At 44.8% G+C, this 115,343-nt stretch carries 90 protein-coding genes (2 of these 90 running past the window's edge); 71 read left to right on the top strand and 19 right to left on the bottom strand.

Annotated features, from left to right (window positions below):
* The 6 genes from MKX68_RS26675 to glyA all read left to right on the top strand — a co-directional run.
* On the top strand, positions 1–197 hold the 3' portion of the coding sequence (locus MKX68_RS26675) for a sugar ABC transporter ATP-binding protein (RefSeq protein ID WP_340914727.1). It extends 1,285 nt beyond the left edge of the window; the window shows 197 of its 1,482 coding nt (coding positions 1,286–1,482); its start codon lies off the left edge, out of view; it ends in the stop codon at positions 195–197.
* A 10-nt stretch (positions 198–207) separates the two neighbouring features.
* The gene (locus tag MKX68_RS26670; protein ID WP_371129067.1) at positions 208–1,170 is read left to right on the top strand and encodes an ABC transporter permease subunit; all 963 of its coding nucleotides are present in this window, start codon (positions 208–210) and stop codon (positions 1,168–1,170) included.
* Between the two features lie 13 nt (positions 1,171–1,183).
* On the top strand, positions 1,184–2,116 hold the full coding sequence (gene rbsB, locus MKX68_RS26665; protein ID WP_340914726.1) for a ribose ABC transporter substrate-binding protein RbsB: 933 nt from the start codon (positions 1,184–1,186) through the stop codon (positions 2,114–2,116).
* A gap of 326 nt (positions 2,117–2,442) precedes the next feature.
* Positions 2,443–3,186: a YggS family pyridoxal phosphate-dependent enzyme gene (locus MKX68_RS26660; protein ID WP_340914725.1), complete on the top strand. Its 744-nt coding sequence runs from the start codon at positions 2,443–2,445 to the stop codon at positions 3,184–3,186.
* 19 nt (positions 3,187–3,205) lie between these two features.
* Entirely contained in the window at positions 3,206–4,411 is a 1,206-nt protein-coding gene (locus tag MKX68_RS26655) for a benzoate/H(+) symporter BenE family transporter (RefSeq protein WP_340914724.1), read from the top strand.
* Between the two features lie 25 nt (positions 4,412–4,436).
* Positions 4,437–5,681, top strand: a complete 1,245-nt coding sequence (gene glyA, locus MKX68_RS26650; protein WP_340914723.1) for a serine hydroxymethyltransferase — start codon at positions 4,437–4,439, stop codon at positions 5,679–5,681.
* Positions 5,682–5,818: 137 nt separating this feature from the next.
* Here glyA and MKX68_RS26645 read toward each other — a convergent pair whose 3' ends face one another.
* Both MKX68_RS26645 and pdxR read right to left on the bottom strand, forming a co-directional pair.
* Complete coding sequence (locus tag MKX68_RS26645) at positions 5,819–6,439, bottom strand: NAD(P)-dependent oxidoreductase (RefSeq protein ID WP_340914721.1); 621 nt, start codon at positions 6,437–6,439, stop codon at positions 5,819–5,821.
* Positions 6,440–6,484: 45 nt separating this feature from the next.
* Positions 6,485–7,915, bottom strand: a complete 1,431-nt coding sequence (gene pdxR / locus MKX68_RS26640; protein WP_340914720.1) for a MocR-like pyridoxine biosynthesis transcription factor PdxR — start codon at positions 7,913–7,915, stop codon at positions 6,485–6,487.
* Positions 7,916–8,200: 285 nt separating this feature from the next.
* Between pdxR and MKX68_RS26635 the strand changes: the two genes are divergently transcribed.
* The 4 genes from MKX68_RS26635 (at position 8,201) to MKX68_RS26620 (ending at position 13,317) form a co-directional block, all read left to right on the top strand.
* A complete protein-coding gene (locus MKX68_RS26635) occupies positions 8,201–10,306 on the top strand; it encodes a serine hydrolase domain-containing protein (RefSeq protein ID WP_340914719.1) in 2,106 nt (701 codons plus the stop codon).
* Between the two features lie 346 nt (positions 10,307–10,652).
* Positions 10,653–12,101, top strand: a complete 1,449-nt coding sequence (locus tag MKX68_RS26630; protein WP_340914718.1) for an amino acid ABC transporter substrate-binding protein/permease — start codon at positions 10,653–10,655, stop codon at positions 12,099–12,101.
* Positions 12,094–12,822 (top strand): amino acid ABC transporter ATP-binding protein, encoded by a 729-nt coding sequence (locus tag MKX68_RS26625; RefSeq protein ID WP_307536600.1) that lies wholly within the window; start codon positions 12,094–12,096, stop codon positions 12,820–12,822. The genes MKX68_RS26630 and MKX68_RS26625 overlap by 8 nt, the downstream gene beginning before the upstream one ends.
* A gap of 138 nt (positions 12,823–12,960) precedes the next feature.
* Positions 12,961–13,317 carry a hypothetical protein gene (locus MKX68_RS26620; protein ID WP_340914717.1) on the top strand — a complete coding sequence of 119 codons (357 nt, stop codon included), beginning with the start codon at positions 12,961–12,963 and terminating at the stop codon, positions 13,315–13,317.
* Positions 13,318–13,375: 58 nt separating this feature from the next.
* Here MKX68_RS26620 and MKX68_RS26615 read toward each other — a convergent pair whose 3' ends face one another.
* From MKX68_RS26615 to MKX68_RS26605, 3 genes are all read right to left on the bottom strand, one after another.
* On the bottom strand, positions 13,376–14,656 hold the full coding sequence (locus MKX68_RS26615; protein WP_340914716.1) for a glycoside hydrolase family 27 protein: 1,281 nt from the start codon (positions 14,654–14,656) through the stop codon (positions 13,376–13,378).
* A gap of 108 nt (positions 14,657–14,764) precedes the next feature.
* Positions 14,765–15,646, bottom strand: coding sequence for an AraC family transcriptional regulator (locus MKX68_RS26610; RefSeq protein ID WP_340914715.1), 882 nt, complete (start codon positions 15,644–15,646; stop codon positions 14,765–14,767).
* Between the two features lie 27 nt (positions 15,647–15,673).
* The gene (locus tag MKX68_RS26605) at positions 15,674–16,285 is read right to left on the bottom strand and encodes a TetR/AcrR family transcriptional regulator (RefSeq protein ID WP_340914714.1); all 612 of its coding nucleotides are present in this window, start codon (positions 16,283–16,285) and stop codon (positions 15,674–15,676) included.
* A gap of 139 nt (positions 16,286–16,424) precedes the next feature.
* Here MKX68_RS26605 and MKX68_RS26600 point away from each other — a divergent pair, with 139 nt between their 5' ends.
* The 4 genes from MKX68_RS26600 to MKX68_RS26585 all read left to right on the top strand — a co-directional run bounded on the left by MKX68_RS26600 (position 16,425) and on the right by MKX68_RS26585 (position 20,139).
* Positions 16,425–17,186 (top strand): alpha/beta hydrolase, encoded by a 762-nt coding sequence (locus tag MKX68_RS26600; protein WP_340914713.1) that lies wholly within the window; start codon positions 16,425–16,427, stop codon positions 17,184–17,186.
* A 258-nt stretch (positions 17,187–17,444) separates the two neighbouring features.
* Positions 17,445–17,879, top strand: a complete 435-nt coding sequence (locus tag MKX68_RS26595) for a ribonuclease domain-containing protein (protein WP_338594711.1) — start codon at positions 17,445–17,447, stop codon at positions 17,877–17,879.
* A gap of 14 nt (positions 17,880–17,893) precedes the next feature.
* Positions 17,894–18,169: a barstar family protein gene (locus tag MKX68_RS26590; protein ID WP_076212098.1), complete on the top strand. Its 276-nt coding sequence runs from the start codon at positions 17,894–17,896 to the stop codon at positions 18,167–18,169.
* Positions 18,170–18,444: 275 nt separating this feature from the next.
* Positions 18,445–20,139 carry an ABC transporter substrate-binding protein gene (locus MKX68_RS26585; RefSeq protein ID WP_340914712.1) on the top strand — a complete coding sequence of 565 codons (1,695 nt, stop codon included), beginning with the start codon at positions 18,445–18,447 and terminating at the stop codon, positions 20,137–20,139.
* Between the two features lie 122 nt (positions 20,140–20,261).
* Here the strand turns inward: MKX68_RS26585 and MKX68_RS26580 are convergent, their stop codons facing one another.
* Positions 20,262–21,131, bottom strand: a complete 870-nt coding sequence (locus MKX68_RS26580; RefSeq protein ID WP_340914711.1) for an AraC family transcriptional regulator — start codon at positions 21,129–21,131, stop codon at positions 20,262–20,264.
* Positions 21,132–21,294: 163 nt separating this feature from the next.
* On the opposite strand from MKX68_RS26580, the gene MKX68_RS26575 reads away from it, so the two are divergent.
* The 5 genes from MKX68_RS26575 (at position 21,295) to MKX68_RS26555 (ending at position 29,600) form a co-directional block, all read left to right on the top strand.
* Positions 21,295–22,812 (top strand): glycoside hydrolase family 43 protein, encoded by a 1,518-nt coding sequence (locus tag MKX68_RS26575; RefSeq protein WP_340914710.1) that lies wholly within the window; start codon positions 21,295–21,297, stop codon positions 22,810–22,812.
* 7 nt (positions 22,813–22,819) lie between these two features.
* Positions 22,820–24,370, top strand: a complete 1,551-nt coding sequence (locus MKX68_RS26570) for a glycoside hydrolase family 43 protein (RefSeq protein ID WP_340914709.1) — start codon at positions 22,820–22,822, stop codon at positions 24,368–24,370.
* Between the two features lie 125 nt (positions 24,371–24,495).
* Entirely contained in the window at positions 24,496–26,175 is a 1,680-nt protein-coding gene (locus MKX68_RS26565; protein WP_340914708.1) for an extracellular solute-binding protein, read from the top strand.
* Between the two features lie 57 nt (positions 26,176–26,232).
* The gene (locus MKX68_RS26560) at positions 26,233–27,990 is read left to right on the top strand and encodes a sensor histidine kinase (RefSeq protein WP_340914707.1); all 1,758 of its coding nucleotides are present in this window, start codon (positions 26,233–26,235) and stop codon (positions 27,988–27,990) included.
* Positions 27,975–29,600, top strand: a complete 1,626-nt coding sequence (locus tag MKX68_RS26555; protein WP_340914706.1) for a response regulator — start codon at positions 27,975–27,977, stop codon at positions 29,598–29,600. The genes MKX68_RS26560 and MKX68_RS26555 overlap by 16 nt, the downstream gene beginning before the upstream one ends.
* A 121-nt stretch (positions 29,601–29,721) precedes the next feature.
* Here the strand turns inward: MKX68_RS26555 and MKX68_RS26550 are convergent, their stop codons facing one another.
* On the bottom strand, positions 29,722–30,489 hold the full coding sequence (locus tag MKX68_RS26550; RefSeq protein WP_340914705.1) for a helix-turn-helix domain-containing protein: 768 nt from the start codon (positions 30,487–30,489) through the stop codon (positions 29,722–29,724).
* A gap of 274 nt (positions 30,490–30,763) precedes the next feature.
* Between MKX68_RS26550 and MKX68_RS26545 the strand changes: the two genes are divergently transcribed.
* The 14 genes from MKX68_RS26545 to MKX68_RS26480 all read left to right on the top strand — a co-directional run bounded on the left by MKX68_RS26545 (position 30,764) and on the right by MKX68_RS26480 (position 51,922).
* Complete coding sequence (locus tag MKX68_RS26545) at positions 30,764–32,119, top strand: extracellular solute-binding protein (RefSeq protein ID WP_036670945.1); 1,356 nt, start codon at positions 30,764–30,766, stop codon at positions 32,117–32,119.
* Positions 32,120–32,224: 105 nt separating this feature from the next.
* A complete protein-coding gene (locus MKX68_RS26540; RefSeq protein WP_340914704.1) occupies positions 32,225–35,122 on the top strand; it encodes an extracellular solute-binding protein in 2,898 nt (965 codons plus the stop codon).
* A 19-nt stretch (positions 35,123–35,141) separates the two neighbouring features.
* Positions 35,142–36,098 carry a carbohydrate ABC transporter permease gene (locus MKX68_RS26535; protein ID WP_339309423.1) on the top strand — a complete coding sequence of 319 codons (957 nt, stop codon included), beginning with the start codon at positions 35,142–35,144 and terminating at the stop codon, positions 36,096–36,098.
* Between the two features lie 2 nt (positions 36,099–36,100).
* Positions 36,101–36,976, top strand: a complete 876-nt coding sequence (locus MKX68_RS26530) for a carbohydrate ABC transporter permease (protein WP_026081082.1) — start codon at positions 36,101–36,103, stop codon at positions 36,974–36,976.
* Positions 36,977–36,991: 15 nt separating this feature from the next.
* Complete coding sequence (locus MKX68_RS26525; protein ID WP_340914703.1) at positions 36,992–38,455, top strand: NHL repeat-containing protein; 1,464 nt, start codon at positions 36,992–36,994, stop codon at positions 38,453–38,455.
* On the top strand, positions 38,439–39,074 hold the full coding sequence (locus MKX68_RS26520) for a YIP1 family protein (protein WP_076331158.1): 636 nt from the start codon (positions 38,439–38,441) through the stop codon (positions 39,072–39,074). The genes MKX68_RS26525 and MKX68_RS26520 overlap by 17 nt, the downstream gene beginning before the upstream one ends.
* Positions 39,075–39,091: 17 nt before the next feature.
* On the top strand, positions 39,092–41,668 hold the full coding sequence (locus MKX68_RS26515; protein ID WP_340914702.1) for a DUF5696 domain-containing protein: 2,577 nt from the start codon (positions 39,092–39,094) through the stop codon (positions 41,666–41,668).
* 53 nt (positions 41,669–41,721) lie between these two features.
* The gene (locus tag MKX68_RS26510) at positions 41,722–42,567 is read left to right on the top strand and encodes a carbohydrate ABC transporter permease (protein ID WP_082219083.1); all 846 of its coding nucleotides are present in this window, start codon (positions 41,722–41,724) and stop codon (positions 42,565–42,567) included.
* 17 nt (positions 42,568–42,584) lie between these two features.
* Complete coding sequence (locus tag MKX68_RS26505; protein WP_105598719.1) at positions 42,585–43,532, top strand: carbohydrate ABC transporter permease; 948 nt, start codon at positions 42,585–42,587, stop codon at positions 43,530–43,532.
* A 275-nt stretch (positions 43,533–43,807) separates the two neighbouring features.
* Complete coding sequence (locus MKX68_RS26500; protein WP_133384773.1) at positions 43,808–45,511, top strand: RICIN domain-containing protein; 1,704 nt, start codon at positions 43,808–43,810, stop codon at positions 45,509–45,511.
* 292 nt (positions 45,512–45,803) lie between these two features.
* Positions 45,804–48,155, top strand: coding sequence for a helix-turn-helix domain-containing protein (locus tag MKX68_RS26495; protein WP_340914701.1), 2,352 nt, complete (start codon positions 45,804–45,806; stop codon positions 48,153–48,155).
* A gap of 275 nt (positions 48,156–48,430) precedes the next feature.
* Positions 48,431–49,285 (top strand): ABC transporter permease, encoded by an 855-nt coding sequence (locus MKX68_RS26490; RefSeq protein ID WP_036671100.1) that lies wholly within the window; start codon positions 48,431–48,433, stop codon positions 49,283–49,285.
* A gap of 27 nt (positions 49,286–49,312) precedes the next feature.
* Positions 49,313–50,242, top strand: coding sequence for a carbohydrate ABC transporter permease (locus MKX68_RS26485; protein ID WP_338594730.1), 930 nt, complete (start codon positions 49,313–49,315; stop codon positions 50,240–50,242).
* Between the two features lie 21 nt (positions 50,243–50,263).
* On the top strand, positions 50,264–51,922 hold the full coding sequence (locus MKX68_RS26480) for an ABC transporter substrate-binding protein (RefSeq protein ID WP_445671093.1): 1,659 nt from the start codon (positions 50,264–50,266) through the stop codon (positions 51,920–51,922).
* Positions 51,923–52,140: 218 nt separating this feature from the next.
* On the opposite strand, the gene MKX68_RS26475 is transcribed toward MKX68_RS26480, so the two are convergent.
* On the bottom strand, positions 52,141–53,283 hold the full coding sequence (locus MKX68_RS26475) for a glycosyl hydrolase family 8 (RefSeq protein ID WP_340914699.1): 1,143 nt from the start codon (positions 53,281–53,283) through the stop codon (positions 52,141–52,143).
* Positions 53,284–53,737: 454 nt separating this feature from the next.
* On the opposite strand from MKX68_RS26475, the gene MKX68_RS26470 reads away from it, so the two are divergent.
* The 13 genes from MKX68_RS26470 (at position 53,738) to MKX68_RS26410 (ending at position 68,183) form a co-directional block, all read left to right on the top strand.
* Positions 53,738–54,856, top strand: coding sequence for an SGNH/GDSL hydrolase family protein (locus MKX68_RS26470; RefSeq protein ID WP_340915517.1), 1,119 nt, complete (start codon positions 53,738–53,740; stop codon positions 54,854–54,856).
* Positions 54,857–54,897: 41 nt separating this feature from the next.
* On the top strand, positions 54,898–55,671 hold the full coding sequence (locus tag MKX68_RS26465) for an alpha/beta hydrolase (protein ID WP_339783912.1): 774 nt from the start codon (positions 54,898–54,900) through the stop codon (positions 55,669–55,671).
* A gap of 71 nt (positions 55,672–55,742) precedes the next feature.
* Positions 55,743–56,378 carry a glycoside hydrolase family 11 protein gene (locus tag MKX68_RS26460; RefSeq protein ID WP_338594745.1) on the top strand — a complete coding sequence of 212 codons (636 nt, stop codon included), beginning with the start codon at positions 55,743–55,745 and terminating at the stop codon, positions 56,376–56,378.
* A gap of 134 nt (positions 56,379–56,512) precedes the next feature.
* A complete protein-coding gene (locus MKX68_RS26455; RefSeq protein ID WP_339783910.1) occupies positions 56,513–57,352 on the top strand; it encodes a formylglycine-generating enzyme family protein in 840 nt (279 codons plus the stop codon).
* Between the two features lie 348 nt (positions 57,353–57,700).
* Complete coding sequence (locus MKX68_RS26450; RefSeq protein WP_340914698.1) at positions 57,701–58,816, top strand: response regulator transcription factor; 1,116 nt, start codon at positions 57,701–57,703, stop codon at positions 58,814–58,816.
* Between the two features lie 4 nt (positions 58,817–58,820).
* Positions 58,821–60,602 (top strand): sensor histidine kinase, encoded by a 1,782-nt coding sequence (locus MKX68_RS26445; RefSeq protein ID WP_340914697.1) that lies wholly within the window; start codon positions 58,821–58,823, stop codon positions 60,600–60,602.
* 13 nt (positions 60,603–60,615) lie between these two features.
* The gene (locus MKX68_RS26440) at positions 60,616–62,157 is read left to right on the top strand and encodes a response regulator transcription factor (protein ID WP_340914696.1); all 1,542 of its coding nucleotides are present in this window, start codon (positions 60,616–60,618) and stop codon (positions 62,155–62,157) included.
* 139 nt (positions 62,158–62,296) lie between these two features.
* Entirely contained in the window at positions 62,297–63,952 is a 1,656-nt protein-coding gene (locus MKX68_RS26435) for an extracellular solute-binding protein (protein ID WP_074095082.1), read from the top strand.
* A 112-nt stretch (positions 63,953–64,064) separates the two neighbouring features.
* Positions 64,065–65,030: an ABC transporter permease gene (locus MKX68_RS26430; RefSeq protein ID WP_084174602.1), complete on the top strand. Its 966-nt coding sequence runs from the start codon at positions 64,065–64,067 to the stop codon at positions 65,028–65,030.
* 12 nt (positions 65,031–65,042) lie between these two features.
* Complete coding sequence (locus MKX68_RS26425; protein ID WP_017688457.1) at positions 65,043–65,945, top strand: carbohydrate ABC transporter permease; 903 nt, start codon at positions 65,043–65,045, stop codon at positions 65,943–65,945.
* 283 nt (positions 65,946–66,228) lie between these two features.
* A complete protein-coding gene (locus MKX68_RS26420) occupies positions 66,229–66,603 on the top strand; it encodes a response regulator transcription factor (protein ID WP_338594755.1) in 375 nt (124 codons plus the stop codon).
* Complete coding sequence (locus MKX68_RS26415; RefSeq protein ID WP_074095083.1) at positions 66,593–67,228, top strand: chemotaxis protein CheC; 636 nt, start codon at positions 66,593–66,595, stop codon at positions 67,226–67,228. The genes MKX68_RS26420 and MKX68_RS26415 overlap by 11 nt, the downstream gene beginning before the upstream one ends.
* Positions 67,221–68,183 carry a sensor domain-containing diguanylate cyclase gene (locus tag MKX68_RS26410; protein WP_340914695.1) on the top strand — a complete coding sequence of 321 codons (963 nt, stop codon included), beginning with the start codon at positions 67,221–67,223 and terminating at the stop codon, positions 68,181–68,183. Before MKX68_RS26415 ends, MKX68_RS26410 begins: the two co-directional genes overlap by 8 nt.
* 723 nt (positions 68,184–68,906) lie before the next feature.
* Here the strand turns inward: MKX68_RS26410 and MKX68_RS26405 are convergent.
* Positions 68,907–69,251 carry a winged helix-turn-helix transcriptional regulator gene (locus MKX68_RS26405; RefSeq protein WP_074095086.1) on the bottom strand — a complete coding sequence of 115 codons (345 nt, stop codon included), beginning with the start codon at positions 69,249–69,251 and terminating at the stop codon, positions 68,907–68,909.
* 265 nt (positions 69,252–69,516) lie between these two features.
* Here MKX68_RS26405 and MKX68_RS26400 point away from each other — a divergent pair, with 265 nt between their 5' ends.
* From MKX68_RS26400 to MKX68_RS26380, 5 genes are all read left to right on the top strand, one after another.
* The gene (locus MKX68_RS26400; RefSeq protein ID WP_340914694.1) at positions 69,517–70,620 is read left to right on the top strand and encodes a Gfo/Idh/MocA family protein; all 1,104 of its coding nucleotides are present in this window, start codon (positions 69,517–69,519) and stop codon (positions 70,618–70,620) included.
* Positions 70,621–70,736: 116 nt separating this feature from the next.
* Entirely contained in the window at positions 70,737–72,083 is a 1,347-nt protein-coding gene (locus MKX68_RS26395) for an NtaA/DmoA family FMN-dependent monooxygenase (RefSeq protein ID WP_340914693.1), read from the top strand.
* A 14-nt stretch (positions 72,084–72,097) separates the two neighbouring features.
* Positions 72,098–72,838 carry an oxygen-insensitive NADPH nitroreductase gene (gene nfsA, locus MKX68_RS26390; protein ID WP_310335363.1) on the top strand — a complete coding sequence of 247 codons (741 nt, stop codon included), beginning with the start codon at positions 72,098–72,100 and terminating at the stop codon, positions 72,836–72,838.
* Positions 72,839–72,980: 142 nt separating this feature from the next.
* Positions 72,981–73,406 carry a MarR family winged helix-turn-helix transcriptional regulator gene (locus MKX68_RS26385; protein ID WP_340914692.1) on the top strand — a complete coding sequence of 142 codons (426 nt, stop codon included), beginning with the start codon at positions 72,981–72,983 and terminating at the stop codon, positions 73,404–73,406.
* Positions 73,407–73,693: 287 nt separating this feature from the next.
* Positions 73,694–76,009: a glycoside hydrolase family 95 protein gene (locus MKX68_RS26380; RefSeq protein ID WP_340914691.1), complete on the top strand. Its 2,316-nt coding sequence runs from the start codon at positions 73,694–73,696 to the stop codon at positions 76,007–76,009.
* Between the two features lie 84 nt (positions 76,010–76,093).
* Here MKX68_RS26380 and MKX68_RS26375 read toward each other — a convergent pair whose 3' ends face one another.
* Complete coding sequence (locus MKX68_RS26375; protein WP_338594767.1) at positions 76,094–76,945, bottom strand: AraC family transcriptional regulator; 852 nt, start codon at positions 76,943–76,945, stop codon at positions 76,094–76,096.
* A gap of 159 nt (positions 76,946–77,104) precedes the next feature.
* On the opposite strand from MKX68_RS26375, the gene MKX68_RS26370 reads away from it, so the two are divergent.
* From MKX68_RS26370 to MKX68_RS26335, 8 genes are all read left to right on the top strand, one after another.
* Entirely contained in the window at positions 77,105–79,087 is a 1,983-nt protein-coding gene (locus MKX68_RS26370; RefSeq protein WP_340914690.1) for a hypothetical protein, read from the top strand.
* Positions 79,088–79,189: 102 nt separating this feature from the next.
* Complete coding sequence (locus MKX68_RS26365; RefSeq protein ID WP_340914689.1) at positions 79,190–80,776, top strand: response regulator transcription factor; 1,587 nt, start codon at positions 79,190–79,192, stop codon at positions 80,774–80,776.
* A gap of 5 nt (positions 80,777–80,781) precedes the next feature.
* Positions 80,782–82,497 carry a sensor histidine kinase gene (locus MKX68_RS26360; RefSeq protein WP_340914688.1) on the top strand — a complete coding sequence of 572 codons (1,716 nt, stop codon included), beginning with the start codon at positions 80,782–80,784 and terminating at the stop codon, positions 82,495–82,497.
* A 121-nt stretch (positions 82,498–82,618) separates the two neighbouring features.
* Complete coding sequence (locus MKX68_RS26355; RefSeq protein WP_340914687.1) at positions 82,619–84,280, top strand: ABC transporter substrate-binding protein; 1,662 nt, start codon at positions 82,619–82,621, stop codon at positions 84,278–84,280.
* A 42-nt stretch (positions 84,281–84,322) separates the two neighbouring features.
* Positions 84,323–85,999, top strand: coding sequence for an ABC transporter substrate-binding protein (locus tag MKX68_RS26350; RefSeq protein ID WP_340914686.1), 1,677 nt, complete (start codon positions 84,323–84,325; stop codon positions 85,997–85,999).
* Positions 86,000–86,136: 137 nt separating this feature from the next.
* Positions 86,137–87,078 carry an ABC transporter permease gene (locus MKX68_RS26345; protein ID WP_047844314.1) on the top strand — a complete coding sequence of 314 codons (942 nt, stop codon included), beginning with the start codon at positions 86,137–86,139 and terminating at the stop codon, positions 87,076–87,078.
* A 15-nt stretch (positions 87,079–87,093) separates the two neighbouring features.
* A complete protein-coding gene (locus tag MKX68_RS26340) occupies positions 87,094–88,014 on the top strand; it encodes a carbohydrate ABC transporter permease (protein ID WP_338594773.1) in 921 nt (306 codons plus the stop codon).
* Positions 88,015–88,112: 98 nt separating this feature from the next.
* Entirely contained in the window at positions 88,113–90,374 is a 2,262-nt protein-coding gene (locus MKX68_RS26335) for a glycoside hydrolase family 3 N-terminal domain-containing protein (protein ID WP_340914685.1), read from the top strand.
* A gap of 92 nt (positions 90,375–90,466) precedes the next feature.
* On the opposite strand, the gene MKX68_RS26330 is transcribed toward MKX68_RS26335, so the two are convergent.
* Both MKX68_RS26330 and MKX68_RS26325 read right to left on the bottom strand, forming a co-directional pair.
* The gene (locus tag MKX68_RS26330; RefSeq protein WP_340914684.1) at positions 90,467–91,087 is read right to left on the bottom strand and encodes a TetR/AcrR family transcriptional regulator; all 621 of its coding nucleotides are present in this window, start codon (positions 91,085–91,087) and stop codon (positions 90,467–90,469) included.
* A 16-nt stretch (positions 91,088–91,103) separates the two neighbouring features.
* A complete protein-coding gene (locus tag MKX68_RS26325) occupies positions 91,104–92,306 on the bottom strand; it encodes an MFS transporter (RefSeq protein WP_340914683.1) in 1,203 nt (400 codons plus the stop codon).
* A 138-nt stretch (positions 92,307–92,444) separates the two neighbouring features.
* Between MKX68_RS26325 and MKX68_RS26320 the strand changes: the two genes are divergently transcribed.
* The 4 genes from MKX68_RS26320 to MKX68_RS26305 all read left to right on the top strand — a co-directional run bounded on the left by MKX68_RS26320 (position 92,445) and on the right by MKX68_RS26305 (position 96,335).
* The gene (locus MKX68_RS26320; protein ID WP_340914682.1) at positions 92,445–92,864 is read left to right on the top strand and encodes a DUF3237 domain-containing protein; all 420 of its coding nucleotides are present in this window, start codon (positions 92,445–92,447) and stop codon (positions 92,862–92,864) included.
* Positions 92,865–93,106: 242 nt separating this feature from the next.
* The gene (locus MKX68_RS26315) at positions 93,107–94,687 is read left to right on the top strand and encodes a histidine-type phosphatase (RefSeq protein ID WP_340914681.1); all 1,581 of its coding nucleotides are present in this window, start codon (positions 93,107–93,109) and stop codon (positions 94,685–94,687) included.
* Between the two features lie 185 nt (positions 94,688–94,872).
* On the top strand, positions 94,873–95,364 hold the full coding sequence (locus MKX68_RS26310) for an RNA polymerase sigma factor (RefSeq protein WP_036615805.1): 492 nt from the start codon (positions 94,873–94,875) through the stop codon (positions 95,362–95,364).
* The gene (locus tag MKX68_RS26305) at positions 95,364–96,335 is read left to right on the top strand and encodes a hypothetical protein (RefSeq protein WP_340914680.1); all 972 of its coding nucleotides are present in this window, start codon (positions 95,364–95,366) and stop codon (positions 96,333–96,335) included. The genes MKX68_RS26310 and MKX68_RS26305 overlap by 1 nt, the downstream gene beginning before the upstream one ends.
* 86 nt (positions 96,336–96,421) lie before the next feature.
* On the opposite strand, the gene MKX68_RS26300 is transcribed toward MKX68_RS26305, so the two are convergent.
* Positions 96,422–96,988 (bottom strand): GNAT family N-acetyltransferase, encoded by a 567-nt coding sequence (locus MKX68_RS26300; protein WP_340914679.1) that lies wholly within the window; start codon positions 96,986–96,988, stop codon positions 96,422–96,424.
* Positions 96,989–97,018: 30 nt separating this feature from the next.
* On the bottom strand, positions 97,019–97,894 hold the full coding sequence (locus MKX68_RS26295; RefSeq protein WP_340915515.1) for a LysR family transcriptional regulator: 876 nt from the start codon (positions 97,892–97,894) through the stop codon (positions 97,019–97,021).
* 110 nt (positions 97,895–98,004) lie between these two features.
* On the opposite strand from MKX68_RS26295, the gene MKX68_RS26290 reads away from it, so the two are divergent.
* The 5 genes from MKX68_RS26290 to cydC all read left to right on the top strand — a co-directional run bounded on the left by MKX68_RS26290 (position 98,005) and on the right by cydC (position 105,738).
* On the top strand, positions 98,005–99,399 hold the full coding sequence (locus MKX68_RS26290) for an MFS transporter (RefSeq protein ID WP_338594785.1): 1,395 nt from the start codon (positions 98,005–98,007) through the stop codon (positions 99,397–99,399).
* A 399-nt stretch (positions 99,400–99,798) separates the two neighbouring features.
* Entirely contained in the window at positions 99,799–101,163 is a 1,365-nt protein-coding gene (locus MKX68_RS26285) for a cytochrome ubiquinol oxidase subunit I (protein WP_340914678.1), read from the top strand.
* Positions 101,163–102,176 carry a cytochrome d ubiquinol oxidase subunit II gene (locus tag MKX68_RS26280; RefSeq protein ID WP_338594788.1) on the top strand — a complete coding sequence of 338 codons (1,014 nt, stop codon included), beginning with the start codon at positions 101,163–101,165 and terminating at the stop codon, positions 102,174–102,176. The genes MKX68_RS26285 and MKX68_RS26280 overlap by 1 nt, the downstream gene beginning before the upstream one ends.
* 14 nt (positions 102,177–102,190) lie before the next feature.
* Positions 102,191–104,014, top strand: coding sequence for a thiol reductant ABC exporter subunit CydD (gene cydD, locus MKX68_RS26275; protein ID WP_340914677.1), 1,824 nt, complete (start codon positions 102,191–102,193; stop codon positions 104,012–104,014).
* Complete coding sequence (gene cydC, locus MKX68_RS26270; protein ID WP_340914676.1) at positions 104,011–105,738, top strand: thiol reductant ABC exporter subunit CydC; 1,728 nt, start codon at positions 104,011–104,013, stop codon at positions 105,736–105,738. Before cydD ends, cydC begins: the two co-directional genes overlap by 4 nt.
* A 155-nt stretch (positions 105,739–105,893) precedes the next feature.
* Here the strand turns inward: cydC and MKX68_RS26265 are convergent, their stop codons facing one another.
* On the bottom strand, positions 105,894–106,169 hold the full coding sequence (locus tag MKX68_RS26265) for a hypothetical protein (RefSeq protein ID WP_340914675.1): 276 nt from the start codon (positions 106,167–106,169) through the stop codon (positions 105,894–105,896).
* A 186-nt stretch (positions 106,170–106,355) separates the two neighbouring features.
* Here MKX68_RS26265 and MKX68_RS26260 point away from each other — a divergent pair, with 186 nt between their 5' ends.
* Both MKX68_RS26260 and MKX68_RS26255 read left to right on the top strand, forming a co-directional pair.
* Entirely contained in the window at positions 106,356–107,972 is a 1,617-nt protein-coding gene (locus tag MKX68_RS26260; protein ID WP_340914674.1) for a helix-turn-helix domain-containing protein, read from the top strand.
* A gap of 28 nt (positions 107,973–108,000) precedes the next feature.
* A complete protein-coding gene (locus MKX68_RS26255) occupies positions 108,001–109,746 on the top strand; it encodes a cache domain-containing sensor histidine kinase (protein WP_340914673.1) in 1,746 nt (581 codons plus the stop codon).
* Positions 109,747–109,851: 105 nt separating this feature from the next.
* On the opposite strand, the gene MKX68_RS26250 is transcribed toward MKX68_RS26255, so the two are convergent.
* The 4 genes from MKX68_RS26250 to MKX68_RS26235 all read right to left on the bottom strand — a co-directional run bounded on the left by MKX68_RS26250 (position 109,852) and on the right by MKX68_RS26235 (position 114,541).
* Positions 109,852–110,742 carry a carbohydrate ABC transporter permease gene (locus MKX68_RS26250; RefSeq protein WP_124114740.1) on the bottom strand — a complete coding sequence of 297 codons (891 nt, stop codon included), beginning with the start codon at positions 110,740–110,742 and terminating at the stop codon, positions 109,852–109,854.
* An 18-nt stretch (positions 110,743–110,760) separates the two neighbouring features.
* Positions 110,761–111,651 (bottom strand): ABC transporter permease, encoded by an 891-nt coding sequence (locus MKX68_RS26245; protein ID WP_036615758.1) that lies wholly within the window; start codon positions 111,649–111,651, stop codon positions 110,761–110,763.
* Positions 111,652–111,739: 88 nt separating this feature from the next.
* Positions 111,740–113,344 (bottom strand): hypothetical protein, encoded by a 1,605-nt coding sequence (locus tag MKX68_RS26240; RefSeq protein ID WP_340914672.1) that lies wholly within the window; start codon positions 113,342–113,344, stop codon positions 111,740–111,742.
* 186 nt (positions 113,345–113,530) lie between these two features.
* Complete coding sequence (locus tag MKX68_RS26235; RefSeq protein ID WP_340914671.1) at positions 113,531–114,541, bottom strand: alpha/beta fold hydrolase; 1,011 nt, start codon at positions 114,539–114,541, stop codon at positions 113,531–113,533.
* Positions 114,542–114,665: 124 nt separating this feature from the next.
* Between MKX68_RS26235 and MKX68_RS26230 the strand changes: the two genes are divergently transcribed.
* A protein-coding gene (locus tag MKX68_RS26230; protein ID WP_340914670.1) for a LysR family transcriptional regulator crosses the window boundary here: on the top strand, positions 114,666–115,343 show its 5' portion. Its footprint extends 207 nt past the window's final position; the window shows 678 of its 885 coding nt (coding positions 1–678); it begins with the start codon at positions 114,666–114,668; its stop codon lies beyond the right edge, outside the window.

Here is a 115,343-nt window from a genome sequence, read left to right as displayed (position 1 = left end):
AGCGCGAAATCTATGAATTGATGAATGAACTGACAGACCGCGGTGTTGCAATCATCATGGTATCGTCGGAGCTACCTGAAGTGCTTGGCATGAGCGACCGAATCGCGGTTGTGCATGAAGGACACATCAGTGGCGAGGTTGCAAAGGAAGTAGCCACACAAGAACACATTATGACATTGGCCACAGGGGGACAGTGATATGACAACAATGCAGGAAAACAAAACGGCTAAAAGCGGCTTCCGTTTCTCAAGTGTGATACAAAAATTAGGACCGCTGCTCGGCTTAATCATTCTTATTCTCATCGTATCGGTGTTGAATCCAAGTTTCTTGGAACCGCTTAATATCTTGAATTTATTGCGTCAAGTCTCGATTAATGCGCTGATTGCTTTCGGTATGACATTTGTTATCCTGACGGGTGGAATTGATCTGTCGGTCGGCTCAATCTTGGCTTTATCCAGTGCTTTTGTAGCAAACATGATGTTGTCCGGCCTGGACCCGATCTTGTCCATCATTATCGGTGTAGCACTCGGTGGTGTCATGGGTATGGTGAACGGACTGATGATTACCAAAGGCAGAATGGCTCCGTTTATCGCTACATTGGCAACGATGACGATATTTAGAGGACTGACGTTGGTGTACACGAATGGTAATCCAATTACAGGACTCGGGGATAATCTGTTGTTCCAACTGTTCGGCCGTGGTTACCTGCTGGGCATTCCGGTGCCAGCAATCACGATGCTGATTACCTTCATGATTCTATGGATTGTTTTGCATAAAACAGCTTTTGGCCGCAAAACGTACGCCATCGGCGGTAATGAGAAAGCTTCTATTATCTCAGGTATCAAAGTTAATCGCGTGAAGATTATGATCTACTCCCTGACAGGTATGCTCGCTGCTTTGGCAGGTGCAATTTTGACATCACGCTTGAATTCAGCGCAACCAACAGCAGGTACATCCTATGAGCTGGATGCAATCGCAGCGGTTGTACTGGGTGGTACAAGTCTTGCTGGAGGACGTGGACGCATCGTCGGTACACTGATCGGTGTTTTGATTATCGGCGTGTTGAATAATGGATTGAACTTGCTTGAAGTAAACTCATTTTACCAAATGGTTGTGAAAGGTATCGTCATTGCCATTGCCGTCCTGCTGGACCGCAAGAAAACAGCATAAGGAGAGAATATATATGAAAAAGTGGACTTTAACACTCGTAAGTATGCTGATGATCATCGTTCTGGCCGGGTGCTCTCTGGAGCCACCGGAATGGGCCAAACCTGACCCTAACAAAAGTAACGGACAAAAGAAAATAGGTTTGTCGATATCTACACTGAACAATCCATTCTTTGTATCACTGAAGGATGGAGTCATGGCTGAAGCCAAAAAACAGGGAGTACAGGTCATCGTGGTTGATGCACAGAACGATTCGGCCAAACAAACCAATGATGTGGATGATCTCATTCAGCAAGGCGTTAGTGCACTTCTGATTAACCCTGCGGACTCTGCAGCGATCTCCACAGCAGTTCAATCCGCTAATAGTGTGGGCATTCCTGTAATCACGCTGGATCGCTCCGCAGATAAAGGCGAAGTGGCGGCACTAGTGGCATCTGATAACGTTAAAGGCGGACGCATGGCAGCTGAATATTTTGTGGAACAACTGGGTGAGGGCGCAAAAGTCATTGAACTTGAGGGTGTACCTGGCGCTTCCGCAACAAGAGAACGGGGTAAAGGTTTCCATGAAGTGGCTGACAAGCAACTTGATGTGGTTTCCAAACAATCTGCTGATTTCGATCGGTCCAAAGGATTAAATGTCATGGAGAATCTGCTTCAGGGTAATCCTGACGTGCAGGCGGTATTTGCCCATAATGATGAGATGGCACTTGGTGCGATTGAAGCGATTCAAAGCTCAGGTAAAGACATTCCGGTCATCGGATTCGATGGTAATGATGATGCAATCAAATCCATTAAGGATGGGAAATTGACGGCAACAGTCGCTCAGCAGCCTGTGCTGATTGGCCAACTGGCGCTGCAAGCAGCTCTGGATGTGCTCAGTGGCAAGCAGGTGGAGTCATCCATTCCCGCTGAATTGAAGCTGGTAACCAAGGAAAATGTGAACGAGTAAATCATCATAAAACATGTATCTTCGTTTTGAACATGAACATAGGACTAAACCAAGCCGCTAAATTAGCGGCTTTTTTCATTTCAGAAGAAGCGTGCGGGCATCACATCAATCAGATCATTGACTTTTAAAAGCATATTAAAGGAACCCCAATTGAATTAATGTCCACTTTGTCGTTTTGGACTGCTCAAAAGGAGCGTTTTTGGATATGTATAACCAATCCATGCGTTGCTATACTAGCATGAGTTTCCACACAGTCTTCACAATACATAAGGAGGAGCTAATCTCATTGATTCATTCCTGTTTGGAATAGAAAGAAGGTGGCTGACATGAAACATCTAGTAGAAGAAAATCTTCAAGCTGTAAGACAGCAAATGGCATTGGCCTGCCAGGCTTCAGGTCGCAACATAGAGGACATCCAGTTGTTGCTCGCGACCAAAACGGTACCGCTAGAGAAATTACAAATAGCTATCCAAGCAGGTGAGCTCCTGTTTGGAGAAAACAAAGCTCAGGAACTCCGAGACAAATTCCCACTCATGGAACAAAGCAAGCAGGTGGAATGGCATTTTATCGGGCATCTGCAAACAAATAAAGTAAAGGACGTTGTTAAATATGTTACGCTCATCCATTCCGTAGATCGTTTGAAGCTGGGTCAAGCGTTACATAACCAGCTTCTCAAAGAGAATAAGACCTTAGACATTCTTGTGCAAATTAATACGTCCTACGAAGAAAGTAAATTTGGTGCGTCTCCAGAAACAGCCGTCGAGCTTGTAGAACAGTTAACTCAGTTCGAAACGTTGAATGTGAAAGGCTTAATGACCATTGGAAAACTGAATGCAACGAACGAAGAAACAAGGCATTGTTTTCGTTTGTTAAACCGTATTCGCACTCAAATTAAAGAGAAAAACATCCCGCGTGTAGCAATGGATATTCTATCGATGGGTATGTCTGGTGACTTCCAAGTCGCCATTGAAGAAGGAGCTACAATGATACGCGTAGGGACAAGTGTATTTGGACCACGGTATTTACCAGACGAAAATTACTGGAATGAAAACACACGCATCGATGATTAAGTGAGAGGTAGTGTTAAATATGAAGACAGCATCCCCTTCGTTACGTGGCCGTGATTTGATATCGCCGGTAATCGCCGCTTTGATATCCGTAATTGTTAATTACGGGGGTACGTTTATCCTTGTTTTTCAAGCTGCAAAAGTGGCTGGTTTAAGCCCGGAAATGACCGCTTCCTGGATATGGTCCATCTCGATTGGGGTAGGAGTAACGGGGATTTGGCTCAGTTATCGATATAAGGAGCCGATTATTACAGCCTGGTCTACACCGGGTGTGGCGTTTCTCGTTTCAGCATTAGCGGTAACCCCTTATCCAGAAGCAATTGGCGCTTACATGATTTCAGCAGTTGGATTTATTATTTTAGGTTGGTCAGGCATGTTTGAACGTTTCGTTCGACTTATTCCCCCAGGCATCGCTTCCGGATTGTTAGCTGGTATTTTACTACAGTTTGGAATATCGGCCTTTGGAGGGGCGAAGGTAGATCCTTTGCTTGTGATTGTACTGTTTACAGGCTATATCGTGCTAAGAAGGTTTACTTCCCGTTACGCCATTGTTGGCATATTGGCGATCGGTTCGATTTATTTGATATGCATGGGAAAAACAGACTTCAGTACGATCCAATTGGCTGTAGCATCGCCTGTATTTGTTGTTCCAGCATTTTCGTTAAATGCTTTACTTGGCGTTGCGCTACCGCTGTTCATTATTACCTTGACAGGGCAGTATATGCCCGGAATGCTTGTTCTGCGTAATGATGGATTCAAGACAAGTGCCAATCCTATTCTGGCCGTAACAGGTTTGGGTTCGCTTCTTGCAGCCCCATTCGGATCACATGCTTTTAATGTGGCAGCTATTACAGCAGCGATTTGTACAGGAAAGGATGCACATGAGGATTCAACCAAACGTTATATTGCAGGTATTGCTTGTGGTGTTTTTTATATTTTTGTCGGCATTTTTGGCGTAACATTGGCTGCTCTATTTTTGATTCTTCCTGCTACCTTTATTGCAACATTAGCGGGATTGGCCTTACTAGGAACGATCGGTGGCAGTCTTGCCAATGCATTAACGGACCCTAAGGGACGTGAAACTGCATTGATTACGTTTTTGGCGACAGCAGCGAATGTGACTTTGCTTGGTGTGGGTGGTGCATTTTGGGGACTGTTTGCAGGAATGATGGCACATCTACTGATGAATAGTAAATTTCCCAAAAAACAGTTTGGAACGAATAAATAACCGTAATATTGAGAGGAAGATGTTCATGAAACATTTGGAGAAGCAAGATAAAGTAATAGGAATGGCTGTCCAGCAAGAGCTTGGAAGGCAGCGGGATACGATAGAACTGATTGCATCAGAGAATTTTGTAAGTCAAGCTGTGATGGAAGCAACAGGTTCGGTATTGACCAATAAATATGCGGAAGGGTATCCAGGCAGAAGATATTATGGCGGGTGTGAGCATGTCGATACAGTCGAAGAGATAGCGAACCGCCGCCTTAAAGAACTTTTTGGAGCTGAACATGCAAATGTGCAACCTCACTCCGGTTCTCAGGCCAACATGGCTGTCTATTTTGCCTCGCTTGAGATTGGTGACACGATCCTTGGCATGAATTTATCCCAGGGTGGCCATCTAACACACGGGAGTCCTGTTAATTTTTCTGGGAGATTTTATAATTTCGTTCCATATGGTGTCGATGCACAAACAGGCCGCATCGACTTTGACGAAGTACGTAAACTGGCTTATAAGTATCGTCCACGCATGATTGTTGCAGGTGGAAGTGCATACCCGCGGACCATTGAGTTTGAATTATTTGCCCAGATTGCCGCCGAAGTGGGAGCTCTTTTCTTTGTAGATATGGCGCATATAGCAGGAATTGTTGCGGCAGGTTTGCATCCTAACCCGGTACCACATGCCCATTTTGTTTCAACCACCACACACAAGACCTTACGAGGACCACGAGGGGGAGCCATTTTGTGCCGGGAGTCGTGGGCAAAGGTGATCGACAAAGCTGTATTCCCGGGGACTCAGGGCGGGCCATTCATGCATGTCATTGCAGGAAAAGCGGTGGCATTAGGTGAGGCATTGCAATCCGATTTCACAACATATATTGAAGGTGTTCTGAGTAACGCCAACGTATTGGCAGAAACTTTAATGAATGAAGGACTCACCCTTGTGTCGGGAGGAACAGATAATCATATCGTGTTGGTTGACTTACGAACTATGGGCCTCACAGGCAAAGAAGCCGAAGCTTTACTGGATGAAGTAGGGATTACGGCGAATAAAAATGCAATCCCTCACGATACGGCAAGTCCTTTAGTTACGAGCGGTATTCGTTTTGGAACTCCGGCTATGACGTCCAGAGGACTTGGAGCCAGGGAAATGAAAGAAATTGCTCAGCTGATAGGGCTTGCTTTTAAAAATCCAAAGAACTCGGATGTAAAAAATCAAATATTAGGTAGTGTGCGTGAAATTACTTCGCAATTTCCTCTATATAAAGACCTAAAATAGAGTTTAACAACAGACACAGATAGAGCCTGCAATTGTTACCACTGGATAACAATTGCAGGCTCTTATTTTGCTTGCTTATATTGAAACTTACTTTTTTGAACAGAAGAATATACCGTAAATGAGATTTAAGACACGCCCTAGTAGGCTATACCTACACGAGACTGTACATACTCATCAGACATTAATTGCTGATAAGCAAACTCCGCAGTATCGATTACAGATATAGAAGTTCCGCCGTCAGGCAAATAGTCCCGCTCAACACGGTACTTACCAAGAGATTCTCCATCATATAAGTAGGTAGGGCACACAATGGTCCATTCTAACTTAGAAGCTTTGAGAATGTTGTACATCTCCAGATGTTCTTCAGCTGCCCGCGTGGACTTGCGTCTGGACTCGGGCGATTGAAAACGAAGCAAGCCAGGATCCGTTCGACTTTGCAATATTCCTGCTGTACCAATGGTAATGATTCTTTTGATACGCTCCTGAGCCATAGACTTAACAATATGTCCCATGGATTGTGATAATGTAGTCGTTCCGTCGGTACTTAAGGAACTAACAACGAGATCCACACCCTGTATGGCTTGATAAATATCTTCTTCGACTAAAGCATTCCCTTGATGCAGAACGAGATTGTCATCGCTGATTTGTACCTTTTCCGGGCGTCTAACCAGTGCAGTTACATGATGATTGGAACGTAGGGCATTAGAGACGAAATGACTCCCAACCCGTCCGGTGGCTCCTAATACTAAAATTTTCATCACAAAAAACATCCTTTCGAATCCGATTGGAGAGCATGTTCTCCATCATAGTACAATCTTTGCAAGTCGATGTATGCCTTCCTCAATCTGATCCTCATCCACTTTCGCAAAACCTAATATCCATCCCTTTCGATGACTCTCCAAGCAATATCTACTAAGCGGATACACGCGCACACCTTGATCAAGGGCAGTATTCGTCAGCGCTTCTTCGTCAAATGACGTTTCAGATTCTAGAAGCATATGTAATCCTGTTTCCACACCACTTAATGTAAATCGTGAGCCTAGCCCAGAAGCAACAATGGCTTTGGTCATGACTTCGTGTCTGCGTCGATATATGTTCCGAACTCTTCTCATATGGCGCATGAAATGACCACGTTCAATAAAATGAGTTAGCGTTAATTGTTCCATAATCGGCAGATGACGATAGGTTAATTCATGAACTTGAGTAAGGCGATCGATAGCTATTTTGGGGCCAATGATAGCGGATAGTCGAATGCCTGGTGCAACCATTTTGGAAAAACTCATCATATAAAGCGTATTCTGAGGCTGCTGACTAAATATAGTTGGAAGCGGATCTCCACGGTACCTAAATTCGCTATCGTAGTCATCCTCAACAATCCAATATCGATGATGAGCTGCCAAGTGCATCAATTGTTGCCTGCGTGGCTCCGACATAATAACACCAACGGCGCATTGATGAGAAGGTGTGACAAATACGAGTTTTGTCTGTGGGTGAATATGATCTACACATAATCCATACTCATCAACTGGAACGGGATCGACTTGCATCCGGCGGTATTTCATCGCCATCCAAGCGGCTGGGAAGCCGGGATCTTCTACCGAAACTCTGTCTCCCTCACTTAAGAGTGCCTGGGCAATTAAATCAATACTATGTTGTGCACCTGAGGTTAACAAGATTTGATCAACATCGATATGAATGCCTCGTTCAAGTGACAAATAACGCTGAATCTGTTCTCTTAACGCCAGTAACCCTCTGGCATCACCATAAGCCCAAAGATCCAGATTAGGTTCAGTGGAAGCTTGTAAAAAGGATTGCCTCCAGGCTTTTGTGAAACTTTCATCCAGATAAGGCTCGTGGGGATTAAAATCAATTTCTATTTTGCGATTGTCTCTATTGCCGAACCAACTATGCAGATGACCAATCGATTCGTTTAGTGTAGGCAGTTCGGGAGGAATAGGCCCTTGCATCGTGATGCCTTCTGTTGACCGAGGTGCATATGTCCAATCACTAACCCTTGTCCCAGCCCGACGGGAAGTTACCGTATACCCTCGGCTGAATAATTCTTCGTACACAATCTGTATGGTTGACCGTGAAACACCAATTAATTGAGCAAGTTCACGTGATGGAAGCAGCAATTCGCCTGGTTGCCATTTCCCGGTTGTGATATTATGAATCGCTTGATCCAGAAGTTGCTGCCAGATCGGGCGATGGTCATTCCGATTAACTTTTAGCATTGCTTCAACTCCATTACTCATACTGCATTATGGATTGCATTTATTTATGTACTTAGCCATGTTATTGGCACTCCATTGATTGATATACCATTATAGCAAAAGTTTAATTTGCAAACAAAACAAAGCTGGACTAAAGCGATTTTTACCGTGTGTCCAACCTATTTGGGTTGGTCCTGCTTGGTTCATACTCGATTCATATTCAAGCCACAGACAGTTCATCTTCTTCGGTTACACTACTGGAGTACTAACACAGAGATTCCTAATCCATAGACTAGACAGGAGAAGATGAGATTGACACGAAAGAAACGAACGTCTATCGCCGCCATAACTTTGGTGTTTGCAATGATGTCCCCAATGTCGGCCATGGCCACACCCGCTACCAGTAACGATAGTAACCCTACGTATGATCTAACTAAAAAGGCAGTAAGCGCGAAGGCAAAGGTACTCACTGAATCATACGCTACGACAAGTGTGCAGTACGCACTGATGGATGAGGGCGAGATTGTGATCTCCGGTCAGGCAGGCAAAAATGATCTGAAAAACAACATCCCGCTTTCTTCAAATACCATGTATGGCATTGGTTCAACCAGCAAAATGATGCTCACAACCGCCGTAATGAAGCTTGTTGACGAGGACAAGATCGATCTTGATGAGCCTGTCGTGAAGTATATTCCAGACTTTAAAATGAAAGACAAGCGTTACCAACAGATTACACCACGCATGTTACTGAATCATTCATCCGGACTTCTCGGAACGTCAAGTAACAGTTCAATACTGTTTGGAGATAATGATACCTATGCACATGATACGTTACTGGAACAATTGGCGACGCAACATTTGAAGGCCGATCCTGGCGCATACTCGGTGTATAGTAATGACGGTTTTACATTAGCTGAAATTCTGGTTGAGCGGGTTAGCGGCATGAGCTTCACAACTTTCATGCACCGGTACATAACCGAACCTCTTGGTATGGAGAATACCAAAACACCACAGGATATTGTGGACTTTAGCCAGATGGCAGCAACATATTCCCCTTCGCATGAGGAGCAACTCCCATTAGAGACTACAAATATGATTGCCTCGGGAGGCATCTATTCCACCGCTGAAGATCTGGTTCAGTTCTCGAAAATCTTTACAAGTGAGGTTGAAGGTGTTCTTTCGGAGGAATCCGTAGAGGCCATGGAGCAAGAAGAATACAAGAGAGGCATGTGGCCAGAAGAAGGCGATTCTTCTATTGGTTACGGCCTGGGCTGGGACAGCGTGAACCTGTTTCCTTTTAATGATTACGGCATCCAGGCAGTAAGCAAAGGCGGCAATACAATAACCTATCATTCCTCATTGATTGTACTTCCGGAGTATAATATGGCTGCTGCGGTAACCTCTTCGGGTGGTCATAGCTCAACGGATCAATTGCTGGCAACTGAGCTGTTGCTTGGCGCGCTTGAGGAGAAGAATATCATTCCAGAGCGTAAGCCGGAGAAGTCTTATGATGCACCAGTGAAAACAACCATGCCGAAGGAACTTACACAGCACACTGGCATATACGCGGGTGGGGCAAACATGTTAATGAAGATGGACGTAAAAGATGATGGGCAATTAACGCTATCTAATCTGTCCTCTCCTAACAGTCCTGATCAGACCTATACGTACACCAATGATGGCTCATTTGTTAATGATGCGGCTACGGAAAAGCTGAAGTTCGTTCAGGAAGTCAATGGGAACACATACTTGTGGTCTCGCTCGTATCAGTCCGTTCCTGGGCTTGGGCAAGTTGCTTCCTCGGAATATAAAGCAGAAAAGCTTGAAACCAATGAATTGTCTGCAGAAGTAAAGGCCGCATGGCAGAAACGTGAAGGCAAAGCCTACGTGTTGGTCAATGAAAAATATACATCAACACTGTACAACGCAGCGATGCCGATGATTCCCATTCATACTTTTAATGAGCTGCCTGGTTATATCTACACCAATAAAATTGTTGGAGCTAACCAAGCCGTGAACCAATTGCAAATTCCTGGATTAGCGGGCCGTGACACGATGGAGTTTAATTTCTATGAGGAAAATGGCGTGGAATATGTTACAGCTGGAGGCAACGTTTATGCTGCTCAAGACATCATCAAACCGATCTATGCGGGAAAACAATCGAAGACTACGATTCAGGCGAATGGTCATGCCACATGGTACTCGATTCCAACATCAGCTGGAGGTAAAGAAATGACGGTCAAGATGTCTGCAAACAGCGCATTTGCTGTATACAACCAAGCGGGTGTAGGCATGAATCATACAGTGGTCAGTGGTCAAAACGAAATTGTATTGCCTGAGAACGGAACCATTGTGTTCGCGGGTGAAGCTGGTTCGAAGTTCGAGATTGTATTGACAACCAGAGCAAATTAATAGATGATAAAAAACTGTATAATAAAAAGTCGCGGAAATCGCGGCTTTTTTTTGAGTTTTAAATTTTAAATAATACGTTTTAAAGTAAATGTACCTTTTTTCAGATTCACGATGTAATATTGGGTTTCGCAAAGCTTACCTGGAGGGTAAGTATTAAAAGGGCTTTTACTGGTTGGAAAAAAAATGACGGAGGAAAATGTTGCAAGTGGAAAGGCAAAGCATTGATTGTTAATATACAGTAAATAATAACAATCAAATGGGCAGAAGATCGACAAAAAGCATAACCGTAATACCGATTCCAAGAAAATAATGAATTATTCGGACAACACCGAGACGGGGAGGACACATGAAAACAACGAAGATCTCATTTTTTATACTTTCACTGATGCTGCTCCTGGTGAGCGGTCTAACAGGGTGGGTAGGGAACGCTGCTGCAGCGTCCGATTCCGGTAAAACCTATGTTATCGGAACTGATGTCACATTTGCTCCATTCGAATATGAAGATGAGAATGGTGATTTTGTTGGTATCGATATGGATTTGCTGGATGCCATCGCCAAAGATCAAAATTTCAAGTATCAAATCAAATCCCTGGGATTTAATGCAGCTGTACAGGCACTTGAGGCGAATCAAGTCGATGGTGTGATTGCAGGGATGAGTATTACGGATGAGCGAAAAGCAAAATTTGATTTTTCTGATACTTATTTTGAATCAGGTGTCGTTATGGGTGTTAGTGCCAACAATGACACAATTAAGAGTTATGAAGACCTTCGTGGACAGAAGGTAGCCGTGAAAACCGGAACAGAAGGGTTTAGTTTTGCAGAGTCCATCGCTTCAGAGTATGGATTTACGATTGTTCCGTTTGATGAGTCATACCAAATGTATGAAGATGTAAAAACCGGTAATTCCGTAGCATGTTTTGAAGATTATCCTGTACTGGCCTATGGGGTTAATCAGAACAACGGTTTGAAAATTGTTACCAAAAAAGAAGATGGCGCTCCTTACGGTTTTGCAGTAAGCAAGGGAAAAAACCAGGAGCTTCTGGAGATGTTTAATACAGGTCTCGCCAATATCAAAGCTAACGGGGAGTATAAACGCATTACCGAGACTTATCTGGGTGAGAACGCTCCGACTGTTGCTAATCAAGGTCGCTGGGAGCTAATCCAGAAATCTCTTCCTGCACTTTTTAAAGGTCTGGGAAACACACTTTTATACACGATTGTGTCCCTGTTCTTTGCGTTTATCATCGGTCTGATTTTCGGATTTATGAAGGTGGGACAGAACAAATTCCTTCGTGGTGTTGCCACTGTATTTGTAGATATCTTCCGCGGCATTCCGCTGATTGTCCTGGCATTCTTTATTTATTTCGGGATTCCACAGGCGATGGGCTTCACGATGCCATTGTTCTTGGCAGCGATTCTGACACTTAGTCTGAATGCAGGAGCGTACGTAACCGAGATTATCCGAGGCGGGATTCAATCGATTGATCGTGGTCAGATGGAAGCTGCCCGTTCATTGGGTCTTCCTTATCGCAAAGCGATGATAAAGATTGTCATTCCGCAGGCAGTGCGGGTTATGATTCCGTCCTTCATTAACCAGATGGTTATCACGTTGAAGGATACGTCAATCTTGTCCGTTATTGGTCTCGTAGAGTTGACACAATCGGGTAAAATTGTTATTGCAAGAACGTTCTCCTCTTTTGACATTTGGTTAACGGTTGCGGTTATGTATCTGATTGTCATCATCACATTGACCAAAGTTGCTGATTATCTGGAGGTGAAGGTTCGTCGTGGCTAAAATAAAAGTTGAAGGTTTGAAGAAAAGTTTCGGCACGAATCAGGTTCTCAAGGGAATTGATGTGGCGGTCAACGAAGGAGAAGTCGTCTGTGTCATCGGGCCTTCCGGTTCGGGAAAAAGTACCTTCTTGCGCTGCATCAACCAATTAGATGCCATTACGGCAGGCCGGGTTATCGTGGATGATCAGGATCTGAATGACCCTAAAACCAACCTGAACAAAGCTCGTGAAAATATTGGCATGGTATTTCAACATTTTAACTTGTTCCCTCATTTTAGTGTACTTAAAAACATCATGTTTGCGCCCAGAGAACTCGGGATATTAAATGCACAGCAGGCGCGTGATACAGCACTCAAATTACTTGAACGTGTGGGTCTGTCTGATAAAGCAGATAGCTTCCCAACACAACTGTCAGGTGGACAAAAACAACGTGTAGCGATCGCTCGTGCGCTTGCCATGAATCCGGACGTTATGTTATTTGATGAACCAACTTCGGCGCTCGACCCTGAGATGGTAGGAGAAGTGCTTGGTGTTATGAAAGACCTCGCGAGCGAAGGCATGACGATGATGATCGTTACCCATGAGATGGGTTTTGCCCGTGAAGTAGCCGATCGTGTGATCTTCATGGACGGTGGTTATATCGTCGAGCAGGGCACTCCGGAAGAGATATTTGGAAATCCGAAGAATGAACGGACGATCAGCTTTTTGGAGAAGGTACTCTAGAACTGAATCAAGCATTAACACATTAAAAGTCGCTATTTTAAGCGGCTTTTTTTGTTATATTTATGAGGTGATTTAATAGGTATCGCTCCTTTCTTGAAAGACCAACCAAATAAGCGAAGAAAGCGAGGTCTGTACTCCATGGAAAATGTGTCACAAGAAGATCAACTGGAATCTATCAAAGCCTTTCAATCAACCATCCGCAAATCGGAAAATGCTCTAGAAAACATGATTCAGAAAAGTTCAAATACTACCTTATTACAAAAACGCCTCAAAGCTCTGCATATCGGCGCAGCTTTATTGGAAAATGTCTGGAATCAAAAAGCTCATTCATACACCAAGGAAGATATAGCACAAGCCCGTCTTGTCTTGATTGGATTGTTTCCATCCCTTGAAAGCATGTATGCCAAGTCCAAGGAAGGTAGCCCGCAAAAGACTCTTCTGGAAAGAAGGATTAAAGCATTTCATCTGGCCGTTCAAGTCATGGATATATACTGATGAAATGAGAGAGAGGTCTGTCTAATGAACGACAGACCTCTCTTTTTCTTTTGCAAACTTAGGAAAACCGATAGAGACGCACGCCGTGCGCAGGTACAGTAGTAACTAAGGAGTTCTCTGTAAATTCAGCTGCTTCTCGGCTCCACAATTCAGTACCTTTGGTAATGCCGGACAGTCCGACCTCATCAATGGACAGATTCACATGAAGAGCATTCTCACCGATGTTAAACACAGCGACGTAAGAGGAACCATCCGCATGCTGGGCAGTCCACACAATAAGATCTTCTTTACGTAAGGCTTCTTTGGCTCCATAACTCTCGCGATGCATTCGCAGAACCTCACGATTGGTCAACAGAGATAGTGTCCAGTCGTCGTTATCTCGCAGTTCACCACCAAAAATGAGTGGGGAACGGAAGATACTCCACAGCGACATCATCGTCAACTGCTCATCAGGCGTGAACCGAGTCCAACGATCTGCTCCACCACCGTCAACAGAACGGATACCGATATGACCCAAAGGCAACATATCACAGTCTGGCCAGCAGCCTGCTTGGGGAACGCCCTGCCACGTCCGGCAGCGGTCGAACATATCCAATAACAGTGGCCAGAGGTCCCAGAAATCGTCCGTGACACGCCACATGTTCGCATGATCAGCCAAGAATTCTGAGTATTCCACCGGGGCAGGGCCAGGAGAGAGGCTTAGTACCATGGGCCGACCGGAGCGCTCAATCGCTTTGGCTATCATTTCGATCTCAGGCTGATGGGTGTCATAGAGCCTGGAAGCAGCAATATCGTCCACCTTCACCAAGTCAACGCCCCATTGTGCATACAGTTCAAAAAGCGAATCGTAGTAGGCTTGTGCGCCTTCTTTTGAGCTATCAACACCATACATATCCGTATTCCACGGACAGATGGAGTTCGGATGAGCAATATCGCGCGCAGTGGCGGTTGTACCCAGAATCGGAGTAGCCGCATGTGCAGCTTGACGTGGAATACCGCGCATGATGTGAATGCCAAATTGTAGCCCAAGACTATGGACGTAGTCTGCTAATGGCTTGAATCCCTGTCCACCTGCAGCGGAGGGAAACCGATTCTCGGCAGGCATAAGCCGCGAATATTCGTCCATGATGAGTGGGACGAACGGACGATATTGCGAAGAATTGGCCAAAGGCTCGTACCATTGAATATCGACCGTAATATAGCTCCAGCCGAAGTCTTTAAGATGTTCTGCCATGTACTCGGCGTTGCCACGAATTTCGTCTTCCGTAACGGCCGCGCCGTAACAATCCCAGCTGTTCCAGCCAAGCGGTGGAGTTGATGCTGCAAGCGTATGATTCATGGGAATGCTCCTTTATGGATTAATTATTGCTCTCGCTCAATTCATCATAATAAAGGATTTTATTAATATCTACAGTAATGTTGAGTGTGGAATAGCAAAATATTGCGCTTAGTCGAAGAACAATTTACGGTACACAAGGCTTTCTCCGCCACTACGAAATTCACCTGGCGTAACGCCGGTTATGCTGCGAAAGGCTTTGATAAAATAACTTCCGCTGGAATACCCGACTTGCTTGGCGATGACTTCAATGCTAAGCGTAGTTCCGCGCAGCAGTTCCATTGCTTTCTCGGTACGTACACGGGTCAGATAAGTACCTGGCGTCAAGCCAGTACTTGCGGAAAAGCGACGTATAAAGTGATATTTGGAAAGGGAAACATGCTCCGCAAGGTGATCGATACTGATCATCTTGGAGTAATTGTTTTCTATGTATTCAACGGCTATTTGAATGTTCTCAGACCAATTCTCCCTGTTGCGCAATGTTGTTTTCTGTAATCGAGTCAATTCTGTCATGAACTGATATACGCTGGATGATGCGATCAGAGGATCAGTGATTCTGCCTGCCGCCGCATCAGTCACGATCATCCGCAACAGTCGGATCGGTGTACAATCAGCGGGAAGGTAGGGAACTTCTCCAGCTTCACGAAGAAATTTTCGCCAGTGGGGCAGAATAAGAGTGGGCCTGAACAACAGGAACAGAAACTCCCAAGGTTCTTTTGATGCTGAATGGTAGTAATAGCGATGTGGTCCTGGAATTTCGGCCAAAAAAGCTTGTCCTGCGGTAACATGATGAATGCGATTATTCGACTCAAATACACCTTCACCCGAGAGTGTATATTGGAATAACAGGAGAGGCCCGTCCGAACGTTCGAGTCCATCCCAATGATAAGAAGGATCAGTTATTGAATCACTTCCAGCCGCATAGAGTACACACAGTTGGAGCTCCTTGTCTTCGGCGAATCGAAACCCATAGGTTCCTCTAGGGATATTCATGTCAGCTCTCCTTGTTGCCCTGAATTTTTACTGCGCTCCGCGAATGAAAATATCTACTAGCTTCTTGCCAAGCGAAAAGTTGGAACCATATTTATGCAGGTTATCTTCCCGATTCCCCATTAACATCAATGTCGAGAAGGTCTCTGCCAGGAAAAACGGATCATCCGTCCGCAGTCTGTTTTCATCCATTGCCCGTTGGAAATGGGAGGCTAACACTTCGTGAATCTGATGCTCCGCGTTGCGTATATCCTGAATTTGAGCTGGTTCAAGAAAAGGCTCAGCTTCTCTGAGCATGGTTTCAATCTCCGCATGTGGATTGCCCAGTCTGGCCTCTGCCAATCGCACAAGTCCCGACTCCAAATTTTCGGCTTGATCAAGCATATGCGAGGTTAACCGGCTCACATTCTGAAGCATCGTTGTAAAGGCAACCTTAAACAGCTCTGGTTTGCTGTTGAAATGATAATAAATGGTTGGTTTTGACACGCTACATGCTTTGCCAATTTGCTGAAGTGTTACTGTTTCGTAGCCATACTCCATGAATAGCTTTGAAGCTGTATGAATAATCGTTTGTTGAATTGAGATATCGTCGTCGCCGTGTTTGGGTCTTCCAGGCAAACGTTTGTGTGTTTTTTCTGTCATTGAACTTCCCTCCATGAATATTTTATGACAAATAACGATAGTAAGCAAAACTAGCTTGTAATTATACTTACCGGTAAGTATAATTAATGGAGAGTTAAAAAAGAAAACACATTATCCTCATAACAAGGTGGTTTTTAGGTTGAAAACAGCACAACGTACAAACAAATGGAAAAAGATAATCATGTGTACGATCCTGTCCATCGTTATCATCGTGGCCGGCGTTTTCGTATATCTCAATTCGGTTACGTATAGTCCTTCTGAACGAGCGGAAACGGCGATGACAAGTGATGCTCAGGTTAATGTCACCAAGATTAAGGACGGTTACCGATTTGAACCCGTGGGTATAGAGATAACCAAACCGAATATTATTTTTTATCCAGGCGGTCTGGTTGAACCTGAAAGTTATTCTCCACTTGCCAGAGAAATCGCAGAACAGGGTCACCGCGTATATATCGCAAACATGCCAATAAACTTGGCGATTTTCGGTCAAAACAAGGCTGATTCCTTTATCGAGGAACATCCTAACGAAGCGTTTGTTATTGGCGGACATTCATTGGGAGGGTCATTCGCATCACGGTATGCTGCGGAGCACAATGAGAAATTGGAAGGCGTCTTTTTCTTGGCTTCCTATGCAGATAAAGGGGGGAGCTTGAAGAATACGGACTTGTCTATCTTACAGATTACAGGCTCGGATGACGGAGTGCTTAACAGGGAAGATTGGGAGAACTCCAAAGCAAATCTTCCGGAAGACACGACATATGTGAGTATCGAGGGTGGAAATCACGGTCAATTTGGCTCATATGGCATGCAAAAAGGAGATAATCAGCCTGCTATTACGGAAGAAGAGCAGTTGGAAGAGGTTGTAGCAGCATTAGGGAACTGGATAGATAATTTAAAATAATGTATTAAATTTATGTGTTGAATGGTAATGATCCGTGGTACGATTAAAGTCGCTTTTTTAGCGGCTTTTTTTGTTGAAGGATACGAGTATGCCTCAATGGAGCAGGGTTAACTGCTTTTATTGATTGAATTTCAACTCCATAATAGGGTTACAGAATTGCTTTAATTACCACAAATCGTTAACATTAAAGGCATTGTCATCGAAGTAGCAGTAAAATGGAAGACAACAAGAGCAAGAACACCAAAAGGAGAAAAGAATATGTTTTTCAGAAAATTTGCTTACACGTTAGTGATCATCCTCGCTGCATTATTGTTCTCGGGTTGTACATCAGAGTCTGTACTTGATATTGGATCGCCTCAAGTTTCGGAGGATATGGGATTTGATGAGGTTGCCAATTATATCTCGGAGCATAATGAACTCCCACCAAATTACATTACCAAGAAAGAGGCCAGGGAATTGGGCTGGGAACCAAGTGAAGGGAATTTACATGAAGTCGCTCCAGGCAAAAGCATTGGCGGCGACGTGTTCGGAAACCGGGAAGGACTACTTCCCAAGAAAAAAGGCCGCATATGGTATGAAGCCGATATAAATTACTCAGGAGGACGGCGCGGAAGCGACCGAATTCTATACTCAAATGACGGTCTAATCTACCAGACGACAGATCATTACAAGTCATTTGAACAGTTAAAATAAACGGAGGAAATGATATGAGCATCATTCAGATTAACGGAAACGACTTTCACAGTAAGGAAGAGCTTCATCAAATTTTGCAGAACCAGCTTGAGTTAGACGAGAGCTATGGAGGCAATTTGGACGCACTATGGGATGTCTTGACTGGGGCTGTAAGCATGCCGCTTACTGTTCAATGGATTGGTTTTGAGAAAAGCAAAGAGATTCTTGGAGATTACGCTGACCAGGTCATGGAATTGTTGCGTGATGTGGAAGGGGAGATCCTAGGATTTACGTTGGAATTATATTATTGAAAAGCAGGTTTGATTTTATGAGGCGATGGGCAACCATCGCTTTTTTGGTCTTCACATTTTTACTGAGACACATGTCTAGATCATGCTATTTTCATGGCTTAATAATCAAGGTTGGGGTGATTAGACTTCCTTATACTTTAAACATGGAATAGGGTAGGCAGGATTGTAATCGTTTACTAACGGTTGAATATGTAAGCGTATACTATTTCAAAGCGAACCATCGTAAGGTCTAGATTGGTTATTACGACTAACACCATTTAGGGGGCAGAAAAATAATGAGAGCCATTTCAAAAATGCTAGGAGCATGTCTCGTAACAAGTGTTGTGCTAGTTTCCGCCGGTTGCGGAAACGCTGGAGAGAATTCCGAATCAAATACGAGTGACCCCAACAGCCCGATCACATTTACATTCTTCGGGGCAGATGCAAGTCCGAACTGGAACAAAATGCAGGATGCTGTAGGGAAGAAAATTACGGAAGAAACCGGTGTAAGTATTGATGCAGAATTCGATATTTCGAGCGGAGGTGGAAACGACCGCATTTCCCTGATGGCTGCCAGCGGCGATTATCCGGATTTGATCTTCCCAAAAGGTAACTTGACTAGACTCGTTGATGCCGGGGCAATGATTGATTTGACGGATCTGATCGAAGAACACGCGCCCAATTTGAAAAAGATCTACGGTGAGCACTTCAATCGGTTGAAATACAGCAATGACGATCCTTCAATCTATTGGATTCCAACGAATGGTGCAATCGATCAGGTCAGCTTCGATGCGACGAATGGTACTGCCATTCAACATCGTGTAGTCAAGGAACTCGGGTATCCTGAGATCGAAACCTTAAACGATTTCGAAAATGTGCTACGTGAATATTACGAGAAACATCCGACCACAGATGATGGTCAACCCACAATTCCGCTGACGCTTAGTGCAGATGGATGGCGGCGAATGATCACTGTTACTGATCCCGCTGTCATGTCTACTGGAGGACCTGGAGATGGTGAGTATTTCATCAATCCTGACACCTACGAAGCCGTTCTACATTACAAACGTCCTGAGGAGAAGGAATATTTCCGGTGGTTGAACAAGATGTACAATGAAGGTTTGCTGGACAAGGACAGTTTTGTTCAGAAGGATGACCAGTATAAGTCCAAAATCGCCAGTGGTCGCGTGTTATCCTTGCTTGATCCAAGCTGGGGATTCAGTGATGCGGAAAATGCGTTGAAAAGCGCAGGGAAAGACGATATGACCTACGGATTCTATCCGGTAACGTTAGATGACAGTTTTCAACGTAAAGATTTCCAGAATATCGGCTTTGATGGTTATGGTATTGGCATAACAGTCGATTGTGAAGATCCTGTCCGTGCCATCAAATTTTTGGATTGGATGTCTTCTGAAGAAGGGCAAGTATTGAGAAACTGGGGCGTTGAAGGCGAGCAATATAACGTGGAGGAGGGTGTTCGCACCATCCCAGCCGATGTACAGGAACGTAAAAACAAAGACAATAACACATTCACCAAAGAAACCGGAGTAGGCTTGTATTACATTTTCGGTGCTCACTACGGGGATGGTGTCAAAGATTCAACGGATAACTACTATACAACGAATTATCCTGAACAGATTCAGCAAAGTTATTCTGATGAGGAAAAAGAAGCTTTGAAAGGTTATGGCATAACTACATGGAAGGACTTGTTCCCTTCTGAAAAAGAGTTTCCGGTGAAAGAGTGGGGCGCGGCTTACAATATGCCGATACCTTCGGATAGCGGGGATTATAACGTTGTGTATCAGAAAACGCAGGATATTATTCAGAAACGGATCGCCGAAGCGATTACATCCTCTCCGAGTGCCTTTGAAGGCATATATGACAATATGATTGCTGAACTTGATAATGCAGGTGCAGTAGGCATGGAACAGCAGTATACGGAGTGGATTAAAGATCGCGTTCGATTGTGGACGGGAAAAGAGATCAATTAACTTACGGATATAATTACAATAATGAATTGTTTGCAGATCCGAAGTATATCAAGAACTAAAAAAAACATCGAGCCATGCAGGATGGCTTGATGTTTTTTAGTTTACATTGAATGAGCTTGTCATTATTGTGGCAAAGCTTCCATTGCATCACGTCTTTGTTTGATATATCTACCGGGGGAGATGCCGACCATTTTGGTGAAACTGCGAATAAAATTGGCATAGTCACTAAAGCCCGATTGAAAGCATGCATCCGTAATACTCATTCCTTCTGACAGGTGGAATTTGGCCCGTTCAATACGTCGACCCAAAATGTAGGAACGGATGGTCAATCCAGTATGCTTTTTGAACTGGCGGCTGATATAAGTACTATTCATGTAGAACACTTCGGCAAGTTTGCGAAGCGTAATGTCTTGATTTAGATGTGTTTCAATATAATCCATGGTTTCACGAACCAGTTCAGGCATAATGTCATTGGGAACAAAGGAATTGTTATGGAACCAGACGTTAATCATGACCAACAATTGGGCTACGGCTGCATTTATTTTGATATCGGTGCCATAAGCATCGGAAGCAAGCAATCCTTCCAGTTCGTTTGTACATTGCAGCATCTGTTTCAAGTTATCGTCGTCTAAATGTACGATGTTGCCTGTTCCTTTGGGGCGATGATCAAAACATGACGATAGATTGGTTGATGGTGTGGAAAGTTGAAATAGATATGTTTTTTTGAGATTGATTGTAATTCGCTCATACTCAGATTCATCCAGAATAAAGGCTCGGTGCATCTCCTCGGGTGACATCACAAGCAGATCACCAGGCTGTACATGGTAACATCGATTTTCTACATAAAAGTGAACGTTGCCACGAAGAAACAGGTAGATCTCGTATGCATTATGGCGATGATAGCTCGTTTCCAGCTTATACGTCGTTACGCTGTGTAGATATAAGAACTCAGGCTGGATGGGATCATAAAAACACTCAGAGGATCCGCTCATGAAGTACCTCCCGTCATTTCACGCAATAAATAGAGCGGTTAACGCAATGAAATTGTACTCAGCTTACCTTAAAATGTAATCATCCTATCATGATACCTTTTGTATTGCAAACGCTTTCTCGTAAAAAGACACAACTAAAAACGATTATAGGGGGATTCTTTTGATGAATCATCATTCTACACCACAAGCTGGTGAGCAAAAGCAAGACCAAGCTGCCAATCTGGAGCGTATTCCAGGGGAGATTGGAAAGCTTCGTCCCAACGGTAACCCTTTGGTGGCCCACAAATTTGGAGCCGATCCCTATGCTTTAGTATTTAACAATCGAGTCTACTTATATATGACTAGTGATAAGCTGGAATATGATAAGGACGGTCTTCCTCAGAAAAACAGCTACAGTTCAATCAACCGGATTACGGTCATTTCATCGGATGACTTAATCAACTGGACCGATCATGGAGAGATCAGAGTTGCTGGTCCTCAAGGCGCAGCAACATGGGCTTCGCAATCCTGGGCCCCGGCAGCTGCTCATCGAATCTTGGATGGCAAGGACTGTTTCTTTCTTTATTTCGCCAACAATGCCAGTGGAATAGGTGTACTGTCTGCACCCACACCTGTAGGTCCGTGGATAGACCCTATAGGAAAAGCACTTATTACAAGAGAGACTCCGGGAGTGGAGGAAGTAACCTGGCTATTCGATCCGGCTGTCATTGTAGATGATGATCATCAGGCCTACATATATTTCGGTGGTGGTATTCCACAGGGGAAAGCAGAAAGACCGGATACCGCAAGAGTGATGCGATTGGGAGACGATATGATCAGCGTTGTTGGCAAAGCGAAGGTTATTCAGGCGCCTTATATGTTTGAAGATTCAGGGATACATAAATATAATAATAGTTACTACTTTACGTATTGTTCCAATTTTATTGAGGGTGATCGGCCAGATGACAGCCCACCACCTGGTGAGATTGCATATATGACCAGTGTTCAGCCAATGGGGCCATGGACATATCAGGGTACGCTACTCCAGAATCCAGGACACTTTTTTGATATTGGCGGCAACAATCACCATGCTATATTTCAACTATCGGATCAATGGTACATTGCCTATCATGCCCAGACATTATGCCAAGCCATGGATATTCCCGAAGGTTACCGTTCAACACATCTGAATCGAGTCGAACATGATGAGGCCACGGGTAAGATCAAGAAGGTACATGCCGATTATCAGGGCGTAGATCAAATCAAATGCTTCGATCCTTATGGGCGGGTAAGCGGTTCAACGATTGGATGGAGTAGCGGAGTATCAACAGAGCAATATCTTGACTCTGGTGAGATGTCTGCATCAGATTCGAATATGATTTCCGCTAAACTGCAAAATGACAGCTGGATAGCTATATCGAAGGTGGACTTTGAAAGTGAAGGACCCACAACCTTCACAGCCACGATTGCGAATCAAGGAACCGAAGGTACGTTAGAACTTCGACTTGATCGTGCAGACGGACTGTTAATTGGAGAAATCATTGTTCCGCCTGCGACCGAATCCCTTCACTGGATGGAACTAACAACTAATGTTACGGGTGCGAAAGGTGTGCAAGACTTATATATTAAGCTTAAAAGTTCAACAGACAGCTCAACCATCCTTTTAAGAGAATGGAAGTTTAACAGACAAAATGAGGTGTAATTAAAGTATGTATCCGAATCCGATTATTTGGGCCGATTACCCGGATCTTGACGTTATTCGTGTAGAAGACACATATTATATGGTCAGTACAACCATGCATATGATGCCGGGATGTGTCATCCTGCGTTCATATGACCTGATCCATTGGGAAGTAGCCACATATGTATACGACACATTGGACGATACACCTGCCCAACGGTTGGTGGATGGTCATCACGTTTATAGTAAAGGCATGTGGGCTGCATCACTCCGCTATCATCAAGGAATGTTCTATGTGATCTTTGTTGCGAATGAAACCCGTAAGACATACTTGTATACGTCGACCTCCATCTCGGGAGTATGGAAGAAACAGATCGTGGAAGGGTTTTACCATGATTGCTCCTTATTTTTTGACGATGATGAACGAGCATATCTCGTGTACGGTAATACCGAGATCTATCTGACCGAATTAAGCTCTGATCTGTCCGGGCCCAAACCTGGTGGAGTGCATCGCTTGATCGTAAAAGATGAGCAGCCTCATCACCTTGGTTATGAAGGGGCACATTTCTACAAGATCAACGGGAAATATATTGTATTCCTGATTCATATAACGAAAGCTTCCGGACGGAGAACACAGGCGTTTTATATGGCCGACTCTCTGGAAGATGTCTTCACTGGTGGAGAAGTATTCAATGACGATATGGATTATTTCAATTCAGGTGTTGCTCAGGGCGGTATCGTGGATACACCGGATGGAGACTGGTATGCAATGCTGTTTCAGGATCATGGGGCTGTTGGCCGGGTTCCTGTTTTGGTTCCTCTACATTTTGATCAAGGTATACCGGTTTTTGCAAGCAAAGCGCCTAAGCAGATTGAGATCCCTAGCACGAGACCAGAGCACCGTTATAACCCGTTAGTAGGTAGCGACAGTTTCAATTATGAACCCGAAGAAGATGGAAGCGTCCGCCTCCGTGATTTTTGGCAATGGAATCATACACCTAACAATGAACTCTGGTCCGTCACAGAGAAATCGGGGGTGTATCGTGTTCGAACGGGACAGATCAGCCCAAATCTGACGTTTGCGGTAAACACACTAACCCAGCGTTCAATGGGGCCCGCTTGCGAAGCAATGGTTACGCTTGATGGCAGTTGTCTAAATGATGGGGATTATGCCGGATTGTGCTTTCTGATCGGTTCATACGGTATGATCGCTCTTACGAAGCAGGATAGCAAGTTTTACCTGGTCATGCATGCCAGAGATAGTGAGGATTCCACCATATTTGGCAATCTGATCGACCAGAAGCCAGCCACTGAACATGAACGTATCCCGGTATCAGATCCAGTAGTTAAACTAAAAGCATTCGGAAATTTTGAGAACAATCTGGATGAGTGCTCTTTTGCTTATTTCGATGGGGTTAAATGGAGAGATATAGGGATTGTCCATAAAATGATATATAAACTGGATCATTTTATGGGTTGCCGAACGGGGGTGTTTGTATATTCAACCCAGATGGTTGGAGGAACAGCTGACTTTTCGAATTTTGAATATCGTGTGATTAACCCTGATGAGAAACAATGAAATATGTAAAAGCCGCCCAACGGCGGCTTTTCGTATTCAATAATTACAAGTTGTTGTACAATGATATGGATCCAAAGTTGACAGAGAGAAGAGAGTTGTTCAAACCGAACTGGGGGCATGTCGTCATGTATAAGAGATGTCTGGACATAACAAGATGGACCTTCATTCTGTTCCTTGCTGTGTCCATACCAGCAGGTCATACCGAAGGTAATACCAAACAACATCATCCGCAGCAAGATGGGCAACAGATTCAACTTCCCGCTACGTTTGAGAGGTATTCTCCTCCCATAGCAGTCTCTTTTGTCAGGGAAACCGGAGATGACCTTGAGCGCATGATTAGTCAGTTACCTGGTGAGACGATGCTGGATAATCGCTGGACTCGTTTGTACGAGAAAGAGCTAGGTATTCAAATTCACTATGACTGGATTGCTAATGGAGATGTATACAATCAGAAGCTTGGTGTATCCCTTGCCGCAGGACGTTTCCCAGATGTGGTAAAAGTAAACCCATATCAACTTAGACAACTGAGCAACGCTGGAATGATCGAAGATTTAACCCATGTGTACCAAGAGTATGCTTCCCCACTTACAAAGAGTATATTGGAGGCGGAGGGAAGAGGAGCATTTGATGCGGCAACCATTGATGGTAAACTCATGGCTATTCCCGAATCATCTTCCTCGATTGAGACTGCGCAGTACCTGTGGATTAGAACCGATTGGTTGGAGCATTTGGGGCTACGGCCGCCTGAAACGATGGAAGAACTCCTCGAAGTTTCGAAAGCGTTTACAGAAGGAGATCCTGACGGGAACGGAGAGCAGGATACGTACGGACTTGCGCTAACAAACCATCTATGGGATCCAGTTATGGGAGCTGCAGGCTTGATGTCAGGCTACGGTGCCTACCCTAATATATGGGTTAAAGATGCAGAAGGAAACCTCACTTATGGAGGTATACAGCCTGAAGTTCGAGAGGCTCTGAAAGCACTGCAAACGTTGTATCGTGAAGGCCAACTTGATCCGGATTTTGGCTATAAAAGTGGAAGCAAGGCGTTTCGTTTAGTTCAGGATGGAAAAATAGGGATGCTCTACGGCGAACAGTGGACATCCTTTATGCTTCAGAGCACCCGTGATACAGATATAGATGTAGAATGGCAGGCATATCCCATTGTTGCCAAGTCGGACCGGAGTCTGTTCGTACCGCTACGTTCCAACACGGGGCAATATTTTGCTGTAAAAAAGGGCTTCTCTAATCCGGAGGTTGTTGTAAAGCTCATGAATCTGCATCTCGACATCAACTGGGGAGATCAGGCACAGTATGAAACATACTACAACGACGACTCCCGAGCTGTGTGGATGCTATCACCGGTGACTCCTTTTCCCGGTAATAAAAATATAGATGCATACAAACAAATTCGTGATGCCAGAAGTACAGGAGCCTTCTCCGCTCTTCAGAATGAAGCTCTCGCCATTCACAAACGCATTGTGGCCTATGAAACGGAAGATGTAGAGAGCGGCTGGGGCTGGAAACAAACCTATGGGCCATCGGGTGCTTTTAGCATTGCAGATTCTTACGAGAAGAACGGCCAACTTCTCTATGATCAGTTCACTGGCGGCATTACGGACACGATGGTTGATCGACAAATTATTCTTCGAGACCTTCAGCTTGAAGCCTATATGAACATTATTCTAGGCAGGTCGATAGATGAGTTTGATCAATTCGTTGAGAACTGGCGCAAGCTGGGGGGAGATCAGATCACATCAGAGGTTAACGCGTGGTTTCGCACCAGCAAGCCAAAGGAGCGCTAATGTTCACTTTATTCTTACAAGGAACCCAATCAGCCCTTGGCATTGGAGGTGAATGCATTGATCAAGATCCCTGCTAAATCATGGTTTAACAGTATATTTGCGCGATTAATAATCACCTATCTGGTATTTGTGCTCCCTCTTATTCTTCTTGGCGTGTATCTGTATCATTGGAGTTATGACAATGCAAGCCAGGAAATATCGTTGTCAACGGAAAGACGGTTGAACCAATATGTGGTGGAATTGAACAGAGAGATAGAATGGATGGAATTACAGCAGTTTGATATCGTTGAGGATCGAAAACTCAATCGTCTGGCCATTCTCTGGGACATGATGGATCAGGTTGAGCGGCGTGATACATTAAATTACCTGACTGAACGACTCGCTTCATTCAAGAATAGCACTGCTTATATCAAAAACGTTCATGTTCATATCCCTTCTGTTGGCAAGAGTATATCCGCGATCCAAGGCATCGATGATTTCGATAAAAGTTCATATCTATATTTCAGTTCGGGCATGCAAGGAAAAGGTACACGTTTCACTGTGAAAGAGGATGCTTTGAACTTAAGTGCCGTTAGGCTGACAGGCACGAGAGGAGAACCTCCGCTTTTTGTCATTCAGGTGGAGTTGGATACATACCATTTTCAGAATGAACTCACACGGCTTAATTTGTACCCGGAGAGTTCAACCTTTCTGATTGAGGACAAAACGGGGCATGCCATCACAGATAAACATCAAGCTAGTGTTATTCTCGCGAATTTCCGTGAGCACAGTGTAGAGGGTACACTTGATGGCTTTCGGATGAAGGTGGGGGACACCATGTACCATGTTAGTCAGTTACATATGGACTCCCTGGGCTTATCCGTAGCTACATATCTACCCGAGGCAATTGTTACCAAGCCACTTAGCAAGTTCTATCATTGGGCTTGGCTGTTTGCAATTACATCATTTGTTGCCATCACGGCGTATCTCTATTCAAGTTACAAGTTGATTCATATCCCGTTACTGTTGTTGGTGAAAAGATTCAAAAAAATGGAGGGAGGCATGCTTGATGTCCCCATTGCGCACAACCGAAAGGATGAATTCGGCTTCCTCTACACCCGTTTCAATTTAATGATTGAAAATCTTCAATCCCTGATCGATCGAGATTTCAAGAAAACACTGATGATGCAGCGGGCCGAGTTGAAACAGCTTCAATCGCAGATTAATCCTCATTTTCTGTACAATAGTTTCTTTATTCTGAATTCACTGGCAAGGACAGGAGAAACCGAACGTATTGAGCAATTCACGAACATGCTTGGAGAGTATTTCAGGTTCATTACCCGGAATGAAACCGATCATGTGAAGTTGAAAGTGGAAGTTGAGCATTCACGAATCTATACAGAGATTCAACAATTACGATTCTCCAGACGAATCAAAGTTGATTTTGGTTCACTACCTGTTGAGATGGAACATATTAAAGTTCCCAGACTCATTATTCAACCCATTATTGAGAATGCCTACGAACACAGCCTTGAAAAGAATACGGACTCCGGTCTTCTCATTATTGGGTTTAATATGGAAGGTTCATATGCCGAGATCACCGTAGAGGATAATGGAAATGAGTTGGAAGAGCAACACATTCAAACTCTTCAACAACGCTTGCATAAGGACGGAGGTACAGACGAAATGACCGCGTTAATAAATATTCATCGACGTCTGATCCTGACGTATGGAGAAGGAAGTGGCCTTTTCCTATCCAGAAGTGAACTGCAAGGGTTAAAAGTCACAATTCGAATCCAGTGGAAAGAGGGAGAAAACGAATGTATCGACTTTTGATTGTAGATGACGAGGAGATTATTACGGATAGTCTCTATGAAACGTTCGCCAGACATATACCCGACCAGCTTGATGTATGTAAGGCCTACTCTGCAACAGAAGCATTGTCCTGGATGCAACGTTCGAGAATTGACATTGTTCTAACGGACATCCGCATGCCGGGCATGAGTGGCTTGGAACTGACAGAGCGGATTCAAGCCAGTTGGCCGAATTGTCGCGTCATTTTTCTGACAGGACATAGCGATTTTGATTATGCCTATCAAGCTTTTCAGATGTCTAATGTGCGTTACTTGCTCAAGACGGAAGGCTATGACAAGGTGATGTCGGTTGTAGAAGATGTGATGGAAGAGATCCGGCGAAGTCACAGCATGGTTGAGTTGTTGGAACACTCTCATAAAGTCAACTCGCAGCTTGCACTGATTCAGCAAAAAGAGTATTTGCGGAAACTACTTCAAGATTGTACAGCGGTTCTAGATTCTACTACGGACGTGCAGGACGAATTATCCAAACGAGATATAAGATTACAGATCAACTTGCCTGTTTATCTCATACTGGGGCGGTTCAATAATCCGCCAGAAAAGGGTTCGGACCTCACACAAGTTCAGGAATCTGTTCGCATTATCGGCTCTTCTCTGATGAATGAGCGTACAGTGTGCGCAAGTGTAACGGACCATTATGGGGATACGATCTGGCTGCTTCAGCCGAAGCAGGAGGAAGAGATGACCAATGATAAACTTGTGCGATTTCTAGAAGGTACACTAGAACTGGTACAGGAAGCGTGCATGGTATCACTCGGCGTATCCATTGCTTTTTCATTAAGTAGTCGAAGCTGCAATTGGTCCGAGTTAACCAAACAATATGAACGTCTGCGATTACTCCAGTGGATGAAAATTGGGGATGGTGTATCCATGGTACTCACGGATCATCGCAATGATCTCTCATCTGATGTACCCAAAGAATCCATGCGGATCTCAAACCGGATCGAGATTATGTCAGGATATTTGGAAACGGGACGAATTCAGCCATTTTACGATATATTTGAGGAGCTTGCAGGCGAACTGCTGCAACAGGATATTACGATGGAACGTGCCATGGAGACATACTACAATCTGGCCTTATTATTGCATTCAACGATCAATCGCTGGGGTCTTCAACAGAAGATCCCGGATCAACGAAGCTTGCTGCACTTAGGGGAATATACATGCATGAAGGATGCAGTACAATTTTTATATCTTGCTGCCGATGAATTAGTACGCTACAAAAGGTCAAATGAACAGGAACGCGCTAACGTTGTCATTCATTCCTTATGCAGTTACGTCAAGGAGAACCTGGAGAAAGATCTCTCTCTGGTGAGATTGGCAGAACTTCATCATTTTAATCCATCCTATCTGTCGCGATTCTTTAAGCAGGAAATGGGAATAAACGTGTCAGAATTCATTGACGACTGCCGAATACGGAAAGCCAAAGAATTGCTTCAGAACACAAATCTTATGGTACGTGAGGTCGCGCTTCAAGTGGGGTACGAGGCTGCACATTCGTTTACCCGACTTTTTAAGAAAATAACGGGAATGACTCCCCAAGAATACCGGGAATCCCTTTTGGTACGTTAATAGTGAATCCTTTGGAATCGACCAAACCCAAATAACCACAAAAAAAGCAGGATGTATTTTTCATCCTGCTTTTTTTGTGGTTATTATCTACTTGATAAACAAAGCGATTCGGCGTTTCACCTTAGGCCGTGTTGATTTTTTGTCTTCTATAAGCATTGGGACTCGATCCGGCATACGCTTTGAACTTTTTATAGAACCAATCAATATCCTTATAGCCTACCTCAATAGCAATCTCATATATTCGCAGATTTGTGGAAGACAACAACTGCTGGGCCTTTTCCATACGTTGCTGGAGCATATAATCATTGAAAGACATCTTCTCTTCCAGCTTGAACTTCTGTCCAAGGTACGCACAGTTAAAATGAAGCATGTCAGAGATCTTCTTCAGCGTGATTTCATCACTCAGATGATCCCGTACATAGGCCTTGACGATACGAATGACATGACTGGAGTGCATGGGTTTACCATTCATTTGAACGGGTGTTTTGAAGAACGACGACGTTTTGTGTGCCGGGTCGGTTTCAAGGTGGGATCTAAGTCCATGCAGACTGTTAAGTAAAGTAGAGGGACTAACAGGATACGGGAGATAATCATTTACCTGATACGTCAGGGCTTTGCGTACAAACCTGAAGTGATCTCTTCCACCCATCAGGAGGATGGCTATCTGACTTTTCTTTCGAATGTTGTTGCATAACCAGAGCCCCGCGGTATCAAACCTCTCTGTATGTACCATAACAAGGGAAAAGTCTCGTTCTGACAATGCGGTCAAAGCCTCGGCCGATGAGAACACACAATTTGCGATAGTATATTGAGCTTTGCTCCGTAGCAACATCTGTTGCAACTCTCCGCACAAACGACGGCTGAAATCCACAAGTAAAATATCATACATGAAGCAATACCTCACCTTCTGCTGAATTGTAATGCGCTAGATTAACTGAAATTTGACTTAATTTCATTATGGTAATAAAAGAAAGCGCATACAATGTGCATATTTTTGTAGACAGTGCATTTCTTTACCAATTAAAACCTCTAATGCACTTTGCTCGCGCAAAATTACGCAAATCTATATTCAGCCCGGGTAAACATCTGTATTCCGGCAGGTTGTTTGCGCTTTCATTGTGACGATACACTGTGATAGCAAACGACAATCAGGGGGGAAGACGATGAGAAAAAACAAGTTCATGCTACTGAGCCTGGTATTTGCGGTCTTGTTGGTGATTGCTGCATGCAGTTCTGCACCTACCGCTCAACCCGAGCCGGAAAAGACAACACCACAGGAGGAACAAAAACCAGCGGAAACCGAGCCCAAGAATGAAAACTCCACGCCAGAAATGGACTTTGACATGGGCGGCAGAACCATCAAGGTTGTTGCTTGGTGGGACATGGAAATACAGGGGAACAACCCGGACAACATTCAACGCCTTGAGAATCTCGAAGCGCTGAAGAAAAAACACAACTTTAATATTGAATACGTTTCCATCGATTTCGGTGAATATCAGGAAAAAGTAGTTGCTTCCCTGATGGCCGGTGAACCGCTTGGCGATCTGGTGAGACTGGGCAAAAACTATGCCATTCCGGCATTGACCAAACAGGATCTGTTATGGCCGGTGGATGATTATATTAAAAACGACAAGGTATTCAACCAGAAAACAACCAAGGAATACATGCAGTATGAAGGTAAAGGTTACGGCTTTACTGAGGACCAGTCCTCGTTTATCAACGGAATTTTCTATAATCGCACACTCATGCAAGAGCTCGGCTTGAAGCCACTTCAGGAGTATGTGGATGCCGATGAATGGAACTGGGATACATTCATCAGTGTTGCCAAGCAAGCGAACAAGGATCGAAACAATGATGGCAAGCTGGATACTTGGGGACTCGCTCAAACGGGCTTGCTGGAACCGATTCTGTATTCCAACGAGGCTTCTCTGACCAAAGAGGATAAGCAGAACCTGGAAGATCCAAAAACGAAAGAAGCGTTGAACTTCCTGTCCAAACTGGCTACCGAGAAGGTCGGCAGAGCTTCTGAGGGCGGCGATTGGACAGAGCCATCCACGTTCTTCCGTCAAGGCAACACCTTGATGTATTCAGGTGCCATGTACGAAGTCGAAGGTATTATGACGGATATGCAGGACTACGATATTGGTTTTGTACCGTTTCCAAAAGGTCCAAGTGCAACAGCGTATCACTCCGGTGAGTCACGTTACCAGGCTATAACGATTCCTAAAGCGGTAGAGAATCCGGAACAACTGATGTACATCTGGGAGAAAATTAACGAGATCGATTCGATCTATGAGTATCCGGGACAATCCACACTGGAGACACATCTGACCGATGAAGCAGATATCAACAACGCCAGAGAGGTCGCGGAAGGTATGTTGGTTCTCGACCATAACACATTCCCGTCCTTGCCGTTCTGGGACTTTGATGGGGAACTCAAAGAAGGGGTGTCCGTATCTACGCTGATCGAGAAATACAAGGCTCCTTTCCAGGCTGCGATTGATGAGGTTTACAAATAAGTATTACGTTACACGGGCAGAACGCACCAGTGAAGGTGCGGTCTGTCCGGGTTAGTCAATCGTTCAGTTCTCTCAACGCTTACAGGAAAGGGGATACATTCAAACATGCGGTCACGTAAGAAAAAGGGACTAATCCTGGTGCTTGTCCTGGCCTTGGTGCTCTCCATATGGACACTATATCCATCGCGGGATCGTAATCCGGGAACCGTACATGCGCTTGAGGACTTTGAGGCGGTATCGGGAACCGAGGATTCATTCAGTTATGAGCATTATCTGACTGCTCATGACAATACGGCCAAACCGGATGAAATTGTACGCATCGAAGGCGAATCTTATGTTCAGGCAGAGGATGGGGAATTTGAGGTTGTGCAAGGGTACGCCGGATTAGACGGAAGTGCCGTAATTACGCCGGAAACTGGAACCATTCGCTGGGATGTTCCCGTTCAAGTGAGCGGTTTGTACAACATTCGCATTCACTATTATCCCGTAGAAGGCAAAAGCTCCGGGATCGAACGCAGGCTTGAACTTAACGGTAAGGTCCCGTTCAGAGGGGCCGATATTCTTCTGTTTGACAGGGTATGGGGGAATCGCGAGGATAACGTCCGGCAGGACGATCGTGGTAACGAGCTTAGACCAAGACAAGTGGAACAGCCCGAATGGCAACTGACTTCCTTCAAGGACAGTGCAGGGTACTTCGAGGAACCGTTTCAGTTTTATTTTGAAAAAGGCAGTCAGCAGTTCTCGCTCACTTCATTAAGAGAAAGCATGGCGATTGATTATATCGAGCTTTACCAGGAAAATGAAGTCCCGTCCTATACAGAGCTGGAGAAGACCTATGCCTCACTTGGCTTGAAACAAGCGGCTCCTGTCATGCTGAAAGTACAGGGGGAGGAAGCTGTCAGCAAATCATCCCCTACACTGGCACCAATCTCGGACCGATCAAGTCCTTCACTGGAGCCTTATAATGTATCGAAAATTCGGATGAACGCCATCGGGGGCATTAACTGGAAACTGCCGGGCGAATGGATTGAATGGGAAATTGACGTGCCTGAAGACGGACTGTATCAACTGGCGCTTAAGGTGAAGCAGGATCAATTGCGTGGCATCTATGCCACCCGCAGTCTGACGATTAACGGCGAAGTTCCGTTTAAGGAAATGAAACGCATTCGATTTAACTACAGCCCTGCCTGGCAAACTCAGGTGTTGGGATCGGGAGAAGATCAGCCATATCAGTTTCATCTGGAAAAAGGAAAACACCGAATCCGAATGACGGTTACACTTGGCGACATCGCTCCGCTGCTGCGGACCGTGGAATCCAGCGTGCTGGAACTGAATGAGATGTATCGCAAAATATTAATGATCACCTCCAACAGTCCGGACCCACTGCGGGATTACCAGCTGGAACGGCGTATTCCGGAGATGACGGAGGTGTTTGAACGACAAGCTGACACCTTGCGCTCCGTTGCAGATTACCTGGAAAAGGCCACGGGTGAGCAAAGTGACAAAGTGGCCGTACTGCACGCCATGGTATTGCAGCTTGAAGATATGGCGGCCAGACCAGAGACGGTTCCCAAACGGCTGGATACGTTCAAAATTAACGTAGGCGGTCTCGGCACATGGATTCTATCGGTACGTGAACAGCCGATTACGTTGGATTACCTTGTCGTATCTCCGCCGGGTGAATCGCTGCCAAAAGCGGAAGCGAGCACTGTCCAGCAGGTGAAGCACGAACTGGGCGCATATGTTGCCTCGTATACCGAAGATTACGACAGCATTGGGAACGTGGAACAAAAGAAGGATGCCATCACCGTATGGATCACAACCGGACGAGATCAGGCCCAAGTACTGAAAGGTATGATCGACGATTCGTTTACCCCGGATACGGATGTGTCCGTGCAGTTACGTCTCGTTCCGCCTAATATTTTGCTGCCCGCAACACTCTCGGGGGAAGGACCGGATGTAGCCATGCAGATGGGTGAAGACATTCCGGTGAACTATGCGATGAGGAATGCAACAGCGGATCTGAGCCAGTTCCCCGATTTTGAGGAAGTTTCGGGCAGGTTCCGTGAAAGCGGATTGACGCCTTACCGGTACAACGACGGGGTATATGCCCTTCCGGAGCAGCAGCATTTTCCAATGCTCTTTTACCGCAAAGATATTCTGAATGAACTGGGCCTCGAACCGCCGAAAACGTGGCAAGACGTATATAACGCCATCGCCGTGCTGCAGAAACATAACATGGAGTTTTATCTGCCGATAGAGGATACGCTGAACAATGCCAACCTGGTTCCGAATTCAACCTTTGCGATGTTGTTATATCAGAATGACGGAACGTTCTACACCGAAGACCAGAAGAAAAGTGCACTGGATTCGGAGATTTCAATGGACGCGTTCAAACGCTGGACGCAATTTTATACCAATTACAAGTTTCCGCTCAAAGCCGATTTTCCGAACCGCTTCCGTACGGGGGAAATGCCGATCGGAATTGCTGATTACACCACGTATAACATGCTGACGGTTATGGCTCCGGAAATCCGCAATCTCTGGGACTTTACGATTGTTCCGGGTACACAGCTTCCGGATGGGTCCATACGGCATGAAGTGGCCAGCGCTACGAGTGCGGTGATGATGCTCGAAAATGCCGACAACAAGGAAGCGGCGTGGAAGTTCATGAAGTGGTGGACTGATGATCAGACCCAGATTGAATACGGGAGAGAAATGGAAGGTCTTATGGGAGCGGCTGCCCGTTACCCTACGGCCAATATCGAAGCCTTGAAGCAATTGCCTTGGCCTGTGAAGGATTATCAAAATCTCGAGAAACAATGGGAATGGGTACAGGGAATCCCGCAGCTTCCTGGAGGTTACTTCACGGGACGACATCTGGATAACGCCTTCCGCAAGGTGGTCAATGCTAATGAAAATCCACGTGAAGCCTTATCGGACTATGTGTTGTACATTGATGATGAAATTGAATTGAAACGCAAGGAATTTAATCTGAAATAGAGGAAAGGGAGGGTAACGGTTGCAAGCTAAAACTACCAAGACAGCCGCCGCTCCTGCCGTCCATACCCGCCAGGTCGGCTGGTGGTCCCTATTGAAGCGGGATCTGTATCTCAGCAGGCATTATTATGTATTGATGGCACCGTTTATGCTGATTTTTTTCATGTTTACGGTCATTCCGGTCGGCATTTCACTCGGGCTCAGCTTTTTTCACTTCAATATGCTGGAGCTGCCGCGATTTGTCGGCTGGCAGAACTATTCCCGGCTTTTTCTGAACGATGACGTATTTCTGATCGCGCTCAAAAACACGCTGCTTTTTGCCGTGATTACAGGCCCTGTCAGTTATATTGCCTGCTTTTTGTTTGCGTGGATCATTAATGAGCTGTCTCCTAAAATTCGGGCGGTCATGACGCTGGTTTTCTATGCCCCATCCATATCGGGCAACGTCTTTTTCATCTGGCTGATCATCTTCTCGGGTGACAGCTACGGTTATATGAACGGCTTCCTGATGCGCCTTGGCGTCGTACTGGAACCGATCCAATGGCTCGCAGACGAGAAATATGTACTGGCAATCGTTATTATTGTACAGCTGTGGCTGAGCCTGGGAACCAGCTTCCTGGCCTTTATTGCAGGACTGCAAACCATTGATCGTTCTCTGGTTGAAGCAGGAACCGTAGACGGGATCAAAAACCGCTGGCAGGAGCTCTGGTACATCACCTTGCCTTCGATGAGACCGCAGTTGATGTTTGGTGCGGTAATGCAGATTACCGCTTCCTTCGCCGTAGCTGAGATTTCCATCGCACTGGCAGGTTTCCCGAGCGTGAACTATGCTGCACACACAGTTGTCACGCATCTGATGGACTTCGGAACCATTCGTTTCGAGATGGGGTATGCCTCGGCCATCGCAACGGTCCTGTTTGCCCTGATGCTGGGTACAAACGTTTTCACGCAAAAAATGCTTAGAAAGATAGGTGAATGACGATGACCAGCAAAGTACGTGCCGTGTTTGGCATGCCAAAAAGGCTTAATCGGTCATTTACCGTCAGCCTGATGTTATTTGCATTGCTGGGCGTGTTCGGCTCCTTTATGGTGCTTCCGCTCATCTATGCTGTCAACAATGCATTCAAGCCGCTGGATGAGCTGTTTATTTTCCCGCCGCGCTTCTGGGTGAACAATCCGACAACGGAGAATTTTGCCGATCTGATCAACCTCATGGGCAATTCGTGGGTGCCGTTATCCCGCTATATTGCCAACACATTGCTCATTACGATACTTGGCACAGCAGGGCATATCCTTCTTGCATCTGCAGCAGCTTATCCGCTGGCGAAATATCGTTTTCCGGGTTCCAAAGTGTTGTTCACCATTGTCATTCTGTCCCTGATGTTCTCGCCGCATGTTACGGCGATTCCGAACTACATGGTCATGTCCTGGCTCGGCTGGATTAACACTCATGCGTCCATTATTGTGCCATCACTTGCGTTCTCGCTGGGACTTTTCCTGATGAAACAGTTCATGGAGCAGATTCCTGATGCTTTGCTGGAGGCAGCCAAAATCGACGGGGCCAATGAATACCGGATATTCTGGAGCATCGTGATGCCTAATGTAAAACCGGCATGGCTCACACTCATGATCCTGCAGTTTCCAGCTTTATGGGGAACGGATGGCGGGAGCTTCATTTACAGTGAAAATCTCAAAACGCTGCATTATGCGCTCAGTCAGATTGTGCAGGGAGGGATTGCAAGAGCCGGTGTAGGTGCGGCTGTTGCCTTGCTGCTGATGATTGTACCGATCACCCTGTTTATCATCTCTCAGAGCAGTGTTATGCAGACGATGGCCACTTCGGGCATGAAAGAGTAGAAAGGAGGCAGCGAGGTGCGGAGAAGCACATGGAACAAACGTAAATCGATCATCATGGGCATGATCTGCCTCCTGTTGTTCGTTCAAGAGGCGCCCTATGTGAGTGCAGACGGTAAAACGGATGCATATCATTATTCATTCTGGGGTGACGCAGTTCCGGCACCGGCGGCATATGAGGCAACAACCATTATCACCGGCAAGAAGCTGAACACAACTCCGATGAAAGAGCCAAGTGACATGCATGTTACCGCCAATCAGCACGTCTTTGTGCTCGACTCGGGCAATGGCCGCATCATTGAGATGGATCGCAACTTCAAGCTGGTACGGACGATTGATTCATTCGAGCAGGAAGGCAAGGAAGATCTTTTTAAAAATCCACAGGGATTGTACGTAACGGAAAAGGGCCATCTGCTGGTCGCTGATTCGGATAATCACCGGGTCGTGCATCTGGATGAACAGGGGAAGCTGGTCAAGATCGTGTCTGAACCAAAATCGGATCTGTTAAAAGCAGACTTCCAGTTTAAACCGATGCGGATTGTTATGGACAAAGGGGAGCGTATCTACGTCATGGCCGAAGGCGTATTTGATGGATTCATGGAGTTCAGCGCCGATGGTACGTTCTCTTCCTTCATTGGAGCGAACAGAGTTCAGGTGGACCCGGTGGAGTATCTATGGAAACGGTTTGCAACACGGGAGCAGCGCAGTCAGATGGTGATGTTCACTCCAACGGAATTTACCAATCTGGATATGGATGAAGAGGGCTTTATCTACGCCACTAGCGGGGATCGCGGCAAAGATCCGGTCAAGAAGCTGAATGCCCAGGGTACAGACATTTTGCGTAGAGAAGGCTATCAGACTCCGCAGGGTGATTTGCTGTATACCCAGGAAGCAGGGCCATCCCGTCTGATTGATGTGGATGTGGGTGACAGTGACATGTATTCCGTACTGGATTCCAGCAAGGGCCGAATCTTCACCTACAATGGAGACGGATATCTGCTCCATATATATGGCGGCATCGGGAACCGGCTGGGCCAGTTTAATACACCTGTTGCCCTGGAACGTGCAGGAGACCGAATGTTAGTTCTGGATAAAGCGCTGGGAGAAATCACCGTCTTTCAAACAACGGAATACGGACGTACACTCCACGAAGCGGTGCGCAGCTACTATAACGGTGATGAAGATCAATCTTCGGTGCTGTTTGCCCAAGCTGCTGAAATGAACGCTAACTTGGAATACGCGTATGCGGGAATTGGCAAAGCATTGCTTCGTCAGAAGGAATATGCCGAGTCTGCGAAATATTTCAAGCGCAGCATGGAGCCCAAAGGGTATTCCAAAGCTTTTCTTTTGTACCGCAAAGAGCTGATGCGTGAGCATTTTTCATGGATGATGTCCGGTATATTCCTGGCTGTCGCTGCGATTGTCACCGTCATCATCGTTCGCAGGCAGAAAAGGAGGACTACGAATGCAGGCATCAAGTAAGGAACTATACCAGTACCCGCTGCACCTGATATTTCATCCGTTTGACGGATACTGGGAATTGAAATATGAACGGAACCAAAGAAACTCACTGCTGATTGCTTTCATGATCCTGGTGCTTCTGGTCATCACCAAAATTTTGCATGCCCAGTACAGCGGTTTTCTCATTAACCTTAGTAATCCAAAGTACCTGAACAGTCTGCTCGAAATGGTATATGTCATTATACCGGTGCTGTTTTGGTGTGTGGCCAACTGGTCGTTAACCACATTGATGGACGGGGAAGGCAAGTTCTCCGAAATTTTCATGTCAACGTGTTTTGCACTGGTACCGTTGTTCCTCATTCATTTTCCATGGATCTGGCTGAGTCTTGTGATCTCTGCGCAGGAAACTGCCTTTTATTATTTCTCCAATGCACTCGCCGTTGCGTGGACGGTATATCTGTTATTTGTGGGGAATATGACGGTTCATCAGTACACTCCAGCCAAAACGGTGCTCACGATGCTGCTGACACTTGTGGCGATGGCGTTTATGGCATTTCTGTGCCTGTTATTCTTTAGTCTCGTACAGCAGATTGTATCGTTTGTCGTAACCATCTATCAGGAATTAGTGCTTCGGGGCTAAGGGAGGAGGAAATTGTTATGAATTATACCGTAGCCAAAAAAATAACAGGAATGCTGCTCGCGGGCAGTCTGCTTCTTGGCGGTTGTCAATTCTCGCCAACACCGCTTGCTCACGAGACAGTGACTGCCGCAGATTCGACAGACTTTCCCTCCCTGCCTCCCGGAGAGAAACTGAAATCATCGTTCAGCGATGTCCGCCTTCCCGGCATGGTAGGCATTGCGCAGAATGCTGCGCTGCAGTTGTTCATTAACGAAGAGACTGCCGAGATTGCAGTGATTCACACGCAGAGTGGCCAGATCTGGCGCAGCAATCCTGCAGATCGTGAGCTGGATGGGGTTGCAGCCGGGATAAACAAAGACCTTTTGTCATCACAAACAAAGCTCAGCTTCTTCAACAGCCTCGGACAGAGCAGCACCGTGAATTCCTTCACGGATAGTGTTGCACACAAGCAGATAAGCTACGAGGTGCTGCCAGGCGGCGTGCGGGTCCACTATCAGTTTGGAAGCACTGAGCGATCCATAGAAGACTTGCCGATGAAGATCAGCAAGGAGCGATTTGAACAAAAGCTGCTTGCACAGCTAGACAAGGCCGGGCAGCGGGCCTTGAAGGTCGGTTATGCGGAAGATAAGGATGAAGGCGCTTATGTTCGGATTGATAAGGCGATGCAAGGATTGCAATTGTCCCGGGCCTTGAAAGCTTTTGACACAGCCGGTTACACATCGGAGGATCTGGCTCAGGATCACGCCGAGTTCGGCATTGAAGAAGAACGGAGTGGACCACGGCTGTTTATGCTTACGATGGAATATGAGCTGGATGGAGAGGATCTGCTTGTACGTGTTCCGTCCTCAGGCATTCATTTTCCGGAGGAATATCCGATCAACAGCATATCTGTAATGGATTATTTCGGGGCCGGGGGTTCAGACGAAGAGGGCTCCATACTGGTGCCGGACGGTTCGGGAGCACTGATCCATTTTAACAATGGCAAGCTGCAGTATCCCGCCTATCAACAAGACATATACGGACCGGATATGACCATGAAACTGCGCGAAGCAAGTTCGAATGAAGCTAGAGCCAGGTTGCCGGTATTTGGACTGATTCGGAAAGAGGGGGCTTTCCTCGGCATTATTGAACAAGGAGATGCTGTTGCCGTTGTGAATGCCGATATCAGCGGCAAGCTGAACAGTTACAACAACGTATATCCAAGCTTCTATGTAGTGAACAAGAGCGATGTGACGCTTCAGGCAAGTGATATGGTTCGTACACTTCCGAAATTTCAGAAGAAACCGACTGTGTCTGACTTCGTCGTTCGATATGCTTTTGTCGGGGCGGATAAAGCCTCGTACTCAGGGCTTGCATCTCTCTATCGGGATTATCTGATGCAAAACGGCGGACTTCCCGAGTTAAACGCCAGCAAGGAGCAGAGTAACGTTCCCTTTTATCTGCAACTGTTCGGCGGCATGACAACAAGGCAGCATATGCTGGGCATACCGTATGATTCAACGGAGGCTTTGACCACATTTGATGAAGCCAAAAACATTCTCTCCGCCTTGACGGAGAAGAAGGTATCCAATATTCAGGTGCGCTATGCGGGATGGCTAAACGGCGGGCTTCATCATCGACTGCCGGATTCCATCCAGGTAGACGGCGCGGTAGGCGGGAAAAAGGGATTGCGGGATTTCAGTGCATATACACAAGAAGCGGGCATCGGTTTCTATCCCGATATCGCTCTGCTGAATGTGCAATCCAAAAAAGGGTTTAAACCGTCCAAAGAAGCTTCACGCACATTAACTCAGGAACCGGCGGTCTTGTATCCGATGAACCAGGCCATCCAGCGGCGGGACCGGGATCGTTCACCATCCTATGTGCTTTCGCCCAACATGCTGGAGGACGTGACGGCAGACATGTTAGATGAGCTCAGTTCCCTTCAAAAGGATGGACTGTCGCTGAGCCTGAATGATCTGGCAGCTCAGTTAAACAGCGATATGAATCCGAAAAAGCTGGTGGATCGAACACAAGCGCTCGGCTCCGTGAAGAAGGCACTTGAACAGATCCGGCAGCAGGCTGGCTCGCTTGTTGCTGAAGGCGGGAACGCTTATGCTCTGCCGTATGTAACTGGTCTGACAGATGCGCCGATGACCAGCAGTCGTTTCAAGCTGGAGGATGAAGAGATTCCGTTCTATCAGCTCGTTGTACACGGCAGCATCGGTTATACGGGGACGCCATACAATCTCTCCACATATATCAATGCAAGGCAATATGTGCTGAAGCTCATTGAATATGGAGCCAGTCCTTACTTTGCATGGTTCAATGCGCCAAACCATGTTGTGAAAGAAACGGATTATGATGATCTCTACGCGGCGAATTATGAACAATGGATCGATCTGGCTGCCGAGATCTACAACGAGGTGAACCAGGTGAACCAACCGTTTGCCGGACGTTCCATGATGTCCCATGAAACCCTGGAGGAGGGCGTCTTCCGGACAACATATGAAGGTGGCGGGTTCGTAATTGTCAATTATAACGACTTCCCTGTAGAAGTTGACAACGATACAGTGGAAGCCCAAAGCTATGTGACTGGTGGTGAGCAGCTCTGAAGACGCTCCTGAAATGGAAATGGGGAAGTCGTACGTATGCTCAGCAGAAAGCCATGTGGGGCGTAATCTACGTGCTTCCCTGGCTCATTGGTTTTGTGTTGTTTTTCTTCATTCCGCTGTTAGCCTCTCTGCGATACAGCATGAGTACAATTCAGGCTAACGCGGAAGGCATAGCGATTCAGTTCAACGGTGTTGCCAATTACATTCAGGCGCTGACCGTCAATACAAGCTTTAACCGTGCGTTAATTGAGGCGATCACAGACGTGCTCATCAACGTACCGCTTATCGTTATATTCAGTCTGTTCCTTGCCGTCATCCTGAATCAGAAGTTCAGGGGCCGGGCTGTAGCGCGGTCGATCTTTTTCCTGCCCGTTATTCTGGCATCGGGAGTGATTATGACACTGGAGAGCACCAGCCTGATTGAAGCGGTTAATCAGAGCAGCACAGGTGGAAGCTCACTCGGGACATTTGAACTCGAAAATCTAATGGTTAACGCCGGAGTGAGCGATTGGATCGTTACGTATCTGAGCAGCGCCGTAGATCGGATCTATCAGATCGTCAGTCAATCCGGTGTACAGATTTTGATCTTTTTGGCAGGGATCCAGACGATTTCCCCTCAACTGTATGAGGCTTCGAAGATGGAAGGGGCAACGGGTTATGAAGCCTTTTGGAAAATTACGTTCCCGATGGTCAGCCCGCTTATTTTTGTCAATGCGATCTATACAATCATTGATTCGTTTGCCAATAACGCCATGACGGAACTGATCCGGGATACCGGCTTCGTCAAATTTGACTTTGGATTAAGTTCTGCCATGGCATGGGTCTACTTTCTGGCCATTGCCATCATTCTGGTTATCGTAAACATCATTTTCTCGAAGCGAGTCTTCTATCAAGATTAGAAAGGAGGGTGTCCCACGTGACAACATCACGATTATTATCGTTGGAGCATTGGAAAGGCTGGCTGTGGGCCATGATCCGATTCGTTCTGATTACCGGGCTTTCCTTCGTGATCCTGTTTCCCATATTTCAGAAGGTTTCCACATCCATCAAAGCTAAAGGTGATCTATATTCGGCAGTGGTGGTATGGATTCCACAGAACTTCTCCATCGACAATTTCAAAGAGGCGATACGCGTCATGGATTACTGGGCAACGCTGTTTAATACGTTTGCCCTGTCTGCAACAACTACACTGCTGACTACAGCATCCTGTGCACTTGCAGGATACGGATTCGCCAGACTGAAATTCAGGGGAAGCAACTGGCTGTTTGCTGGTGTAATTCTGACGATTCTTGTACCGCCAACGACTATTCTCATTCCGGTATACCTGAATCTGAAAAGCTTTGATCTGATGGGGCTTATGACGCTTATAGCCGGCAAACCTGTTAATTTGCTTAATACCTATTGGCCGTTTATTCTGACGGCGATTACGGCCAATTCACTTAAGGCCGGTTTGTACATCTTTATCTTCCGGCAATTCTTCAGGGGTATTCCGAAGGAAGTGGAGGAGGCGGCCTATGTGGACGGCGCGGGCATCGGACGAACATTTTCAAGAATCATGCTGCCCAATGCCATTCCGTCCATGGTAACAGTCATGCTGTTTTCCTTCGTATGGCAGTGGAACGACAGCTTCTATACGACGACTTATCTGACTTCAAGTAAAGTCATGTCGACCCAGTTATCGTCCCTTCCGTATAATCTGGCCCAGCAGGTTACCGACGGTGCAGCTTCCCAGGCCGATCCATTCTATCTGAGCATGATCCAGGATACAGGAATTCTTCTTGCCATTCTGCCTTTGATCGTCATCTATTTGTTTGTGCAACGATATTTCGTAGAGAGTGTAGAGCGTACGGGAATCGTCGGTTAAGTTAAGTTCTTCTGTACGTTTGGAGTGGGATCAGACTGGGAAGAGGGAGGAGGAACTTCATGCAACATTCCATCTGTGAAAAGGGGGCATGTAACGATCTCATGAACGTCTGCTCACAGCAGAATCGCGATCCTTCCCTACGCAGGATCCCCCTGCTGGTATGGAACGGGCTGCGGGAGCGGGCGCCGACCTGAGCGATCTGTTTGATCAGAGATACTCTGACGGAGCATATTCGCATTATTGCAAGGCAATATATCAGATCAGGAGGAATTAAAGTGAAGAAGTTCATGACATCTTGTAAACTTGTACTCATTCTGGCTTTATTGATCACAATTGCTCCATGGGGAGGCAGCCGTGCCGAAGCATGGGTGGGCATGCCGATGGGCAAGCTGCACGTAAACGGCAAAAACCTGGTGAACAGCAACAACCAGCCTGTGCTACTGAACGGTTGGCATCAACCCTCAGGTGCCTACTGGACGTATCAGGACAGCAATTATTATCTCAATCTGCACGGCAATAACCGTCATGCAGCTACACTGGCTTATCTGAAAGACATTACCGATACTTTTGCGGACACCAGCGCGAAGTACGGAAGCAATCATGGCTGGAATATGAATCAGGTACGTCTGTTCATCGATCGTCAGGACATGGGAGATGTTGCTGCTGGTACATATAACTTTGCCGGTGTGCAGACCGTTACGCAAAATGTAATTATTCCGTACATTCAATATGCCAAAACAAAAGGTGTCTATGTTGTCTTGGGACTGGACTTCACATTGAAGGATGATCAGGCAACAACACCTGCCAACCTGCAAAAATTCAACGAAATCTGGGGTTATCTCGCTTCACGCCCGGAGATCAAAAGTGCAGACAACGTTCACTTCGAACTGATCAACGAACCAGTGAAATCCTATGCGAATGGACATTGGGGTGGATACAACGGGGAAAATGATTTTGTGGATCACTGGAATGACCTGCGTAATTTCCAAAATTCCATGATTTCAACAATTCGCAGCAAAGGTGCGGACAACGTTATCTGGGCGGCAGGTCTGGGATACAACCAATTTTACAGCTTGACGGCAAGCCATCCATTGACTGATCCGCTCAACAACTATGGGTATGCGGTTCACTGGTACCCTGGTTATGGCGCATATGACAACTTCTCCATCCTGCAAGACCAGTGGAATACCAACGTGAAGGCAGCCGCTGACAAATATCCGATTAACATTACCGAGGTAACCTGGTTCAAAAACAAACCTGGCGATTCGGCCTATTGGAACTTGTTTAATGGCAGCAATGAAGGTTTTGGTACCAATACCAAAACAATCTTCAACGCAGCAGGCAATGTAAGCATTGCAGCTCATATGAACGGATTCATTCTAAGTGAAGGACCACGAAGCTCCTTTGCCGACCCAACGGCTGGACTGAAATGGGATGGAGATGCTTCACGGAGTGCCATGGGACGATTCCTGTTTAACTGGTACCATGAACGTGCTCAGACTTACCCGGGCAGTGGAACAGGTGGACCAACAACAGGTCTTGTATCCGGTGCAACCTATAAAATTGTAGCCCGGCATTCCAACAAGGTTATTGATGTCCCTGGTGGTCTAAACGAAAACAATCTTCAGCTCCAGCAATGGAGTGATCTGGGCGGCAACCCTCAGAAGTGGGTTCTGACCTCGATCGGCAACGGTAACTATACACTGACAAGTGTGAACTCACCGGACAAAGTCATCGACATTCGCAACGGTACCAACACCAATGGGGAAGTGGTCCAGCTCATGAGCAATCTGAACACAACCGCTCAGCATTTTAAAGTGAATGACCTTGGAAACGGATACTGGAGTATCATCAACGTGAACAGCAATAAAGCGATTGAAGTGGCGAACGCTTCGACTTCGGATGGTGCCAAGTTGCAGCAGAACACCTACACAGGTGCAACAAACCAACAATGGAAATTTGTTGCCGTTAGCAATTAATAGCACAACGTTAAACAAAAACCTCCCCAAGTCATTCCATGTCTTGGGGAGGTTTTTTGCGTTTATTTTTGATACTTTGGGATGGAAGCCGTGCCAAGGTAAGATACAACTATTTTTATGCGCTAACCCGCAGACTGACAATTATTTTCAAGCAAGCATTGTACGCTACAGTATGTAAATGTACCATAAGGAAGAAGTTGTACCTTCACCAGGAAGAAATGCCCGGTGTATCATTGAACAGCTACCTTATCACAGAGAAATGTAAGCGCTTGATAAAAAAGGGAGGGTACATATGCAGCTCCTATGGTCCAAATTTTCACCCGTGTTCCGCCGATTCCTCATTTCGTATCTCATCATCCTGATGATTCCTCAAATTGCGGGATATGCCTCTTACCGAGCTTCCATTGAAGCAGCACGTTCCAGCTCCATCGAGAACAGTTTGAAGTCGCTGAGTCTTGGCAAGGAGATCATTGAGCGAAATCTTCTTCAAGTTGAAGCCTTTACCAGACAGCTTGCCGCCAATCCCGATTTGCAAAATTTAATTGCTGGCCCGAAGCCGCGTGATCTCTACAATGTCTACGGTATGAACCGTATGCAGCGGAGCCTCTCCATGTACAGCAGTACCAATGATTACTTGTCCCATTTCTTCATTCACATTCCCAACTACAATGCCATCATCACACCAAGAACTGTGTATTATCGTCCGGAGCATTATTATGCAGCCAATCAGCTGGATGGTATGTCGTATGAGCAATGGCATAACCAAATTCTCAAACAGCCTCACTTTAATGAAATCATACCGCTTCGAAACTATAAACGTGAAATACTCGGCACTGTGCTTGCAGACGTTCCCGCCATTACGTTTCTGCAATCTCTGCCTTTGAACAGCTTCAACAAACCGCAAGCGACGATTGGTGTCATGATTGATCAGGATCAGATGGCCAGCCTTACTCAAAATATTGTGGATCAATATGGCGGCTGGACTCTCGTCACCGATGCGGAAGGGCAGATCATTTTCTCCCTTGGTATTGAACAGGCCGAGGCCGAGCAAATGGCACAGAGTCGCCAGAGAGAAGATAACGCTGCGGAAACGGAGCTAAACGTGCAGAACGTACAGCCTGGAAGTGATGGTCGGCTGCTGATATCGATACAGTCCAGTCAAAATGGATGGAATTACATGGCAGGGATTCCAGAGAAAGCACTCATGACAAAAGCGGACCCAATCAAACAAGTCACGCTGGTCTTTACTTTGGCAACCATTGCCTTGGGACTGTTATTCGGGCTGGTTCTGGCCTATCGGAATAGTGCACCCGTATACAGATTGTTGGCCTCTTTTCGGGAACAAATCACCGATTCCTCAGGCAAACGGGGCAATGAATATGATTTTTTGGCAAGCCATATTAACAATCTCATTGCTAATAATGACTCACTTAAAAACGCCATGAATGAGCAGATTCCGTTATTGAGAGACGGTTTTATCAAACGTTTGTTAACCGGAGAAGTCTATACCTCACTTGAGTTGGAGGTTATATCATCCCAGGCGCACATTTCTCTTCATAGCAGCAAGGGCTTGGCAGGCTTAGTGAAGGTAAACGGATATGCCAATCTGGACAGTGAAGAAACTATCCATGAACTGGGTGTCGCGAGGCTGCTCATCAAACAGGTACTTACAGAGTGGAATGCGCAGCTGCTAATCACGGATTGGGGAACAGACCAGATCGCTTTTGCCTGTCCAGTGGATGTGAACCAACTGAATGAAGCTATAGGGAGATGTGAAAAAGAGCTGAACAGCTTGATGGAAGTAATCTACCGGGAGCATCGGATATCTACAACAATTGGCACAGGTGCAGCTTACGAGGTTTGGAATGATGCAGGACGTTCCTTTGACGAAGCCAAACAAGCTCTGGATTATGCCATTCATATGGGAACAGATCATCTGGTGAGATTTGAAGATACGATGAAGGAAAATGAAATGTTCTATTATCCGATTGAGTCTGAACAGCGCTTGCTGAACACGATCAAAGTCGGTGAGCCTGAAGAGGCGATACGTATTCTGGACCAATTATTTCTTCGTAATTTAGAGGAGCGGGAACTGTCCTACGAGATGACACAGCAGTTCATCATGGAGCTGAAGGGGACTTTTCTGAAGCTGGACGAACCCAAATTCAAGCTGGATGCCTCCCTGCTGGAGGATTATAAATCTCGGTTGACATCCATTCAGATGACAGAAACGATTACTTCGCTGCGGGCAAAATTCAAACGGTTAACAGAAGACATCTGCGGTGATTTCCAGAGAAGAAGAGCAGGAGCACATGCGGATACTGTAAACGAAATGATTTGTTTTATCCAACATAATTATGGGGATGCAAACTTGACGATTTACCGGATTGCCGAGCACATGAGCAAGTCCGAGAAGTTTATATCCCAACTGTTCAAAGAACACACGGGAGAGAATCTTTCCGATTATGTAGAACGGGTACGCATTGATGCTGCCTCGAACTTGTTGCACTCCACTGGTCAGACCATTGACGAGATCGCGGAGGCCACCGGGTATAACAGTGCACATTCATTCCGCCGAGCTTTCAAGCGGGTACGCGGCATTTCTCCGAGTGTATTTCGGAAAATGGACGTTCATAGCGGTTAATGTAGGCTGTTTCTTGGGAACTATATTCGCTTTTTGTACTTTCTCAGCGTAACTGTACCTTTACGCATCCCCAGCGCAATCTTATGATTACTCAAAAAGTAAGCGCTACCAAATTGAGCTGGAGTTCAGCACGATTGGGAGCCAAGAATGGGGGGATGATTCTGAGAACCACAATAACCAGTGAATCAAAGTCCGTAAAGAAACCAAGTAAAGCGTTTGCCTTGAAGCAAGCATTATCCAGAAGCTGGAGGCGACATTGGCAGCTATATCTGCTGATCCTGCCACCGATTGCTTACTTTATTATTTTCAAGTATGTACCCATGGTGAATGCGGTCCTGGCATTTAAAGATTACAACGTCATCAAGGGGATCTGGGGCAGTCCATGGGCCGGAACCAAGTATTTCGAATTGCTTTTTAAAAATCCGGCGTTTGTTATGCTGATCAAGAACACGCTCTACATTTCGTTTTACAGCCTGATCGTTGGTTTCCCGATTCCTATATTACTGGCGCTGGCGCTGAACGAAATTAAAAACATACGATTCAAAAAAACAGTACAAATGGTGACGTATGCTCCATATTTCATCTCTACCGTTGTTATGGTCTCCATCATTATGCTCTTTCTGTCTCCTAGGCTGGGTATTGTCAACACGATTGCAGGTGCCCTTGGTTTCGAAGCGGTGAATTTTCTCGGTGAGCCTGGACTGTTTCGATCCATCTACGTATTCTCCGATGTGTGGCAGGGAATGGGGTACTCCGCTGTGATATATCTAGCTGCTCTGGCAGGTGTTGATCCATCCCTGTATGAAGCCGCCAAAGTGGACGGAGCCAACCGAATACAGAAAATCATTAATGTTGATCTGCCCGGACTACTTCCGGCAGCCGTCATCATTCTGATCCTGAGTGTAGGGAATATCATGGCTGTTGGGTTCGAAAAAATATATTTGCTGCAAAATCCGCTCAACCTGTCTGCTTCGGAGATCATCTCCACGTATGTCTATAAAATAGGATTGCTGAACGCCAATTACAGCTTCGCTACTGCAGTTGGCCTGTTCAACTCGGTGATTAACCTGATTCTGCTATTAATCGTAAACGCGGTCGCCAAGCGACTGTCAAATACAAGCTTATGGTAACGGGAGCGAAAGGAGGAGAACCAACCCATGCCTAACACACAGACAAATGCAGGTCGTTCGCGGATCAAGAGCAGTAGTACGATTCGTGAATCCTGGGGAGACCGCGTATTTATAACGGTTGTTTACTTCATGCTGACTGTGGTGCTGATTGCCGTGCTGTATCCCTTGATCTATATTGTGAGTTCTTCGCTCAGTAGCCCAGCTGCCGTCTCCTCGGGAAAAGTCTGGTTGTGGCCCATTGACCTGACGTTTGACGGTTACAAGTCTGTATTGCGCAATGATCAAGTCCTTACCGGCTATGCCAATTCCCTTTTCTATACAGCCTGCGGCACCTTCATCAGCGTGGCACTGACCATTATGATTGCTTATCCATTATCCAAAAAATCGTTTGTTGGCCGCAGCTCGTTAATGATGTTTATTACCTTCACCATGTTGTTTTCAGGCGGTTTGATCCCTACTTATCTGGTGGTCAAAACCATGGGGCTGATTGATACCCGCTGGGCGTTGCTGATTCCCAATGCCGTCTGGGTATGGCAAGTCATCATTGCCCGTACCTTTTTTCAGAATTCGATACCGGAAGAGTTGTCCGAAGCAGCAGACATCGATGGCTGCAGTGACATCCGGTTTATCTTCAGTATTATCCTGCCACTCGCCAAACCGATTATCGCCGTGTTGTCACTTATGTACGCCGTCGGTCAGTGGAATGCATACTTTGACGCCCTCATCTACTTGAAATCACAGTCGCTCTATCCGCTACAGCTGATATTGCGCAGTATTCTTATTCTGAACAGCAGTACGGGGAACATGGATGCATCGGAAATGATCAAACAGCAGCAAATGGCTGAACTCATGAAGTACTCGTTAATTGTGATGGCCAGCTTACCAGTGCTAATCATTTATCCTTTTGTTCAACGGTATTTCGTGCAAGGTATGCTAATTGGCTCAGTCAAAGGATAAGTTCATTTTTTTCTACTATTCATGAGGGAGAGGATTGTATTGAGAAAAGCGGGATTCATCATTCTTGCCTGTATGCTGTTTACCTCGTTGGTACTTGCCGGATGCTCGAGTTCTAATAAAGGGAACGGGGAAGGCAGCGATCCATCAGGCAAGACGGCCATTAATGTGTTTGCCCACCAGGGTTCGGATACCAACCTGTCCACTAATAAATTCACGAAGAAAATGGAAGAAAAGTTTGATATTCAGTTCAACTGGACTACGGTTCCATTCGACGGTGCAGCGGAGAAAAGACAGATTTCACTGGCTTCCGGTGATTACCCGGACTTGTATCTGCTCATCCCTTGGGTAGATCGTTTCTCCCAGACAGACTTGTTGAAGTTTGGTCAGCAGGGGGTTATTTTGCCGCTGAATGATCTGATTGATGAGTATGCCCCCAATATTAAAAAAGTGCTTGAAAGCAATGACTATTATCGGGCCATGAACACCGCTCCAGACGGAAATATCTACGGTCTGACGGGGCTGAATGAATGTTTTCACTGTTCATACCCAAACAAGATGTGGGTCAACACCAAATGGATGGAACAACTGGGCCTGACCGAACCCACGACGACAGAAGAATTTAAGGAAATGCTTCGGGCATTTAAAACGAAAGACCCGAACGGGAACGGTAAAGCCGACGAAGTACCGCTAAGCGGTTCGACTGAAAATTTCGGTGTGCACATTATTCCGTACTTGATGAACGGTTTTATCTATGACGACGATCGGAATTATCTCATTGTCAATCAGGGGAAAGTGGAGACCGTAGTGAACAAACCGGAGTGGAAAGAAGGGCTTGCCTATATTAAATCCCTGTACGATGAAGGGTTAATTGATCCGGGAGCCTTTACTCAAAACGTGGGTGCTTTCAAAAAAATCGGTGATAACGCCGATGCACAGCTACTTGGTGCAGGAGCAGCGATGCATCCATCGTTATTTGTCACGACTGCCGAAGGTTCACCTTACGGGAATGATTACAATCCCATCCCTCCATTGAAGGGACCCTATGCTGCTTATGCTACGTACAACTATCCGATTGATCCCGGAGCGTCCTTTGTACTGACAAACAAAGCCAGTGAGGAAACGCAGATCGCCGCCATAAAGCTGCTGGATTATATCTATACCCAGGAAGGAACCATGGCGTCATATCTGGGAGAAGAGGGCGTAAGCTGGCGCAAACCACAAGAAGGAGAAGTGGCGCTCAATGATCAGATAGAGCCGTTATATAAAGCCATTCCGCTTCCTTCTGGAGAAGAACCTCGTAATGACAGTTGGGCTGCATTGAGTCAGTACAATCATTATCAGGCATATCGGGACTCCGAAGTACAGGGGACAGACATCTATGCCAATGATGGTGGTGAGCGACGTCTCTATGAGGCGACATTGTTAATGGAGGGCAAGGAACCGAAAGAGATTTTCCCTCATTGGGCATTGTGGGTAGATCCGTCCCAAGCTGATGAAGCCAGCATGATGCAGACCAATCTCAAGGATTACATCGATCAGAACGCCCTGCAATTTATTACAGGCGCCAAAAGTCTGGATAAGGATTGGGATGAATATGTGAAAGGCCTGGAGGGACTGAACATTAATCGATATCTGGAGATTATGCAGTCTTCCTATGATACTTCTTCTGTTTCCAAATAATTAAAGTATCTGAATTATACAGAGCGGGAAAAGTTAATGTCTGTATTTGCACACCCAAACGTTCCCGGTTCGCAATCAACATATGCGAGCCGGGAACGTTTTTTATTGATATAGATTAAATCGTAAATTTCAATGCATCCTTCTTAAAATTCTATGATTGAACCTGTCCTGCAGGCCAAACGTTCGCAGGACAGATACAACGGCTCGTGCATATCTGTTTAGTACATGCGATATCTTCCGCTTAGAGCCAGCATACTGAAAAAATACAGACAATTGTCGTAATAACGTCGTTCTCCCTGACGCAGAGGTGTGTTCCAGAACTTGCGAACGAACGAGTCAGCATGTGGACCGTCCGCAGCCAGTGAAGCCATGGCATTGGTAGCCAGTAAACCTACAGGATGCAGTGAAGGTTCGTCAAAAGGTTCACCCTCAATGGTATAACGACGATAATCGGACATTTCAATATCACTGAAGAAGGACTGAATCCGATTGGATTGATCGATTTGCCATTGATCCTTGCGGAACCATTCCCAGTCCAGCGCTATATTCGCAGCAACACGGTAGGCATCACTGTAAAAATGTCTGAAATCACCATGCGGCTGTATTGGAGCCGGAGAGCCGTCATAGTTCGCATATTCAGGTGAAAGTCCGGTTACGGGATGGCAGGCTGTATACAGATAAGCCCGACTAGCAGACGCCGCTTCTTTCCAAAAAGACTGATCTTCTTCATCCGCATATTTCGCGAATAGTTCATAAAAATGAGGCAGATGGTAGGAGGGGTCGCTAAACGGTGTTTCTGGTATGAATTTGATCAGTTTCGTTTCCGGGTCCCACATCGGGTCACCTTCGCCGTTCTTGCCCTGATGTATACATGCACGAAGGATCTTGCGGGCTTGTGCCTTGTAATCATAAGGTTCAGCGCCATCGCCCCAGCGGTTGGAAGCAAAAAAAAGCGCCATGGCAAAAAACTCCTCACCATCAGGTGCAGGACCTTGCGAGAGTCGGGTACCGTCAGGTTTGCAATGCCAAGCGAAGTAATCTTTGTATCGACCCTCGGTATGTTGCATAAACGTGTGGGAGAAATTCCAGATTCGATCGAATTCTTCCTTTTTGTCCATCTGAACAGCCATCATCATGCCATAGGACATGCCCTCGGATCGAACATCGAGATTACCGGTGTCCAGCAAATATCCCTTGTCCTCACCCATAGGGTAATATATTCGAGTATTTTCATCGCCATAAAATAGCTCGTTCCATGTTTCTTCCAATCTATTCGTGATCTCATGCTCATCGTAGCCTAGCTTCAAAAACAGATTTGTATATGTACCCGTATCCCACGCGCCTTGACCCGTGATATTCATGAGTATCCTCCTTCATTAATGCGGTTTTTCAAAATTATAACATGGAAATATTATACAAATTAAAGCGTTTACATGAAAAATTATAGGTGTTCTGATCTGCATGTGATTGTACTCAACTTAAAATGATATATTAATTAAAATCCTATACTTTGTCAGGTTGTTGTAAAATTATGTAAGGGATACACTTTGGGAGAAGGATCACATCTGATCTAATAATAATACAAGCTGTGATCCTTTAAATGTTGTTTGAGGATGGTCAGAATCTAACCGGAAGGATGTGATGATGATTTATGCTCCAGGATTCAGGAGATGCAGGTGAAAACACGGAATTCACTGCACCGCGCGATCCAGTTGGAGTGACAGCGTCGGCAGTCAAGCCCGCAATTGATTTTGAATCACATGGATATCGCGACATGATTGGCCGATCTCTTCTGAACAAAGGAAATAATGTCAGATTAAACGAGCCATTGAGAAGGCAAAAAACGGCGAACCTGTCGTTATCGCTTATATTGGAGGCTCCATTACCCATGGTGCTGGTGCAGTACCTATTCATCTCCAAAGTTACGCTTATCGGTCGTATGAGTCGTTCAAGTTTATGTTTGCGCTTTCAAAAGATAGTCCGATTCATCTGATTAAAGCAGGTGTGGGTGGAACTCCTTCAGAACTGGGGATTGTACGTTATGATCGGGATGTGCTGAGGGGAGGTGCCGTTCAGCCGGATATTGTCATAATCGAATTCGCGGTCAATGACGCAGATGATGAAACCCAAGGTAAATGTTATGAGAGTCTGGTACTCAAAGCACTTACTGCCGATAACAAGCCAGCGGTCATCTTGTTATTCAGTGTATTCGAAAATGACTGGAATCTACAGGATCGTCTCGCTCCGGTAGGCTGGCATTATGATCTGCCAATGGTAAGTGTGAAAGATGCTGTCGTAGATCAGTTCAACAAGACAAAAGGTGAAGGCAACGTTATTTCCAAAAAGCAATTTTTCCATGATATATATCATCCAACTAACATAGGGCATCGAATTATGGCCGATTGTTTGGAATATTTGTTCGACGTGACGAATCGTTCTGAGTGGGATGAGAAAGATCATGATATTGAAAAAGCTCCGCTAATTGGAAATGAATTTGTTAATGTGAAGCTGTTGGATCGGAAAAACGGCAATAATATTGCCCGAATCGATGTAGGCTCTTTTTGTAAAACAGACACGGATCTGCAGATGGCTGAGATGGATGCTCATGACTATGGTACACCTCAGTTCCCCAACAACTGGATGCGTACAGGAGAGGGAGAAGAGGATCAGAGCAGCTTTCGGATAAGTTTGCAGTGCAAACGCCTCATTCTGATCTTCAAGGATTCTGGTAACGACGAATTCGGAACCGCACATATCAAGGTAGATGGGGTATTCGTCCAAAAGGTCGATCCGCGTCAAGTGAACTGGACCCATTGCCATACCACACTTCTGGTTAACGAAGAGCATGTGGGGGAGCACTCCATCGAGATCGAAATGGCGGAAAGTCACGAACATAAATGCTTCACCATTCTGGGTTTTGGCTATGTGGATTAACTGAAGACTGATAGTCACTCATATGTTCGGAGGAAAAGAGAATGGAATTGATCTCACCAGCAGTAACGGGATATGACCAGTATCGGGAGAATATACCACGTGGAGTCATGGAGACGGTAGAGTATCCTTCCACCACGGTTGGCAATTCCCGTAAAGCGATGGTGTACACCCCACCAGAATTTTCTTCGACAACGATGTATCCTGTACTTTTTCTTTTACATGGTATTGGTGGAGACGAAACCGAATGGCATACTCACGGTTCTCCGCAAATTATTCTCGATAATCTGTACAACGATAACTTGCTTGAGCCGATGGTTATTGTTTTCCCCAACGGTCGCGCAATGTCGAATGACCGAGCCGAAGGAGACCTGTTTGAACCTGAGAAAATCAAAGCATTTAAACGGTTTGAATCCGATCTGCTCAACGATTTGATACCATACATGGAGTCGAACTACCCTTTGCATAAAAGCCGGGATAAAAGGGCGATCGCTGGTTTATCCATGGGCGGAGGTCAATCCTTAAATATCGGATTAAGTAATCTAGACCATTTTGCATGGATCGGTGCTTTCTCCGCAGCTCCAAACACCAGAAGTCCGGAGTTACTTGTGCCCGATCTTTCGAAAGCGCCTTCATTACTCTCGCTGTTATGGATCTCTTGCGGTGTACAGGACAATCTTATTGAGATTAGTCTTGGGGTTCACCGATATTTGGCTCAACACGGAGTACCCCACATTTGGCATGAGGAAAGTGGAGGACATGATTGGCCCGTGTGGAAGAACGATCTGTATCTGTTTTCGCAACGTCTTTTCAAGTGAATTTGCTGAAAAACATTCATATCGGATTGTAGCATCAACCAAATCTATTAAAATATCAGGAGGTATCATCCATGTTCAAATTTGGCAAAAAATTAATGACCGTTGTTCTCGCAGCTTCCATGAGTTTTGGTGTCTTTGCAGCAACATCCAGCGCTGCAACAGATTATTGGCAAAATTGGACAGATGGTGGAGGAACGGTCAACGCTGTTAACGGATCAGGAGGGAACTATAGTGTAAACTGGCAGAATGTAGGTAACTTCGTTGTCGGTAAAGGGTGGACATATGGCACGCCTAATCGAGTGGTCAATTACAATGCCGGCGTATTCTCTCCTTCAGGTAACGGCTATCTCACTTTCTATGGTTGGACCAGAAACGCTCTAATTGAATATTACGTGGTGGATAGCTGGGGAACGTATCGTCCGACTGGAACGTATAAGGGCTCGATGACTAGTGATGGCGGCACATATGACATCTATACAACGATGAGATACAATGCACCTTCCATTGATGGTACTCAGACTTTCCCTCAGTATTGGAGTGTTAGACAGTCCAAGAAACCAATCGGAGTCAATTCTACCATCACGTTCAGTAATCATGTGAATGCATGGGCGAGCAAAGGGATGTACTTAGGCAACAGCTGGTCTTACCAGGTGATGGCAACAGAAGGTTATCAAAGCAGCGGAAGCGCAAACGTGACAGTTTGGTAAAAATGATGTAATGCAGTTCAACGTCTGCACCTGCATTTGAATTCAATTTTCCGGAAGCGTTGAGGAACGTTATTCACCAGATCTAACGGACCTCGACGTTGCCGGATTTAAGCTTAGCAAAGGAGAATAATTGAATGAGGAAGCTGGTATGGTTAACTTTAATCGCTATAGTTGTTAGTCTAAGTGCTTGTTCAGCAAGTAATACCAAATTAAACGATGACCTGGTATTTGTCGAAGGGGGAGCCTTCAAGAGCAGTAAGCCGAGTCAGATTGATAGGAATGAAACGCTGGATTCCTTCTATATTGGTAAATACGAAGTAACTCAAAAAGAATGGATGGAGGTTATGGGGGAAAACCCTTCTGGCTTCAAGGGAGATGACCTGCCTGTTGAAATGGTCAGCTGGTATGACGCAGTGGAATACTGTAATCAAAAAAGTATAAAAGAAAACCTGAAACCTTATTACAATATAGACAAGGACAACCAGGACACGAATAATCAGAATGAAAACGACAATATAAAATGGAATGTAACGATCAACGAGGATGCCAACGGTTACCGTTTACCCACAGAGGCAGAATGGGAATACGCTGCAAGCGGAGGGCAAAAGAGCTTAAATTACACATACAGTGGAAGTAATAATCCTGATGAAGTTGCTTGGTACTGGATAAATGCCGGCGACAACATTCTGACGGGTGACTGGAGCTGGCCCGCTATTGAGAGCAACCGTAATCAAACCAAAAAAGTCGGAACTCAGAAGGCGAATGAGTTAGGAATCTATGATATGTCTGGGAATGTGAGAGAATGGTGCTGGGACTGGTACAGTGATTCGGAGAGTCCAAATCAAACTTGGCGAGTTGTGAAAGGCGGAGGCTGGATCGGCGGTGTTAATAACAATGAAATATCATTTCGAGGCAAATTTGATGCGAATGGTTTTGGTCCCGATCAAGGATTCCGTATTGTACGTGGAGAATGAAAAATCTTTTTCCTGACAGTAGATTACTTCTGAGCTAAACCTATACTTTGTCGGGTGAAAACCTATAGTTTATCAGGTTGTTGTACAAAAATGTAAGCGTTACACTTGAATTGTTATCCGGCGCTTCGCTACAATCGGAGCGTTCTAATCGTACGGTCTGATGAAACCATTTCCTATGTTATTGATTATTGACGATGAGACTGGTGGAAAATTTGTTCTCCAAGTTGTGCGAGCAGACAACAATCCTGCTGTTGTTCTGCTGTTTAGCGTTTTCACAGCAACTGGAATCTACCCATAGATATAGATAAAATACATGCAGCTGATCAAGGATAAAAGAGAGGTGAGCTAATGTACAAGGTCATTGTCGCGGATGATGAGCCATTTATGCTAGAAGGATGGAGAACGATGATTGACTGGCGAGCTTGTGGATATGAACTCTGCGGAACTGCAACGGATGGGGAGGAAGCACTTGCTTTATTCAACTCGGTTGAACCGGATCTTGTCGTCACGGATATTCAAATGCCTGTTATGGATGGTCTTGGTTTGATTCACACCTTGCGAGAAGATCTCGCCTACACCTCTAAAATTGTTATCGTTACAGGATACTCGGATTTTAATTATGCAAAGCAAGCCATACGGTATCAGGTCGATCAGTATGTGCTTAAACCTCTTGTTCCCGAGGAGATTCATCAAATCCTTATGGAAATGATTGAACCTCTGGACAAACGCAGAAATGAGCAAAAACAGAAAAATGGAGTCATGGTTACAGATGAAGCCTATGAAAATCATCTTCATGAATATCGAATAAGCGAAGAATATGATTTAGAGCAAATGATGAACATCTCCAAAGAGATCTTGGCGTTTATTGAGGCAGAAAATACGTATTCTATCGATATTGCAGTGAGTGCACTGCTAGAGAAAAGTGAAAAAGCAGAGGTTTCGTTGGAATGGATACATCATGTCATTCGATATATCCATGGGGAGTTGCTACGAAAATATGGAAAAAGAGAGGATTGCAGAGAAATACTATGTGCAAAAGAATGGCATGAGGCTGTGAGTTGGTCTTCCGGCACATTGCAAGATCTGTGTGTTCGACTGTCCGAGCAACTTTCCCAGTCTGAATTGAAGCAAAAGACGGGTACAGGAGGGCTTGTTGCAGAAGCAGTGAATGAATTGAAGCAACACTATCGAAGTAAAATTAAATTACAAGATGTGGCTAATCGTATTCACGTTAATTCTGCCTACCTGGGTCAACAGTTCAAGCGGGAGATGGGGGTCAGTTTCAGTGACTATGTGCACCAGCTTCGTGTTGAGGAGGCCCGTAAACTCCTGCGACGTACCAATATGAAGATCACTGACATTGCATTCAGGCTAGGATATCATGATGCTGAATATTTCACCCAAAAGTTCAGAGCGCATACAGGAGAGCTTCCGTCAGTCTATAAAAACAAAAACCAAGGGTGATTATATGCGTCATAAATTCTGGATGTTCAGTAAGGTTAATGATATTCCTCTCCGATCCAAATTTCTGCTTATTTATGTACTTAGTATTCTCCTTCCTGTAATAACGATTAATATCTTCTTTTATGAACGAACCTCTGCGGATATCAAGATTAGAGAACAGGAAAATCTGCGTAAATCCATCGACAGGGCTGCGGGGGAACTGCTAGGCATGATTGATGAGAGCGTTGCCCTGAGCCGAATTATTGCAGCAGACGATTCGCTCTATGAGGCACTGGATCGGACCTATCACTCCCCCGTGGATTATTACAACGTCTACCATGCATTCCTGCGAGATAAATTAACACGGTACATGTCAGCGAATATTCTGGAGGTGCGTATCTATACGGACAACGATACCATTCAGACGGGCAGTCATTATATCGTGATGAAAGACAAGAATGTACTCCCTGGATTGAAACAGCTGAAATCCACCAGTGGAGGCATTCTTGTCGTTGATTATATTGAGCCATCCGGATTTAACGCGGGAAGAAGAATCAGTGTGATTGGCAAAATGGATACCTATACTTCCTATGCCAATTACAACAAGTATTCCAAGATTGATCTGGAACTTAGCCGGGTGTACAGCATTTTAAATCGTGAATCAGACAGTCTTCAGCTGCGTCTGGTGGACAGCAACAATCGAACTGTCGTTTCAAGTGGGGAGTTCAGCGAAACCGACTTATCCCCCCTTGATAATGAATCAATGCTTAAGGAATCTGGAGATTCTGCTTACACGCTCGAAAAATCGTTGGGGAATCTAGCCTACCTAAAGGGTTGGAAATTGATTGGAGTTGCCGATACGCGTCACCTTGACCACCTTTTGCAAGAAGCCTTTAAATCAATTCTGGGGTTGCTCGCATTAAGTATCGTGGTCCCCTCTGTATTGATCTACATTATTTTGCGTTCCTACCACTATCGGATTCGCAAGTTATCCAGACATATGGAGAAGGTTCGCAATGAACGATTCGATCTGATTGAAATTCACGAAGGCCGCGACGAAATTGGCGGGCTTATTCGTACATTTAACATCATGATTGGCAAAATTCATACGCTGATTAATGACGTATATAAACTGGAAATCCGTCAAAAAGATTTGGAGCTGGATCAAGTAAGGACTGAATTGTCCATGCTTCAGAGTCAGATGAATCCCCATTTTTTATTTAACACATTAAATGCCTTGCTGGTCGTTAGTACGAAGAATGGATATACGGAAGTAATTGAGATTATTAAAAGTCTGTCCAAGCTGATGAGACAGTTGCTCAGTCATTCTGACAATCTGATTCCTTTGCAAGAAGAGCTGGAATTTACGAATCTTTATCTCCAGATTGAGAAGTTTCGCTTTGGAGAGCTGTTTGATTACACCTTTCAGGTTGATCCTGATGCAGTTTCGTTGCTCATTCCCCGCATGAGTATTCAACCGCTCGTTGAAAATGCATGCAAACACGGCTTGCAGGCGCGAAAAAATGGAAGAGAGATCAAGATAACGGCGAGACGAAATGCTTCTGAACTGGTGATTCAGGTGATCGATAATGGAATCGGTATGGATGCAGGGAGACTAACCGAACTCCTGCGAGATATTCGTTCTGAAAGACCCAGGAACGGCGAGCACGTAGGACTCCGTAATGTCTACCGCAGGTTGGAACTCTTTTATGAAGGAAATGCGATATTTGATCTAAGCAGTGTACCCGGAAAGGAAACCATTGCAGGGTACCGTATACCGATCTCCAAGCTGGAACAGAGGAAATAGGAGGTAAACTCTCATGTATAAAGTACTGTTAGTCGATGATGAACCGTATGCCATTGAAGGGTTACAGCTTCTGATCAATTGGGAAAAGTATGGTTTCGAAATCAGAGGTGTGTGCGCCAACGGTGAGGAAGCCATTCGGATGATGGAACAAGATCGACCTGATCTCGTGGTGACAGACATTCGTATGCCTGTCATGAATGGGCTGGAACTCGTAGAAGAAGCACGACGATTGGATCATGAATCTGTGCTGTTTGTCATCACGAGTGGATACAGTGACTTTAATTATGCCAGACAAGCTATTCGATTAGGTGTCTCCAACTATCTAACCAAACCCGTTGACAGTACAGAAGCAGAGGATATGTTGGTCCGTCTCCGTGTGCAATTGCAGGAGCGTGAGAACCAGGAGCGCATTCGGGAACAGGCAAACGAGCAAAGGATCAAAGCATTTTTGTCCGTACTGATTAAGGATAAGCAGAATATATCGGAGCAGGAGATGTCAGAAATCCTTCCTCATTTAAACAAGTCCCATTGGGCATACCTGCGGATAGCTTTTCAGGGAGATATTCAGGAAGCCTGTTCAGTAGCCGAGCAAACGGGTGATGTAACAACTTGTTGTTATGTGATAGACAAAACAAGAGACTCATTGGGGCTTATATGGGGGGAGCATTTGAATGATAGAAATGAGAAGTCTGAAGCAATTAAAGGCTTTGCCCAACGTTTGATGAGCAACATGCAAAATAACGGCTGCGAAGATATTCATATCGCGGTTGGTTTAACGGTCAACAAACTGGAGCATTTATCTGAATCTTTCCGCTCCGCTCAGGAAGTTGGGCGTTATTTGTTTTTTAATCAAGAGCGTCTTTTGATTGCCGAAGAAATTCAGCTGGAGAATTGGCAGTTTGATCCGGAAACACTGTCAGAGGTGGACCATATTAGCGAATTGCTTGAAAACGGTTCTGTAGAGGAACTCTCGAGTTCCATTCGTGGTGCCTTTGAAATGTTTATACAGATGAAGGCTGCCCCAGAGATTGTACATATTTTCTCTACTCACATTATATTCCGCGGACTGTCCCTGTGTAGAGAATTAGGAGGAGAACCTAATGCTCTAATGAACGAATTGGCAAGCGGAATTCTGGAGAAGGGCCATCGAAATATAGAAAAGGTTGCTAACAATCTGGAACATTTCTGTTTGCAATGCAAGGCAGAACTGGCTATTTTCCGGGAGAGGCAACTTGGAGGCATTCAGGCGACGGTTGCTGAATATGTGCAGATGCATTACAGAGAGACATTTACGATTCAGGAGCTTGCAGAACGATTCTACGTAAATCCAGTCCATTTAGGACAGTCCTTTTTACGAAAGTACGGCAAGGGTGTCATCGAGGTAGTACATGATCTGCGAATGGAAGAAGCGAAGCGTCTCCTCCAGCAGACGAATCAAACATCAAGTGCGATTGCAGAGCAGGTAGGGTACCGCAGTTACCAGCATTTTCTCAGACACTTTGAAAAACGAACAGCCATGAAACCTTTAGAATACAGGCAAAAGTATGCGAATTGATCCATGAAAAAGAAGACCCCCTCCTGAATAAGACCTACAATTACAGGGGGGTAGACCTTAAATGTATATATTTTGTAACCGCATACATTTCTTCATACTAAAAACAGTAAGACATACCACTTCCAAGGAGGGCAAGTACATGGGGGGACTTAAGAAAAAGAAGCTTTGGGGTTCCGTATCACTCGTTCTGGCTTTGAGTTTGGCACTTGCAGGATGCAGCGGTGACAATGAGAAAACGACTACAAAGGATGGGAAAGAGGTACTGAATATCACGGCCTTTATCGGAACGCCAAATCAGGCGCCAGCTAAAGATAACCGAATCTACAAGAAGATCCAGGATGAACTCGGCGTTAATCTTGAGATGGAGTTTCTTGTGGGTGATCTTCAACAGAAGCTCGGCGTTATGATTGCCGGTGGCGATTTCCCTGACTTGATCACAGCAGATACCAAATTGGTATCAGCCGGTGCGGTTATACCGCTCGAAGATCTCATTGAAGAGCATGCGCCTAATCTGAAGAAACATTTCGGTAAAGACTGGAACCGGATGAAAGACTCCAGTGATGGACATATTTACTGGTTGCCTAACTATGGTGTGTATACAGGGGAGTTCATTAGTAACTATTATTCTGGTCCTGCATTCTGGATTCAAAAGTCCATACTGAAGGATGCCGGGTACCCGACTCCTAAAACGTTGGATGATTTCACAAAGTTGATCCGTGATTATGCAGCCAAGAATCCAACGATTGATGGTCAACCGACGATTGGTTTCACTACATTGGCTTCAGACTGGCGGACGTTCCCTTTGCTTAACCCACCTGAACATCTTACGGGTCACCCCAATGACGGGGGCGTAGTCGTAGATGATAGTGGAGTCGCAACCGTTTTTGCCGACAAAGATATCTCCAAACGGTATTATAAAGAACTAAACAATCTGTATAATGAGGGATTGCTGGATAAAGAAGCCTTTGTTCAGAACTATGATCAATATTTGGCCAAAATTTCTTCGGGACGTGTGCTTAGTATGTTCGACCAGCACTGGAATTTCCAAGCCGGCGAAGACCCACTCGTAGCACAGGGGAAAATTGGCCAGACATACGTAGGCTTCCCGCTTGTCTATGATACAAGTATCACAGATCATTATCTGGATCGTCCGGTCATTAACTTAAACAATGGTTTTGGTATCAGTAAAGATGCCGAAGACCCTGTCGCACTCATCAAATTCCTCGATAAGCTTATGGACGAGAAGTACCAGAAGCTCTTGTCATGGGGTGAAGAGGGTGTAGACTATCAAGTGAATGAAGAGGGAAGATTCTATCGTACACCAGAGCAACGGACAGAGCAGGATGACCCGGCATGGAGGTTGGTTAACAAAGCTGAAGGTTTCTACGCTGCTGCACCAAAGCTCGAAGGAACATTTGAAGATGGCAATGCAATTGGAGCGATCAACCAACCTGAGGAATTCTATGACAACCTCAAACCGGAAGATAAAGAACTCTTGGATGCATATGGCTTCAAAACGTGGAGTGATTTCTTCTCTCCTGCACCAGAGAATCCAGTGTACTATCCAGCTTGGCAGGTCGATCTGAAAGAAGGCTCTGATGCTGCGGTAGCGAACAAACAAATGACAGACACTTCATTGAAATTCTTGCCTAAAGCAATCATGTCCAAACCGGATGAGTTCGATAACATTTGGACTGAATATGTAGACGCTTACAAGAAAATCGATGTCAAATCCTATGAAGATCGAATTAATGACCAACTGAAATGGAGAATCGAGAACTGGTCTGTTAAATAAAAAAATGCGGCAATGATTCTCTCGGAAGGTACCAACCAAAGGATTACTCAGGCGAGTGCCTTCCGAGGACATCATGCTTAAAGTCGCTGCAAGCCAATAGGAGGAGTGAAAGATGGCGAACACGCCTGGAGCCATACCAGAGCAAACTACCCGTACAGTCGTTACCAAAGCACCACTGTTAAAACGATTGCGCGGACAAAGACAACTCATGTTCATGTCATTGCCCATCGTTGCGTACATTCTCGTATTCTCGTATTATCCCATTTGGGGCTGGGTTATGGCTTTTCAGAATTACAGTCCTGCGAAGAGTTTCACCCAGCAGGAATGGGTCGGGCTCAAACACTTTAAGTTTTTGCTAACAGACGATGCATTTCTTAACGTGCTTCGTAATACCATTGCGATGAGCGTCATCAATATGGTACTCGGATTTGCGACAGCCATTATATTTGCCATTTTACTTAATGAGATCAAACATAAGTTATATAAACGAACCATTCAAACAATATCGTATTTACCTCACTTTCTCTCATGGATTATTGTGACAGGTATCGTAGCAAGTTCACTATCTGTAGATGGTGGGATTGTGAATGTGGTACTCATGAAGCTGAATATCATTCAAGAACCTATCATGTGGCTTAGCGTTCCGGAATACTTCTGGGGCATTGTAGGCGCATCCCATGTATGGAAAGAAGTTGGCTGGAATGCCATTATTTATTTGGCAGCCATCACGTCTATCGATCCTTCCCTCTATGAAGCGGCAGAGATTGATGGTGCGAACCGATATAAGAAAATGCTGTATGTGACCTTACCCGGAATCAAATCCATTGTTATCATTTTGCTGATCATGAATATGGGTTGGATTTTGGAAGCTGGATTCGAGGTTCAGTATCTGTTAGGTAATGGTGTGGTTGTCGACTGGTCACAGACGATAGATATATTTGTCTTGAAATACGGACTACAGATCGGGAATTATTCTTTGGCTACTGCGGCAGGTATCTTCAAAACAGTAGTTAGTATCACGCTGATCTTTGCGGCGAATTCAATTTCCAAACGGCTCGGGGAAGACCGATTAATATAAGGGGGACTAGAGATGGGAATCAATAAATCTCGGCTTGAACCGATTGTCTTCCATACGTTAAATGGTATACTGATGATCGCAATCGCGATTGTTACCCTGTATCCGTTTGTGAATACACTCGCCGTATCATTCAATGCCGGTAATGACACCATCCGGGGTGGGATTTATCTGTGGCCTCGGGTATGGACAGATCAAAACTACAGAGCAGTATTTGCAGGAGGGACCATCTTCAGCGCCTTTGGTATATCTGTGGCGAGAACGGTTTTGGGGACAGTTTTAAGTCTATTCTTAACCTCCATGCTGGCTTACACACTAAGCCGAAAAGATTATATATTACGAAAGCCCATTACCATTACAGTTGTTCTTACGATGTATTTTAGTGCAGGTCTTATTCCAACTTACTTCCTAATGAAAGATTTGCATTTGTTAAACAACTTCCTGGTGTACATTATTCCTGGGCTGATCAGTGCCTTTAATATGATTGTTATTCGAACCTATATCCAGACACTACCCGAGGGATTGATCGAATCTGCCAAAATTGATGGTGCTGGAGATTTCAGAACATTCATTTCCATTATTCTACCACTGTGCCAACCGGTTCTGGCTACTGTTGCACTGTTCATAGCAGTCGGTCAATGGAATTCTTGGTTTGATACGTTTCTGTATGCATCTTCCAAACAAAACCTGAGCACGCTGCAATATGAGTTGATGAAACTATTATCATCTTCTATGAATTCCAACAGCAGTGCAGCCGTTGCCAATGGTGCAGATCTTGGCGCTGCGCGTAACATGGTCACACCTGTATCTATTCGGGCAGCGATTACGATTGTTGCCGCATTACCCATCTTAGTCGTATATCCATTTTTGCAGAAGTATTTCGTTCATGGCTTGCAGCTTGGAGGGGTAAAAGAGTAAACTTAATGCAGTTCCAGATAACCGATCAAAAACGGTCACTAGGTGACCGTTTTTTTATGTTTTTTTAAACGGCGGGCCGTAGTATGTCAATTGCACACGAATCTAACTTATTCAATAATGTTGTTGACAATTAAATTAAAGTTACTATAATTTATATTTACTTGATTCACCAGTCAGTCTCTTTTCAGGGTGCCACTGCGCGCGAAAGCCCTATATCAAGAACTGTCCACAGCGCCTGACCATCCCGAGCTCTTACCATTTTATCAAGGAGACTGAAGAGAAAATGAAAGTATTAATTGTGGAAGACTCCATTTTCGTACAGAAATTACTTACAAAGCTGATTGTTGATCATATTCCAGAATGCGAGATTCAGATTGCTAACAATGGAGAGCAAGGATACAACCTATTCAAGGAATTTCAACCTGATTTTATAACCACCGACCTGCTGATGCCTGGTTTGAACGGACAAGAAATGCTTCGAATGATTCGAGAAACGGATAGCAAAGTCAAAATTATTATCTTATCTGCAGATATTCAGAAGACAACTAGGGATGAAGTTGAAATGCTGGGCATTTCTGGCTTCCTGAACAAACCGTTAACCGCAGAGAAGGCAACTACCATGATTCAACTGATTCAGGCGGCCTATCATGCTGAATGATTTACAGAAGGATTTGCTGACTGAACTTGTGAACGTTTACGTGGGACAAGCGGCTAACATGTTGTCAGAGATTGTAGACAAGCGTATCGTTTTAAATATTCCGGAAGTGGAACTAATCTCCATATCCGATGTTGATCCTGGAGATCGAAGATACAACATTTTCTTCAGTGAAGGTCACCTGTTTAGATCATCCTTACAGTTTGGATACGAATTTCAGGGAAAAGCATTTCTGATGTTTCCTGTTGAGCAGGCTAAAGTATTGGCAAACATATGTCTTGGAGAACTGGGTGAGAGCGTTATACCAAACGATCCGAACCTGATGGACACGGATTTGGACGTTTTGAAGGAAGTTAGTAATGTCCTGCTTAACGCCATTATTGGAGAATTCGGTAATTTCCTGGAGATGAAACTGGAATACGTCCTGCCTGATATTGAACTGATCTATGTCACCAATTCCGATCAACAAATATTGCTTCAGAATGAAGTCTATGTCCTGGTTTTACATACCTCATTTTTACTTGCCGATACGGATGTGACAGGTATCATTGTTATAGCATTAAGTATGAACTCCATATCGAGTCTGCTGGCCAAAATGGACGCTTTGTTGGAGGCGGACAATGGATAATCTCATTTCGCAAGCTTTGAACAAAGCCCATATGGGAATAATGATCGTGGACAGACATTTGAAAATTGTTGTGTGGAATGCCTGGTTGGAACGTTTTACTGGCAAAAATTCAGAAGAGGTAATAGGCTTGAATCTGCTTGAGGTCTGCCCGCGGTTTAAGTCGAACATGTATCTAAATATTTTGCAAAATGCGCTGTATCATGGACAGAGCAGATTTTGCTCAAGCGCTTTACATAAGGCATTCATTCTTCCTAATGACGGAGAGGATGGGCAACTATACAGACAAAATATGCATGTTGAACCGCTCTATCATGAAGATCGCAGTTATGCCCTTATTCAGATTACTGACATGACAAACACAAACACCCGGGTATATAAACTTAAAAATCTGATTAAAGAACTGGAGACGGAGTACGCCAAAATCAAAATCTCCGAGAAAATCAGCAAACATTTGTCTTTGCATGATCCACTTACAGGTCTGCCTAATCGTCTTGCTTATAATGACCGTCTTGCCTGGGCTATCAGTCATGCTCAAAGAAACCATAATAAACTTGCCATTATGTTTGTGGATGCTGATGGGTTTAAACAAGTGAATGATACATATGGACACCATGTTGGTGATCAAGTGTTGCTGGAGATGGCAAAGCGATTAAGCGAAACGATTCCAAGTACGGACACAGTAGCACGGCTTGGCGGGGACGAATTCATCATTTTAAGCCACTTGAAAGATGATCACGATGCTGAAATTATCGCTAAAAGATTGGAAGCTGCATTCAGTACCCATTTCAAAATTGCCGGAAACTATATCAACCTTTCGATGAGTATTGGTATCAGCCTATTTCCCAAGCATGGACAGGAGCCTTCCGAACTTCTGAGACATGCGGATGGAGCCATGTACAAGATTAAAAAGAATGGCAAGAATGGTTACGGAATTTATGAACCTGAAAATGCATAAGAAAACTAAAAATGCCTTTTAATAAAGTTGCTACAATAGCAACTTTATTTGTGTACATAATTAACATAAGAAAAAATACGTTTTCTCCTATCAATAATATTTTTTTACATATGAAGATGAGAGAGTAGTTATTATGTAATGTAGTAATCAAATAGCCAGTGATACTTATAAAGGAGTGCGCAGATTGAACGAGATAGATGGTGCGATAGTCGCACTTTTGCTTTTCAGTTTCTATATTCTATTACTGTACGGAATGCCGATTATCATAATCATAGTGGGGTATTTCATATTTAAAGGTTACAAGAAGCGCAGGGGTGTGAAGACGAACGATAAGTCGGTTGCTCCTGATGGCCAGCAAGCTAGTATTAAACCATAGAGTTAATGTTGACACGACAACATTAAAGGGGACCAGAGTATGGCCCGATTGAGAGCCGCTTTATTAGCGGCTTTTTTGGTTTTTATTAAATAAGTAGAAGCCGGAAAGAGGCGATAGTCAGAACAATACCAAAAGCAAGGAGAAAAACGCCTCTAAACTTGATGCCCATCATATCATATTTATGGAGTTCATCCTTCGTACGATTAAAAGGCCACGAGTTAGGTCGTCTCAGTGCTCTAACGCCAAAGAATAAACCAATCATTCCAAGCAACAGAAAGAAAAAGAAGAAAAACATATCATCACCCCTTTAACAAAGATAAGTAATGTGGAAGCCTAGTTTAAGTTGCTTAGCCGTATTCTTTGCCAAAGTCCTCCATCTTTTCAAGGATCGGTAGTAACTTCATTCCCTTGTCTGTTAACGAATACTCAACTCGCGGAGGAACTTCCGGATATACATCGCGTTGAATAACACCATCATTCTCTAACTCTTTAAGCTGCTTTGTAAGGGAGCCTTGAGACAGATCTCCAAGGAATTTTTTGATATCCGTATATCGACGTGTTTCATCTTTTAGGTACCATAAGATAAAATATTTCCAACGCCCAGAAAGGACATTCTGAGTAAAAGCTATGGCGTACATGTCACTTTTTCCATCTATAAATTCTTGTTCAAATCCTTCATTGCAAACTCTCATTCATATCACTCCGATCCAAAGGTACAAAAAGATGTACTATGTTCATTTAAATTGCCCTCTTTGCTAACAAAACAAATACACCTATGATGGTGTCAACACCAAAACAATTTTAGTTTACCTAAAGTGTGAAAGAATAATTATTGTTATCTCGATTGAATAGTTAGCAAGCTAAATAAATATATCATAGAAATGAGTGACTGATAAGGGCTGGAAACAAACCGATATTCGATCATACTGTAAATTTTAACAAGGGAGATGTTTAACAATGAATAAAAAAATTCGGACAGGTATCATAGGAGCTTCAATTAATAACGGATGGGCGAGTGGCACACATATTCCAGCTATTGAGCACCTGGATGAGTTCGAGCTTACCGCAGTGGGAACAAGTAATATGCCAAGTGCAAAGAAAAGCGCAGAAGCTTTCTATGCAGATCACGGCTTTGATAATATGGAGGAGTTGGCTCAGCATCCTGATGTGGATATGGTCGTTGTCAGTATTAATGTCAAGGAACATTATAACGCCGTTAAAGCCGTCGTGCCTGCTGGCAAACCAATCTATTGTGAATGGCCACTGGGGTCGAATACAGAGGAAGCGCTTGAAATGCAGGAATGGATAGCATCCGCACAACTGCCAAATGCGATTGGATTACAGGCTAGACAAGCCCCGGCCGTTCAATATGTAAAAGATTTATTGGCAGAAGGTTATGTGGGTAAAGTGTTATCTGCCAACCTGAAGATCTCCATTGATGGCATGGGTGGCGTTGGTGACAAGTCGAGTGCGTACTTGTATGACCGGAAAGTTGGAGGGAACTTGCTGACCATTGTAGGGGGCCATAATCTGGATGCATTTACCTACATGCTTGGGGACTTGACAGAATTGTCTGCCACCACAGCTCAACAGTTTCCAGAAGTAGAATTGGTAGATATTCAGAAAGTCATCAAGAAAACAACGGATGATCAGATCATGATTACAGGAAAATTGACCAATGGGGCAGCAGCCAGTGTTCATATTCAAGGTGGAGTCAAACATCAGACAGGACTCACACTTGAAATTTTCGGAGACAACGGCACGATTGTGCTGAGCGCCCCTGCATCCATTCAATTCGGATCACATCAATTACGCGGTGCAGGATCTACGGACAACGAGCTTCGTGAACTAACCATTCCCGCTGCCTATTACTCGGCTCCACATTCTCTATATAACGACTCCGGATTTGTTCTGAACATGGCGCAGGCTTATCGTAAGTTTGCCAGCGATATTCAAGAAGGCACTACCTTAGCACCTACTTTCGCGGATGCGGTGAAACTTCATCAGTTACTGGATGCCGTCGAGAAATCAGCCCAGACCGGTGAACGTCAATATCTATAACCCTCACTTAACGGAACAAAATCTGATCCTTCCATATACTTAGCATGCTAAATATATTCGCAATATAGTAAGGTCACACATATCTGTGCCTGTCCAGAACGAAGGAGAAAATCGTTATGAAAAAAAGAAGTGAAATGCAACTGGCTTTACAGATGGTTTCGGGTTACGGAGCCGAATTTAGCGCATGGAGAATGCCTGGCACGGATCCTGCAGCTTACACCAATATGGATAGTTATGTAGAACGGGCTAAATTAGCTGAACAAGGAAAATTTCAAATGATTTTCATCGCTGACACTCCAGGATTATCCAACAATTTAGGTCCACAGACGCCTATGTCCCCTATGGACCCCATGTTGGCACTGATGGCAGTAGCAAGAGAGACACAACACATCGGGCTTGTTGCTACCCTCTCTACAACATTTAATTATCCCTACAACATTGCACGTCAGTTCAAAGCACTGGATGTTATCAGTCATGGACGTGTGGGATGGAATGCAGTTACCACATCCGATCCCCTAGCGGCGGCTAATTTCGGTGCCCGGGTTGAAAATCGCCAAGAACGCTATGACAAGGCACATGAAAGCATACAAATTGTTCAGGCCTTGTGGGGGAGTTGGGAACCAGACGCTTGGACGTTAGATGTAGAAGGAGGGGAATTTGCTGATATGGACAAAATCCAGCCTATAAACCTTCAGGGTCAATATTATGCATCTCGTGGTCCTTTGCCCATTCCGCCCTCTGAGCAAGGGCAGCCAGTTATTTTCCAGGCAGGAGGAGGAGGTGAAGGATTAGAATTAGCTGGGAAATATGCTTCGGGAGTGTATGCCAATCCTTATGATATTACGTCTGCCCGTGAACAAAGACAAGCCATAAGGCAAAGTGCTGCACGTTTCGGTCGAAACCCCGATGATATCAAAATGTTTGCAGGTTTTATGTTTTCTCTGGCTTCAACGGAGGAAGAAGCTCTGGATCGTCGGAAACAGCTTATGAGCTTCAATCCTCAGGAAATCCCCAGCAGGGTAAGTTACCTCGGCTCCATGGTTGGTTTACCCTTATCGGTAAACTCCGTAGATATAGATCAACCTTTAGCGGGAGATTTGTTGAAAAATGCATATGCCAACCCCATGGACCCACGTTCTCCGAGAGCCTTAAAGTTATTAAAAGAAGGACTCTCTGTAAGGGATGTTCTCGCTCACGGGGTCATCAATTATCATCCGGTCGTTGCGGGCACCCCGACACAGGTTGCTGACTTCTTGGAAGAATGGTTTTTGGCTGAAGCATGTGACGGATTCTCAGTCGTGCCCGATGTATCTTTTGATGGCGTTGCAGATTTTGTGAATCAGGTAGTACCTATCTTGCAGGAACGCGGTTTGTTCCATAAGGAATATGAAGGAAAAACACTACGCGAGAATATGGGCGTTCCTTACGAATACGGATTGCAGGAACATGGAATCAACGAATAAAGGAGAGCTTTTTAATGAATAACACACTCGAATTGCTTCATAACCATACATCGTTTCGTTCTTACACATCTCAACCCCTAACTGAGGAACAAATAGATGCAATATTTCAGGCAGCAAATCAAACTTCATCGTTCAGTCTTCTGCAGGCGGTATCCATTATTCGCATCACAGATCCAGTTCTTCGAAAAAAAGTCAGACATCTCTGTGTCGATCAACCCTATATTGAAGAAGCGGCAGAATTCTGGGTCTTCTGTGCAGATTTCAACCGAAATCATGAAATCGCTCCGGATGTGGATATTGAATATATTGAATTTCTGTTGATTGGTTCATTCGATGCCGGCCTGATGGCACAAAATGCGTTAACCGCGGCTGAATCGATGGGACTTGGCGGAGTGTTCATTGGTGGGGTCAGAGCCAATATTAGCGAACTATCCGACGTATTGAATTTACCTAAATATGTTATCCCTCTGGTGGGATTATGTATCGGGAATCCAGCTGGAGATAAGCCGGAACTGAAACCTCGGCTCCCTCAATCCATGGTATTGCTTGATAATCAATACCAACCAATGGATCAAGAGAAATTAGCAATCTATGATGAGACCATGCTGAAGTATTATGAAAATCGTCCGACGAGAGCTCCTTTCACCGTAAAAAAAGTAAAAGGATGGAGTGACCATATCCAGGATCACCTCGAGAGAAGTATTCAGCCGGAAATGATGGCCTATTTGAACAAGCAAGGTTTTGCCAAAAAATAAGCTTTACAATAAATCCATTTTTTGTTGTGGAACTTGGTTAGGAAAGGCCCTTATAACGATACTAAGGCGAATTGACACCTATATAACCACATGATACATTTAGTCTGCTAAATATAATTCGGATGTTAGGGAGGGATCGTTCATGACAGAAACAGTAGATTGTGATATTCGCCAGTCTTTAGATCGAATTTCCTCCCAAATGCGTCGAAATTATAGTGAATCTCTTCGTGAACTTAATCTCTATGTAGGACAAGATAATTTGCTGTATCGGCTGTGGTTGGGTGATGGGGTAACACAGATGCAACTAAGTGAACATATGAAATGCGAACCACCAACGGTTACAAACATGGTCAAATCACTGGAGCAGAACGGTTTTATATATCGCAAACGTGATGTACAGGATGCAAGGATCATGCGTATCTATCTAACCGATAAGGGCAAAGAATTAGAAAAACCGGTTGAGTATAAATGGAGAGAGCAGCAAGAGAAACTACTTCAATCCATTTCTTCGGAAGATCGGCTGATATTGAGACAATTCATGCAACAAATGGAGCGAAATATTTTATAACTTATGCCAAGCTTCACGTAAGCTAAATGAAATGAACGAAGCAGAGCCGCTATTATAGCGGCTTTTTTTATTGCCAATAGATATGCTTGCTTGCCCAGAACAAGAATTTGTTCTGTCAGTTTCGGAATTTACGATTACACCTCTAATGCTGGGATAAGATTGTGATAATTCAAGTTAATTTTGTTCATTTAGATGCTTAAGAGATTACAGTACACTGAAATAACATACAAACGGAACATACTAGACATGAAAAATGTGAGGAATTATAATTCGTTGGAGGTTTTAACGTGAAGACCAAAAATATCTGGTTTAATCAACCTGCTGGAACATGGGAAGAGGCATTGCCTATCGGAAATGGAACTCTTGGAGGCATGATTTTTGGGAAAACACAGATCGAGAGAATCCAGCTTAATGAAGATAGTCTGTGGTATGGAGGTCCGATGCAGCGGAATAATCCTCAAGCACTTGAATCTTTATCTCAGATCAGAAGCCTGATTTTTGACGGTAAGATTAGGGAAGCAGAAGAACTCGCAGCAGATACTCTGGTGGGTGTTCCTGATGGGCAAAGACATTATGAGCCATTAGGGGACTTCTATATCGCTATGGATCACAGTGAACATGAACCAAATGAATATCAAAGACATCTCGATCTGGAACATGGCAAGGTAAACGTGAATTATACCGCAGATCAATCCATTTACAGCCGTGATTATTTTGCTAGCTACCCGGATCAAGTGCTCGTTGTTCATCTCAAATCTAGCGTGCCTGGAAAGTTATCTTTCTCCACTATTTTTGGTAGGGGAACCGTTCTGAAATCAACATCCTATTCAGATATTCTTAAGCATCCTGTTGGTTTCCAATCCTATCTGGACCGGATTGAGAGGCGTGGAACGAATAACTTGATCATCCGGGGAAGAAGTGGAGGAGAAGAAGGAATCCGATTTTGTTGTGCGATTCGCCTAATATCTGAAGGAGGGCAGGTTAATTATTCAAGCGGTCAGCTTTCTCTGAAGGATGGTAATTCAGCGACTATTCTAATCACGGCTTGCACGGATTTCCGAGTACCCAAGGAACAACTCGAAGTGGAGTGCCTCCGAAGAATTGAGGCCGCTTCAACAAAACCATATAGCGAACTGCTCGCCAATCATGTCTCGGACTATCAATCCTTATTCGAAAAGATGGATTTACATCTCGAAGATGAAAATAAAGATGTGATATGTTCCGAACTTCCAATTGATCAGCGCCTTGAACGGCTTAGAGCTGGTAAGCATGATCCGGAACTGATGAGTCTATACTTTCAATTTGGTCGTTATCTGCTTATCTCAAGCAGTCGTCCAGGTTCTTTACCGGCAAACCTTCAAGGGATCTGGAATAAAGACATGCTCCCTGTATGGGATAGCAAATATACGATTAATATTAATACACAGATGAACTACTGGCCTGCAGAAAGCTGCAATCTGTCTGAATGTCACGTTCCATTGTTTGATTTTATAGATCGACTGCAAGTCCGGGGAAAGGAAACCGCTAGAACCATGTACGGATGCAAGGGGTTTGTTGCTCATCACAATTCGGATATCTGGGCAGACGCTGCTCCGCAGGATGTATGCATGACATCGACGTTTTGGACTATGGGGGGAGCATGGCTTTCAATACATCTATGGGACCACTACGAATACAATAAGGATGTTCAGTTTCTCAAAAAAGTTTACGCCACGATGAAAGATGCGGCTATATTTATTCTGGATTATCTAATAGAGGATCCTATCGGCAACTGGGTGATATGTCCTTCGTCCTCACCGGAAAATCGCTATATATTAGATAATGGAGAGTCGGGGGCTTTATGTTTTGGTGCTTCAATGGACAATCAGATTATTAGAGAACTCTTCACGCGTTGTATTGAAAGTACCCGGATCTTGCAAGAAGATCAGGAATTCGGAGAAGTACTCCGTAGTGCTTTAATCAAAATACCGGAGACCTCCATTGGCAAACATGGCCAGATCCAAGAGTGGAGTAACGATTATGATGAATTGGAACCGGGCCACAGACATATTTCCCATTTATTCGCTTTGCATCCTGGAACACAAATTACGTTGCAATCCACACCTGATCTCGCCAAGGCAGCTCGTGTAACACTCGACAGAAGACTGGAACACGGTGGTGGACACACAGGATGGAGCAGGGCGTGGATTCTCAACATGTGGGCACGATTAGAGGAGTCGGAACTTGCACACGATAACATCGTGGAACTTCTACGTTCCTCCACGTTACCCAATCTGTTCTGCGACCATCCTCCATTTCAAATTGATGGGAACTTTGGAGGTACTGCAGGTATAGCCGAGATGCTTCTCCAGAGCCATAACGAAGTAATCAGATTGTTACCTGCTTTGCCGGCAGCTTGGCCAAAAGGATATATTCGTGGTATTCGGGCTCGTGGCGGATTCGAATTAGATCTGGAATGGGAAAATGGTCGTCTGTTGAATACCAGAATTCGCTCTATTGCAGAATCAAGAGTAACCGTATCCTATCTGGACCAAAAGATAGAATTAACCTTTCCTGGCCCAAATGCTATGGTTGAATTGAAAGGATACGACTGGAATAATTAATAAGAAGTTACCGATTACCTGAGCGAATACCGGCTGATAAAATTGCCGGGCGAATTCGCTCTTTTTTTTTGCTCAATGAAATGTTTAAAGAAGACTTCCATATTTAACAAATTTGCCAGGTGAAGTGCCGACCTGTTTGGTGAAGCTGCGAATAAAATTGGCATAATCTCCAAAACCGGATTGATAACAGGCCTCTGTAATACTTAAACCTTCGATTAAATAAGATTTCGACAGCTCTATACGGCGACTAAGAATGTATGCTCGAATCGTGAGTCCTGTATGCTTTTTGAATTGTCGACTAATATAGCTGCTATTCGTGAACATAGCCTCTGACAATTGTTCGAGCGTCAGTTGCCTCGTCAGATTACATTCAATGTAATCCATCGTATTTCGAACTAGTTCAGGCATAATATCCGTTGCAACAAAATCCGTATTTTGAAAAGTTAGATTCGTTAGAAGGAGTAACTGTGTAATCAAAATATTCCCTAGAATATCCGCTCCATAGTCACTTGATGAGAGACACTGTTCAAGTTCGCCAGCTAATTGCAGCACTCGTTGAAGTTTGTCCTCTTCAAGATGTACGATATTTCCCTTACCCTTGGGACGGTAGTCAAAACATGCGGATAAGTTGGTCGTTGACGTAGACAAGCGGTTCAGATATGACTTTTTCAGATTTATGGTAATTCTCTCATATTCGTTTTTGTCCAAGGCAAAGGAACGGTGCATCTCCTCCGGGCTAAGAACGAGCAGATCGCCACGTTGCAAATGGTAACACCGGTTCTCAATATAGAAGTTAACATTGCCACGAAGAAATAAGTAGAGTTCATATGCATTATGTCGATGATAAAACGTTCCCATATTATACGTGGTGGTGCGATGAAGATACAACAGCTCATTCTGGATTGGGTCAAACAGGTATTCTGAAGTCTCATTCATATCAGATATATGACCTCCTTGTCGTTTCGCGCAATAAATATAGCCGTTTGTGCAATGAAATTGCAGACGTGAACCTATAAAATGTAACCATCCTAGCATGATGGATACATAATTGCAAGCGTTTACACTCAAGTGTGTACAACGCGATTGGAGGAAAAAATGGATCTGATTTTCACGGCACGAAGTAGAGGGCAGGACAACGTAGAGTACACGGCATTGGACAAGCATGCTCTCAAAGCTGACGTAAAAGTAATAAGTGGAAACGGTAGTGCAGAAGCTCCATGGCAAGCCGACATTCAGATTTACAACGAGGGCCAGAATGCCTGGACAGGGGTTATTCATGTGGAAATGCCGTTGGATAAACAGAATCCGAGGTTTTTTTTGCCTGCATTTATGTATGGCCGCAACCGGGGCGAAGCACCCCAGAATGTCCCAAATGAGTTCCCCAGACTAAGGGAGGGCAGTCCCTCTCGCCCTTCATCACCCTGGTGGATGGTCCGAAGCGATCGTCTGTCTCATCCAGCTGCACTTATCTATGATGAAGGTCGGATTGTTGGTCTAAGCGCAAGTCCCTACTGGATCAAAACAGGAAACCAGAAGCAGCAATGGTATCCAGGAATGGAAGGAACGTTCGTGCAATATGGGGGATTCACATGTTCTATTGAGAAGGGTACGGTCGGATATACGCTGGGATATGAGAATGCTCCGTTGTTATTTATCAAATCCAGACTTGTCCATGAGCGAGCTGCCCTTGGAGAAAACTGTTTTGAACTTGCGGCAGGTGAATCGGTTGGGCTCACACTTGAACTATATAACTACGAGTCTGAATCAGAACTGGGTATCAATCCTGCACTGGAAACAATCTATAGGAGGTATCACGAAAAACCAAGAGAAGGAAGTGACATTCAGACAACGGTAACGGATTTGTCCAATGCCATCTATGAATATGCCTGGCTTCCGGAGGATCGTCATTACTCCACATTTGTATATGAAGATGCTGCTGAAACTGGTGGCTACCGATACAACAAAATTATCTCAATCAGTTGGACAAATGGTATGACCATAGCTGCACCAATGCTTATGGCCGCACTGCGCCTGAATAATGAGCCCATGCGACAGCAGGCGTTATCCTGTATTACCAATATTATCGAGAATGCCATGAATCCCGAATCCGGACTTCCATACGATGCCTATCAGGATGGGATATGGAGTGTTAAAGGCTGGTGGTTCGACGGCATGCGTACCCCAGGACATTCCTCTTATCTTGTAGCTCAAGCGATGTTCTACATTCTGAAAAGCTACGATTATGAGAAGCGTATTCGAAATGTGAGACACGATGATTGGCTGGGTTACGTCAAGCAAGTGCTTGATCGTCTGGAGTGCACAAAGAATACGGATGGAGAATATCCCACCATTTTGTCAGAGCGGACAGGAGCAGGTCTTGAATATGATGCCTTTAGTGGGGTCTGGTGTCTTGCTGCCAAGGCATATTACTGTTGGTTAACCCATGATGAATCTTCTCTGGAAGAGCTCAGACGAAGTGAAGCCCACTATTACAGCACCTATGTTCAACACATGGAATGTTACGGCGCTCCGTTGGATGCGGATAAAGCTGTTGATTCGGAAGGTATTCTGGCTTACATCAAAGCTGTTCGGTTTCTACACGCGTTGACTGGCGACGAGCTGTTTCTAGATCACATGAGAGATGCAATCAGCTATGAATTCAGTTTCAAATTTTGTTACAACTCACCTGTTAAGATTCCGCCGCTCAGTACACTAGGCTGGTCCAGTTCCGGGGGAAGTGTCACTTCAGTAGCTAATCCGCATATTCACCCCATGTCCAGCAATCTAGTGGATGAGTTGTTGTATTACGTTGGACACCGGGAAGAGAATTATGTGCGTCAACGTATGATGGATACCATTGGGTGGGGTTGTCAGACCTATAATCACTATGATCAAGAATTCGGCTATGGCAAAAAAGGATGGATGTCTGAACGCTTCTGTCATTCGGAAGGACTGGTCACTGAAAAATATGCGGATGGTACGCCAGCCAGTACCTGGTTTTGCCTGATGCCATGGGCCAGTGGCTCGATCATCGAAGGCCTCGTTGGCGACTATTGGGATTATGCACGCCATGAATGAATTTATGTTGCAATAACTACAACAGTCACCATGTTAGATTCCGCCGATAGAGAGAACATGCTACCGGCGGTTTATTTTTGTTGGAGGAAAGGGGACAAACGGATGTTAACAGTACTACTGGTAGATGACGAGATGTATGTACGAAAAGGGCTGTATGAACTCATAAGCTGGATTGAACTTGATATGGAGATCATCGGAGAGGCAGAGAATGGTGTAGAAGCACTGAATCTGATTGAACACCTGCAACCAGACGTGATTATAACAGATATCCGTATGCCAATCCTGGATGGACTGGAACTTATACGTGCCGTAGAGAAAATGCCACATTTGGAACCTGTGTTCATTATCATTAGTGGTTATAATGACTTCAAATATGCACAGCAGGCAATCCGGTACGGTGTTCATGACTATATCCTGAAGCCTATTGATGATGAAGAACTGACAGCGACGTTGCAGAAGTCAGCTAAACTCATTTGCAATAAAAGAAAACATATCCTCTTGGGTGAGGGACAAGCCAGTAACATCATGCTGGAGGATATGATCAAAGGCCATGTACAGAAGGAGGATGAACATCGATATGCCGAGATGCTCGGGATCAATCGTAGCTCCAGTCTGCTTATGACTTTGATTGAACTTCAGACAGGATTAGACGAAATTAAAATCACCATCGAACAGCTACGTGAAGCAGTACATGCTCTGGAAAGTAATATATGCAAAATGTTCATCAGTGAGCAACAACGCGGCATGTTTGCCTTATTACTGTTGTGGCCTGATCATCATCAAGAGGGCTCGGCGTTACAGGATAAACTGCATAATATTCATATAACACTGAGCAAAAAGCTTAATCTGGATATCGGCCTTTACGCAGGAACACTCGTCAAAGAAATTGGTGATGTCCCACAATCCCTTATGGCGGCTGAAGAAGCAGCCAAGCATAAATATGCTGAAACTGGTGGTGTCGTGCGGTATACGGAGATCAAGGACAAACCGCTGTTTGTTTTCAATGTGTACCAGGACGAGGTGGATCACTTAATTTTGAGCCTGGAAGAAGGGAATAGGTCAGCTTATCACAAGGTCGTAGAAGAGAAATTCAAATTGTTTCATATGAATCGATTTTCTCCTCAAGCTGTATCGGGTTCTCTTTTGCGTTGTATAACGGGTATTCTCGCTGTGGTCCACGAAATGGGTGGGAATGATGAAGGGTTGCAGCAGCTAAAGGAGTTGGCACAACAAAGTCATGAAGGTTGGAATTTACGACTATTGAAGAATGCTTTTCTCATCGCGCTGGAGGAAGCCGAGGAATATGTCTCTCATTTGCGGATGGAGCAATCAAAAGGCGATATCAGCAAGATCAAACGATATATTGATGCAAATTATACCGAGAACATCAATCTCAAAAGCATTGCTGCGCTCTTTTACATGAATCCCGTTTATCTTGGGCGGTTATTCCGCAAAAGCTACAATCAATATTTCAATGACTATCTGCTGAACCTGCGGATTCATGAAGCGAAGAAGTTATTGCGCCAGACGGATCTGAGAATGTACGAGGTCGCTGCACGCGTAGGATTTCAGAATGCGGATTATTTTGTAACCCAGTTTGAGAAATTGGTTAAGTTATCGCCTACAGAGTATCGCAATCTCCTTATGGCAAATGAGGAGCGAGGTGCACAATGCCAAGATGGAACCTGAATTACATGAAGCTTCGAGATAAGTTACTGCTTATGTATGTCTTATCTGTGTTTATTCCCATCGTTGTTACCAATGTGGTGTTCTACAATGTCACATCCGCCAATATTCGCAGTCAGAAAACTCGTGATGCCGGCATGGCCTTGAACAATCTGAAGAACGACCTGCGGGTAACCATTGATCAGGGCGTCGGCCTCTCTTATTCGTTATATACTGACCCTGTATTCAATGACACCATCTCCCGTTCATTTCAAAGTCATTTTGAGTACATTGACGCTTATAATTCCTATCTAAAAGGGCAATTCTCTGGTCAATTGAATCAGGGAATTCGCTGGTATCAAGTGTATACCGATAATTCTACCATTTTATCTTCCGGTTATATTGATCGTTTAACTGACGTGGTCCGAAGCTCTAACTGGTACGTTCAATTTCAGGCATACACCGCCCCTTATCCAGCACTGATCTCATCGGATCAGATGTTAAGTCTGGTTCAACGGCTCGACAATCTGGACACAGGGGGGAGAGAGCAGTTACTTAAAATTGACCTGAATATGGATATGATCAAGCAGTATTTCCACAACAGCGGATTTGATGGAAAAGTGTATCTTCTTGATCCGGGGGGACACATCCAATTTTCAAATGATCCTACAGCAGAAGAAGCTCAGATAGGGAAACGTTACAGCGAGATCCAGTTTCCGAACAAAATGATTCCCTTTGAACTTACGTATACAGGTATTAACTATCTGGAAGGGTGGTCCCTGCATGGAGTGATGGATGAAGAAATTGTGTTGAAGGAGGTGCGGAAGTCCCGTTCTTTCGTCGTATGGCTGGCTTGCATTAATTTTGTCCTGCCTTCTATTATCATCGCGGCTATGTCCAGATCCATCCATGTCAGGCTGGTGCGTATTCTAAAACATATGAAAAAAGTAAAAACACAGAATTTCCAGACGATTCCGCCTGAAGATGCAAGAGATGAAATAGGTCAACTCACGATGGAATTTAATCGAATGACCGAGACGATCCATAACCTGATTCATGAGGTATATCTCGCCGACATCCAAAAGAAAGACCTGGAGTTGAAGCAGCAGGAAGCACAACTTCATGCGCTCCATAGTCAGATCAACCCACATTTTTTGTTTAATACGCTGGAGTCGGTACGTATGCGGAGCCTCATCAAAGGAGAGAAAGAGACTGCCAAAATCGTGCATAACATGGCCAAGATGTTTCGCAAGTCGATTAGTTGGAATCAGAATGATGTGACAGTGAAGGAAGAATTGGAACTCATCGAGAGTTTTTTGCAAATTCAGAAATACCGTTTTGGAGAAAAACTCCAATATACCATTGAGGCAGATCCTGCGGTACTGATGTACCGAATCCCCAAGATGGTTATCCTTCCCTTTGTTGAGAATGCAAGTATTCATGGAATTGAGTCATCTCCGGGTGTAGGCATCATTCAACTCTTCGTTTCAACGGAAAATGACCTGCTCCATATCAGACTAACGGATAACGGTATAGGGATGTCACAAGGAAAATTGGAAGAGTTGTTAAGTTACCTGGATCAGAACACCGATATGGGAGAGCATGTTGGTATGAAAAATGCGTATAGTCGCTTAAAACTTTGTTATAAGAATCACTTTTCATTCGACATCCAGACATGGGAAGGAGAAGGTACGCGTATCCAAATTAAGCTTCCACTTGATCCATCAGCCATGCCAGATGACTAATTACGAGGGATATACTTTTCAAAGTAGGAGGTACACTTTCATGGGTAACTTTGAAAGCGCTATCTTGATATATTGAGAAGGCTTAAAGACACAAACAATACTTTAAGGGGGCATTTGCTACATGTTTAGAAAAAAAAACATGATAACAGGTCTGGCCATTTTATTGGCTGTAACGCTGGCAGGTTGCAATAAAGCCAGCCCGGAAGCCTCTTATCCTGACAGTAATGACAACACCCCGGTCACCTTTAAATATTTTACGTTTGGCGGTGGCAAGAAGGACATTCTGGCAAGCAGCACGACCATTGGCAAGAAGCTACAGGAACAAACGGGCGTTGACTGGAAGATGGAATATCTGGTCGGCGACGGTGCAACCAAGGCAGGTGTAATGATTGCGAGTGGGGATTACCCCGACATCATCGACTCCAGTGGTGAAATGGCCAAGTTGATGGATGCAGGATCTTTTATCCCGCTGGATGAACTAATCGATCAATACGGGCCTAACATCAAACGAGTATACGGGCCTTATATGGACAAATTCAGACAGGAAGATGGAAAGATATATTTCTTGCCATACACTGCCAACATTGGTTACGTGTCTGAGCCAAACTTCCAGACCGGCTTCTATATTCAGCGGGCTGTGCTAAAAGAGTTTAACTACCCCAAGATCAAAACGCTGGACGAATATTTTGAGTTGATTGAGAAGTACAAGCAAAAGCATCCGCAGATCGATGGAAAAGAAACCATCGGCTTCGCCACACTTGCAGGTGAATCGGGCAGCTTCTTCACCCTGCTAAATCCGGCCATGCATCTGGCAGGTTATCCAAACGATGGTAGTGTGATGGTGGATATGCAGAGCCATGAAGCCAAACTGGTAGCCGGATCTGATTATCAGAAACAATGGATTCAGAAGCTGAGCGAGGTTAACGCACAGGGGATGTTTGATCCCGAATCCTTCACAATGAACCAGGATCAGTATCTCGCCAAGTTGACGTCCGGTCGGGTGCTGGGATATTTCAGTTACTCCTGGCAGGTTGGAGATGCAACGAACAACCTCAAGAAGGCTGGTATTGATGATAAACGATATGTATCTCTACCGATCGTATTTGATGACAGCGTCAAAGACCAGTATGTGGACCCGCCAGGCTTTGTGAACAACTATGGTGTCGGAATTACCGTAAATGCCAAAGATCCCGTGCGAATTATTAAATATTTTGATAATTTGCTCAAGGAAGAAAACCAGATTCTGGTTCAATGGGGTATTGAGGACGAGACGTATAGTGTGAATGATGAGGGCCGTTTTTATTTCAAAAATGATGACCAACGCAAAGCACATGAAGATCCGGAATTAAGTCGCAAGTTTGGCTTTGACTATTTTAATTACAGCTGGCCTCGTTACGGGAATAACTCCGTACTGGAAGATGGCAATGCCTATGGACCAGGCAATCAGCCAGAGGTGGCTACCTTTAGCTACACAGACGGTGACAAGCTGTTGTTAGAGAAATATGGTGTGGAGACATTCACACAACTATTCAGCACACCGGATGAGCGTCCTTGGTCTCCTGCTTGGTCCATTGCATTGGAGCAGGGCTCTCCTGAACAGATTTTTATCACCAAGGCAGAAGACCTCCAGAAGAAATATTTACCCAAAATGATTATGGATTCGCCTTCCACTTTCGAGAACACATGGAATGAATATATGAGTCAATTGAATCAACTCGACAAGAAAACATACGAAGCTACGATAACACAGGCAGTTAAGGATCGTGTAGCTGGCAAATGGTGAGTGTAATCCATAAGAGAAAACACGGAACGGGGGAATATTCACATGTTAAAACCAAAATTTAGAACAGCGGGTTTAGCTGTACTACTAACAGCTTTGCTGGCTGGGTGCAGTCAGAACAGTTCGTCATCAGCGCCTTCAACCACAGGTGATGAAGAGAAGAGTCCAGTCACGTTCTCGTATTACATGTTCTCTCCAGGCAAGAAGGATGTTCTTGCAAGCGAAACAACCATCGGTAAAGCGTTGCAAGAGCAGACGGGTGTGGACTGGAAGATGGAATATCTGGTAGGTGATAGTGCTACAAAAGCCGGTGTCATGATTGCCAGTGGAGACTATCCTGATGTCATTAGCTCCAGTGGTGAGATGTCCAAGTTACTGGATGCCGGTGCGTACATTCCGCTGGATGATCTGATTGAGGAACACGGCCCTAATATCAAAAGGGTATACGGACCATATTTCGATAAAATGAAAAATGCCGAAGACGGAAAAATCTATGCGCTGCCTTATACGGCTAATCAGGGTGAGTATTCAGGTAGTCCAAATGTGGGCGGAGGAGCTTTCTGGATTCAGCGCTCTGTGCTCAAAGAGTTTGATTATCCCAAGATCACTACACTGGATGAATATTTTGATCTGATTCAGGATTACAAGGAAAAACATCCAACGGTTGATGGTGCAGAGACGATCGGATTTGTGTCACTTGCGGGTGTGGCCAATAACTTCTTCACTTTGCAAAATCCAGCGATGCATCTTGCCGGTTATCCGAACGATGGCAGTGTTATGGTGGACATGACTACCCATGAAGCAAAAGTCGTCGCCGGAACAGATGCTCAGAAAAAATGGATTCAGAAGTTAAATGAGATCAATGCTCAAGGTATGCTTGATCCGGAATCCTTCACGATGAACAAAGATCAGTATTTGGCCAAGCTGACTTCGGGACGTGTGCTGGGATACTTCAATTATGGCTGGCAAATTGGAGACGCGTCGAAAAACCTGCTCTCGGCAGGCATTGATGAGAAGCGCTACGCTCCACTTCCGATTGTGTTTGATGAAGGAATCAAGGATCAGTATGTGGATCCTCCCGGCTTCGTCAACAACTATGCAACAGGTATCTCGGTGAATGCCAAAGACCCTGTTCGTATCATCAAATATTTTGATAATTTGCTGAAGGAAGAGAATCAGGTTCTGGTGCAATGGGGAATCAAGGACGAAACGTACAGTGTGGATGAAAAGGGCCGATTCTATTATGCAAATGAAGATCAACGCAAGGCTCATGATGATCTGGAGCTCAGCCGTAAATTCGGGTTCACCTACTTTGGGACAGACTGGCCGAAATATGGCGGTGAATCTACACTAACCGATGGTAACGCTTATAGCCCTGGCAACCAGCCGGAAGTGGCCGCTGCATCTTACACCGAGGGAGATAAGAAATTCCTTGAAGCCTACGGTATCCAAACCTTTAGTGAATTATTTAACAAACCGGAAGAGCGGCCTTGGTTCCCGGCTTGGTCCATCGCATTGGAGCAAGGATCACCTGAACAGATCTTCACTACCAAATCGGATGATCTGCAACGTAAATACTTACCGGAAATGATCTTGGGAGCACCAGCGAATTTTGATAAGCTGTGGGATGCCTACATGGCTGAATTGAACAAATTGGACAAAGCTGGTTATGAAGCGACCATTACCAAAGTTGTGAAGGATCGTGTTGCAGGAAAATGGTAATACGGACACTTTAAAACAAACTGTTACATGCGCAGGAGAAAATGACAGAGCATAAACTCCGGCTTCTCCTCGCATGAATAACAGCATAGGAAAGGAGCAGGTTCACCGTGGAGAAACCTAATGTATCCCTTAACTCGATGCCTCCAGCCTCGAGTCCGAAGGGAACCAGAGCACACTCGTTCTTCAAGCGACTTGTGCAGCAACGAACACTTGCCTGGATGTGTATACCTTTTGTCATCTGGGCGTTTATCTTCAAGTACCTGCCGTTATGGGGATGGACCATGGCTTTTCAGAATTTCAAACCGGCGAGGTCCTTCTCGGATCAGCAGTGGGTAGGCTGGCAACATTTTAGTACGTTATTTGAAGATAATACCTTCTACCGGGTGCTGCGAAATACGCTTGTTATGAGTTCCATTAAACTGGTATTGGGATTTGTGACAGCAATTACACTGGCCCTTTTATTAAATGAGCTGAAAAATGTCATATTTAAACGCTTTGTGCAAACTGTCAGTTATCTGCCTCACTTTATTTCCTGGGTTGTTGCTTCCAGCATTGTATTAACAGTCCTGTCACCAGACGGAATCATTAATCTGCTGCTGATGAAGCTTCACCTGATTGACAGCCCGGTGTTATGGATGGGGAAAGGTGAATACTTCTGGGGGATTCTGGGAGCGACCGAGGTGTGGAAGGATGTCGGTTGGAACACCATTATCTATCTGGCAGCAATTACGGCGATTGATCCGGCGCAATATGAGGCTGCCGAGATTGATGGAGCCAGTCGCTTCAAACGGATGTTATATATCACCCTGCCTGGCTTGAAACCAGTTATTGTGATCTTGTTGATCATGAACATGGGAAGTATTCTGGAATCCGGATTCGAACCACAATATCTGCTGGGTAACGGGATGAATATGGACTATTCAGAGAATCTGGACATCTTTGTACTGAAATATGGATTAGGGATGGGGAACTTTTCCTTAGGTACAGCAGCAGGCATATTCAAAACTGTGGTCAGCTTCATCTTCCTTTTCTCCGCGAACTATATAGCGAAAAAAATGGGAGAGAGCAGACTATTCTAAAAGGAGGCCCATGCCATGCGTAAAGGAAACACATCCCGCTTGCGGAATAGCAGCACCGGGGATCGAGCGTTTGATACCATTAACATTATCTTCATGGTATGTCTGATGATTGTGACAATCTATCCCTTTGTTAATATGATTGCCGTATCCTTTAATAATGCAAATGATGCCATTCGGGGTGGAATATATCTATGGCCTCGTGTATGGACACTGGACAACTACAAATACATTTTTGGTGAATCCGATATTTATCACGCAACTCTGATCTCGGCGCTGCGTACGATCATTGGAACCGTGGTGTCCGTCTTCTGTACAGCCATGCTTGCGTATACGGTTAGTCGTCAGGAATTTGTGCTTCGCAAGTTTGTTACGATGTTTTTTGTATTCACGATGTACTTCAGCGGGGGGTTGATCCCCGGTTATCTGCTCATTCGAGACCTTGGATTGATCGGTTCCTTCTGGGTATATATCATTCCGGGTGTAATTGGAGTCTTCAATATGATTGTCATCCGTTCTTTTATTGAAGGTCTTCCTGAAGGCATTCTGGAGTCAGCCCGTATTGACGGGGCAGGGGAGTTCACGACATTTATCCGCGTTGTCCTGCCGCTAACGATTCCCGCAATGGCAACCGTATCACTCTTTGTAGCTGTGGGACAATGGAACTCCTGGTTCGATGTATTCCTGTACAATTCTTCAAATAAAGAATTAAGCACGTTGCAATACGAATTGATGAAGATTCTGCAAACTTCAACGACCTCAGCGACTTCATCAGCAAGTGATGCTTATCAATCTGCCGAAAGTAATGCAACAGCGGTCACACCAACCTCGATTCGAGCGACCATGACCATTATTGCAAGTGTTCCTATTCTGATGGTGTATCCGTTCTTACAGAAATACTTTGTTCAGGGCATGACGATTGGTGGCGTGAAGGGATAGTCATGACTTGCATACAACTTCATTGAATTAATGAAAACGCAACAAACTATACCGTAGTAGCGTCTATTCATCCATAGAATACAACAGGAGTGAAACAAATGCATGTAAAATGGATGACGATGATTGGTGCCGTTGTCGGCTCTATGCTTATAGGGGTGGGAACGGCAGCTGCGGAAGAAACGTTTGTTGATCTCAAACATTCAAAGTGGGCAGAAGATGGCATCACGTATATGGCGAAACGGGGAACAGTAGCCGGATATGGCAATGGCATTTTCAAGCCTAAGGCACTTGTGACAAGGGCACAAGCCGTCACTTTTATGGTGCGCGAGCTTTATCCAGATCAGCTTCAAAGAGCAGTGGAAGGCACAACTTATTCAGATGTTCCTACTACACACCCTTTCCATCGAGAAATCATGATAGCTGCTAAAAATGGACTTGCAAGTGGTTTCCCTAACGGAACCTTCCGTCCAGACGCACCGCTTAGCCGAGCAGAGACTGCGGCCTTCCTTACACGGGCATATGCACTCGCGGAAGGTAAGAACCCCGCAAAATGGACAGATACGGACATGCATTGGGCAGCAGCCCCCATTCTTATTATGAGTTCAAACGGCTTGGTCGGCGGTTATTCAGATGCCACCTTCCGTCCGAATCAAGCTGTCACGCGCGCTGAATATGCCGTATTTATGGCGAGAGTAATTCGCTTCGAACGTGAAGCGGCCATTCGGACACAAGATTGGGACAAGCTGATATCCTATATGACGGTAAGTGAGCAAGTTGGTCAGATGCTTATGCCCGACATTAGGCAATGGAATAATAAAGCGACAACGACCGTCAATGAGGGGCTGAAGCGCACTATCCATGATCAGGACTTGGGCGGACTCATTCTATTTGACAAAAATATTGCAGACGTGACGCAGCTTACAACGTTCACACATGATATACAAAGAGAAGCAGGTGACATTCCTCTATTTCTTAGCATCGACCAAGAAGGAGGCGTTATTAAGCGAATACCAGGCGGTACGAACCTGCCAGGTCAAATGGCGCTTGGCGCAACTGGAGATGTAACACTAGCCGAAGCAGCTGGTCAGCTGACAGGGGAAGAGCTGAAGGCACTGGGACTGCAGATTAATTTTGCTCCAGTGTTGGACATCAACAGCAATCCAGATAACCCCATCATTGGTATACGGTCGTTTGGCTCGGATGCGGATTTGGTGACGCGGCTTGGTCTCGCAACAATACAGGGTTTGCAGCAATCCGGGGTCATGGCGGCAGTGAAGCATTTTCCGGGACATGGAGATACAACGGTAGATTCCCATCTTGGTTTGCCTGTGCTTGCCCATAACCGAGAACGGCTGGATGCGGTTGAATTAAAACCGTTTCGGGCTGCAATCAAAAATGGTGTAGAGATGATTATGACCGCGCATATTGCTTTCCCTGCCATAGACAACGAACATGTCACTTCGCTCAAAGACGGTGAAAGTGTACCGCTTCCTGCCACCTTATCAAAAAAAGTACTGACAGGACTTCTTCGCGAAGAAATGGGATATGAAGGTCTCATCATTTCTGATGCCTTTACCATGAATGCAATTGCGGAGCATTTTGGGGAGAATCAATCGGTAGAACGCGCCGTTTCCGCAGGTGTTGATATCATCCTTATGCCAAAAGATTCCGCAGCGGCCCATCAAACGCTGGTAAATGCGGTGAACAATGGAACGATCAAGGATGAAACCATACATGCATCTGTGAAACGAATCTTGGAGATGAAAGCGAAATATGGTTTGTTTGAACGCAGCCAAACTCTTGCGCAAAAGCTAACTCAGCTTAACGGTATCATCGGATCGAAGGCGCACCGAGCGGTGGAGCAGAACATCGCAGAGAGAGCGGTCACTGTACTCAGCAACCGCGAAGGTGTGCTTCCGGATCATATTGAGCAAGGCGACCGGGTTGTAATTGTCGCAGCTGAGCAGGAACAAGCGAAACAGCTTGAAAAACAACTGTTGCAAGCTGCTAATAATCTGGCGTTAAAGACTGAAATATCACTTGTTGGTCAAGGCAAAATGAATGAAACGCTCCAGGCGATTGGCAAGGCGAATTATGTCATTCTTGCTTCTTATCAGTTCCGGAACGTGGCGAGCCAGTTCGGATGGAGCGATTATCAAAACTTGATTAATGCGATGAACAAAAGTAATCAGCGATACACGCTATTGTCACTTGGTAACCCATACGAGATGATCTATTTGCAGAACGTGCGCTCAGGGATTGCTGTATATGGGAAGCAGGAACCAAATACGTCTGCCGGGATCAAAGTATTGCTTGGTCAACTGAAAGCTGTAGGACAGTTGCCCGTGCTAACGGATTAACGCTTAATTAATGAAGCAAAAAAACGGATTCCAGCATACAGAATCCGTTTTTTATTTCAAACTTTTGTTTTATCGATCCATCTACCAAACCATCACTCGGGTAGTTCTTCGCTGCAAACAAATTGGAGCAGCATCTTCACAAATTGCTCCGTCATCCGCATATCCAATGAATTATCCTGAGCAGCACGAATAGTTACCATGCGCTGAAGCATGCCCATCATCGTTGTGAAGATAAACTGAGCCAGATCAAGCGGAGGAGACGGATTCTTAATACTACCGTCAACAACGCCTTGGGATAAAGCGCCCATCAGGAAATGTTTTTCTTTCCCGTTCTGGTTGAACTTATCATACTCTTCTCTTAATTCAGGACTAAAATCATACATCTCATAGTTGATATCAAATAATTGAATAAACCGGATGTAGTCTGGATGATTCTCGGCATAAACAACCCATGCATTCAACATAACCGTGAGTTGTTCTCGTCCATTCAAGTCCTTCGTTGATGCACGGCTAATCTCATCCGTTAAGTGTTCGATCAGTTGCATCTGAATGGCTAGAAGAAGCTCATCCATAGACTGAAAATGTTTATAAAAGGTCACTCTACTAAGTTCAGCTTTCGTACATACGTCCTTAATCTTCACCTGGAGCAATCCATATTTCAAAAAAAGCTCTTTACCTGCTGCAATCAAATCATCACGATGTTTATTTCCCAATTGTTGGTGCCAGTTTTCATTCACTTGTATACAATTGTCCTTTCTTCGAACGAAATGCGTTCAAGGTCAGTCCGAGAGAAGCGAGTAGCATAATTGCACCAAAAATATACGGGAAGTTTATGTTTTTGTCAAACAATAGTCCTGCGATCAGCGGGCCAATCACCGTTCCGAGACTGGAAAATGTAGTATTCAGACCGGATGCATAACCTTGCCGATCTCCTGCATTTTTGGATATTAACGTGCTAACCGAAGGTCGCAAAAATGAATTGAATGCAAAGAATAACGCAGAAGCGAACAACAGAAACACAAGGTTGACCTTAATTAACATTAACAATAAAGCTATGGGTGTGACTATTAAAGATAGACGGATCAACTTAACTTCACCGATTCTCTGTACGAACCAATCCAAAAGCCAGATCTGCACAATGATACCGATAATTGCGCCCAAGGTAATAATAATGGAGATTGTAGCAGCATTGAATCCGTATTTTTGCTCTGCAAAAAGAGCAAATACCGTCTCATAACTCATGAGACCAAAGGTCATGACAAGCAACACAATCAAGTATTTAAAATAGGGGACTTTAAATGAACTCCAGATTTTCTTGCCCAGGTGATCTCCTTTTTGAAGACGGATGGAGACCGTTCTTTTCTCCGGTGGAAGTGTCTCAGGCAATAGCAGCGTCATCAGGGCCGCAATCAGTCCCAGTCCCGCTGCGAAGAAATAGGGCATGCGAATGCCCATCTCGGCGATGAGACCGCCCAGACCAGGTCCGAGAACCATCCCCAAGTTCATAGCTGCGCCGAAATAGCCCATGCCTTTTGCACGTGTCTCTGGCGTTGTAATATCGGCGACATATGCGAGGTTGGCAGGAACCATTAAACCAAGACTGATTCCACCGATAAATCGTGCGACATAGAGGAACGGCAATGACGTCGACAACGCAAATATGATATCTGAAATGACAGACAGAAACATACCTGCAATGATCAACTTTTTGCGTCCAAATCGATCAGACAGTTGTCCCCCGAGAGGTGAAAAGAAGAATTGAGCGGCACCAAAGGCTGCAACTAAAAATCCTGCTACTGTGCCTCCCGCATGAAAAAGCTTCAAATACTCCGGCAATATGGGGATGAGCATCCCTTGCCCCAATAAAGCGATAAACAGATTTAACATCAGAATGAACAGTGGAAAGCGAACTGATTTTGGTAATGTACTCATGTACGTCATTAACCCCTTCATTTACAACTTGTTAACCTTTACATTGTGTAAATCATTTTAAATGATTTGAAGGAAATATGTAAATCTTTTTTTTTAGTGAGTAGAGTTATAATTGAATCCATATGGAGGTGGGAACACGTGAAATTAGAGGAATTGTTTACGGTACATGTGAACATTGAGAAATCTTTTGATTTGCAGAATAGCGAAGATGATTCGGTTGTCATGATTACTTTTACAGGCAGCGTAACCGGAAAGTACTTTGAAGGAATCGTGCTGGGTGGAGGAGTGGATACGCAGATCATCGGGAAGAATGGTGACCCGCATACGCTATCAGCAAGATACATGCTCCAAGGGACCGACAACGCGGGTCATTCCTGCAAAATTTATATTGAAAATAACGGAAATATCGACAAAACGCTGAAAACTGCTTTATTTCGTACTTCCCCCAAAATGATTACGGATAGCAAGGCTTTATCTTTTTTGAACAGTGAGACGTTTGTTGGAGAAGGTCATCCGACGGAGTCAGGGATAGATATAAAAATATATAGGGCGCTATGATAGTGCGAGACATGTGATAACTATTTTGTTCATGTGTCTCGGAGCAAGATAGCCTGTTTTGCAGATCAAGAGTCGCTAAGGAGCGGATCTTTTTCGTCGTTATACGATTATACGTCAATACTTATATGTACTCTTTTACAATGAATTAACATAGGATGGATACGGCGCAGACACTTCTCACCTATAGTATGATGAGCGAAAATAAACCCATATCAGGCGGAATAAGGAGAAAACTATTCATTATGATGATCAAAAAAATCGGGATTTCAGTAGCATCACTCGCCATCTTAACGTCTGTAAGTGTGTTTGACGTATATGGTGCAGGCTCCAAACGCATGATCGAAGTGTCCGAACAATCGGCTAATGTGGTTGTGAACGGACAAAGGGTGGAAGGAGAATCATTTCTCTACAATGGGGTCACTTATGTACCTGCAAGAGCGATTGGTGAAGCCTTGGGGCAAGAGGTAGACTGGGATAACAACACCCAATCGGTGTTTGTTGGACAAAAAGTGAACGATCAGCAGGGATACCGCGGTACCAAAACGCCATATCCTTTTAAGGAAACAAGTTATACAAAAGCTCCTATTGGATATGAACCCATATTTATTAACTACATAGGGAGACATGGTTCCAGACATCTATCCAGTTCCAAGTACGACAAGACGTTATTTGAATTGCTCGACATCGCTGAAAAGGACGGGCAGATCACTAATCTGGGCAAAGAGCTGAAGAAGGAAATTGGCAATCTGATGAAGGTTGAAAAAGATCATTATGGATTGTTATCCACTACGGGTGGAGAAGAACTGAAAGGAATAGGGGCCAGGGTTGGGCAGAATTTCAAAGAACTATTTACATCGGATAAAAAAGTGATTGCACAAGCGACTTTCAAAGATCGAACGCCGCAGAGCAGAGATCAGTTTATTGACGGGTTAAAGGAAAGCTTGGGAGATAACAAAGTAGACATTCAGGTTTCAGCCTTTGAAGAAGGGAAAGACCCCTATCTACGGCCCTACGACTTGGCTACAAAGTATAATGAGTACGTAGAAGATGGAGACTGGGTTAAGTTATACGAGGATTATGTCACACAGAGCACTGGAACGCGTTATGCAAAAGAGGTCCTTCTGCAATTTTTCTCTGAAGACTTCTATCAACGGCTGAACACTGGAGAGTTTGAACTGAAGGATGAGAAGGGAAAAGTGAAGCTCAGCAACCCAACCGAGGCTGCTTCTAATCTATACGAACTGTACATCATTTCTTCGAATATTAAAGGAGAAGGTGATTTCGAATTCGGGCGGTATTTCACGGCTAATCAGTTGAAATGGTACGAGAGCGTTGATAATATCAATGACTTTTATGAAAAAGGTCCATCTTTAACGTCAACGGATCTGCCGCAAAATATCATTGCACCTCTGGTCAAAGAGTTGATCGTGTCTACCGACCAGTCCATTCAGCAGAAAGACACGGCTGGTGTATTTCGTTTTGCTCATGCAGAAACCATTATTCCACTATCTTCATTCCTGGATATTGCCGGAGCTAATGTGAGTATCGACAAACCGCAAGATGTAACCAAAAACTGGAATGGCTCGGTCATCTCACCGATGGGAGCAAACATCCAATGGATTTTGTATTCCAATGGTAAGGATGTTCTCGTAAAAATGCTTAGAAATGAAGAAGAAATAGCGTTCCCGATTGAAACAAAGACCTATCCGTACTATAAGTGGGAAGATGTAAAAGCATATTACCAAAACAAACTGCAGAAGGTAGGCGTAAGCTTGGACAGCAGTTTGGAAGATAATATCGAGCTTTTACAGAAGAAATTCTAGTTGGTGAAACGATATGCATTTTATATGAAAATAAAGACAAAGATGAAGAAAGCAACTCCTTTTCATGGGGCTGCTTTCTTTTTTTTGCATTTTGAATGAATTGGACCAATAAAAAATTCTAAAACAAAATGTGACCAAATGCCGTCCGTAAGAGTGTTAGAGGTATAAAGGAGGGCATAACAACCATGCAGCGATCAGTGCCCCAGCTGGGCGATCATGTGATGAAAGTCTATGAGACATACGCGGATACGCTGTTCCGGATTGCCATGGTGCACCTCGGCAGACGAGAAGACGCGGAGGAAGCCACTCAGGATACCTTCATCAAACTAATAGAAAAAGCCCCTACGTTCAACGATGCGGAGCATCAAAAAGCATGGTTGATTCGGGTCATCACCAATCATTGCAAATCCTTATTAGGCAGAGGCTGGCGCAAACGGGAGGTCAAGCTGGAGGGAGTCGATCCTCTGACAACAGACAACCCTGAAGATCACGCGCTGATCGAACTTGTGCTGTCACTGCCCGTCAAGTATAGATCGGTGGTTCATCTGTATTATTACGAAGATTATCCGATCCGAGAAATCAGCGAGATCCTGGAGATTAGCGAATCAGCAGTGAAAATGAGATTGAAACGAGGAAGACAGCTGTTAAAACTGGAGCTGGAAGGAGAGGAACTGTAATGAACGAAGAACAATTCAAACAAAACTACAAGAAAGCGGTGGATCATATGAAAACAAATGAGCAAATGAAAAAACGGGTAGAGCAATCCTTAAACACGCAACATCAGGGACCAAAACGTCAACGTAAACCACTATACATTGCAGCAAGTGTTGTTATCGCTGCCAGCATTGGATTGGCTGCGCCAAGTGTATGGCAACAATTCAATGGGCCAGCCGCACCAACACCACAGGTGGCAGCGGTGACTCCAGGCGCGTCGTTTGACCCGGTCGTGATTCCGAAGATGGAGTTGCCGAGTTCACAGGGCAAAGGCGCGATGGCCGATATGATGCAATTGGTTGTGTATGGAGGAAGCGTATTTACACAGTCCCCAACATTGCTTGAAGGCGCCAATGCGCTCAGCCTGCGGGGGGATAAACTGGGTACCACCACTGGCGGCATTGATGAGCTGAGCGGCCAGGATAAATATACGGAGCTTGCTTCCAACATTGGCGAAGCAGACATCTATGCGGTCAATGGCTACGACAAGGACTTCCGTATCATGTCTTACACCGAGATCGATGGTCAGGTATATGCTCAGCTATTCGACAAGAACAACGGGATCACCATTGGTACTGGTGCCGACCTGATCGGCAAGCTTCATCTCGAAGGCAACATCGCCTCGGCGCAATGGGAGACGTTTAACAGCTGGAATAATGGATTGCAGCAGCTTCAGCCGTTAGCAGCGGACGAATCGTTGGAAAGCTTCATCTCATCGCTAAATGCTGCCAAACCAATCGCAACGAGCCCGGAACTGGAAGAGAACCTCTACGGCAAGGAAGATCGCAAGATCATCTATCTCACGCTGGAAGACAACACGCAGGTCCCACTGGTTCTGTTTGGTGATGGTCTGGTGCGTTACGGTAATGTTCCGGCATTCCTGGAAGTGGAGAAAGGTGCGTTCCAATCATTCTGGAACAGCTTGGGCGAGTAAGGCGAAGACGGCAATCTGGCTGCACCAAAAGAGCGAACAGGGCACGCAAGTGCTTTGTTCGCTTTTTGATTATCGGTCGGATTAGATTAAATAGAATTTTTGTAATACACCAAGTGATCGGTCCATTCATTATTTTCGTGTATAAACCCTTTACGTAGACATTCAAATTCCATACCAACACTCTCTGCCAGTTTCATGGAAGGGATGTTATCCACATTAATATGAGCTTCTATGCGGTGAAATTTCAGATGTTCGAATGCAATATGAAGTGCTTCATTCACTGCTTCTTTCCCATAACCTTTTCGCCAATACTGATTATGGATCGTGTATCCGAAGCTTCCCCATTGAAAATGATCTCTCGCCAAGGTAGCAATATCAATCATACCCAGATGTGTACCATCATGCTTTCTAAACACACCAAATACATAAACCGCATCTGTACGCGCTAACTCCTGGTGTCGATCTACCAGATCATGAAACCAATCCAGTGTACATTCACTCATATCCATTTTCCCTTTATCATGGCGGTGTTGGGAGGGCAAGCGGTTTTCAAACTCATTCAACCAATTTTCATAGTCGTCTTTCTGTAATGGTCGGATGACTAGCCGTTCTGTCTCTGAAATATAATCAAATTTCTCCGCTTTTAATTTCAAAATGACATCTCCTCTGGATTGAATTTATGCTCATGGCATAGCACTGAAGTAGTCCATAACCACGCTGCGAAACTCTAAAGCGGCTTTGGAAATATATCTGTTTTTGTGCGAAAGTAGAGCGATTTCCCGAACGAGTTGATGTTTCTCTACCTGAAGATATCTAATGCGCTCATGCGGGTTTCTGGCTGTGCTAGGTATAAAAGCGAGACCGATCTCCGCTTCAACAAGGGCTGTTAATCTTGCAGGCTCATCACCTTCATATACATACTTCGGTAGGAAACCAGCGGATTGACATACGGAATCTACCATATAACGAACCCCATACCCTTGCTTCACCCCAACAAACCGCTCGTCCTTAAGCTCGGTTAATTGAATGCTGCTTCGGTCTGCATATCGATGACCCATAGGAACAGCGACTACAATCGGATCGTCATATAGTATCTGACATTCGATATCGTCACCTTCAATCGGAGGGGAAGAGAGACAAAAGTCCACCTCGCCCCGATGTAGAAGTCTGGACATGTTTTCTAACGAAACCATTTGCACATGGAACTGAATGTCCGGTTTATTTTTTCGGAATTCCCGGAGTATACCTGGCAATGTGCTTGCCGTAGTCACTGCCAATTGCAGTGTACCCTGATCCGGGTTGGAGAGGTCAGCGATTTCCCGCTTTCCTTGTTCCAATTCAAATAAAGCTTTTTCAGTTCGCTGAAGAAATGTTCTTCCAAAGTCGTTTAGTCGCAGCTTTCTCCCGATTCGATCAAATAAAGGGACTCCCAGGTCGTCCTCTAATCGTTGTATCGTTTTGCTCAGGGAGGATTGCGTGACATGCAGCTTTCCCGCAGCTTCCGTTACATGTTCGCATCGGGCCACCGTCAGGAAATATTTTAGTTGAAGAAGCTCCATTTGCACCATCCCTTTCATTCCTTCTAGTTCATCAAATCATAACATATAATGCGTTGGAATAAATGAATACGTTCAAGTAAGATAACAGCAGAAGAGAGAGAGGTGCACCAATGAACGTTCGAAATAAAGGATTGATGTTAGCTGTTGGACTTGGAATTATGTTGAATCCGTTGAATTCTTCCATGATTTCTGTGGCAATCTCCAGGCTACAACAAGTGTATCAACTTAATTTTACAGCCGTTTCGTGGATTATTTTATCATTTTACATTGCCAGTGCTGTCGCTCAACCCGTCATGGGCAAGTGTAGTGATTTGTTTGGCCGCAGGAAGATTTTCCTTATGGGTCTTGTTATTGTTTTTGTATCGTCCATGCTAGCTCCGTGGTCTCCCAGTTTTTCGTGGCTCATCGTATTCCGGATCGTTCAATCGATTGGCACAAGCATGATGGTGGCCGTCGGAATGGCGATTGTCAGAATTAACGTGACTGAAAAACAAGCCTCCGCCTTGTCCACCTTGGCTATATTCCTTTCTGGAGCGGCTGCAATTGGGCCTTTTATTGGTGGAGTATTGATTCATTGGTGGGACTGGCACAGCATATTCTTCGTTAATATTCCGTTTGTCATGGCAAGCTTTTGGTTCGCCTGGAAAACAATTCCCAAGGACGGGCAATCTCCGTCTATCTCTGGTCACATGTCCATTCGGCAATGGCTTGCGTTAATTGACGCACCAGGTATCCTGATGTTTACGGTAGCTTTGGTGACTCTGCTCATCGGACTACTTTCAGTAAATTCCACAGGAGATATTTCAACATGGCATCTGCTGACAGGGGGGATCGGGTTAATCGCACTCGTCATGTTCATCCGACATGAATTAAAAGCAGCCACGCCTTTCATCCCTCTGCGAACGTTTGCCTCATATCCCGAAATGACTTGGGTGAATGTGCAATACATGCTGGTGAACATCCTGTTTTACGCACTTTTTTTTGGAGTTCCTACGTATTTGAAGCAGGTACGTCATCTCAACGAAGTTCATACAGGAATGAGTATGCTAGCTTTGGGGTTATGTTCAGTCATTATTGCTCCAATCGCAGGACGCTGGATTGACAGATCAGGATCACGGCCAGCTCTGATCGTATCCGCTTCTTTAATGACATTTGGCTCTATATTGATCGTTGTTATGAATGAAACTTCTCCAATCTTCATAATCATTGTTGCCTTAGCTTTATTTGGAATAAGTAACGGCCTAAACGCGGTCGGCATGCAAGCTGCCCTGTTTAAAAGCACACCCAAAGAAATGATTGGAGTCGCATCGGGTATTTTTAATACATCACGCTATCTGGGGACCATCTTATCGTCGTTATTAATTGGGATTGTCATGGGAGATACATTTAATGTAACAGGATTTCAGATGCTTGGAATCATCCTTACGGTATTAGCTGCATCACTGATCATCATGAGCGTAAGTCGCGAGGCAGGTGCGGTGAGTCCAGAGCAAGTAAGCAAGTAAAAAAGCGAATCTGCCGTGCAATAACACGTTTACACCCAATGAATCAATAGCTCCATTGGGTGTATTTTTTGTTTTTCACCAAGTTGTCAGAAAGAGTTGATCCTTTCTTGAACGTTTAGGGTAGAAGACGTGTCTTTGATTGAATTAGGTAAAAATAAAGATATAATAATTTTGATTAATAGGCTTGGTTAGTACTTTAAGTGCATCAATATCAGATTTTAATAGGCATCCAATGCTTGTTATTATCGGGGGCCTACAGGAGTAAACGCATTATAGGTGTGGCAAGATATCGTCATACCTAACTTTGTGAAATTTTTCGCAACTTTGCATTGAGCTTGGCCAAATCTGATATTGAATGTTTCTAAATTGAACAGAGTTTGAAGGGAGGCAACACAAAGAATGGCTATTGATACGGTGTTATGGAGCAGGCTGGTGACTGGTTTGACGCTGGGATTCCACGTGATTTTTGCAACGCTGGGTGTCGGTGTACCTTTGATGATTGCTATTGCAGAGTTCATCGGTATTCGGAAGAAGGATCACCATTACATACTTATGGCAAAGAGGTGGTCTAGAGGGTTTGTCATTTCTGTGGCGGTAGGTGTGGTGACAGGTACAGCGATATCGCTGCAGTTGGCCTTGGTATGGCCGAATTTTATGAAACTTGCTGGGAATGTCATTGCACTGCCACTATTTATGGAAGTATTCGCATTCTTTTTTGAAGCGATATTCCTGGGCATTTATCTGTACACATGGGATCGGTTCAAAAATCCGTATATCCACTGGTTGCTGACTATTCCGATTGTCGCCGGGGCAGGCATGTCTGCTGTTTTTATTACAACAGTGAACGGATTCATGAACCAGCCTGAAGGTTTTGTCATGGAAGCAGGTCAATTCATGGCAGTGAACCCCGTACAAGCGATGTTGAATACGGCGACGTTCTCCAAAGTGTTCCATGTATTAAGCTCGGCTTATCTGACAGGAGCTGCCCTGTTAGCAGGAATAGCAGCCTTTGCGATGCTGAGAAAAGGAGTGTCGGCCTACCACAAAAAAGGCTTGAATCTCATGATGGCCGTTGTTCTTGTATTCAGTTTATTAAATTCTTTAGCTGGAGATGTATCTGCCAAGTTTTTGGCTGAGCATCAACCGGAGAAGCTCGCAGCTGCCGAGTGGCATTTCGAGACGGAAAGCGGCGCGGATTTGATTTTTTTGGGATGGCTGAATGCAGAACATGAAATTATAGGCGCACTTCATTTGCCGAAACTGCTCAGTTTCCTTGCCTTTGGAGACTTTAACGCCGAGGTTACCGGGCTAAACGAATTTCCACCAGATGAGCAGCCACCACTGCTTGTGCATTACTTGTTTGATCTAATGGCTGGAATTGGTTTCGCTCTGCTTGCTATATCAAGTCTGTACTTCCTGTTTGTATTCTGGAAGAAACGTAATCAGTTTAACAAGTGGATGCTTCGGATGGTTGCACTCAGTGCACCGCTTGCTTTTCTGGCCGTTGAGATGGGCTGGTTCTATGCCGAAGTGGGACGGCAGCCATGGATTATCCGAGGTTATATGCGAGTGGAAGAGGCCGCCACTTCTTCACCGAGTGTAAGAATTTTATTTTTCGTCTTCTTGCTTCTCTACATCCTGCTAGGCGTTATGTGTGTCGTCGTACTGAGACGGTTGTTCAATAACAATCCTGCTGAACTCGAGATGGAGAAATGGTTGAAGGAGAAGCATGATCAATCAGCCGAGAAAGGGGGTCAGGCATAATGAGTTATGAATTAATTGGTATTTCGGTACTCTGGCTGTTCTTGTACGGCTATCTTATTGTAGCTTCCATTGATTTTGGAGCAGGTTTCTTTGCCTTTTACGCACGCTTGACGAAGCAGGATCATCTGATTAATCGTCTGATCTCCCGTTATCTATCACCGGTCTGGGAGATCACCAATGTATTTTTTGTCTTTTTCTATATTGGTATCGTCGGATTTTTCCCGGACACGGCCTATTATTATGGCTCCGCGCTGCTTGTTCCAGGAAGTATTGCCGTCATTCTACTTGCCATTCGTGGGTCGTTCTATGCTTTCGAGAATTATGGTTCCAAAAATAACGTCGTATATCTGTTTTTATACGGAGCTACCGGGTTGCTTATTCCAGCGTCATTGTCAGTGGCACTGACCCTGTCTGAAGGTGGCTTTATTTTGAAGCAGGGGGATACCGTTTCCCTGGATTACTGGGCACTATTTACGAATCCATTATCGTGGAGCATCGTTGGACTGGCGATCGTGTCCGTATTGTTCATTAGTGGGTCATTTCTCACATTTTACGCTTCTCGGGCAGAGGATCATTCGGCATTGAAGCTAATGCGAAACTATGCTCTGTTCTGGAGCACACCGACCATTATTCTCGCGCTGACTGCATTTATATATTTAGGTCAACACAATGAGCGTCATTTTCAAAATATGATGGATTTATGGTGGCTACTGGCGCTATCCGTTGCATTTTTCATGATTGCCATGTGGCTGTTATATAACGGACGGCGTTACGGATTAGCTTTTATATGCATCATGCTGCAATTTCTCACAGCCTTTTTCGCTTACGGGATTGGGCAATATCCTTACATTCTTGATCCATACATCACCATTCAGAGCAGCGCCACACCACCTGCAATGGGCTTTGCACTAGTCGTTGTGTTTATCGGGGGGCTGTGCCTGTTAATTCCTTCTCTGATTCTGGTCTTCAAACTGTTCCTGTTTGATGCGGATTATGTGAAAGGGAAAAAATAAAGGAGGAGCGTTCAATGAAGAGGAGAGCCAAATCCAATCTGATCTCGCAGCAAATGTCTTTACAACGAAAAAACAGGCTTCTCCTTGCGATCATATCGCTGGCGCTTGGTGTAGCTATAATAAGTCAGGCCACCTTGGTGGCTGAAGCAGTCCAGCGAATCTTTGTAGAGAAAGCTTCCTTTTCATCCGTGGTTCTGTTACTGGGCCTATTGCTGGCTGTCATGGCTGTACGTGCACTATTGTCGTATGGAAACGGGAAAGTGGGCTTGCATATGGCAGCACGCGCCAAGACGAATATGCGAGCATCTGTATTGCAGAAGCTGACCCGCGCTTCCATGCCTTCAACCCTGAGTGGACAGACGGGAGGAAAGGTCAGTGTTGCTTTGGATGCTGTGGATGAAGCCGACAGTTATTTCAGTCAGTACATGCCGCGTATGATGGAAGCCGCGATGATCCCGATTCTGATTCTGGTTGTTACATTTACGCAGCACGTCAACACAGGCTGGATTATGCTGTTTACGGCACCATTTATCCCGCTGTTCATGATCTTGGTTGGGCTCCAAACGAAAAACAAATCAGAAGAAAAATACGCGCAACTGGCTGAGTTTTCCGGTACATTTCTGGATTCGCTTCAAGGACTGGTTACGTTGAAAATATTCGGACGGGCTAAACGTCAGCAACAGGAGATTGAACGCAGCAGTCTGGGATATCGTGATGCCACCATGGGCATTTTGAAAATTGCATTTACAAATACGTTTATGCTGGAATCGATTGTGATGTTAAGCATTGGTATTGTTGCGCTTGAACTGGCTATCCAATTACTCGTTTTCAAATCGATGACCTTTCATACGGCCTTTATTGTGTTGCTACTCGTCCCTGAGTTTTACAGTCTGTTGAAGAATACAGGAACGGCTTTTCACAGCGGGCGAACCAGTATGGGGGCCATTCGTAAGGTGGAACAAATGCTTGAGGAAACAAGTATCAAGAGCACACAAACGAAGCCTGAAGAAGGACCGGATCAAAGCGAATTAACCGATGTCGATGCAATTGCAAAGACGGAAGAGCTTCGTACAACTCGCGCCGAGTTGATAACAATGCCACCAACCATTGAACTGAACGATGTCCGATTCCAGTACAAATCTGATTCCTTTGGACTTGAGACAGGACAGATCTCGATTGGACCGGGAGAACAGATCGCTATTGTAGGCAAAAGTGGCTCAGGTAAAACCACGCTGCTTCATCTCATTGCTGGTTTGCTGAAACCAGATTCTGGTACGGTTCTGGTTAACGGAAGCCAGCTTTTGCAACATGATGAGGCTGCATGGTTTGAACGTGTTAGCTACATTACACAGCATCCGTATATTTTTGCAGGTACATTTGCCGAAAATATCGCCATTGGCGCGGGTCGGAACGTCTCCAGAGCTGAAATTGAGCAGGCTGCAGAGGAAGCAGGGCTTGCTAGCGTTGTTGCACAATTGGAGCAGGGATTAGATACGTTTGTTGGTGAAGGTGGCCGGGGATTATCTGGTGGGGAAAAGCAAAGACTTGCTTTGGCACGTGCTTTTCTGAAGCGACCTGCGGTTATTTTGTTCGACGAACCCACAGTAGGGCTGGATCTGCACACCGAGCGGGTATTGCAACAATCCATTGCGGCATTAGCCAAAACGGCAACGATGATTACGGTGGCACACCGTTTATATACGATTCAACATGCGGACAAGATTTTGTTCATGGACAATGGGGTCTTGGTGGATTCAGGACATCACAACGAACTTCTTGCACGCTTGCCTCAGTATGCCGAGATGGTGGATGTACAACGGAAAGGAGGGTTAGCATGAATGAGCTGACGATTCTGTCAAAAGCGATGATTCAGGAGCGCAAGGATATCTTGCTTTCGATTTTGGGCGGATTCATCGCCGGCATAGCTGGTGTTGCTCTCTTTTCCGCGAGTGGCTATATGATATCGCAAACGGTATTTGCGCCACCGCTATACACCTTAATTGTACTCACCTCCATGGTCAAACTACTTGGTTTCCTTCGAGCGGCAAGTCGCTACGGGGAACGCTTGTATTCGCACAGAGCAACATTCTCCATGCTGAGCCGTTTGCGGACGTCCTTTTTTGCCAAACTGATCCCGGTAACGCCAGGTATATTGAACAAAAACCGAAGCGGAGATCTGCTTGCGCGGATCGTGGGTGATGTGGAAAGCTTGCAAAATTACTTTTTGCGGGTCGCGTATCCACCCATCATGGTCGTTATGGTGTTTTTGGCTACCATGCTGTTCACTTCGGCCTTTTCAATCTGGATTGCGTGTTTGTTAGTACTAGGTATGCTGATCACGGCATTTGTAGTACCAGGTATTGTCTTGTTAGGTCAGCGAAAAATACAAGGACGTGTCCGTCAGCAAAGGGCCTTGCTGTCCACGGAAGTGACCGAAGTATTGTATGGTTTCCGGGATCTGAAAGTATACGGCCAACTGGAACAGCGCGAAGAGCAGCTTCAGCAGGCTTCCGCTGCACTGGCATTAGAACAGAAACAAGCCGCTTCACACTTGCTGCGCGGGCAATCCATGCACGTTTTTGTGACGTATCTTGTTACATGGGGAGTGCTGGCACTGAGCGCCTTTTTAATTGTGAATGGAGCGTTTGCCGGTGTATTCCTCGCCATGCTGATCCTGGCTACGCAGACCGTGTTCGAAGAAGCTGCGGCAATGGCTATATTACCTTTGTATAAGCAGGACAGTGAACACGCCGCTCGGCGACTGGCGGAAACGGTGCCGACCTCCGATGTGCAACCTGCACAGCCAAGCGGTGAAGTGTCAGCCGATCAGGCGGTTTCGATTGAACTATCCGGTGTTAACTTCCAATATGAAGGGGAATGGAGACCGGCGCTGAGGGAGCTATCTCTGCAACTTGCAGCAGGCTCCAAAACAGCGATTGTCGGGCCGAGCGGCTCAGGTAAGTCAACGATTATTGATCTGTTACTCAAGCTGCGTATACCAACGTCTGGCGATATACGGATAAACGATGTTCCGGTGCAGGAACTGAATGAGGAGAGTATTTGGCAAAGGGCAAATGTTGTGTTGCAGCAAAGTCATTTCTTCCGGGGAACCATCCGGGACAACCTGTTGCTGAATGGAGAAGAACATTCGGATGAACAACTGTCGGCTGTGCTGGATCAAGTACAACTGCCCAATAAGTTGTTGAGTGATTTGGTGTATGAAAAAGGGGAGAACCTGTCGGATGGTGAGAAGCAGCGGTTGGCTCTCGCACGGGCCATGCTGCGCAAAGGACGGTTATGGCTTCTGGACGAACCCACGTCTTCGCTGGATTACGTCACAGAGAAACATGTGCTCCAGCATCTTCTTGCACAAGCATCCGAAGATACATTTCTCCTGATCTGCCATCGGCTGACCGGATTGGAAGAGATGGATCGGATTGTGGTCATGGACCAAGGCAAGATTGTGGAATCGGGTTCTTATTCAGAGCTAATGGAGCAAAAAGGCTATTTTTATGAAATGAAACAAATTGAACGACAAATGATTGGAGACGCCGGGGCGTAAAAATGTAAGATCAGTCCTGATCGTAGTGTCAGTAGTACTTTTAAAACAGGCTAAAGAACGGTCACTGATGTTATCTGTTATTATCAGTGAACCGTTCTTTAGTCTTTTTGTCTATCCATTGAGAATAACAGTTAAGTCGCAATGTAAGTTTATTTTTACATAACAGCAGATGATTCAGATGCCTTATTTTTCTTCGCAAGCGGCTTTTTCCTTAGTGTCCTGTCATACAGATATGGCTTTCCGTGATATTCCCGTGCATGCTTTTGTTTCTGCTTTTTATGTATATCAACCTTGATCTCCAGATTGGCAACGTTATTCTGGAATTCAGCAGCAATTCGTTTACACCATTTCAGGCCACTTTCTTCAGATGCACTGAAATGAACACGTAATAGATATCCATTCACCGTTAATTCAAACTTGTATAAATTCATGATATGTATCCTTTCCATACGGTCATTTTATGCTACACCAAATACGATAATCTGATTATAACAGGAACATACGTTCTGTAAAAGTGATATTTATGATACCCGCAATGCAATAAGGTTCGCTAGACATCTTTGCAAGAGTTCGTTTAATGGTAAAATATCTAAAAATGGTTCATGTTGGGGGATATCATGTATAAACTGATGATCGTAGATGATGAATTGCTCATGCGGGTTGGAATTCGTTCCATGCTGAATTGGGAAGAGTACAATTTCTATGTTGTTGGTGAAGCGGGAAATGGAAAAGAGGCATTAAGCCTTGCACTTGAAGTGATGCCTGATCTAATTATTACAGATATCAAAATGCCGATTATGGATGGGCTACAGCTTATACAAGAGGCCTCCTGCGTACTGAAAACCTGTAAGTATGTCATCCTGAGTAATTTTGACGAATTTCATTATGTGAAAGAGGCGCTAAAACTTGGCGCTTCAGATTACTTGATTAAAAGTGAAATCACCGAATCCTCCCTTATTGATCTCCTGAGCACTGTTGGACAGAAACTGCAAAGTGAACATGTTCACCCAACCAACACACCCTCTATAACACAGGACTATTACAAGAGCCTAAGATATCTAAAGGATAGTTTCTTTCAAGATATTGTAAGCGGATTCATTGGTGAGGAGGATATCGTCACCAAAGCGGAAGAACTGCATTTTCGTATACGTTCGGACCAGTTGGTTGTCATGAAGTTCATCGTGAACTATTACGAGGATGCAAAGCGGAAATATGTTGAGAAGGGGGAAAAGCTGCTCCGATTTTCGATTCTTAATATTATGGAAGAGATCATTCCATCGAAGTGGGAGAAAGAGATTTTTGTTGAAAGTTCCTCTGAATATTGGGTGATCGTTAATGTACTTCCTGAGAGCCAATCTGTACACGCCGACTTGAATAAACTATGTAATAAATTGCTGTCTTCGATCAAGGATTTTATGAATCTGTCGCTGACGGCTGGGGTAAGTAGAATGACTTCCGGTTTCCTTCACATCAGGAAGGCCTGCCAAGAGGCAGAAACGGCTCTAGAACAGGGGTTCTTCACAGGAAGCAACCAGGTGCTGTATTACGATGATATGGTTCAATCCCCAGATCGACATGAAGTTAAGGGGGCTTTAAGCCCGCAACAAGAACGAGATTTGTTGAAGTTGTGGGTAAGCAAAGACAACCAAAAGGCGGAAGAGTTCCTTGAAGGAATCCGATCCAATCTGGAACGGCTACGAGCGGATGAGAATAGCATTCGCAAGCAATATATCATGGTAATGGAAACGATACATTCCCATCTATCCCGAGCTACGGAAAGAGGTGCACCTTCTTTAACAGAGAAATCACCCTATGAAATCGTTCTAAAGGGGGAGTATTGGGAGGATATCCACCAAGATATGCTTGCTCATATTGCGTATTACTTCCAAACCGATTCCCAAACCAAACAGGAAAGCACCTACACCGATCTCGCCACTGAATTGATCGACAAGTATTATGCGGAAGATATCTCACTGCAAAGTATCGCTAGCCAAATCAGTGTGAATCCGTCGTATCTCAGCCGTGTGTTCAAACAGGAACGAGGAGAGAACTTTATTACGTACTTGACCCGAGTTCGAATTGAACATGCGAAGGCGTATCTGTTGAGCAGAGGAATGAGAGTGTATGAAATCGCAGAAAAGGTGGGCTACCATAATTACACGTACTTCAGTAAGATTTTCAAAAAAACGGTAGGGGTCACTCCGGAGGAATATCGAGAATTACAGCAGGGATGAATGTAATCGGTGAATAGAGGTGCAGCATATGAAGCATGTTCGGCCCTTCCGAATCAAGTACAAAATTATGGTGATCTGTATGACGGTCATTATCCTTCCGGTATTGGTGATGACAATCAATTCGTATTACTCCTCAGAGCGGTTGTTGGCACAGAACTATACAACGTTGCTAAACGATCTGGCCAAACAAACGAATATTCGCATTGACGAGTTCCTCAAGGAGATTGAGAAAATTTCGCTGCTAGCCAGCAATGGGCTTAGTGACAATCTGTCTGCGACTCATGAAGGGAGTTTTCCGATCCAGGATTTCCTGCGAGAGGGTGATGAACAACATGAGATTGCCGCATACAATATTCTGATGAATTATATCATGATGAAAGATCGCGTATTCTCCATTTACCTCTACAATATGAACGGGGGGCAAGACCTTTTTGTCAGTCCACATCAACCCATTGATCCAAACTTCAAAGTAGCAAACGAATTGTGGTTTAAAAAGTTCATGCATGATAAGGATCGAACCATTACCCTCACAACACGAATCGATGAGCAATTGGAGAATAAAATACTGGCAGTGTCACACGCTCGCAAAATTCATGATGTGACTAGTGGAAAACTGCTTGGCGTGATCGTTGTCAGCATTGATATCAAATTCATTGAAATCGTCAACCGAAACTTGCAGGAAGGGCTGCGCTCCAGATTCATGATCGTTGATGAGGATGACAAGATCGTATATAACGTGAATGAACGATTAATCGGCACACTGTTCCGGGACAACGTTCGTCCGCCTGAAGCACTAAATGTCGTGGTGACCAGTCCCCTTAGTCAGCAAAAATGGACAACTTACTTATATATGCCTTTGGATGAGCTGACTGCTGATGGCAAAATATTGGGTCGTAATCTGGTGACGCTTGCCATTGTCATTGTTCTTTTTGCTGCCGTCATATCCATCTTTTTATCTCACGTGATCACAACTCCCATTAAGAAGCTGCTACGGAATATCGCTCTAGTCGAGAAAGGTCAGTTTGAACAAGTTGAACCTATTGGCTCCAGAGATGAGATTGGACATTTATCCATTCGATTCAACAGAATGTCACACGAATTGAAGCGGTTGGTCGAACGGATGCAGCAGGAAGAAATAGAGAAAGCTAAGGCCGAGATGCGTGCGCTCCATGACCAGATCAAGCCACATTTTCTGTATAACACCCTTGGGTCAGTGAAATGGATCGCCTCAATGCAACAGGCTGATAAAATCGTGGAAATGACCGATGCACTAATCTCGATGCTTCGCTATGCAACAAAATCCGATGGAACCCTAGTAACCATTCGTGAAGAACTCGATAATATAGCTAATTACGTAACGATTCAAAATGTCAGGTACTATGATTGTATTCAAATGCGATATGAGGTTGAGGATAGACTGCTGGATTATCGCATGCCCAAAATGATCCTGCAGCCCATTGTGGAGAATGCGATATTTCATGGACTCGCTGAACTCGAAGAAGACGGAATCATTACCATTCGGATTCAATCACAGCTGGATGAAGTTGTGATCGAGGTCTGCGATAATGGCGTCGGTATGGATCATCAAACGATGCAGAATCTATTGGAAGAAAAGCCCGGTGCAAGTACGGGAACGAATGGGATTGGATTGCATAATGTGCAACGGCGGATTCAACTTCATTTTGGGAAACCCTATGGAATACAAGTGGAGAGTAAAATAGGTGAAGGTACCATTTTCTCCATTTTGCTGCCTGCCATCATTGAAGCCAAATAGTCATTCATGCTTTCATTTAAGCATCTCATAATGCGGTACAACGATCATAAAAATAAGTTTAGATATAAACAAAGGGCTCGCAGTATGAACTGCAAGCCCTTTGCTTTACCCCTTGACGCTACCTAGCACCAAACCTTTGGTGAAATATTTCTGCAAGAACGGATACACAAGTAAAATCGGAATGGCACCCAAGAACATCTGAGCTGCGCGGCCCGTTCTGGCGTTCATCATGGATAACAGCTGCGTATAATCTGACCCAGATTTCAGCATGATTTGCTCAAAACTTTGCAGAAGGGTCTGCAGGTAGCTTTGTAATGGATAATTGGCTGGATTGTTCATATAGATAATGCCATCGAACCACGAATTCCAGTGGGCAACGATGCTGAACAAACCAACCGTAGCGAGAGCGGGCTTGAGAAGTGGGAGTAGAATACGAAGCAATACCTGTACAGGCCCAGCACCATCGATAATTGCTGATTCTTCAATTTCCTCGGGCAAACCCCTTATGAAATTCATGAGGATAATCATACTGAATACGGGGAGAGCCCCAGGCAGGATTAGAGACCAGATGGAATCGATTAGTCCCATTTTGACGACCACGAGATAGGTTGGAATTAGTCCTCCACTGAATAACATGGTTATTATGAAAAATCCCATATAGATATTACGCCCCATTAATTTTTGTTTGGATTTGGAGAGGGGATAAGCCGTGAGTACGATCAGAACCAGATTCACCAACGTTCCGATAACGGTTCGTTGAATGGCTACCCAGAGAGAGGAGAAAAATGATCCTCCAGTTAATGCAAATTCATAGGCTTTTGTCGTAAATTCCACAGGCCAGAACGTAACACTCCCCGCAGATACAGCCGCGCTGCTGCTGAATGAAACAGCCAGCAGGTTGATAAACGGCAGGATACATAGGAGAGAGATTAGAAGCAATATGGTGTAGTTTATGATAAGAAATACACGCCTGCTCATACTTTTATCATAGATCATAATGTGAGTTCCTCCTTCTTAGAAGATACGATAACCAGCCACTCTGTAAGCCAAGATATACGATACGGCAACCAGAACACTGGAAATGATCGATTTGAATAACCCGACAGCGGTACCAATTGAATACTGTGCCTGCTGAATTCCCAGACGGTAGACATAGGTATCAATAATATCACCGGTCTGATAGACAACAGGGGAGTAGAGATTATAGATCTGGTCAAAGCCAGCATTGAGTACGTTACCAAGCGATAATACAGTCATTAAAACAATGGTTGGCATGAGAAGAGGCAAAGTAATATAGATGGTCTGCTTCCACCGTTTCGCTCCGTCGATCACCGCGGCTTCGTAAAGTCCCGGATCAATACTGGTCAGGGCTGCCAAATAAACAACCGTGCCAAACCCGAAACCTTTCCATATGTCACTCACAATCATCGTCCAAGGAAAAATAGAAGGTGTGCCAAGAAAGGAGATCGGTGCAATACCAAATACACTTAGAAATGTATTGATAATGCCGTCGGAGCTAAGGATATCCAGCATGATGCCAGCCATAATGACCCAAGAGAGGAAGTTCGGAATGTAGACAAGTGTTTGAAATGTACGTTTGATTCCACTGTGCAGTACCTCGTTAAGCAGTAACGCGAAAATTACGGGCACGATTATACCACCGATAATCTTAAAGACAGACATGTACAATGTATTCCAGATCGTTCTTACGAAGTTCGGCTGATTAAATATGTGGGTGAAATTATCCCATCCTACCCATGGCGAGTTAAAGCCGAGGCCCGGATTGTACTTCTGAAATGCAATAATAAGTCCGTAGAAAGGGATGTAACAAAAGATGAAGACCAAGACCAGGCTTGGAATCAACATGAGATGGTAAGGACTCTGCTGCTTCCATTTTCTCAACATTCATATTCCTCCGTTCATCGTACGCCAAATGTAATCGCTATCAAATGAAGGGGAGAGATCCCTTATCCCCTCTTTGTGATAAACGAAATTATTTCTTCCCGTAGGCTTCATTAACTGCCTGGGTTGCGTTATCGCCCCCGGCTGCACGCCAATTCTGGACAATAACATCGAAATAATCGATACTTTCGCTACCCATAATGATCTTGGTGAAACCTTCGGTCAGGATATCATCCAAGGTTGTGCCGTAGCTTGAAAGTACTTCTGGCGTAACACCCCATAAGGCCGTCTTTGTATAGTTCTCGCTGTCCAGTACTTTCTTGGCAAGACCATACGCATTCTTTGGAGCCCCTTGTTGTAAATAATCACCAACTGCTCCTGGAGTTGCATTCTCCATGAATTCAACACTGTTGTTATATTTTTGCCACATACCCGAAGTCGTGAGTCCACTGGTATCCTTGGATTGAAGGGCAGCGGAGACCGCCTCAAATTGCTCGTAATCGGAATTCGGATTAAGTACACGGAACGCTCCAACAACATGGGCAATATCGTTGTCCAGTAAGGCGGATAACGTTTCTGTGGATTCCTTGCCATTGCCTTCATCCACAATATAAGCATAGTCGTTCAAAATTTTGATTACTTCTTCAGGGCTTTTAAATCCCTTTTTCATAACGATATAATTGTTGTTGGCGAAGAAAATGGATTGTTTGGCTTCTTTTCCATCAACGGTAGGGATGATATATGGATAGAAGATGGCGTCCTTACCCAGATTGGATACCGTATCGACACCCGGATTATAACCCCACCACTGGTAGTAAGGCTGCATTCCCACTTTGCCGGCTACGATATCCGCGTTCATCGCATTAAAGTCTTTGATTGCAAATTCCGGATCAATGATGCCTCGCTTGTACCATTCTGACCACTCAGCCAGCGCATTCTTCATCTCAGGCTGCACGGAGCCGTACACGAGTTTTCCAGTGCTATCCTCCATCCACATATCCGGATGCGCATTCCATGCAATGGCGAGCAGGTTGAGGTAATCCAACGATTGGTCTACCGCTATACCATAACCACCGTGCTTTTCCATGAATTTTAGTGCGATATTTTTGATGTCTTCCACAGATTTCGGATCTTGGACTCCCAATTCTTCTTTCCAGTCGTTCCGAATCCAGATGAAGTCTGGTTGTTCAATTAATCCCCAGTGCATCTGTGGTATCCCGTACAGCTTACCGTCCTTCTTTCCAGATTCGTAACTGTCTGCATCTGCTTCCATGTAACCTTTGAGACGATCTGAAGCGTATTGATCAAAGACCTCGGAAAGGTCCATGACCATATCTGCTTCGACTAACTGTCTCAGTTGTGATGGATTAACTCTGAATACGTCAGGAAGATCGTTCGATGCGATAGCCAAATTGAGTTTTGTATCGTACTCATCGCTAACCCAGTCTGTTTTGACGTTGATATTAAACTTCTCTTTGTATCGCTTAATCCATACATTGTTGGTGATATCGTCGCCCTTTGGATATTTTGCAGAAGTGTATTCTGATGTTACGGTGTGAATGGTTGTCGTTCCAGCCTCGTTGGAATCCGTGTCCGTTGTTGAACCTTTATCAGCACCGCTTCCATTGCTACAGGCTGCGAGTAATAAGGTTGACATGCACACAGACAAGACTAAGGCTTTCGTTTTCTTGTTCATTTCTTTTCCCCCTTATCAGTCATATTTCAATAACGCTTACTTGAAAATATTCTAAACGAGAAAGGGGGAACGTGATATAAAGGTTATTGACGAGAACCGGTATCTTTTTTTACTTTTGAGTTGTAGCGGAGAAAAGAATAATGAGCTTTGTGCACTTTTTTTACTTTGTGCGCCTTCTTTTTTTACTCATGACTCCAAAAATTGCTTTAGATGACGATCGATAACGAGTGAATCCTCTTCATTTGCTCCGATTCCAAAGCAGTGTCCCCACTTGGACTCTATAGGTTGATACACCGCGTTTGGCATATGCTTAGCATCATACGCACTATCTTCAGGCGTGAAAAACAAGTCACTTGATCCTGGCATTACGAGTGCTGGAGAAGTGATCTTGCTTAACGCCTGTTCGAAGTTGCCGTCATCTATGGGATTATCGCTTATGTCTCCATAGATTCCTGTACGCAACATGGTAATCAAGTCGTTAGCATCGAAGGGAAGAAATACCTGATCCCAGTAATCTTCTACATAAGATTTCAAGGAGTCGTAACCCTCAGATTGATACAATTTCTCCAAATAGTACGCCTGCGAGAACCCCCATGGAGCATAAGCTCTTCCCATCGCTGCGAGACCGGCAACCGGAGGGCGCTCATATCTACCATTTTTATAATTCGAATCTGCCTGTAACGCCGCGATCATTGCTTCGAATACCAACTGTGTATGGGGTCTGCTCTTTGCCGTCCCGCCAAAGGGGGCAATACGCTCGACCATCTCAGGATAACTGGTTCCCCATTGATAAACCTGCATGGCTCCCAGAGACCAGCCCACAACAAGTTTGATTTTGGAGATACCAAATTTTTGAGTGATGAGTTGATGTTGGGCGCGCACATTGTCATACATGGAGATGAGGGGAAAGTTGTCCTTATCGTATGGGGCAGGGGAATTACTTGGAGAGGAAGATAAACCGTTACCTAACATATTGGGCACAACGATAAAATAACGACTGGGGTCCAGTGCTTTGTCCGTTCCAATTAACCATTCATTATCTGTGTGAATTCCAGCAAACCATGTTGGGACAACAATAACATTGTCCTTTGCCGCATTTAAGTTTCCATAGGTCTTGTAAGCGATAAAGGCTTGAGGGAGCTGTTGTCCCGATTGAAGTAATGTATCTCCAAGGTTATATGTTTCATAATCGTTCATAGATTGATTCTCCTTATAAAATAGTAATAACTTGATTTCACTCTACAATACGTCTATTATCAATTCAACGAAACGTTATCGAACATATCATTCATTTATTTTGAACTTAGGAGTTGCCTGACTCATGGAAATACGCCAGCTAAAAACCTTTTGGACACTTGCATCGACTTGCAGCTTTAGTCAAACTGCTGAATTGTTGAGCTATGTACCGTCTACCATAACCATGCAGATCAAATCTCTGGAAGAAGAGCTTGGTCTGAAATTGCTGGATCGATTAGGCAAAAAGGTTGTGTTAACGGATGCTGGCCAACAGTTTCTGCCTTACGCCACTAAGATATTAAACGATGTAGAGGAAGCAAAGTGCATATCCAGTCAGCACGGAGAATTGGCGGGAACGGTTGTGATCGGAGCAGACGAAGTGCTGTGTGCATATCTTCTTCCAGCCTTGTTCAAACGCTTCCGAGCGGACTATCCTGGTGTGCGGTTATTGTTCCGCCCCTTGTCTGGGCAAGAGCTTAAATCAAGTCTGAGAGAAGGGCATGCCGATGTCGTTTTTGTATTGGATGAGCCTATGAATTCCAAAGACCTACAGTCAGAGTTTTTAAAGGAGGAGACCTTTCAAATGGTGGTTTCTCCCGATCATATGTTAGCATCGCGTTCCGCGTTAGTTATCGATGACTTCCACAAACAGCATTTTTTGCTGACCGAAAAGAACTGTTCGTATCGCACCCATTTTGACCAATCCATAACAAAGAAAGGTGCAGATGCTCTCACAGAGCTGGAGTTTCATAGTGTAGAAGCC

Source organism: Paenibacillus sp. FSL M8-0212 (assembly GCF_038004645.1).
GTDB lineage: Bacteria > Bacillota > Bacilli > Paenibacillales > Paenibacillaceae > Paenibacillus.
The sequence above is the reverse complement of the archived record's forward strand: the minus strand, read 5'-3'. Positions and strand labels throughout refer to the sequence as shown.

What these genes read in the sequence shown, in the direction of transcription:
- MKX68_RS26460 (WP_338594745.1), top strand. Translation starts at nt 55,743, where the DNA reads ATGTTCAAATTTGGCAAAAAATTAATGACCGTTGTTCTCGCAGCTTCC.
- MKX68_RS26385 (WP_340914692.1), top strand. Translation starts at nt 72,981, where the DNA reads ATGACAGAAACAGTAGATTGTGATATTCGCCAGTCTTTAGATCGAATT.
- MKX68_RS26660 (WP_340914725.1), top strand. Translation starts at nt 2,443, where the DNA reads ATGAAACATCTAGTAGAAGAAAATCTTCAAGCTGTAAGACAGCAAATG.
- MKX68_RS26455 (WP_339783910.1), top strand. Translation starts at nt 56,513, where the DNA reads ATGAGGAAGCTGGTATGGTTAACTTTAATCGCTATAGTTGTTAGTCTA.
- MKX68_RS26465 (WP_339783912.1), top strand. Translation starts at nt 54,898, where the DNA reads ATGGAATTGATCTCACCAGCAGTAACGGGATATGACCAGTATCGGGAG.
- MKX68_RS26305 (WP_340914680.1), top strand. Translation starts at nt 95,364, where the DNA reads ATGAACGAAGAACAATTCAAACAAAACTACAAGAAAGCGGTGGATCAT.
- MKX68_RS26545 (WP_036670945.1), top strand. Translation starts at nt 30,764, where the DNA reads ATGAGAAAAAACAAGTTCATGCTACTGAGCCTGGTATTTGCGGTCTTG.
- MKX68_RS26285 (WP_340914678.1), top strand. Translation starts at nt 99,799, where the DNA reads ATGGCTATTGATACGGTGTTATGGAGCAGGCTGGTGACTGGTTTGACG.
- cydC (WP_340914676.1), top strand. Translation starts at nt 104,011, where the DNA reads ATGAATGAGCTGACGATTCTGTCAAAAGCGATGATTCAGGAGCGCAAG.
- rbsB (WP_340914726.1), top strand. Translation starts at nt 1,184, where the DNA reads ATGAAAAAGTGGACTTTAACACTCGTAAGTATGCTGATGATCATCGTT.
- MKX68_RS26520 (WP_076331158.1), top strand. Translation starts at nt 38,439, where the DNA reads ATGCAGGCATCAAGTAAGGAACTATACCAGTACCCGCTGCACCTGATA.
- MKX68_RS26315 (WP_340914681.1), top strand. Translation starts at nt 93,107, where the DNA reads ATGATGATCAAAAAAATCGGGATTTCAGTAGCATCACTCGCCATCTTA.
- MKX68_RS26420 (WP_338594755.1), top strand. Translation starts at nt 66,229, where the DNA reads ATGAAAGTATTAATTGTGGAAGACTCCATTTTCGTACAGAAATTACTT.
- MKX68_RS26295 (WP_340915515.1), bottom strand. Translation starts at nt 97,894, where the DNA reads ATGGAGCTTCTTCAACTAAAATATTTCCTGACGGTGGCCCGATGCGAA.
- MKX68_RS26515 (WP_340914702.1), top strand. Translation starts at nt 39,092, where the DNA reads ATGAATTATACCGTAGCCAAAAAAATAACAGGAATGCTGCTCGCGGGC.
- MKX68_RS26360 (WP_340914688.1), top strand. Translation starts at nt 80,782, where the DNA reads ATGAAGCTTCGAGATAAGTTACTGCTTATGTATGTCTTATCTGTGTTT.
- nfsA (WP_310335363.1), top strand. Translation starts at nt 72,098, where the DNA reads ATGAATAACACACTCGAATTGCTTCATAACCATACATCGTTTCGTTCT.
- MKX68_RS26395 (WP_340914693.1), top strand. Translation starts at nt 70,737, where the DNA reads ATGAAAAAAAGAAGTGAAATGCAACTGGCTTTACAGATGGTTTCGGGT.
- MKX68_RS26595 (WP_338594711.1), top strand. Translation starts at nt 17,445, where the DNA reads ATGTTTTTCAGAAAATTTGCTTACACGTTAGTGATCATCCTCGCTGCA.
- MKX68_RS26370 (WP_340914690.1), top strand. Translation starts at nt 77,105, where the DNA reads ATGGATCTGATTTTCACGGCACGAAGTAGAGGGCAGGACAACGTAGAG.
- MKX68_RS26580 (WP_340914711.1), bottom strand. Translation starts at nt 21,131, where the DNA reads ATGAGCGGATCCTCTGAGTGTTTTTATGATCCCATCCAGCCTGAGTTC.
- MKX68_RS26540 (WP_340914704.1), top strand. Translation starts at nt 32,225, where the DNA reads ATGCGGTCACGTAAGAAAAAGGGACTAATCCTGGTGCTTGTCCTGGCC.
- MKX68_RS26375 (WP_338594767.1), bottom strand. Translation starts at nt 76,945, where the DNA reads ATGAATGAGACTTCAGAATACCTGTTTGACCCAATCCAGAATGAGCTG.
- MKX68_RS26575 (WP_340914710.1), top strand. Translation starts at nt 21,295, where the DNA reads ATGAATCATCATTCTACACCACAAGCTGGTGAGCAAAAGCAAGACCAA.
- MKX68_RS26440 (WP_340914696.1), top strand. Translation starts at nt 60,616, where the DNA reads ATGTATAAAGTACTGTTAGTCGATGATGAACCGTATGCCATTGAAGGG.
- MKX68_RS26615 (WP_340914716.1), bottom strand. Translation starts at nt 14,656, where the DNA reads ATGAATCATACGCTTGCAGCATCAACTCCACCGCTTGGCTGGAACAGC.
- MKX68_RS26240 (WP_340914672.1), bottom strand. Translation starts at nt 113,344, where the DNA reads ATGAACAAGAAAACGAAAGCCTTAGTCTTGTCTGTGTGCATGTCAACC.
- MKX68_RS26355 (WP_340914687.1), top strand. Translation starts at nt 82,619, where the DNA reads ATGTTTAGAAAAAAAAACATGATAACAGGTCTGGCCATTTTATTGGCT.
- MKX68_RS26325 (WP_340914683.1), bottom strand. Translation starts at nt 92,306, where the DNA reads ATGAGTACATTACCAAAATCAGTTCGCTTTCCACTGTTCATTCTGATG.
- MKX68_RS26415 (WP_074095083.1), top strand. Translation starts at nt 66,593, where the DNA reads ATGCTGAATGATTTACAGAAGGATTTGCTGACTGAACTTGTGAACGTT.
- MKX68_RS26450 (WP_340914698.1), top strand. Translation starts at nt 57,701, where the DNA reads ATGTACAAGGTCATTGTCGCGGATGATGAGCCATTTATGCTAGAAGGA.
- MKX68_RS26280 (WP_338594788.1), top strand. Translation starts at nt 101,163, where the DNA reads ATGAGTTATGAATTAATTGGTATTTCGGTACTCTGGCTGTTCTTGTAC.
- MKX68_RS26635 (WP_340914719.1), top strand. Translation starts at nt 8,201, where the DNA reads ATGAGATTGACACGAAAGAAACGAACGTCTATCGCCGCCATAACTTTG.
- MKX68_RS26475 (WP_340914699.1), bottom strand. Translation starts at nt 53,283, where the DNA reads ATGAATATCACGGGTCAAGGCGCGTGGGATACGGGTACATATACAAAT.
- MKX68_RS26290 (WP_338594785.1), top strand. Translation starts at nt 98,005, where the DNA reads ATGAACGTTCGAAATAAAGGATTGATGTTAGCTGTTGGACTTGGAATT.
- MKX68_RS26335 (WP_340914685.1), top strand. Translation starts at nt 88,113, where the DNA reads ATGCATGTAAAATGGATGACGATGATTGGTGCCGTTGTCGGCTCTATG.
- MKX68_RS26555 (WP_340914706.1), top strand. Translation starts at nt 27,975, where the DNA reads ATGTATCGACTTTTGATTGTAGATGACGAGGAGATTATTACGGATAGT.
- MKX68_RS26435 (WP_074095082.1), top strand. Translation starts at nt 62,297, where the DNA reads ATGGGGGGACTTAAGAAAAAGAAGCTTTGGGGTTCCGTATCACTCGTT.
- MKX68_RS26670 (WP_371129067.1), top strand. Translation starts at nt 208, where the DNA reads ATGCAGGAAAACAAAACGGCTAAAAGCGGCTTCCGTTTCTCAAGTGTG.
- MKX68_RS26590 (WP_076212098.1), top strand. Translation starts at nt 17,894, where the DNA reads ATGAGCATCATTCAGATTAACGGAAACGACTTTCACAGTAAGGAAGAG.
- MKX68_RS26645 (WP_340914721.1), bottom strand. Translation starts at nt 6,439, where the DNA reads ATGAAAATTTTAGTATTAGGAGCCACCGGACGGGTTGGGAGTCATTTC.
- MKX68_RS26255 (WP_340914673.1), top strand. Translation starts at nt 108,001, where the DNA reads ATGAAGCATGTTCGGCCCTTCCGAATCAAGTACAAAATTATGGTGATC.
- MKX68_RS26425 (WP_017688457.1), top strand. Translation starts at nt 65,043, where the DNA reads ATGGGAATCAATAAATCTCGGCTTGAACCGATTGTCTTCCATACGTTA.
- MKX68_RS26605 (WP_340914714.1), bottom strand. Translation starts at nt 16,285, where the DNA reads ATGACAGAAAAAACACACAAACGTTTGCCTGGAAGACCCAAACACGGC.
- glyA (WP_340914723.1), top strand. Translation starts at nt 4,437, where the DNA reads ATGAAACATTTGGAGAAGCAAGATAAAGTAATAGGAATGGCTGTCCAG.
- MKX68_RS26495 (WP_340914701.1), top strand. Translation starts at nt 45,804, where the DNA reads ATGCAGCTCCTATGGTCCAAATTTTCACCCGTGTTCCGCCGATTCCTC.
- MKX68_RS26570 (WP_340914709.1), top strand. Translation starts at nt 22,820, where the DNA reads ATGTATCCGAATCCGATTATTTGGGCCGATTACCCGGATCTTGACGTT.
- MKX68_RS26485 (WP_338594730.1), top strand. Translation starts at nt 49,313, where the DNA reads ATGCCTAACACACAGACAAATGCAGGTCGTTCGCGGATCAAGAGCAGT.
- MKX68_RS26480 (WP_445671093.1), top strand. Translation starts at nt 50,264, where the DNA reads ATGAGGGAGAGGATTGTATTGAGAAAAGCGGGATTCATCATTCTTGCC.
- MKX68_RS26630 (WP_340914718.1), top strand. Translation starts at nt 10,653, where the DNA reads ATGAAAACAACGAAGATCTCATTTTTTATACTTTCACTGATGCTGCTC.
- MKX68_RS26585 (WP_340914712.1), top strand. Translation starts at nt 18,445, where the DNA reads ATGAGAGCCATTTCAAAAATGCTAGGAGCATGTCTCGTAACAAGTGTT.
- MKX68_RS26350 (WP_340914686.1), top strand. Translation starts at nt 84,323, where the DNA reads ATGTTAAAACCAAAATTTAGAACAGCGGGTTTAGCTGTACTACTAACA.
- MKX68_RS26565 (WP_340914708.1), top strand. Translation starts at nt 24,496, where the DNA reads ATGTATAAGAGATGTCTGGACATAACAAGATGGACCTTCATTCTGTTC.
- MKX68_RS26250 (WP_124114740.1), bottom strand. Translation starts at nt 110,742, where the DNA reads ATGATCTATGATAAAAGTATGAGCAGGCGTGTATTTCTTATCATAAAC.
- MKX68_RS26245 (WP_036615758.1), bottom strand. Translation starts at nt 111,651, where the DNA reads ATGTTGAGAAAATGGAAGCAGCAGAGTCCTTACCATCTCATGTTGATT.
- pdxR (WP_340914720.1), bottom strand. Translation starts at nt 7,915, where the DNA reads ATGCTAAAAGTTAATCGGAATGACCATCGCCCGATCTGGCAGCAACTT.
- MKX68_RS26405 (WP_074095086.1), bottom strand. Translation starts at nt 69,251, where the DNA reads ATGAGAGTTTGCAATGAAGGATTTGAACAAGAATTTATAGATGGAAAA.
- MKX68_RS26260 (WP_340914674.1), top strand. Translation starts at nt 106,356, where the DNA reads ATGTATAAACTGATGATCGTAGATGATGAATTGCTCATGCGGGTTGGA.
- MKX68_RS26510 (WP_082219083.1), top strand. Translation starts at nt 41,722, where the DNA reads ATGTGGGGCGTAATCTACGTGCTTCCCTGGCTCATTGGTTTTGTGTTG.
- MKX68_RS26265 (WP_340914675.1), bottom strand. Translation starts at nt 106,169, where the DNA reads ATGAATTTATACAAGTTTGAATTAACGGTGAATGGATATCTATTACGT.
- MKX68_RS26400 (WP_340914694.1), top strand. Translation starts at nt 69,517, where the DNA reads ATGAATAAAAAAATTCGGACAGGTATCATAGGAGCTTCAATTAATAAC.
- MKX68_RS26365 (WP_340914689.1), top strand. Translation starts at nt 79,190, where the DNA reads ATGTTAACAGTACTACTGGTAGATGACGAGATGTATGTACGAAAAGGG.
- MKX68_RS26610 (WP_340914715.1), bottom strand. Translation starts at nt 15,646, where the DNA reads ATGAATATCCCTAGAGGAACCTATGGGTTTCGATTCGCCGAAGACAAG.
- MKX68_RS26445 (WP_340914697.1), top strand. Translation starts at nt 58,821, where the DNA reads ATGCGTCATAAATTCTGGATGTTCAGTAAGGTTAATGATATTCCTCTC.
- MKX68_RS26620 (WP_340914717.1), top strand. Translation starts at nt 12,961, where the DNA reads ATGGAAAATGTGTCACAAGAAGATCAACTGGAATCTATCAAAGCCTTT.
- MKX68_RS26410 (WP_340914695.1), top strand. Translation starts at nt 67,221, where the DNA reads ATGGATAATCTCATTTCGCAAGCTTTGAACAAAGCCCATATGGGAATA.
- MKX68_RS26550 (WP_340914705.1), bottom strand. Translation starts at nt 30,489, where the DNA reads ATGTATGATATTTTACTTGTGGATTTCAGCCGTCGTTTGTGCGGAGAG.
- MKX68_RS26530 (WP_026081082.1), top strand. Translation starts at nt 36,101, where the DNA reads ATGACCAGCAAAGTACGTGCCGTGTTTGGCATGCCAAAAAGGCTTAAT.
- MKX68_RS26430 (WP_084174602.1), top strand. Translation starts at nt 64,065, where the DNA reads ATGGCGAACACGCCTGGAGCCATACCAGAGCAAACTACCCGTACAGTC.
- MKX68_RS26345 (WP_047844314.1), top strand. Translation starts at nt 86,137, where the DNA reads ATGCCTCCAGCCTCGAGTCCGAAGGGAACCAGAGCACACTCGTTCTTC.
- MKX68_RS26235 (WP_340914671.1), bottom strand. Translation starts at nt 114,541, where the DNA reads ATGAACGATTATGAAACATATAACCTTGGAGATACATTACTTCAATCG.
- cydD (WP_340914677.1), top strand. Translation starts at nt 102,191, where the DNA reads ATGAAGAGGAGAGCCAAATCCAATCTGATCTCGCAGCAAATGTCTTTA.
- MKX68_RS26310 (WP_036615805.1), top strand. Translation starts at nt 94,873, where the DNA reads ATGCAGCGATCAGTGCCCCAGCTGGGCGATCATGTGATGAAAGTCTAT.
- MKX68_RS26340 (WP_338594773.1), top strand. Translation starts at nt 87,094, where the DNA reads ATGCGTAAAGGAAACACATCCCGCTTGCGGAATAGCAGCACCGGGGAT.
- MKX68_RS26655 (WP_340914724.1), top strand. Translation starts at nt 3,206, where the DNA reads ATGAAGACAGCATCCCCTTCGTTACGTGGCCGTGATTTGATATCGCCG.